109 protein-coding genes and 1 tRNA gene (1 of these 110 running past the window's edge) are annotated in these 111,950 nt (G+C 70.0%); 49 read left to right on the top strand and 61 right to left on the bottom strand.

Features of this window, described 5'->3' with window-relative positions; genetic code table 11:
• From JWR33_RS06105 to JWR33_RS06090, 4 genes are all read left to right on the top strand, one after another.
• Positions 1-431, top strand: partial view of a LamG-like jellyroll fold domain-containing protein gene (locus JWR33_RS06105; protein ID WP_297410274.1) — the 3' end only. 2,551 nt of this gene lie to the left of the window's left edge; the window shows 431 of its 2,982 coding nt (coding positions 2,552-2,982); its start codon lies beyond the left edge, outside the window; it ends in the stop codon at positions 429-431.
• Positions 428-1,321: a hypothetical protein gene (locus JWR33_RS06100; protein WP_297410272.1), complete on the top strand. Its 894-nt coding sequence runs from the start codon at positions 428-430 to the stop codon at positions 1,319-1,321. Before JWR33_RS06105 ends, JWR33_RS06100 begins: the two co-directional genes overlap by 4 nt.
• A gap of 10 nt (positions 1,322-1,331) precedes the next feature.
• Entirely contained in the window at positions 1,332-1,868 is a 537-nt protein-coding gene (locus tag JWR33_RS06095) for a signal peptidase I (RefSeq protein WP_297410270.1), read from the top strand.
• Positions 1,869-2,344: 476 nt separating this feature from the next.
• A complete protein-coding gene (locus tag JWR33_RS06090; RefSeq protein WP_297410268.1) occupies positions 2,345-2,581 on the top strand; it encodes a hypothetical protein in 237 nt (78 codons plus the stop codon).
• Positions 2,582-2,614: 33 nt separating this feature from the next.
• On the opposite strand, the gene JWR33_RS06085 is transcribed toward JWR33_RS06090, so the two are convergent.
• From JWR33_RS06085 to JWR33_RS06075, 3 genes are all read right to left on the bottom strand, one after another.
• Positions 2,615-3,391, bottom strand: a complete 777-nt coding sequence (locus JWR33_RS06085; protein WP_297410266.1) for a ThuA domain-containing protein — start codon at positions 3,389-3,391, stop codon at positions 2,615-2,617.
• The gene (locus tag JWR33_RS06080) at positions 3,388-3,540 is read right to left on the bottom strand and encodes a hypothetical protein (protein WP_297410265.1); all 153 of its coding nucleotides are present in this window, start codon (positions 3,538-3,540) and stop codon (positions 3,388-3,390) included. Before JWR33_RS06080 ends, JWR33_RS06085 begins: the two co-directional genes overlap by 4 nt.
• Positions 3,541-3,671: 131 nt before the next feature.
• Complete coding sequence (locus JWR33_RS06075; protein ID WP_297410264.1) at positions 3,672-4,349, bottom strand: transglycosylase family protein; 678 nt, start codon at positions 4,347-4,349, stop codon at positions 3,672-3,674.
• A 480-nt stretch (positions 4,350-4,829) separates the two neighbouring features.
• Here JWR33_RS06075 and JWR33_RS06070 point away from each other — a divergent pair, with 480 nt between their 5' ends.
• The 7 genes from JWR33_RS06070 to JWR33_RS06040 are packed head-to-tail and all read left to right on the top strand — an operon-like array spanning position 4,830 to position 10,381.
• A complete protein-coding gene (locus JWR33_RS06070; RefSeq protein ID WP_297410263.1) occupies positions 4,830-5,966 on the top strand; it encodes an NAD(P)/FAD-dependent oxidoreductase in 1,137 nt (378 codons plus the stop codon).
• Entirely contained in the window at positions 5,963-6,550 is a 588-nt protein-coding gene (locus tag JWR33_RS06065; RefSeq protein WP_297410262.1) for an amino acid synthesis family protein, read from the top strand. The genes JWR33_RS06070 and JWR33_RS06065 overlap by 4 nt, the downstream gene beginning before the upstream one ends.
• A gap of 22 nt (positions 6,551-6,572) precedes the next feature.
• Positions 6,573-7,352, top strand: coding sequence for a class II aldolase/adducin family protein (locus JWR33_RS06060; protein WP_297410261.1), 780 nt, complete (start codon positions 6,573-6,575; stop codon positions 7,350-7,352).
• A 46-nt stretch (positions 7,353-7,398) separates the two neighbouring features.
• Entirely contained in the window at positions 7,399-8,340 is a 942-nt protein-coding gene (locus JWR33_RS06055; RefSeq protein WP_297410260.1) for a 3-hydroxyacyl-CoA dehydrogenase NAD-binding domain-containing protein, read from the top strand.
• Positions 8,340-9,179 (top strand): alpha/beta hydrolase, encoded by an 840-nt coding sequence (locus tag JWR33_RS06050; RefSeq protein ID WP_297410259.1) that lies wholly within the window; start codon positions 8,340-8,342, stop codon positions 9,177-9,179. Before JWR33_RS06055 ends, JWR33_RS06050 begins: the two co-directional genes overlap by 1 nt.
• 33 nt (positions 9,180-9,212) lie before the next feature.
• Positions 9,213-9,668, top strand: a complete 456-nt coding sequence (locus JWR33_RS06045) for a YbhB/YbcL family Raf kinase inhibitor-like protein (protein ID WP_297410258.1) — start codon at positions 9,213-9,215, stop codon at positions 9,666-9,668.
• Complete coding sequence (locus JWR33_RS06040; RefSeq protein ID WP_297410257.1) at positions 9,668-10,381, top strand: amidohydrolase family protein; 714 nt, start codon at positions 9,668-9,670, stop codon at positions 10,379-10,381. The genes JWR33_RS06045 and JWR33_RS06040 overlap by 1 nt, the downstream gene beginning before the upstream one ends.
• A 41-nt stretch (positions 10,382-10,422) precedes the next feature.
• On the opposite strand, the gene JWR33_RS06035 is transcribed toward JWR33_RS06040, so the two are convergent.
• The 5 genes from JWR33_RS06035 to JWR33_RS06015 all read right to left on the bottom strand — a co-directional run bounded on the left by JWR33_RS06035 (position 10,423) and on the right by JWR33_RS06015 (position 15,203).
• Positions 10,423-11,547, bottom strand: coding sequence for a M20/M25/M40 family metallo-hydrolase (locus JWR33_RS06035; RefSeq protein WP_297410255.1), 1,125 nt, complete (start codon positions 11,545-11,547; stop codon positions 10,423-10,425).
• A 32-nt stretch (positions 11,548-11,579) separates the two neighbouring features.
• Positions 11,580-13,118, bottom strand: a complete 1,539-nt coding sequence (locus tag JWR33_RS06030; RefSeq protein WP_297410253.1) for a GMC family oxidoreductase N-terminal domain-containing protein — start codon at positions 13,116-13,118, stop codon at positions 11,580-11,582.
• 11 nt (positions 13,119-13,129) lie between these two features.
• The gene (locus tag JWR33_RS06025) at positions 13,130-13,855 is read right to left on the bottom strand and encodes an SDR family oxidoreductase (RefSeq protein ID WP_297410251.1); all 726 of its coding nucleotides are present in this window, start codon (positions 13,853-13,855) and stop codon (positions 13,130-13,132) included.
• A gap of 48 nt (positions 13,856-13,903) precedes the next feature.
• Positions 13,904-14,662 (bottom strand): N-acyl homoserine lactonase family protein, encoded by a 759-nt coding sequence (locus JWR33_RS06020; RefSeq protein ID WP_297410249.1) that lies wholly within the window; start codon positions 14,660-14,662, stop codon positions 13,904-13,906.
• Positions 14,663-14,747: 85 nt separating this feature from the next.
• A complete protein-coding gene (locus JWR33_RS06015) occupies positions 14,748-15,203 on the bottom strand; it encodes a hypothetical protein (RefSeq protein WP_297410246.1) in 456 nt (151 codons plus the stop codon).
• Positions 15,204-15,396: 193 nt separating this feature from the next.
• Here JWR33_RS06015 and JWR33_RS06010 point away from each other — a divergent pair, with 193 nt between their 5' ends.
• From JWR33_RS06010 to JWR33_RS05985, 6 genes are all read left to right on the top strand, one after another.
• Complete coding sequence (locus JWR33_RS06010; protein ID WP_297410245.1) at positions 15,397-16,524, top strand: BMP family ABC transporter substrate-binding protein; 1,128 nt, start codon at positions 15,397-15,399, stop codon at positions 16,522-16,524.
• Between the two features lie 114 nt (positions 16,525-16,638).
• Entirely contained in the window at positions 16,639-18,225 is a 1,587-nt protein-coding gene (locus JWR33_RS06005) for an ABC transporter ATP-binding protein (protein ID WP_297410288.1), read from the top strand.
• Positions 18,222-19,361, top strand: a complete 1,140-nt coding sequence (locus tag JWR33_RS06000) for an ABC transporter permease (RefSeq protein WP_297410243.1) — start codon at positions 18,222-18,224, stop codon at positions 19,359-19,361. Before JWR33_RS06005 ends, JWR33_RS06000 begins: the two co-directional genes overlap by 4 nt.
• Entirely contained in the window at positions 19,358-20,290 is a 933-nt protein-coding gene (locus JWR33_RS05995) for an ABC transporter permease (RefSeq protein WP_297410242.1), read from the top strand. The genes JWR33_RS06000 and JWR33_RS05995 overlap by 4 nt, the downstream gene beginning before the upstream one ends.
• Before the next feature lie 62 nt (positions 20,291-20,352).
• Entirely contained in the window at positions 20,353-21,477 is a 1,125-nt protein-coding gene (locus tag JWR33_RS05990) for an alanine--glyoxylate aminotransferase family protein (protein WP_297410240.1), read from the top strand.
• 45 nt (positions 21,478-21,522) lie between these two features.
• Positions 21,523-22,314, top strand: coding sequence for an IclR family transcriptional regulator (locus JWR33_RS05985; RefSeq protein WP_297410238.1), 792 nt, complete (start codon positions 21,523-21,525; stop codon positions 22,312-22,314).
• 210 nt (positions 22,315-22,524) lie between these two features.
• Here JWR33_RS05985 and JWR33_RS05980 read toward each other — a convergent pair whose 3' ends face one another.
• The 7 genes from JWR33_RS05980 to JWR33_RS05950 all read right to left on the bottom strand — a co-directional run bounded on the left by JWR33_RS05980 (position 22,525) and on the right by JWR33_RS05950 (position 32,227).
• A complete protein-coding gene (locus tag JWR33_RS05980) occupies positions 22,525-23,055 on the bottom strand; it encodes a HutD family protein (protein WP_297410237.1) in 531 nt (176 codons plus the stop codon).
• Between the two features lie 40 nt (positions 23,056-23,095).
• The gene (locus JWR33_RS05975; RefSeq protein WP_297410236.1) at positions 23,096-23,728 is read right to left on the bottom strand and encodes a hypothetical protein; all 633 of its coding nucleotides are present in this window, start codon (positions 23,726-23,728) and stop codon (positions 23,096-23,098) included.
• An 83-nt stretch (positions 23,729-23,811) separates the two neighbouring features.
• Positions 23,812-25,878, bottom strand: coding sequence for a hydantoinase B/oxoprolinase family protein (locus JWR33_RS05970; protein ID WP_297410235.1), 2,067 nt, complete (start codon positions 25,876-25,878; stop codon positions 23,812-23,814).
• Positions 25,868-28,030 carry a hydantoinase/oxoprolinase family protein gene (locus tag JWR33_RS05965; RefSeq protein WP_297410234.1) on the bottom strand — a complete coding sequence of 721 codons (2,163 nt, stop codon included), beginning with the start codon at positions 28,028-28,030 and terminating at the stop codon, positions 25,868-25,870. Before JWR33_RS05965 ends, JWR33_RS05970 begins: the two co-directional genes overlap by 11 nt.
• Positions 28,027-28,365, bottom strand: a complete 339-nt coding sequence (locus JWR33_RS05960) for an acetone carboxylase subunit gamma (protein WP_297410233.1) — start codon at positions 28,363-28,365, stop codon at positions 28,027-28,029. Before JWR33_RS05960 ends, JWR33_RS05965 begins: the two co-directional genes overlap by 4 nt.
• Positions 28,362-30,371: a hydantoinase/oxoprolinase family protein gene (locus JWR33_RS05955; RefSeq protein ID WP_297410232.1), complete on the bottom strand. Its 2,010-nt coding sequence runs from the start codon at positions 30,369-30,371 to the stop codon at positions 28,362-28,364. The genes JWR33_RS05960 and JWR33_RS05955 overlap by 4 nt, the downstream gene beginning before the upstream one ends.
• On the bottom strand, positions 30,368-32,227 hold the full coding sequence (locus JWR33_RS05950) for a urocanate hydratase (protein ID WP_297410231.1): 1,860 nt from the start codon (positions 32,225-32,227) through the stop codon (positions 30,368-30,370). Before JWR33_RS05950 ends, JWR33_RS05955 begins: the two co-directional genes overlap by 4 nt.
• On the opposite strand from JWR33_RS05950, the gene JWR33_RS05945 reads away from it, so the two are divergent.
• Complete coding sequence (locus JWR33_RS05945) at positions 32,118-33,101, top strand: 3-hydroxyacyl-CoA dehydrogenase family protein (RefSeq protein ID WP_366073797.1); 984 nt, start codon at positions 32,118-32,120, stop codon at positions 33,099-33,101. The genes JWR33_RS05950 and JWR33_RS05945 overlap by 110 nt on opposite strands.
• On the opposite strand, the gene JWR33_RS05940 is transcribed toward JWR33_RS05945, so the two are convergent.
• The 6 genes from JWR33_RS05940 to JWR33_RS05915 form a co-directional block, all read right to left on the bottom strand.
• Positions 33,094-33,873 (bottom strand): GntR family transcriptional regulator, encoded by a 780-nt coding sequence (locus JWR33_RS05940; RefSeq protein WP_297410230.1) that lies wholly within the window; start codon positions 33,871-33,873, stop codon positions 33,094-33,096. The two genes, JWR33_RS05945 and JWR33_RS05940, sit on opposite strands and share 8 nt — an antisense overlap.
• 18 nt (positions 33,874-33,891) lie before the next feature.
• Entirely contained in the window at positions 33,892-34,791 is a 900-nt protein-coding gene (locus JWR33_RS05935; protein ID WP_297410229.1) for an ABC transporter permease, read from the bottom strand.
• A complete protein-coding gene (locus tag JWR33_RS05930; RefSeq protein ID WP_297410227.1) occupies positions 34,791-35,780 on the bottom strand; it encodes an ABC transporter permease in 990 nt (329 codons plus the stop codon). Before JWR33_RS05930 ends, JWR33_RS05935 begins: the two co-directional genes overlap by 1 nt.
• A gap of 110 nt (positions 35,781-35,890) precedes the next feature.
• Positions 35,891-37,438, bottom strand: coding sequence for an ATP-binding cassette domain-containing protein (locus JWR33_RS05925; protein WP_297410225.1), 1,548 nt, complete (start codon positions 37,436-37,438; stop codon positions 35,891-35,893).
• Positions 37,439-37,462: 24 nt separating this feature from the next.
• Positions 37,463-38,353 (bottom strand): BMP family ABC transporter substrate-binding protein, encoded by an 891-nt coding sequence (locus JWR33_RS05920; RefSeq protein ID WP_297410224.1) that lies wholly within the window; start codon positions 38,351-38,353, stop codon positions 37,463-37,465.
• 292 nt (positions 38,354-38,645) lie between these two features.
• Positions 38,646-39,434: an IclR family transcriptional regulator gene (locus tag JWR33_RS05915; RefSeq protein ID WP_297410223.1), complete on the bottom strand. Its 789-nt coding sequence runs from the start codon at positions 39,432-39,434 to the stop codon at positions 38,646-38,648.
• A gap of 97 nt (positions 39,435-39,531) precedes the next feature.
• Here JWR33_RS05915 and hutU point away from each other — a divergent pair, with 97 nt between their 5' ends.
• From hutU to hutI, 4 genes are read left to right on the top strand one after another with little or no spacing between them, the layout of a single operon-like run.
• Positions 39,532-41,220 (top strand): urocanate hydratase, encoded by a 1,689-nt coding sequence (gene hutU, locus JWR33_RS05910; RefSeq protein WP_297410286.1) that lies wholly within the window; start codon positions 39,532-39,534, stop codon positions 41,218-41,220.
• Positions 41,220-42,434, top strand: coding sequence for an allantoate amidohydrolase (locus JWR33_RS05905; RefSeq protein ID WP_297410222.1), 1,215 nt, complete (start codon positions 41,220-41,222; stop codon positions 42,432-42,434). The genes hutU and JWR33_RS05905 overlap by 1 nt, the downstream gene beginning before the upstream one ends.
• On the top strand, positions 42,431-43,792 hold the full coding sequence (locus JWR33_RS05900) for a formimidoylglutamate deiminase (RefSeq protein WP_297410221.1): 1,362 nt from the start codon (positions 42,431-42,433) through the stop codon (positions 43,790-43,792). Before JWR33_RS05905 ends, JWR33_RS05900 begins: the two co-directional genes overlap by 4 nt.
• On the top strand, positions 43,789-44,988 hold the full coding sequence (gene hutI, locus JWR33_RS05895; protein ID WP_297410220.1) for an imidazolonepropionase: 1,200 nt from the start codon (positions 43,789-43,791) through the stop codon (positions 44,986-44,988). Before JWR33_RS05900 ends, hutI begins: the two co-directional genes overlap by 4 nt.
• A gap of 581 nt (positions 44,989-45,569) precedes the next feature.
• Here hutI and JWR33_RS05890 read toward each other — a convergent pair.
• Positions 45,570-45,827, bottom strand: a complete 258-nt coding sequence (locus JWR33_RS05890; protein WP_297410219.1) for a hypothetical protein — start codon at positions 45,825-45,827, stop codon at positions 45,570-45,572.
• Between the two features lie 309 nt (positions 45,828-46,136).
• Here JWR33_RS05890 and JWR33_RS05885 point away from each other — a divergent pair, with 309 nt between their 5' ends.
• On the top strand, positions 46,137-46,808 hold the full coding sequence (locus JWR33_RS05885) for a site-specific integrase (protein ID WP_297410218.1): 672 nt from the start codon (positions 46,137-46,139) through the stop codon (positions 46,806-46,808).
• 50 nt (positions 46,809-46,858) lie between these two features.
• Here JWR33_RS05885 and JWR33_RS05880 read toward each other — a convergent pair.
• A tRNA-Lys gene (locus JWR33_RS05880) sits at positions 46,859-46,931 on the bottom strand.
• Positions 46,932-47,130: 199 nt separating this feature from the next.
• Here JWR33_RS05880 and bcp point away from each other — a divergent pair.
• Positions 47,131-47,607: a thioredoxin-dependent thiol peroxidase gene (gene bcp / locus JWR33_RS05875; protein ID WP_297410217.1), complete on the top strand. Its 477-nt coding sequence runs from the start codon at positions 47,131-47,133 to the stop codon at positions 47,605-47,607.
• A 109-nt stretch (positions 47,608-47,716) separates the two neighbouring features.
• Here the strand turns inward: bcp and JWR33_RS05870 are convergent, their stop codons facing one another.
• Complete coding sequence (locus JWR33_RS05870; protein ID WP_297410216.1) at positions 47,717-48,127, bottom strand: hypothetical protein; 411 nt, start codon at positions 48,125-48,127, stop codon at positions 47,717-47,719.
• Positions 48,128-48,329: 202 nt separating this feature from the next.
• Here JWR33_RS05870 and JWR33_RS05865 point away from each other — a divergent pair, with 202 nt between their 5' ends.
• Positions 48,330-48,578, top strand: coding sequence for a WhiB family transcriptional regulator (locus JWR33_RS05865; RefSeq protein ID WP_286276131.1), 249 nt, complete (start codon positions 48,330-48,332; stop codon positions 48,576-48,578).
• 62 nt (positions 48,579-48,640) lie between these two features.
• On the opposite strand, the gene JWR33_RS05860 is transcribed toward JWR33_RS05865, so the two are convergent.
• The 4 genes from JWR33_RS05860 to JWR33_RS05845 form a co-directional block, all read right to left on the bottom strand.
• Positions 48,641-50,137: a PAS domain-containing sensor histidine kinase gene (locus JWR33_RS05860; RefSeq protein WP_297410215.1), complete on the bottom strand. Its 1,497-nt coding sequence runs from the start codon at positions 50,135-50,137 to the stop codon at positions 48,641-48,643.
• Between the two features lie 58 nt (positions 50,138-50,195).
• On the bottom strand, positions 50,196-51,086 hold the full coding sequence (locus JWR33_RS05855; RefSeq protein ID WP_297410214.1) for an aminotransferase class IV: 891 nt from the start codon (positions 51,084-51,086) through the stop codon (positions 50,196-50,198).
• A gap of 126 nt (positions 51,087-51,212) precedes the next feature.
• Positions 51,213-52,439, bottom strand: coding sequence for a regulator (locus JWR33_RS05850; protein ID WP_297410213.1), 1,227 nt, complete (start codon positions 52,437-52,439; stop codon positions 51,213-51,215).
• Positions 52,436-53,065 carry a hypothetical protein gene (locus JWR33_RS05845; protein WP_297410212.1) on the bottom strand — a complete coding sequence of 210 codons (630 nt, stop codon included), beginning with the start codon at positions 53,063-53,065 and terminating at the stop codon, positions 52,436-52,438. Before JWR33_RS05845 ends, JWR33_RS05850 begins: the two co-directional genes overlap by 4 nt.
• Positions 53,066-53,168: 103 nt before the next feature.
• On the opposite strand from JWR33_RS05845, the gene JWR33_RS05840 reads away from it, so the two are divergent.
• The 5 genes from JWR33_RS05840 (at position 53,169) to mtnB (ending at position 57,146) form a co-directional block, all read left to right on the top strand.
• Entirely contained in the window at positions 53,169-53,441 is a 273-nt protein-coding gene (locus JWR33_RS05840) for a helix-turn-helix domain-containing protein (RefSeq protein WP_297410211.1), read from the top strand.
• A gap of 120 nt (positions 53,442-53,561) precedes the next feature.
• Entirely contained in the window at positions 53,562-54,611 is a 1,050-nt protein-coding gene (locus JWR33_RS05835; RefSeq protein ID WP_297410210.1) for a hypothetical protein, read from the top strand.
• Complete coding sequence (locus tag JWR33_RS05830) at positions 54,608-55,795, top strand: phosphotransferase (RefSeq protein ID WP_297410209.1); 1,188 nt, start codon at positions 54,608-54,610, stop codon at positions 55,793-55,795. Before JWR33_RS05835 ends, JWR33_RS05830 begins: the two co-directional genes overlap by 4 nt.
• Entirely contained in the window at positions 55,792-56,517 is a 726-nt protein-coding gene (mtnC, locus tag JWR33_RS05825; RefSeq protein WP_297410208.1) for an acireductone synthase, read from the top strand. Before JWR33_RS05830 ends, mtnC begins: the two co-directional genes overlap by 4 nt.
• Entirely contained in the window at positions 56,514-57,146 is a 633-nt protein-coding gene (gene mtnB / locus JWR33_RS05820) for a methylthioribulose 1-phosphate dehydratase (protein ID WP_297410206.1), read from the top strand. The genes mtnC and mtnB overlap by 4 nt, the downstream gene beginning before the upstream one ends.
• 133 nt (positions 57,147-57,279) lie before the next feature.
• Here the strand turns inward: mtnB and mtnK are convergent, their stop codons facing one another.
• From mtnK to JWR33_RS05800, 4 genes are read right to left on the bottom strand one after another with little or no spacing between them, the layout of a single operon-like run.
• Complete coding sequence (gene mtnK, locus JWR33_RS05815) at positions 57,280-58,488, bottom strand: S-methyl-5-thioribose kinase (RefSeq protein ID WP_297410204.1); 1,209 nt, start codon at positions 58,486-58,488, stop codon at positions 57,280-57,282.
• Entirely contained in the window at positions 58,485-59,525 is a 1,041-nt protein-coding gene (locus JWR33_RS05810; RefSeq protein ID WP_297410203.1) for an ABC transporter permease, read from the bottom strand. Before JWR33_RS05810 ends, mtnK begins: the two co-directional genes overlap by 4 nt.
• The gene (locus JWR33_RS05805) at positions 59,522-61,084 is read right to left on the bottom strand and encodes a sugar ABC transporter ATP-binding protein (RefSeq protein ID WP_297410201.1); all 1,563 of its coding nucleotides are present in this window, start codon (positions 61,082-61,084) and stop codon (positions 59,522-59,524) included. Before JWR33_RS05805 ends, JWR33_RS05810 begins: the two co-directional genes overlap by 4 nt.
• Positions 61,081-62,172, bottom strand: a complete 1,092-nt coding sequence (locus tag JWR33_RS05800) for a substrate-binding domain-containing protein (protein WP_297410200.1) — start codon at positions 62,170-62,172, stop codon at positions 61,081-61,083. Before JWR33_RS05800 ends, JWR33_RS05805 begins: the two co-directional genes overlap by 4 nt.
• A 178-nt stretch (positions 62,173-62,350) precedes the next feature.
• On the opposite strand from JWR33_RS05800, the gene JWR33_RS05795 reads away from it, so the two are divergent.
• On the top strand, positions 62,351-62,941 hold the full coding sequence (locus JWR33_RS05795; protein WP_297410199.1) for a cupin: 591 nt from the start codon (positions 62,351-62,353) through the stop codon (positions 62,939-62,941).
• Between the two features lie 31 nt (positions 62,942-62,972).
• On the opposite strand, the gene JWR33_RS05790 is transcribed toward JWR33_RS05795, so the two are convergent.
• Complete coding sequence (locus tag JWR33_RS05790; RefSeq protein ID WP_297410198.1) at positions 62,973-64,154, bottom strand: acyl-CoA dehydrogenase family protein; 1,182 nt, start codon at positions 64,152-64,154, stop codon at positions 62,973-62,975.
• Between the two features lie 83 nt (positions 64,155-64,237).
• A complete protein-coding gene (locus JWR33_RS05785) occupies positions 64,238-64,813 on the bottom strand; it encodes a hypothetical protein (protein ID WP_297410197.1) in 576 nt (191 codons plus the stop codon).
• A 181-nt stretch (positions 64,814-64,994) separates the two neighbouring features.
• Here JWR33_RS05785 and JWR33_RS05780 point away from each other — a divergent pair, with 181 nt between their 5' ends.
• Positions 64,995-65,432: an Rv3235 family protein gene (locus tag JWR33_RS05780; RefSeq protein WP_297410196.1), complete on the top strand. Its 438-nt coding sequence runs from the start codon at positions 64,995-64,997 to the stop codon at positions 65,430-65,432.
• Here the strand turns inward: JWR33_RS05780 and JWR33_RS05775 are convergent.
• From JWR33_RS05775 to mtrA, 7 genes are all read right to left on the bottom strand, one after another.
• Positions 65,397-66,362, bottom strand: a complete 966-nt coding sequence (locus tag JWR33_RS05775) for a glycoside hydrolase family 43 protein (protein ID WP_297410195.1) — start codon at positions 66,360-66,362, stop codon at positions 65,397-65,399. The genes JWR33_RS05780 and JWR33_RS05775 overlap by 36 nt on opposite strands.
• Before the next feature lie 70 nt (positions 66,363-66,432).
• Entirely contained in the window at positions 66,433-69,339 is a 2,907-nt protein-coding gene (gene secA / locus JWR33_RS05770; protein WP_297410194.1) for a preprotein translocase subunit SecA, read from the bottom strand.
• Positions 69,340-69,622: 283 nt separating this feature from the next.
• Complete coding sequence (raiA, locus tag JWR33_RS05765) at positions 69,623-70,357, bottom strand: ribosome-associated translation inhibitor RaiA (RefSeq protein WP_297410193.1); 735 nt, start codon at positions 70,355-70,357, stop codon at positions 69,623-69,625.
• A gap of 148 nt (positions 70,358-70,505) precedes the next feature.
• Positions 70,506-71,228 carry a phosphoribosyltransferase family protein gene (locus tag JWR33_RS05760; RefSeq protein ID WP_297410192.1) on the bottom strand — a complete coding sequence of 241 codons (723 nt, stop codon included), beginning with the start codon at positions 71,226-71,228 and terminating at the stop codon, positions 70,506-70,508.
• Positions 71,229-71,317: 89 nt separating this feature from the next.
• On the bottom strand, positions 71,318-73,003 hold the full coding sequence (locus tag JWR33_RS05755) for an LpqB family beta-propeller domain-containing protein (RefSeq protein ID WP_297410191.1): 1,686 nt from the start codon (positions 73,001-73,003) through the stop codon (positions 71,318-71,320).
• Positions 73,000-74,637 (bottom strand): MtrAB system histidine kinase MtrB, encoded by a 1,638-nt coding sequence (mtrB, locus tag JWR33_RS05750; RefSeq protein WP_297410190.1) that lies wholly within the window; start codon positions 74,635-74,637, stop codon positions 73,000-73,002. The genes JWR33_RS05755 and mtrB overlap by 4 nt, the downstream gene beginning before the upstream one ends.
• Before the next feature lies 1 nt (position 74,638).
• On the bottom strand, positions 74,639-75,334 hold the full coding sequence (mtrA, locus tag JWR33_RS05745; RefSeq protein WP_297410189.1) for an MtrAB system response regulator MtrA: 696 nt from the start codon (positions 75,332-75,334) through the stop codon (positions 74,639-74,641).
• 127 nt (positions 75,335-75,461) lie between these two features.
• Here mtrA and JWR33_RS05740 point away from each other — a divergent pair, with 127 nt between their 5' ends.
• The 5 genes from JWR33_RS05740 (at position 75,462) to JWR33_RS05720 (ending at position 80,903) form a co-directional block, all read left to right on the top strand.
• Positions 75,462-76,613 carry a hypothetical protein gene (locus tag JWR33_RS05740; RefSeq protein WP_297410188.1) on the top strand — a complete coding sequence of 384 codons (1,152 nt, stop codon included), beginning with the start codon at positions 75,462-75,464 and terminating at the stop codon, positions 76,611-76,613.
• On the top strand, positions 76,610-77,260 hold the full coding sequence (locus JWR33_RS05735; RefSeq protein WP_297410187.1) for a DUF4129 domain-containing protein: 651 nt from the start codon (positions 76,610-76,612) through the stop codon (positions 77,258-77,260). Before JWR33_RS05740 ends, JWR33_RS05735 begins: the two co-directional genes overlap by 4 nt.
• A complete protein-coding gene (locus JWR33_RS05730) occupies positions 77,257-78,543 on the top strand; it encodes a DUF4350 domain-containing protein (protein WP_297410186.1) in 1,287 nt (428 codons plus the stop codon). The genes JWR33_RS05735 and JWR33_RS05730 overlap by 4 nt, the downstream gene beginning before the upstream one ends.
• Positions 78,540-79,487, top strand: a complete 948-nt coding sequence (locus JWR33_RS05725) for a MoxR family ATPase (protein WP_297410185.1) — start codon at positions 78,540-78,542, stop codon at positions 79,485-79,487. The genes JWR33_RS05730 and JWR33_RS05725 overlap by 4 nt, the downstream gene beginning before the upstream one ends.
• A gap of 90 nt (positions 79,488-79,577) precedes the next feature.
• Positions 79,578-80,903 (top strand): DUF58 domain-containing protein, encoded by a 1,326-nt coding sequence (locus JWR33_RS05720; RefSeq protein WP_297410183.1) that lies wholly within the window; start codon positions 79,578-79,580, stop codon positions 80,901-80,903.
• Between the two features lie 41 nt (positions 80,904-80,944).
• Here JWR33_RS05720 and JWR33_RS05715 read toward each other — a convergent pair whose 3' ends face one another.
• The 4 genes from JWR33_RS05715 to JWR33_RS05700 are packed head-to-tail and all read right to left on the bottom strand — an operon-like array spanning position 80,945 to position 84,099.
• Complete coding sequence (locus tag JWR33_RS05715) at positions 80,945-81,670, bottom strand: ABC transporter permease (protein ID WP_297410181.1); 726 nt, start codon at positions 81,668-81,670, stop codon at positions 80,945-80,947.
• Positions 81,667-82,407, bottom strand: coding sequence for an ABC transporter ATP-binding protein (locus JWR33_RS05710; RefSeq protein WP_297410179.1), 741 nt, complete (start codon positions 82,405-82,407; stop codon positions 81,667-81,669). Before JWR33_RS05710 ends, JWR33_RS05715 begins: the two co-directional genes overlap by 4 nt.
• An 8-nt stretch (positions 82,408-82,415) precedes the next feature.
• Complete coding sequence (locus JWR33_RS05705; RefSeq protein WP_297410177.1) at positions 82,416-83,060, bottom strand: TetR family transcriptional regulator; 645 nt, start codon at positions 83,058-83,060, stop codon at positions 82,416-82,418.
• Between the two features lie 43 nt (positions 83,061-83,103).
• Positions 83,104-84,099, bottom strand: coding sequence for a stage II sporulation protein M (locus JWR33_RS05700; protein WP_297410175.1), 996 nt, complete (start codon positions 84,097-84,099; stop codon positions 83,104-83,106).
• Positions 84,100-84,114: 15 nt separating this feature from the next.
• Between JWR33_RS05700 and JWR33_RS05695 the strand changes: the two genes are divergently transcribed.
• The 4 genes from JWR33_RS05695 to JWR33_RS05680 all read left to right on the top strand — a co-directional run bounded on the left by JWR33_RS05695 (position 84,115) and on the right by JWR33_RS05680 (position 87,964).
• Positions 84,115-84,960 (top strand): RDD family protein, encoded by an 846-nt coding sequence (locus JWR33_RS05695; protein ID WP_297410173.1) that lies wholly within the window; start codon positions 84,115-84,117, stop codon positions 84,958-84,960.
• 74 nt (positions 84,961-85,034) lie between these two features.
• Positions 85,035-85,460, top strand: a complete 426-nt coding sequence (locus JWR33_RS05690; RefSeq protein WP_297410171.1) for a MarR family transcriptional regulator — start codon at positions 85,035-85,037, stop codon at positions 85,458-85,460.
• Positions 85,457-86,803 carry an MFS transporter gene (locus JWR33_RS05685; protein WP_297410169.1) on the top strand — a complete coding sequence of 449 codons (1,347 nt, stop codon included), beginning with the start codon at positions 85,457-85,459 and terminating at the stop codon, positions 86,801-86,803. The genes JWR33_RS05690 and JWR33_RS05685 overlap by 4 nt, the downstream gene beginning before the upstream one ends.
• 162 nt (positions 86,804-86,965) lie before the next feature.
• Positions 86,966-87,964, top strand: a complete 999-nt coding sequence (locus JWR33_RS05680) for a glycosyltransferase (RefSeq protein WP_297410168.1) — start codon at positions 86,966-86,968, stop codon at positions 87,962-87,964.
• Positions 87,965-88,028: 64 nt separating this feature from the next.
• Here JWR33_RS05680 and ahcY read toward each other — a convergent pair whose 3' ends face one another.
• On the bottom strand, positions 88,029-89,528 hold the full coding sequence (gene ahcY / locus JWR33_RS05675; protein ID WP_297410166.1) for an adenosylhomocysteinase: 1,500 nt from the start codon (positions 89,526-89,528) through the stop codon (positions 88,029-88,031).
• A 104-nt stretch (positions 89,529-89,632) separates the two neighbouring features.
• Complete coding sequence (locus tag JWR33_RS05670) at positions 89,633-89,845, bottom strand: DUF3499 domain-containing protein (protein ID WP_297410164.1); 213 nt, start codon at positions 89,843-89,845, stop codon at positions 89,633-89,635.
• A 46-nt stretch (positions 89,846-89,891) separates the two neighbouring features.
• Here JWR33_RS05670 and JWR33_RS05665 point away from each other — a divergent pair, with 46 nt between their 5' ends.
• Positions 89,892-90,332 (top strand): metallopeptidase family protein, encoded by a 441-nt coding sequence (locus JWR33_RS05665; RefSeq protein ID WP_297410162.1) that lies wholly within the window; start codon positions 89,892-89,894, stop codon positions 90,330-90,332.
• A 176-nt stretch (positions 90,333-90,508) separates the two neighbouring features.
• Here JWR33_RS05665 and JWR33_RS05660 read toward each other — a convergent pair whose 3' ends face one another.
• The 5 genes from JWR33_RS05660 to JWR33_RS05640 all read right to left on the bottom strand — a co-directional run bounded on the left by JWR33_RS05660 (position 90,509) and on the right by JWR33_RS05640 (position 96,902).
• Positions 90,509-92,041 carry a DUF5719 family protein gene (locus JWR33_RS05660; RefSeq protein ID WP_297410161.1) on the bottom strand — a complete coding sequence of 511 codons (1,533 nt, stop codon included), beginning with the start codon at positions 92,039-92,041 and terminating at the stop codon, positions 90,509-90,511.
• The gene (locus tag JWR33_RS05655) at positions 92,031-95,027 is read right to left on the bottom strand and encodes a glycosyltransferase (RefSeq protein WP_297410160.1); all 2,997 of its coding nucleotides are present in this window, start codon (positions 95,025-95,027) and stop codon (positions 92,031-92,033) included. Before JWR33_RS05655 ends, JWR33_RS05660 begins: the two co-directional genes overlap by 11 nt.
• Before the next feature lie 140 nt (positions 95,028-95,167).
• Complete coding sequence (locus JWR33_RS05650) at positions 95,168-95,500, bottom strand: WhiB family transcriptional regulator (protein WP_297410159.1); 333 nt, start codon at positions 95,498-95,500, stop codon at positions 95,168-95,170.
• A gap of 260 nt (positions 95,501-95,760) precedes the next feature.
• Positions 95,761-96,726: a UDP-glucose 4-epimerase GalE gene (gene galE, locus JWR33_RS05645; RefSeq protein WP_297410157.1), complete on the bottom strand. Its 966-nt coding sequence runs from the start codon at positions 96,724-96,726 to the stop codon at positions 95,761-95,763.
• Between the two features lie 32 nt (positions 96,727-96,758).
• Complete coding sequence (locus JWR33_RS05640; protein ID WP_297410156.1) at positions 96,759-96,902, bottom strand: hypothetical protein; 144 nt, start codon at positions 96,900-96,902, stop codon at positions 96,759-96,761.
• Positions 96,903-96,993: 91 nt separating this feature from the next.
• On the opposite strand from JWR33_RS05640, the gene JWR33_RS05635 reads away from it, so the two are divergent.
• The gene (locus JWR33_RS05635; RefSeq protein ID WP_297410155.1) at positions 96,994-97,965 is read left to right on the top strand and encodes a helix-turn-helix domain-containing protein; all 972 of its coding nucleotides are present in this window, start codon (positions 96,994-96,996) and stop codon (positions 97,963-97,965) included.
• Between the two features lie 81 nt (positions 97,966-98,046).
• Here the strand turns inward: JWR33_RS05635 and manA are convergent, their stop codons facing one another.
• Positions 98,047-99,306, bottom strand: a complete 1,260-nt coding sequence (gene manA, locus JWR33_RS05630; RefSeq protein WP_297410154.1) for a mannose-6-phosphate isomerase, class I — start codon at positions 99,304-99,306, stop codon at positions 98,047-98,049.
• A 120-nt stretch (positions 99,307-99,426) separates the two neighbouring features.
• Between manA and JWR33_RS05625 the strand changes: the two genes are divergently transcribed.
• Complete coding sequence (locus JWR33_RS05625) at positions 99,427-100,632, top strand: acyl-CoA dehydrogenase family protein (RefSeq protein WP_297410153.1); 1,206 nt, start codon at positions 99,427-99,429, stop codon at positions 100,630-100,632.
• An 80-nt stretch (positions 100,633-100,712) separates the two neighbouring features.
• Here JWR33_RS05625 and JWR33_RS05620 read toward each other — a convergent pair whose 3' ends face one another.
• Positions 100,713-101,711, bottom strand: coding sequence for a hypothetical protein (locus JWR33_RS05620; RefSeq protein ID WP_297410152.1), 999 nt, complete (start codon positions 101,709-101,711; stop codon positions 100,713-100,715).
• Positions 101,712-101,841: 130 nt separating this feature from the next.
• Here JWR33_RS05620 and JWR33_RS05615 point away from each other — a divergent pair, with 130 nt between their 5' ends.
• From JWR33_RS05615 to JWR33_RS05605, 3 genes are all read left to right on the top strand, one after another.
• Positions 101,842-102,510 (top strand): SGNH/GDSL hydrolase family protein, encoded by a 669-nt coding sequence (locus JWR33_RS05615; RefSeq protein ID WP_297410151.1) that lies wholly within the window; start codon positions 101,842-101,844, stop codon positions 102,508-102,510.
• Positions 102,511-102,617: 107 nt separating this feature from the next.
• A complete protein-coding gene (locus tag JWR33_RS05610) occupies positions 102,618-103,013 on the top strand; it encodes a VOC family protein (protein WP_297410149.1) in 396 nt (131 codons plus the stop codon).
• A 142-nt stretch (positions 103,014-103,155) separates the two neighbouring features.
• Positions 103,156-103,416: a hypothetical protein gene (locus JWR33_RS05605; protein ID WP_297410147.1), complete on the top strand. Its 261-nt coding sequence runs from the start codon at positions 103,156-103,158 to the stop codon at positions 103,414-103,416.
• Between the two features lie 354 nt (positions 103,417-103,770).
• On the opposite strand, the gene JWR33_RS05600 is transcribed toward JWR33_RS05605, so the two are convergent.
• From JWR33_RS05600 to JWR33_RS05590, 3 genes are all read right to left on the bottom strand, one after another.
• A complete protein-coding gene (locus JWR33_RS05600; RefSeq protein WP_297410145.1) occupies positions 103,771-104,763 on the bottom strand; it encodes an LLM class F420-dependent oxidoreductase in 993 nt (330 codons plus the stop codon).
• Positions 104,764-105,036: 273 nt separating this feature from the next.
• On the bottom strand, positions 105,037-105,192 hold the full coding sequence (locus JWR33_RS05595) for a hypothetical protein (RefSeq protein WP_297410144.1): 156 nt from the start codon (positions 105,190-105,192) through the stop codon (positions 105,037-105,039).
• Positions 105,193-105,320: 128 nt separating this feature from the next.
• Entirely contained in the window at positions 105,321-105,827 is a 507-nt protein-coding gene (locus JWR33_RS05590) for a VanZ family protein (protein ID WP_297410142.1), read from the bottom strand.
• Positions 105,828-106,067: 240 nt separating this feature from the next.
• Here JWR33_RS05590 and JWR33_RS05585 point away from each other — a divergent pair, with 240 nt between their 5' ends.
• Together JWR33_RS05585 and JWR33_RS05580 are read left to right on the top strand one after the other, a co-directional pair.
• Positions 106,068-107,285, top strand: coding sequence for a Coenzyme F420 hydrogenase/dehydrogenase, beta subunit C-terminal domain (locus tag JWR33_RS05585; protein ID WP_297410140.1), 1,218 nt, complete (start codon positions 106,068-106,070; stop codon positions 107,283-107,285).
• A gap of 198 nt (positions 107,286-107,483) precedes the next feature.
• Complete coding sequence (locus tag JWR33_RS05580; protein ID WP_297410137.1) at positions 107,484-108,350, top strand: right-handed parallel beta-helix repeat-containing protein; 867 nt, start codon at positions 107,484-107,486, stop codon at positions 108,348-108,350.
• Between the two features lie 57 nt (positions 108,351-108,407).
• Here the strand turns inward: JWR33_RS05580 and JWR33_RS05575 are convergent, their stop codons facing one another.
• From JWR33_RS05575 to JWR33_RS05560, 4 genes are all read right to left on the bottom strand, one after another.
• Positions 108,408-109,220, bottom strand: a complete 813-nt coding sequence (locus tag JWR33_RS05575; RefSeq protein WP_297410135.1) for an HAD-IIB family hydrolase — start codon at positions 109,218-109,220, stop codon at positions 108,408-108,410.
• A gap of 71 nt (positions 109,221-109,291) precedes the next feature.
• Positions 109,292-110,125 carry an SGNH/GDSL hydrolase family protein gene (locus JWR33_RS05570; protein WP_297410133.1) on the bottom strand — a complete coding sequence of 278 codons (834 nt, stop codon included), beginning with the start codon at positions 110,123-110,125 and terminating at the stop codon, positions 109,292-109,294.
• A gap of 77 nt (positions 110,126-110,202) precedes the next feature.
• Positions 110,203-110,511: a hypothetical protein gene (locus JWR33_RS05565; protein ID WP_297410131.1), complete on the bottom strand. Its 309-nt coding sequence runs from the start codon at positions 110,509-110,511 to the stop codon at positions 110,203-110,205.
• A gap of 260 nt (positions 110,512-110,771) precedes the next feature.
• Positions 110,772-111,950 (bottom strand): UDP-glucose/GDP-mannose dehydrogenase family protein (locus JWR33_RS05560; RefSeq protein WP_297410129.1); only part of this gene is annotated, 1,179 nt, incomplete at its 5' end.

Below are 111,950 nucleotides of genomic sequence, written 5' to 3'. Positions count from 1 at the left end.
GCACGACCTCCTGGTACCAGGTTCAGGGCGTGGGAAGCGGCAAGTGCCTCACCGCGGCCGGGACGGCAAGCCCGTCCTCCCTGCAGATCTACCCCTGCGGGTCGCCGGCAGCGGCGAACCAGAAGTGGCAGTTCGTGGCGACGGGCACCGGCAGCTACCAGGTCGTGTCCGGTCTCGGCAACGTGGTCTGGGACGTGAGCGGCGCGAGCACCGGCGACGGCGCGGAGGTCTTCGTCTACGGCCCGCACGGCGGCACCAACCAGCAGTGGACGCCGGCCCCGGTGTCCGGAAGCACCTACACCTTCAGCGGGGTGGGCAGCGGCAAGTGCCTGGACGTGCTGAACAACTCGAACGTGGACGGAACCCTCATGGATCAGTACACCTGCAACGGCAGCACTGCCCAGCAGTTCAACCTGGTGCTGGCACCGTGATCCCGGCGAGCCGCCTGGCGGTCGGGGCAGGCGCCACCGCGCTCGCCGTCGCCCTCGCCCTCGGCGCCCAGTCCGCTCTCGCGAGCGCGGCGTCCGCGGAGGACTCCACCGGCATGCTGATCAGCCTCGACGGCTCCCGGTGGGCGCAGACCCCCGCGGGAAGCCTCTTCCCGGCGGGCTTCGCCCTCGTGCCCGGCGGCTCCATGGCCGCAGACGTGTGGGTCAAGAACGACTCCAGCGTGCCCGCGTACCTGCTCGTCTCGGTGGCCGATGCGAGCGGCACGACGCTGCAGTTCACCCGGGACCTCAGCCTGCAGGCCACGACCCAAGCCACCCCGACCACCGAGCCGGTGTCCCTCGACGCCGCCGGCGTCTGCAACCCGCTGCTCTCCGGCGAGGTCGTGCAGCCCGGCGCCATCGCCACCGTGCACCTCGCGATGGCCATGTCAGCCGAGGCCGACAACACGGCGATGGGCGGCATCGCCGACGCGCGCCTCCAGGTATCGCTGGTCGATGCCCGCGCAGGAAGCGACGGAACCGTCGACTGCGACGACCTCGGCGGATCCGATCCCGTCCCCGGCACCGACGCCGGCACGGACACTGACCCGGGCACGCACACCGACAACGGCACCGTGACCGACACCTCGGGCGCCCAGGACGACGCCGCATTCGCGCCCGCCACGCTCCCGCTCGCCGCCGACCCTTCTGACCCCGCTCCGGCGGCCGCATCCGGGGCCTCCCCGGCCGGCGACCTGCCGACACTCGCGATCCCGGGAGCGGGACAGGTGCACCCCGGCGTGGCCATCGCCTTCCTGCTCACCGCATCGGGCATCCTGATGCTCCTGTTCCTCTTCGTGGTGAGAAAGCGGCGTGCCGATGCGAGCGAGTAAGGATCCCGGCATGCTCTGGCGCTACCTCCGGACGAGTGTCGGGTGGGCGCTGCTGGCCCTCGTCGCCGGACTCGGCATCGTGGTGGTCGGCGTCCCCGCTCTCACCGGATCGACGCCGCTGACGGTGCTCACGAGCTCGATGGAGCCGACCCTTCCGCCTGGCACCCTCGTGGTGGTGCGACCCACCTCGGTGGGAGACATCCGCATCGGCGACGTCGTCACCTACCAGCTCACCCCGAACAAGCCGGCCGTCGTATCCCACCGCGTGATCGAGGTTCGCTCCATCTCGACGGGCGAGACCGAACTGATCACCAGGGGCGACAACAATGGCGCTGCGGACCCCAGCCCCGTCACCTCCGGTCAGGTGCGCGGCATCGTCTGGTACAGCGTCCCGCTCGTCGGGTGGCTGAGCCTCCTGATCGGCCAGCACGGCAGCTGGCTGGTGCCGGTCGTCGGCGCCGCCCTCCTCGCCTACGCCGCCTTCCTCGGGCTGTCATCGCTCGCCGTCCGGCGCCGCAAGTCGCGCAAGGCCGCAGCCGCATCCTGAGGCCCGCGGGCTGCTGACCATCGACGGTCGCGACCTCCCCCTCCTCGACTGCCTGGTCGGCGCCACCGACGGCGAGGCCCTCTTCTTCGGCGACGATGTCCCCGTGAAGAAGGGGACTCCGGGGTGGGCTTTCGTCGCCGGTCACGTTCTCGCCGGTGACGAGGAGATCCAGGAGGGCGCCGAGGTCCGCGTCTCCGTCGAGCGGGGCTACCGGCGCGCCCTCTCGGCAGGCCACACCGCCTGCCACGTCGCCTCGCTCGCCCTCAACGTCGCCCTCGCCCATGGCTGGCGCAAGACGGTCGAGGCGCACCTCCCTCGGCTCCCCGGACTTCGACGGCCTCACGATCGCGCGCCTGATCCGCGTCCCGCGATCGGGTGCCCCCCGGAGGTGGACTTATCGGCGGATCGCGCTTGGGCGAGAGTTGGCACGAACGAGGAAACCCGCTCGTCCTCCGTCCACTCTTGCAGAGGCTCCCGTGATCGACTCGCTGTCCTTGATCCAGGCCATCTTCACCCTTCTCGCGCTCGTCGCCGCCACGCTGGTCGTGTTCTACGTCACCGCGCTCCTCGTCGGCGCCCTTGCCCTGTCGGTCGTCGTGACGGTGACCCGGACCATCGCCGTTCGGATGATCGCGCGTCGCCGGCTCGTCCGCCTGCTCCAGGACCTCGCTCGCTTCGAAGCCGGCGGCGTTCGACGCAGGCGCGCCGCCTGAGGCACGACCCGGCTCCCGCTGCCCGCACACCTCTCACCCGGACTGCTCAGCGCCGAAGGGCCCGTGGCCGGCTTCCGGCAGCCGCATGCACCAGCGTGCCGCGTTCACCAGGAAGTCGTGCACGATCGACTGCCGCAGGTCGGACGGGTGGCCCATGTTCGTGTAGACGGTCCGCCGGCCCTCGCGCTCCCAGGTCCACGCCACGGCCGACGGCGTCGACTCGTTCTCCGGGTCGACCGGCTCCCCCCAGAGGATCGGAGTGCAGCCCTCGCTGAGGTCCGTCCGGTAGAGCCAGGAGCGCAGATGGAAGGACCTCGGCAGGCCCGACAGGATCGGGTGCCCCCCGTCGTCCGCCCAGCGGACATCGGTGCTCGAGGAATGCCCGTGATGGCTGATCCATGGCGAACCCAGGGTCTCGCGGCCGAACCGGTCGTTCCACTCCTCCCATCGGCTGCCCTCCGGGTAGTGGAAGGCGTGGTTCGAGGTGCGCAGGCCGAGGACACTGCCGCCCCGCTCGCAGAACTCCGCGATGTGCCGCATCTCCTCGTCCGGAAGCTGCCGCCAGCGGGTGTAGACGACGAGCAGGTCCGCGTCCGCCAGTGCTGAGAGGTCGCCGTAGCTCTGCTCGGGGAAGTCCGGCATGTCCTCGAGCACGTCCGGCGTCCTGTAGACGACTTCCGCGCCGAGCTCGGCCTGCATCCGATCCGCGACCGGGAGCATGGTGCGATCGGACTCGTACTCGCCTTCGCCGACGAGGAACACGATCCTGGGGCCTCCCGGGGCTGCCGCGGGGATCGACGCCGCCTTCACCAGGTCATCCGGGTGCCGAGCCGGCCGGTGTTCGCCGAGTCGCTGACGAAGGACTTGTCGTGGACGCGCCGGGGCACGAACCTGCGAGATCCCTCTCCGGGCTGGTGGGGAGGCGGCATGCTCCTGCCGCACGGCTCCTGGGTCGTCATGCTGACGATTCTCCCGGCAATGAGAAGGAGGACGAGACTGGCGCACGGTCGCCCAGCGGGCGAAGACCGGGACAGCGCTCCGGCGCCGCCCCGGTCTTCATTGCGGTCTTCCCGCTGGGGAGAAGGACCGATCAGGCCGGAAGCTGCAGCTTCTGCCCCGGGAAGATCAGGTCAGGATCGTCGATCGTGGCGACGTTCGCGTCGGCCAGCTGCTGCCAGCCACCGCTCACTCCGAGCTTCGTCGCGATCTTGTCCAGGGTGTCGCCGGAGACGACCGTGTAGGTCTCACCGGAGAGGGCAACCGATGCGACATGGCGGGGCGCCGGGGCGGGCTCCGCCGCGACATCCTCCGTCGAGGACGACTCGTCCGTGGAGTCACTCGTCGAGGCGTCCCCCGTCGACTCGTCCGCAGTCGACGAGGAGTCCGACTGCGGAGCGCTCGAGTCGCTCTCGAGAGAACCGCTCGTGCCGGAGAGACCGAGCTGGGCCGAGCAGGCCGGCCACGCTCCCCAGCCCTGGCTGGCGAGCACCCGCTCGGCGACAGCGATCTGCTGCTCCTTGCTGGCATCCGCAGCGCTGCCGGAACCGCCGTAGGCGGCCCAGGTGTCCGGACTGAACTGCAGGCCGCCGTAGTAGCCGTTGCCGGTGTCGATCTGCCAGTTGCCGCTGCTCTCGCACTGGGCGATGGCGTCCCAGGTGGACTGCGACGCGGCGCTGGCCGGTGCCGCCGTGAGAGCGACTCCCGCCGCCGTCAGGGCGACGAAGGCGAGGCCGCCAGCGGCGGCGCGAGTGTTGGTCAGGATCTTCATGTACGTGCTCCAGCGGGTTCGCCGACGCTCGTCCCGTCCCCGGGTCTCGCCGCGCCGCTGCCCACCCTGACGAATAGCGGTCGGATAAACGGTGCTGCATGTGGGCAGCGTGAGGCGTGGCAGCACCGGCGTACGTCCAGTCCGGGATTCGGTTCCGATTGCTCCTGCGCTTCGGATGCCGGCTGGCACAGGGAAGATTAGGTCGACCTCCGCGCCGTTGCAAATCCGTTACCCCGGCGCGGCGTGTCGACACCCGGACGCACCTGCCGCATCTGGTAGTGCGGCGCGACGAGAAATGCGAGCGAACAGCAGGACTCTCCGGCGCCGCGCCGGCCTCCCCGCCCAACCATGATGCCGGCCCGCTGGATCTCCGGCCTTTTCCCGGGGAGATCTTGCAGGTCGCGGCTCGCTCCGCGATACTCTCCGCATACGAGAAGAGCCGATTAGATTGTAAGAAAACGCCCTGAAAGTTGATGCTCTATGCCTTCACCTCGCCATGCAGAGATCGCCGGCGCCGGATTCGCCGGGCTGACGCTCGCCACCGCGCTCGCCCAGAAGGGGTGGACCGTCCGCGTGCACGAACGCACGCCGGAACTCCGCGCCGAAGGTGCGGGCATCGTCCTCTGGGGCAACAGCCTCCAGGTCCTCGACAGGCTGGGCGCGACCCCCGATCTCGAATCACGCGCCATGCACTCCCCCGCATACGAGACCCGCATGAACAACGTGATCCGCTCGCAGGAGAAGCTCGAGGGCGTGCGCTGGATCTCCGTCACACGGCCCCACCTCTACAGCACGCTGCTCACTGCTGCTCGGGAATCCGGGGTCGAGATTCTCCCGGGGTCGGAAGTGACCGGCGCCACCGCTGAGGGCCGCATCGACTTCGCGGACGGCAGTTCAGCGGACGCCGACCTCGTCGTCGGGGCGGACGGCGTCGGCTCCGCGGTCCGCGACTCGCTCGGCATCCCGCTCCGGAGGGAGCGGTCGCGCGATGGCATCACCCGCTTCCTCGTCCCCCGCCACAAGGCCGAGCTGCAGCGGCTCGAGCCGGACACCGAGTGGGACAACTACATCGACTTCTGGAACATCGAGCCCCGGGTCCTCCGCGTGCTCTACGTGCCCTGCAACGACGAGGACGTGTACATCGCCCTGATGGCCCCGGTCAGCGATCCGCAGGGCTCCAAGGTGCCGATCGACGTGAACCTCTGGACGGCGAACTTCCCGCACCTCGCACCGGTCCTGGAGGAGGCGGCCAAGCTGCCCGGCAGGTACTACGGCTACCAGACCACGCGAGTCGAGCGCTGGACCGAGGGCAGGGTCGCGATCATCGGCGATGCGGCGCATGCGATGTGCCCCGCGCTGGCTCAGGGCGCGGGATGCTCGATCCACAACGCCTGGACGCTCGCCACCCAGGCGACGAATGCCCCGGAGGACCGGATGGCCGAAGTCCTCCGTGAGTGGGAGCGCGTCGAGCGGCCGATCACCGACCGCGCCCAGGACCGCTCGCAGTACTACGCCGACACCCGCCAGATGGCGCAGGGCGACCAGTTCCAGGGAGACGTCATCGAGACCGCGCTGTACAACCCGACCGACCCCCACCGACACGAGGTGAACGCATGAGCATCGATCCCTACTACCGCGTCCGCGCCTTCCACTCCTTCGTCTCCGAGACGCTTCACGAGGTCGGCCCCGCGCCGGCTCAGCCGCTCGTCAAGGCAGCGGTCGCCGTCGTCCTGGAGAACCCCTTCGCCGCGCGCTGGGTCGAGGACCTCTCCCCGCTGACAGCGCCGAGCGCGAGCATCGGATCCGAGCTCGGACGTCGCGCCGTGGCGCTGCTCGGCGGTCGCCCCGTCGAGTCGTACGGCAAGGGCGGTCTCGCCGGGCTGAACGGGGAGCAGGAGCATGTCGTCGCCTGCATCACCACCGTCTTCGGCGACGCTCTCCGCGATGCGGTGGGCGGCGGAAAGGCCTGGATCTCCTCCGCCTCGAAGGTGACCGGCCCCGGAGCACAGATCGACATCCCTCTCGCCTACAAGGATGAGGTCTACGTTCGCTCGCACTACGACGCGATCACGATCACGCTGCCCGACGCCCCCCGGCCGGACGAACTCGTGATCATCGTGGCGGTCGCCAGCGGCGGCCGGCCGAACCCCCGCGTCGGCGGCATGACAGTCGCCGACGTCGCAGCGCAGAACTCGCACTAGTCCCTCGCAGAGCAGGAGTCTCATGACATATCAGCACAGTCAGTACTTCGAGGACGCGTCGATCGCAAGCGTGCTCGCGGACGTCGCTCGGGCCCACCGGATCCTCGAACTCGAGGGCCACGGAGACATGTCGATGGGACACGTCTCGTATCGGGACCCCTTCGGCCGCGGTCTCTGGCTCAAGCGCGGCAACCTCGCTCTCTCGGAGGTCGAGGACGACGACTTCATCCTTCTCGACTTCGACGGGAACGTGCTCGAAGGCACCGGCCTCCGCCACCTCGAGTGGCCGCTGCACGCCGAGATCCTGCGGGCCCGGCCGGACGTCAACTTCGTCGGCCACTCGCACGCGCACTTCTCGACCGTGCTGGGCGCGTCGACGGAGGAGCTCAAGCCCTACAACAACCACGGCGTCTGGTTCGCCTACGAGGGTGTGCCCCGCTTCGCGGAGACCAGCCACATCATCACCACGGTGCCTCTCGGCGTCGCCGCCGCGAAGGCGCTGGGCGGGGCTCAGGCGCTGCTGCTCGCGAATCACGGGGTCGCCTTCGTCGGCTCCACCGTCCCCGAGCTCGCGCTGACCGGGATCTTCCTCGAGAAGGCCGCGCGGTTCCAGGTGGACCTCAAATCCTCCGGGTTCCCCCCGATCGAGCCCGACCCGCAGGAGACGAGGGAGAAGTTCGACCGGATCTACCCGGCCAAGGCGCAGAACAACTTCTGGACCTACTTCAACCGGCGCCTCGACCGGGTCGAGGCGCTGCAGGGCATCGGCATCTCGCAGATCAGCCTCCCGCCCGGCATTTGATTCCGCATTCCCCGCAACGCCACCACAGTCGACTAGGAGCATTCGCATGAGCAGCCTTCCGAAGATCGCCACCGTCATCGGGTCGGGGACCATGGGCCCCGGCATCGCCGCGACCCTCGCCCGCGCCGGTGTCGTCGTCCGCCTCTACGACATCTCCGACCAGGCCATCGAGAACGCCCAGGCGTCCTACGCCATGGTCAACGGCGTCCTGGAGAACGTCGGCACCCCCAAGTCCGACGGCGGGTCCGTGTCGTTCGGCACCGACCTCGGCGACGCGGTGGCCGGCACCGAGCTCATCATCGAGGCCATCCCGGAGCGCCTCGAGCTCAAGCAGGCGCTGTTCGCGCAGCTCGAGGACGGCCTCATCGGCGAGAACGTCATCATCGCCTCGAACACCTCCGGCATCCCGATCAGCACCATGGCCCGGGGAATGAAGGCCCCGGGCCGACTCATCGGCATGCATTGGTCGAACCCGCCGCACCTCATCCCGATGATCGAGGTGATCCCCGGTGAGGAGACCGACCCGTCGCACGTCGATCGGCTCGTCGACATCGTGAAGGCCTTCGACTACGTCCCCGTCGTGGAGAAGGAGACCCCCGGCTTCGTCGAGAACCGCGTCCTCTACGCGATCCTCCGCGAGTGCCTCGACCTCCTCGAGAAGGGCATCGTCACCCCGGAGGGGCTCGACGCCTGCGTCAAGTGGGGCATCGGCTACAAGCTCTCGGTGATCGGCCCCACTCGCCTGCTCGACATGGCGGGCCTCGACATCTACAAGGCTGTCTCCAGCTACCTCAACGCCGACCTCGCAGACCGCAAGGACACCCCGGCGATGATCGAGGAGAAGATCGCCGCCGGCACGCTCGGCTTCAAGACCGGCAGCGGCATGTACGAGTACGACGGCCCCGAGGCCATCGCGGCCAAGCGCAAGGAGATCGTGACCGGTCTCGTCGCCGCCCGGAAGACGCTCTCCTCGATCCCGAACGTCTGATGGCCGCCCCGATCGGCGTCGAGCCGATCGCGGACGGCCTCTCCCGCACCCGGGGCGCCGAGGTCGACCTCGCGTTCCGGGTGCGGGGCTCCGGCCCGCCGATCGTGCTGCTGCACGGCACCTCGGCGAACCACGCCGTCTGGGAGCCGGTCGCGGAGGCGCTCGCCCCGCACGCCACGGTCATCGCGCTCGACCAGCGCGGGCACGGCCGAAGCGACAAGCCCGCGCGCGGGTACGGCGGCCGGGACTTCGCTGCAGACGTCATCACCGTGCTTGACGCGCTCGGCCTGGAGCGGGCAATCGTCGGCGGGCATTCGCTCGGCGGCCGGAACGCCTGGCTGGTCGGCGCACTGCACCCCGACCGCGTGCGCGCCGTCGTCTCCGTCGACTACACCCCCTACGTGGAGGCGACGGTCCTCGATGACCTGGCGGTGCGGGTCGCGGGGGGATACCGCGCCTTCCCCGACCTCCCGGCCGTCGAGGACTACCTCCGCAGCCGCTACCCGCGGATCCTGCCCGGTGCCGTTCGGCGCCGCGCACGGTGGGGCTATGCGCAGCGCGCCGACGGGCAGTGGTGGCCGCTGGCCGCCCCTGCGGCCATGCAGGAGCTCATCGAGGGCTTCCGGACACCGTGGGACGCGGAGTTCCGTGCGGTGACCGCGCCCATGACGAGTCTGCGGGGCGCCGACAGCCGCATCGTCAGCGCGGACGCCTGGGCGGCCGCGATCGCCGAGCGGCCGGGCGATCGCTGGGTGCTGGTCGAGGGCGCCGACCACTACATCCCCGAGGAGCGTCCCGAGCTCCTCACCGCCGAACTCGGGCGACTGCTCGCGGCCTGAACAGAAGATCCGAACCAACGAAAGGACGAGCCCATGGCGCTCTTCGTCGACAAGCTGACCATCGCAAGCCCCGACGTCCCGAACCTCGAGCGCTTCCCCGTCGAGTTCACCGCGGACGGCGGCAGCTCGGTGCCGCGACTCGAGTTCTCGGGACCGCCGGAGGGCACCGTCGAGTACGCCATCATCTGCCACGACCCGGACGCACCGCTGCCGCACGGCTTCACCCACTGGGTCGTCTACGGGATCCCGGCCGAGGCCACGTCGCTCGACCTCGACGCGCCCGGCGTCCGGCAGGCCCCGAACGGCGCGGGCGCCGACCAGTACTACGGCCCGCAGCCGCCGGTCGGCCACGGCATCCACCACTACTACTTCTGGATCTATGCGCTCGATCGCCCGGTCGAGGGCACGCCCAGCCGCGAGGAGTTCCTGACTCGGTACGCCGACAGCATTCTCGAACAGGCGCGGACCGTCGGGGTCTGGCAGCGCTGATGGCGATCACCGACGCGCACTTCCACGTCGGGGACTTCCCGATGTCGGGGGTGCGTCTCGACGAGGACGGACTCGCGCCCTACCTCGCTGCGAACGACATCGACACCGCGATGGTGTTCCACGAGGACAATGCGATGGTCCGCCGCGTGGTGGCCGACATCCCCGGCGCGTACCAGCTGTACTGGGCCGACCCGAAGCGCGAGGGCACCGTCGCCGAGCTCCGGGAGTACCTCCGGGACCCGAAGGTCCGCGGGGTGAAGCTGCACCCGCTGTTCGGCGGCTTCCTGCCCGATGACCCGCGGGTGCACCCGATCATCGAGGTGCTCCTCGAGCACGATCTGCCCGCGCTCATCCACTGCGGCCATCCGATCTTCTCGCTGCCGTGGAGCATCGAGGAGCTGATCGTCCGCTACCCGGAGGCGAAGATCATCCTCGGGCACATGGGCCACGGGAACATCGTCTACATCGACGCCTCGATCGCCATCGCGGGACGCCACCCCAATGTCTGGCTCGAGACGAGCGGCATGCCGATGAGCCTCAAGATCAGGGAGGCGGTCGACACGGTCGGCGCCGACCGTGTGATGTACGGCTCCGACGGTCCGTGGCACGAGCCGAAGGTCGAGCAGCTCAAGGTGCAGCTGGCCGGGCTCGCGCCCGATCAGCTCGAGGCGGTCATGAACGGCACCGCGCAGCGGCTCTTCCTCGGCGCCTGAGGAAGGAACCGGGCGGCCGCGACGTGGGCGCGGGTGGCTGCTCAGGCCGTGAGTCGGCGCCCGGCGAGGGCGAGCACCTCCGCGATGCCGCGTGCCATCGCCGCGCCCTCCGGGCCCGCGAACTGCGGCTCGCCGCCCTCCGTGTGGAAGGCCCACCCGTCGGGGCGGCCGACACCGATGAGCGCGGCGGGGACGACCCGGGTCACGTTGCCGAAGTCCGTCGCGAACGGAAGCGGCGGGACGCCGAGCCGCACAGGACGCCCGGCGGCGGCCAGCGCGTCCTGCACGACGGCGGTCACGCGGGCGTCCGGACGGATGGCCTCGATCGCGTTTCCCCGCTCCCAGACGGCGTCGGGAAGGGCCTGCCGGACCGGCTCGAGGAGGGTGTCGATCTCCTCCGCCGACGTGGCGAACACGAGGAACTGCGCGCGGAGTGAGAGACCGGACCCCTCCTCGACGTCGCCGTCGAGCACGACGGTCTCCACCATGACGCGGGAACGGTCCAGGGTCTGAAGCAGCGCCCCGAGCCGGCGGAACGCCGCGTACGGGACGGGCTCGAGATCGTTCCGCAGGGTGCGCCCTCCCGAGACGACCGCCGTCTCCCGCCGCATCTCGAGCGACTCGGACCACACCGCGTCGAGGAATTCCGGGTGCGCGTAGAGGGCGGCGTCGACGCCGCGCCACACCCCGCGGGCAGCGGTGAGCGCCTTGCCGCTGCCCAGGCGCTGCGTTCCGGGGGCGTGGATCTCGTCGGCCGGGCAGCCGACCACGACGACCGTGCCGGTGAGCGAGTCGCGCAGGTCGGCCAGGGCGAGGGCGGCGCCGAGAACGCCCGCGGACTGCGCGGAGTGGCCGCAGGAATGGGTCGGGACGGTCGCACCGTCGGAGGTTCGGTGGGCCGGCGCGGCGTCGTAGACGGCGAGCAGCCCGACGGTGCCGCCGGGTCGCCCGGTGGCGAGCTCGGCGCGGAAGGCGGTGGCGAGATCGCCCGCGCCGCGCTGCACCTGGTAGCCCGCGCGCTCCAGCCGGTCGGCGAGTTCCCGGGACGTCGCGTGCTCATCGTGCCCGAGCTCCGGATGCGCGAGCACGAAGGCCGAGACCGCCCGGATATCGGGCTCTCGGGCGGCGACCCTGTCGAGGACGTCCTGATCGGTGAGTGTGCTCATGGGTCTCCCTGGTCGAAGGTCGGATCGCGCGGTCAGTCGAATCCGGCGGCGAACTCCTCGGCGATCGCCAGGACGGGCGCATGCACCGGGCCTGCCGTGATCGAGGGGATGACGGAGGCGTCGACGATGGAGAGGCCGTCAAGGCCGCGGAAGCCGAGATCGGGGGTCACCGGCGCCCCGTCGTCCGCGCCCATCCGCAGGGTGCCGACCGGGTGGTGGTGGGTGACGGCGGCACGGGCGAGAAAGGCGTCCACGTCGTCCTCGCTGCTCACGCCGGGCCCCGGCAGCAGCTCCTCGGCACGCCAGCCCGCGAGGGCCTGGGTCGAGCCGATCTGGCGGGCGCGGTCCAGCGCGAGCCGGAACATCGCCCGGTCGTGCTCGGTGTCCAAGTAGTTGGGATCGATGGTCGGGGCGTCGTCGATGGAGGGGCCGCTGATGCACAGCTGCCCGCGGCTCGTCGGATTGGTGACCCCGAAGAGCAGGGTGAAGCCCTCCCCCGGCCCGACGTCCGGCGAGAAGGACTCGGAGACGCTGGGCGCGACCACGCAGCCCACCACGATGTCGACGGGTCCGGCGGTCTCGCCGAAGCCCTTCGCCGACTGGTACGACATCGATTCGGAGAGGTTGAGGCGACTCGGCGGCACGGGCTTCGCCGAGCGGTACAGGTTGCCCGCGCCGAGGAGGTGGTCGTGCAGGTTCTTGCCCACCCCGCGCGACTCCACGACCGTCGCCACGCCGGCCGCGCCGAGCACCTCAGGGTCGCCGACGCCGGAGCGCATGAGCAGCAGCGGATTCCCGATCGAACCGGCGGCGAGGATCACGGTCCCGGCGGCGATGTCCATCGGCTTGCCGTGCACGAGCACCTCGGCACCCGTGACGCGGCCTCGGGAGATGCGCAGTCGCTGCACGATCACCCCGGTGAGCACCGCGAGGTTCGGCCGGTCCATCACCGGGTCGAGGTAGGCGTCGGCGACGGTCATCCGCTCGCCGTCTCGGAGAGTGAGCGAGTTCGGGGTGGCGCCGAGCATCTCGCCGCCGTTGTGGTCGGCGATTCGGGGCACGCCGAGCGACGCGGCGCCGGCGAGGAAGTCCTGCACGAGGGGGCTCAGCAGGTCCGGACCGGGACTGAGCACCGAGAGCGGGCCGTCCGCCCCGTGCACCGCATCGGCCCCGCCGGAGAAGGACTCCATCGCGCGGAAACGCGGAAGCAGCCGGTCCCAGGACCAGCGATCGTCCCCGGTCGCGGCGACCCATCGGTCGTAGTCCGCACGGCAGCCGCGCATGTGGGCGGTCGCGTGGAGCAGACTCGAGCCGCCGATTCCCCGACCGCGCGCCCAGCTCAACCGCCTTCCGGCGAGGGCACGCTGCGGGACCGTGAGGTAGTCCCAGTCATAGTCCCGATGCTGGAGGAACGGCCAGAGCTCCGGCCGTCGCATGTCGGGGTCGGTGACCCGGCCTCCGGCCTCCAGCACGACGACCCGTCGTGCCGGATCGGCGCTGAGCCGGTTCGCGAGCACGCAGCCCGCGGAGCCGGCGCCGATGATCAGGACGTCGGCGCTCGCGGTGGTCATGCGCTCGGAGATCAGTTGCGGGTGTGGCCGCCGTCGACGACGAGCAGCTGACCGGTGATCCACTCGGCCTTCTCGGAGGCGAGGAACGCGACGGCCGGCGCGATGTCGGCCGGCATGCCGCGGCGGTTGACGGCCTGCATGGGAACGACGTAGTCGAAGCCGGCGCCGTGCCCGGTGCTGAACACGCCTTCGCTCGCGGTGATGCCGGGGGCGACCGCGTTGATGTTGATGCCGTACTTGCCGATCTCGCCCGCGACGGCCCGCGTGAAGCCGACGACGGCGCCCTTGGTGGCGACGTAGTCGGCGCAGTTGGGGGTTCCGGCGACGAAGGTGTTCGAGGCGATGTTGACGATGCGCCCGTAGTTGTTCGGCTTCATCGCCTCGACGGCGGCCTTCGTCATGTTGAAGAGGCCCTCGCCGTTGACCGCGAAGGTGCGGCGCCACTGCTCGATGGTGAGGTCGTCGAAGGGGGTGAACGGCACGAGCCCGGCGTTGTTCACGAGGATGTCGAGCCGTCCGAGCTCGGCGACCGTCTCGGCGACGACCGCGTTCGCCTGCTCCGGGTCGGAGATGTCGAGGCGCTTGGCGACCCCGCCGATCTCCGCGGCCACCTTCGTGGCGCCCTCGATGTTGATGTCGGTCACCACCACCTTGACGCCGTCGGCGGCGAGCTCCTTGGCGATGGCCGCGCCGATCCCCTGGGCGGCTCCGGTCACGATGGCGACGCGTTCAGTCATGCTGCTTCCTTCGGTTCGTGGCGGTTGCGGGACGGTCGGTGCCGGTGCTCAGTTGCCGCCGTAGTACTCGGGGGCGAGCCTCCAGCCCAGGAAGGGCTCGAGCTCGTGCGAGGGGTAGATGTCCGCGTCCTTGACCCGGCCGAGGTAGTTGAGCCGGCGGATCGCCTCGACCGACTTCGCGGGGTCGAGGTGGAATCCTGCGATCCACTCCTTCTCGAGCGTCGTGCGCGTGTAGGCGGCGTCACCGCAGAAGAGCATGTTCCGGTCGTGCTCGAGCTCGACGAGCATCGAGTAGTGGCCCACGGTGTGGCCGGGGGTCTCGAACAGTGTCACGCCGGGAGCGATCTCGTAGTCGCCGGAGATCGGCTTGTACGCGACGCCGGGGAAGTCGAAGGACATGTCGGAGTAACCGAGCCGCTCGAAGGGCTCCGGGTACCGCGCCTGGCGGAGCTCGGCCTTGTGGATGAGGTGCGTCGCCGCGGTGAGGTGCTTGTTCCCGCCGACATGGTCGAAGTGGAAGTGCGAGTTGACGACGATGTCGACGTCCTCGGGCTTGTAGCCGATCTTCGCGAGCTGGGCCGGGATGGTCTGCTCGGGCGTCTGCTCCGGAAGCTCGAAGGGCAGGACCTTCCGCACGTGCTCGAGGTCGTAGCCGGTGTCGTACAGGATCAGCCCGTCGGGGTGCTCGACGAGCACCGAGTACACCGGGAACCGCACCGGATTGCCGGTGTTGATGTGCCAGTGGACGTCGGACTCGTCGATGACGAGAGTGCCGCCGTCGAGCAGGTAGACCTTGGGATCCGCCATCGCGCGCTCCTCGATCTTTCTTACATGGGTGCGAGTGTCGCTCAGGATATGAGAATCAGGACACGGCGGTCAATGCCTGATCCCGTCACGCAGGGACGCCCGGGTGATCGTCGAACTCGGGCTCATAGTCGTAGTGGACCCATCGATAGCAGTGGTCGAGCATCGGCTCCTTGGCGAAGTCGCCGATGCAGGTCGTGTCCTGATACCGCGACGTGCTGTCCGCCTCGTGCCAGTGGATGCGGCAGATCACCTTCCAGGTCGTCGCGTTGCCCACCTCCTTCGCGGGAATCACGTGAGCGCTGGGAAGCCAGCACTCCGTCCAGTCGGCCAGGTCCGGGTCGATCGTCGAGGTCCGCGGGGCCACCTCGGCGAGCTGGGCGAGGGCATTGGCGTCATCCGGCGACAGCGGCGCCTTGGGCCCGGGATGCGTCGGCGCCGACGAGCTCTGCAGCGACGAACCGGCGGGCCCCGCGCAGCCGGACAGCGCCATCAGCGACAGCGCAAGCACCGCCGCCGCCATCCGCCGACGTCCACCGTTCATGCGCTCGCCTCCTCCGCTCGAACAACAGCCTTGCGGCTGGCCGGGCCACGTCGTGTTTCAGGTCGGTAAACGTATGGCAGGGATCGTTGACCTGCCGCCATTCTTCTCATACTGTCCGGGTACCGACGCACATTGTGAGAAATTCACCCGCACCGGCTGCGACGGTTCCCACTCTCGGAGAGGACTCCCTGCAATGTACAAAGCAATCACCAGCGGCATCTCCCGCCGCACGGTCACCGGCCTCGGCGCGCTCGTGGCCGTGACCGCACTCACCATCGGCCTGGGCGGCTGCGCCTCACAGGCGGGCGGCACCGGCACCGACACCGGCACCGACACCTCCGCATCCGCCGGCAGCAGTGCCGCTGCCCCCAAGATCACCAAGATCGCCTTCGTCGCCCCGGAGAACGAGACCGACCTCGGGTGGAACCAGGTCGGCATCGCCAACTCGAAGGCGGCGGCTGACAAGCTCGGGCTCGAGTACGTCTCCGTTCCCGACGCGGGCTGGGACAACACCGAGACCGTCCTCGGCCAGGTCATCAAGGACGACGGCGCACAGTTCGTGATCGCCCACGCCTCCGGCTACGGCGTCGCGGCGCAGACCGTGTCGGCGCAGATGCAGGTTCCGATCCTCGCGCAGGACTCGGGTCTCGAGCCGGTCCCCGGTCAGCTGGCCGAGGCGCTCGTGGAAGCGCAGCAGGGCGGCTACCTCGCCGGCATCGCCGCCGCGATGAGCACCGAGTCGAAGACGGTAGCCGTCGTGATCTCGGCGGATGACGTGAACTGGCTCAACATGGCCGCCGGCTTCGCCGAGGGCGTCTACTCGGTCGACTCCGGCATCACCGTGCTCTTCGGCCAGATCAGCGCGAGCGGCTACGCCGACTCGGCCGGCGGCAAGTCCGCGGTCGAGACCGTGATCGCCGGCGGCGCTGACGTCGTGTTCGGGATGGGCGACGGCGCGACGCTCGGCTACATCCAGGCGATCAACGCGCACCCCGGCGTCAAGTACATCGCCGACATCGGCGATGTCACCGCGGCACTGGACGACCCGGGCGTGCTGCTCACGTCCGTCATCTGGGACTACACGGCGACCTACGAGCAGGCGATCAAGGACGTGGAAGCGGGAACCTTCGGGTCCAAGAACTACGAGCTGACGGTCGGCAATGGCGGCCTGTACCTCCAGGACACCCCGAACCTGACCGCCGAGATCAAGGCCGCGGTGAAGACGGCGACCGACGCCATCGACGCCGGCACCATCGAGCCGAGCGGGGCGAAGGACTCCGCCGCAGTGAAGGACGTGATCGCCGCCAAGAAGGCCGCGTAGCGGCAGATCCGACTGCCGGACCGGCGCCCAGGGGATCCTGAGGCACCGGCCCGGCGTCGGGCCGCCGCAGGTGGCCATCCGGGGAAACGACCGAGGAGCAGACTGTTGAGCAGCATGGCGGCTGGGCCGGGAGTGATCTCTCTGCGCGAGATCACCAAGGCGTTTCCCGGAGTTGTGGCCAACGACCGCATCTCCCTCGACATCGTCAGCGGGCAGGTGCACTGCCTGCTCGGTGAGAACGGTGCCGGCAAGTCGACGCTGATCAGCATCCTGGCCGGGATGCAGCAGCCGGATTCCGGCACGATCCTGGTGGACGGAGCTCCGGCGCCGATCAACTCCCCCAAGGCGGCCGTCGATCTCGGCATCGGCGTCGTGCACCAGCACTCCACCCTCGTCCCCGCGTTCACCGTCCTCGAGAACCTGATGCTCGGCGAGACGGGGCTGGTGCGCAACGAGAAGCGGGCAGTGGCCCGCCTCGAAGAGCTCTCGGAGCTGCTCGGCGCCCGAATCGACCCGAAGGCCCTCGCCGGCGACCTCGGCCTCGGTCAGCAGCAGCAGGTGGAGATCGCGAAGGCGATGTGGAAGGGCAGCCGGCTGCTCATCCTCGACGAGCCCACCTCGATGCTCACCCCGCAGGCGATCGAGAAGCTCGCCGAGTCGATCGCCCAGATCAAGGCGCGGGGTCTCGCCGTGGTGTTCATCACCCACAAGCTCCGCGAGGCCTACCAGATCGGCGACTGTGTGACCATCCTCCGCGGCGGCAAGAACGTCGGCCACATCGGTGCGGAGCAGCTCGCCTCGCTCAGCGAGGCGCAGGCGCACAGCGCGATCCTCGCGGCGATGTTCGGCGAGGACATCACGACCCCCGATGCCGCCGATCTCGCCGGAGCGACCGAAGCGCGGCGCGAGGTCGACGACTGGGGAGGCGGCGCGAAGTCGGTCCGGCTCCAGCTCAGCGGGGTCGCGACCCACGGACACGGCCACGACACCGACATCCGCAACGTCTCGATCAGCGTCCATGAGGGCGAGATCCTCGGCATCGCGGGCATCGACGGCCACGGCCAGAGCGCGCTCGCCGAGGTCGTCGCCGGGCAGCGCTCCGCCTCTGCCGGCTCCATCCGCTTCGACGGCGAGGACATCGCCCGCCGCGGCGTGCGAGCACGCCAGAAGCTCGGCCTGCGCTACGTCACCGACGACCGGCTCTACGAGGGCACCGTCGCAGGCATGTCGGTCGCCATCAACCTGGTGCTGAAGCGGATCGGCCAGGCGCCGTTCTGGAAGCTCGGACAGATCAACCGCAAGGCGGTGGATGCCGAGGCGGACCGGCTCATCGGCGAGTACGCGATCAAGACGCCGTCGTCCGCGACCCGTGCCGGCACGCTGTCCGGCGGCAACATCCAGAAGGTCCTTCTCGCCCGTGAGCTCACGGACGGCGCCCGATTCGTCGTCGTCAACAAGCCCACCTACGGGCTGGACCTCAAGACGGTGAAGCTGGTCCGGCAGATCCTCACCGAGTTCGCGTCGTCGGGCGGCAGCGTGCTCCTGCTCTCGACCGACCTCGACGAGCTCGTCGAGCTCTCGCACCGCATCGCGGTGATCTCGGACGGTGAGATCGCCGGCATCGTGCAGAATGACGGCCGCGGCACGGCGGAGCGGGTCGGCCAGCTGATGACCGGCGCGATCGAGGGGACGCACGCATGATCGAGGAACTCCCGCGCTTCCGCCGGATCGCCGACGGGCTCGTGCGCTCCATCCTGCCGGTCGTCCTGGCGCTCGTCGTCGCGGGCCTGATCATCGTGGCGATGGGCAGCAACCCCCTCGATTTCTACGCCGGCGTCTGGAAGTACGGCCTCACCGGCAGCAACTGGCAGGACAGCCTCCGGCTCATGGCCCCGCTGATGATCATCGCGCTGGGCCTCATCGTCTCGTTCCGCGGGCAGCTCTGGAACCTCGGCTACAACGGCACCTATCTGCTCGGCTCGGTGGTCGCCTCCGGCTTCGGCCCGGTCCTCTACCCGGTGCTGCCGGGCTGGATCGTCACCGCCATCCTGATCGTCGGCTCTCTCCTCGTCGGCGCGATCTGGGCGATCGTGCCCGCGGTCCTGAAGGCCCGGTTCGGCACCAACGAGATCATCACCTCGCTCGTCATGTCGTTCATCGCCATCGGCGTCGTGAACCTGCTCATCAAGGGGCCGATGCACGACACCAACCCCAAGGTGACGGCGCCGCAGACCGCGACGATCCCCCGGGAGGACCTCCTCCCCTTTCTCGCCGGGACCCGGGTGCACGTCGGCATCGTGATCGCGATCGTGCTCGCCCTGGTGGCGCAGTTCGTGGTGAGCCGGACCTCGTTCGGCGTCCGACTCGACGTCTTCGGGGCGAGCCCGAAGGCCGCCCAGCACGTCGGCATCAGCCGAAGCTGGATGATCATCCTGCTGTTCTGCGTGTCCGGCGCCCTCATCGCCCTAGCGGGCTCGGTCGATGTGCTCGGCAACGTCACCTACCAGCGCGCGAACTGGAATCCCGCCTACGGCGACGCCGTGATGCCCTTCGTCTTCCTCGCACGGCTGAGTCCCCTGGCCGCGATCCCGCTCGTCGGGTTCTACTCGGTCTTCGCGAACGGCGGCATCAATGCGGCCCGGAGCGTCGGGCTGAACTCGGACTTCCTGCTCGTGGTCGTCGGACTCATCCTCGTGTTCATGACGATCACGGAGTACGTCGGGAACAAGCGCCGGCTCGGGCAGAGCTACCTGCCGGTCGGCATGAAGCAGTCCGTGATGGCGATCTTCGGACCGCGCTCCTCGGCACGTCCTGCATCGGGAAAGGTGACGACATGAGCGGCCTGCTGTCGGCGAGCGTCCTCGCCGCCTTTCTCACGGCGATTCTCGTCCAGACGATGCCCCTCATCCTCGCGGCGATCGGCGAGACCATCGGTGAGCAGTCCGGGGTGCTCAACCTCGGCATCGAGGGCGTCATGCTGGTGGGCGCGTACAGCGGATACGTGGCCGCGGTCTCCTCGGGGAGCCCGTGGATCGGCATGCTCGGCGGGATCGCCGGCGGGGTCGTGGCGAATCTTCTGCTGCTCGTGCTCAACACCTGGCTGGGGCTCAACCAGATCGTCATCGGGCTCGCCATCACGGTCATGGGCGAAGGCCTCACGAGCGTGCTCTATCTGCAGAACTACTCGAAGCACCCGCTGAGCGTGCCGGGCGACTCCTGGGCGATCGCGGGCCTGTCCGACCTGCCCGTCGTCGGACCGTCGATCTTCCGGCAGTCGGGGATCTTCTGGGTGCTCCTCCTCGTCATGGTCGCCGTCGCATTCCTGCTCGCCAGGACGAACTGGGGTCTCTCCATCCGGGCGGCCGGGCAGAAGCCCTCCTCGCTCGACACCGCCGGCGGCAGTGTGATCAAGACGCGCAGCTCTGCGGTGCTGCTCAACGGCGCCTTCGTCGGCTGCGGCGGGGCGTTCCTCTCCATTCTCACGACCGGCACCTTCACCGCGTTCATGACCGGCGGGCTCGGCTTCGTCGCCATCGTCATCACGATGCTCTCCCGCGGCAAGGTGAGCTGGATCGTGATCACCTCGCTGCTCTACGGCATCGCGGTCGCGATCAAGAACCCGCTCCAGCTGATCGGGGTCAGTGTCCCGGCCGACGTCTTCCAGATGCTGCCCTTCGTCGTCGTCATGCTGACGCTGATCCTCTTCGCGCGAAGTTCGATCGTCCCGCCGGCGCTCGGCAGCCCGTACACCCGCGGGGCGCGCTGACGCGCCCTGCACAGAGAGGACCGATCATCAACAAGCTCGAGTTCACGCTGTCCGCCGGCCCGGTGGCGGTCACCGCCGCGACCCTCGCCGGCCTGGCTCGGCCCATCCAGTACCACTACGACCCGGACTTCCTGGCGACGTTCCGGCGAGTGCAGGAGAAGACCGCGCAGATCCTCCAGACGGAGGGCGACGTGATCATCCTCCAGGGCGAGGCCATCCTCGGCCTGGAGGCGGCTCTGCGGTCCCTCGTGACCCCCGGCATGCGGGTCCTCAACCTCGTGCAGGGCATCTTCGGCAAAGGCACGGGCTACTGGCTCCGTGACTTCGGCGCCGACGTGCACGAGCTGGAGGTCGGCTACGACGACGCGGTCACGCCGGAGATGGTCGAGGACTACCTCGACGGCCACCCGGGGGTCGAGATGGTCTGCCTGGTCGCCTCCGAGACGCCGTCGGGAACGATCACCGATCTCGCGAAGATCGGGCCGATGTGCCGGGACCGCGGCATCCTCACCTACGTGGACACCGTGTCCGGGGTGCTCGGCATGGAGCATCGGACGGATGACTGGGGCCTCGACCTCTGCGTGACCGGCCCGCAGAAGTGCCTCGGCGGGGCTCCGGGACTCTCGCTCATCTCCGTCAGTCAGCGGGCCTGGGACAAGATCTATTCGAACCCGGCTGCACCCCGGGACTCGTACCTGTCGCTTCTCGACTTCAAGGAGAAGTGGCTCGGCGACGGCCGGTTCCCCTACACGCCTTCGGTCAGCGACATCAACGGTCTGGAGGCGGCCCTCGACCAGGCACTCGCCGAAGGCATCGACCAGGTCGTCCGGCGTCACGTCGATGCCCGGGAGCTCACCAAGGCGGGGGCTCGCGCGATGGGGCTCGAGTTCTGGGCGCGGCGCGAGGACAGCATGTCGGCGTGCGTCACCTCGATCCGGCTTCCCGATGACATCGACAACGTCACGGTCCGGGATCTGGCGCGGGCCAAGTACGGCGTCATGTTCTCCCACGGCCAGGGCGCCGGAAACCTCATCAGGCTGTCGCACATGGGACCGACGGCGGGTGGGCTCCACTCGGTGGTGGGGCTCACGGCGCTCGGCCGCACCCTCCTCGACCTGGGCATGAAGCTCGATGTCGGTGCCGGCCTTGAGGCGGCGCTCGAGGTGCTCAGCGTCCAGCGGGCGTGACCCATGCTCCGCCGAGATGCTGGTCTAGGCTTTGAATCGAACCTCATGAACGACAGAGATGCAGACGAGGCGCCCGATGCGGTGCCCGAACTCGTGCAGCGCACCAAGGGGGTCGACAGTGCCCGGCGAGCGCTGCAGATCCTGCTCCAGTTCACCGAGAGCCGTCCCGAGCTCACCATCGACAACGTCCTCGAGGCTCACGGCATCTCGGTGCCGAGCGCGTACCGCTACCTCTCCCTGCTGCGGGAGATGAATCTCATCGAGGAGCGGGGAAAAGGCACCTTCGTGCTCACCCCGCGGGTCCTCCGACTCGCACGCTCGGCCGAGGTCTCCCTCGACTACCGGACCACGGCACAGCCGATCCTCGACCGGATGCGCGAGGAGACCGGTGAGACAGCCCTGTACATCCGCCGGGTCAACGATGCCGCGGTCTGCCTCGCGATCGCCGAGAGCGATCATCAGATCTCCATCTCCTTCCAGCCGGGCCACCTCATGCCGCTTCATCTGGGTGCCGCACCGAAGGTGCTGCTCGCGGAGTACAGCGACGCGAAGCGCGAACAGTACTTCGATTGGCTCCGCCCGCCCATGTCGAAGGCGGACAGGTCCAAGTGGGACGCGGACCTCGACTCCATCCGCGCCACCGGCTATGCACAGTCCACCGCGGAGGTCGATGCGGGCGTATGGGCCGCGGCGGCCGGGGTCCGCTCCTACGGCGCGCTCGTCGGCGCGCTGACGGTCGTCGCACCGGCCTTCCGGCTGAGCGAGGCGGATCGTCAGAAGATCGGCGCTGTGGTCCGCGCGGGTGCCGCGGAGTTCGAGGCGGCGCTCGGTCAGTGAGCTCGGCGCCGCCGGCTGCAGCACACCTCGGGCCCCTTGAGCGGATCGTTGCCGCTCGAGCGGCCCGGCAACATCCCTGCCAGCGACAGGGTCTCGCCGGCTTCCCGTTTCAGGACATACCGGGCCGCTGTGCGGCCTTCCGCGCCGCCGCAACTCCTTCGCAGTCACCCGCAATACGGTGAACGCCTGAGGTGCCCGCAGCAGCATGCTTCACAGGACGCGTGCGAACGCGATCAGCCCCTCGCCGCGGATCGCGGTCGGGACGCCGGCGGTCAGCACCGCGTCACCGGCTGACAGTGGGCGGGCGAGACTCCTGAGCTCCCCCTCTAGAGCGACAGCCGCAAGGAGACCGGGCGGCGTGACGATCCTGCCGCTCACTGACACCGCCTCGAGTACCGGTGTCCCACCGCGCACCATCAGGTTCAGGTCCCGTTGCGCGGTGCCGGGATCGGAGGAGGCGACCTCCTGATCACCCGTGAACTGCACAGTGTCGTACTTGGCGAGCCGCACATGTGCGCCATCGACGATCAGGGTCAGCGGGCCGTCAGTGATCGCCATGAGGGCACGCGCGACGCCCGGGATGTGGGAGAAGGTCGCGGCTCCCGAAATTGTGGCTATCGACAGGCGCCACCGGAATGGTCCGGAGCGGGGCTCCCGGGCCAATTCGGCCGTAAATCCCCCACCGTTCACCCAACGGGACGCCGGAACCTCATCGAGGCTGATCGTTCGCGGAGTCGCCATCAGAGGCCCTTCGGTGGTTGATGCGCCCACCCGTCGAGTCTCAGGCTTGAATCGAGCCGAAAGCCGCGATCTCTGCGCGGCTCCACACCGCACTGACATCCCCGGGGGTCAGCACCACGCCGGCAACCGCAGCTCCGTCGACTGCGGCAACACCGTCGGCATCGGCCCGGGTCAACGCCCAGCTCGCGGCATTGCCCACCTCGTCGACCGCCCCGATCGCCGGCCCCAGGCTGAGCACCGGGCAGCCGAAGTTATCGGCGATGCGCACGACCCGCGCTACGACGGAACTGTCCGCCTGCTGCCCGAGGACGACGATCCCGGCGAGACCGGCTGCCATCGCTCCCCGGGAGAGGTCGCACAGCGCGTCGCTCAGCAGATCGGAGTCCATCGCCGTCTCGAGTGGGCGGATGTCGGGGAGGACTCCGAGCACCGGGCCCGGCATCGTGGGGACGAGCCTCTTCAGGGCATCGAGTGCCGCGGCGACCGAAGAGTCCTCCAGCACATCATCGGCGAACTGCTCGGTGTCACCGCCATCGGTCAGGGCGGCCCAGTCGGCGGGATGGACCACGTCTACGGCAACCCCTTGGGCGCCGGTCGAGCTGACGAGATCAAGCAGCAGGCGGCGGGAGGTGACGGTATTGAGCCACCACTTCTCGTCGGCGCGCAGATTCACTACAGAGGGGAGCGACTCCCAGACATACGGGACATACGCGCGACTTCCGCCCGCCAGAGCGCTACTGAGAACCCCCGGCATCGTCAGATCCGGATCACGTCGCGGTTCGGCTTACCCGACGGCCACTCGCCGAACCAGCCGAGTGCGCTCTCCGCAGGCCGCTGCAGAGACCACTCGGCGATCCACTCAGCGAAGGGCTTGCCGACGCTGAGTCTGCGTGCGCGAACATCTGCCCTCGCCCTCTCGGTCGCCTCCACGTCGACGATGTAGCGGTCGGGGTCGACGACCACGGCGTAGACGCTGAGCGCGACCTCCGCACTGATGACATCGTTTCGAAGATCCTCCGCGACCTTCGCGGGCTCGCGCTCCAAGACGTCGCCATACCCACCACTGCCCTGGGTGCTGGCTGCGAGGATCTCGCCCTCCTTCAGCAGTCGTACCCCTCGGGTCTGATGTTCGAGGATCACCTCTCCGCCGAGCGTGCCGTTCTTCTCCGCCACGGCGAGTTCGTAGTCGTCCGTGGGCAGGTCCGCCTGGCCGTTCGCCATCCGCTCCAGCACGTCGGTATTGCGCACCTGCAAGCCGGGGAGCGTAGTCATGGAATACCCACCGAAAAGCCCGTTATGAGCGGGGAACCGCGACTCCTTCTGACTGGAGGTGAAGGCCGCGTACTTGGTGCCTCTCACGATGTAGGCGATTGTCGCTCCACCGCCGCCGCGGAACTTGCCGTATCCGCAGCTGTTCCGCATCTGGTGCTGGTAGAGGTGCAGCAACGGGAACTCCGACTCGATGTCCTCGACGTCGGGCGCCTTCCCCCATGGGCCGTGTGGGAAGCCGAATACATCCACGCCGTCCATGTCGTGGCGGGCACCCAGGCCGTACGCGTTGAGTGGATAGCCCATGAAGTCCGTCACCCTGACCCCGTGCTGGTTGGTCGCGGATACCATGACCGCCGAAGCGCTCGAGGACGTGTAGCCGCAGACCTGGTCGCGCTGGTCCGACGAGTACATCACCTTGGAAAGCACCGATCCGAGCAGTGGGAAAACAAGTCCGCCGACGAGTGGAGAGCAGGAGATGGCCGCCTCGGGCGACGCGTCGAGGAAAGATCCCTTCGGAACCGTGATGTCGATGTGCTCCATCATCCCAGACGAGAGGGGGAAGTCGTGGAACGGGAACTCGAACAGGTTGACGGCGCAGTGCGCACGGATGACCGAAGTGAACGCGTTGTAACTTCCCTCGTGCTCCGGGGAGCTGCCGTCGAAGCTGATCGTGACCTTGTCGCCCTTCACCGTGAGGGCGATGTTGGCCCGCAGGAGCGAGTCCTCGTGGCCCGTGGTGTCCATGAAGACAGTGTGACGATAGGTTCCGTCGTTCCAGCTGGAGATGCGGTTGCGCACTCCGGCAGAGGTCTCCTGGATCATCCGTCGGAAGAGTCCCTGGACTGTCGGGACACCGCGACGACGCACCATCTCCTGGATCCGGATCCGCACCCTGTCGCAGGCCGCGACGCGCGCCTTGACGTCCGTGACCTGCATGCGCGGAGCGCGAGAGATGAAGTTCTCCATCATCTTCAGAAGGTCGGTGCGCAGCCGGTAGTTGTCGCCGATCTTGATAGGGGTCAGCTTCATGCCCTCGTCGTGCCGGGTCTTCGCGGCAGGGATCTCGCCACCCGGCTCTGACCCCCCGGTCTCCGACTGGTGCGCGCCGCTCACCACCCAGCAGATCAGCTTCTCGCCCGCGAAGACCGGCATCAGAGCGAACTGGTCAGGGTTGTGGATCCCGCCGTAGAGGGCCTCGTTGGTGTAGAAGACGTCGCCCTCTGCGACCCCGACGCTCGGATCATCGGCGAAGTGCTTAAGGATGAACTTGATCGGGATCTGCCCTGTGACGCTGTGCAGCAGGGTTCCGCACACGGCGGTCACGAGGTCGCCGGCCGCAGTGTAGATGGCTACCAGGGTGTCGCCTGAATGGAGCATCGACGAGATGCCCATCTTGGTCATCACCTCTTTGCCCTCCTGCGCCATGAGCATGAGGTTCTCCGAGAAGATCTCGTAGTCGCCCACCTTGAGGGTCGTCGCTGCCGCGAGTTCCTCTTCGCTCGGCACCTCCGGCTTGAGACCGGTCTCGATCAGGACACTGTCAACGGACATCGGAATCCTCCTTGGTCAGGACTAGTGCGTGGTGCCGGTCGACCTCAAGGGTCCACCCCGGCTCGAGTACCAGCGTCGTGCTCTCATCCTCGACGAGGGCGGGGCCCTCGATCCGGTCGCCGTTGCGGAGCAGGTTCATCTGGAAGACCGGCGTCGGCTCGAAGCCCTTCTCAGGGGCCCAGTAGGCGTCCCTCGTCCCTGTCCGGGCGTGCTTCGATCCTTCCCGGTCGCCGCCCACCGGATAGACGGGCAGCTCCGGATTGGCCTGCGGGAGTCGTGCCTTGAGGATGAAGCCCTCGACCTCGATGCCCGCTTCGGGGTTGAGTCCGAGAGCACTGTATGCCTCGCTGAACTCCTTCTCGAATGCGGCGCCGATCGAGCGGGCATCGTCCTCGCCACCGAACTCGAGGACGGGCGATGCCACCCGCTTCACGTTCAGCTGACCGCCGAACCGGATCTCCAGCTCGAGCTCGAAGACGAGTCCGTCCGTCTGGAAGCCCTCCCCGGCGAAGTCGCGCTTCGCCTGCTCGATCAGCTCCGCCACGACGGCGTTGAAGATGGTCCCATCCTGCTGCCATTCATCCGTCTCGCCCGGCTTCAACAGGGTGATCCTCTGCGATCGCTCGTAGACGTGCAGCACGTCCATCGCCGAGGACCCGAACGCACAGAAGGTCGCAGAGAAGGGGAAGACGACCGCCTCGGTCATGTTGGCCGCGGCGGTATAGCCGCAACAGTGCATGGGACCGGCGCCGCCCATCGCGAAGACGGTGAAGTCCCGGGGGTCGTATCCCTTGAGCACCGTCTCCTTGTGGATCTCGGCACCCATCTTCGAATCGATGATCCGTTTGATGAGCAGCGCCGCGTGCGGCACGCTCAACCCGAGTGGCTTCGCGATCTTCTGTTCGATCGCGCGTTCTGCACGTCTCTTGTTCAGGGTGAGGCGACCGCCGTGGAAGTTCTCCCCGTCGAGATAGCCGAGCACCAGGTTGGCGTCGGTCACCGTGGGTTCCTTGCCGCCCTGGTCGTATGAGACAGGCCCGGGGACCGCACCCGCGCTCTCCGGCCCGACATCGAGCCGATTGCCCAGCTCTTCCGAGACCTTCGCGATCGAGCCGCCGCCCGCACCGATGGACTTCGTGTCGAGGATGGTCGCGTCGACGACCCATCGGTCGATGGTCGGGGCGAACTGATAGAAGCGGGTGCTGCCCTGGACGACCATCCCGATATCGAAGGAAGTGCCTCCCATGTCGGTGGTCACCACGTTCGTGCGACCGTACGCCTCGCCGATCGCGGCCGCGCCCATCAGGCCTGCGACGGGCCCGCCGCTGAACGTCTGGACGGCGGACGAGCGGAACACGCTGGCCATACCGCCGGTGTTGTGGACCATCATGAGTGGCGCCCGGTATCCCCGGCTACGCAGCTGCTGCCCGATCCCCACCAGCTCCTCGTACATGGACTGGTGCAGATAGGCGTTGAGCAGGGTCATCGTCGAGCGGGTGTACTCGAGCTTCCGGGGGGACACCTCGTGAGAGAGGAAGACCGGCATCCTGCCGAGGTACGACTCGTCGTACTCCCTCTCGATGAGCTCCCGGATCCGCAGCTCGTGGGACGGGTTGAGGTAGGAGAAGAGGAGGGTGACTACGAACCCGCGCACTCCCTGGTCCACGAGGTAGTCCAGCTGCTTGAGGAACGCCTCCTCGTCGAGCGGCCGGAGCACCTCGCCGGTGGAGCTGATGCGCTCCTTGACTCCCACCGAAAGCGTCTTCGGGATCAGCGGCTCCGGCTTCTGGACGCGGGCGATCTCGCGCTGCTCACTGAACGGAAGTCCGTCCGACCACTGGCTGGCCCGACCGATGATGAGCGTGTCCTCGAAGCCCGAGGTGGTGATGTACGCCAGTTTGGGTCCGCTGCGCTGGATGAGCTTGTTCAGGGCGACTGTCGTCGAGTATCGGACGATTCCGGTGTCGCCCAGCAGTTCATCGCCGGTCATCCCGAGCCGCTCAGCCGCGTCGTCGATCGCCCGGGACATACCGAGGCCGAGATCATGGGCGGTCGTCCGGACCTTGCACCAGGTCGTCTTTCCGGTGCCCGAGTTGACGTAGCAGTCGGTGAAGGTTCCGCCGATGTCGATTTCGATCGATGCGCGACTCATTGGATGCTCAGACCTCGCTGCTTCTTCAGTTCGGGGATGTCGATTTCGATGTCGTGCGTGATCGGGTGCCCGGGTGGGAGGTACTCCACCTCGAGCAGAACCGCGCAGCCAGGGCAGTAGAACTCCACGATGCGACACCAGGTCGGATCCGGTGCGAAGGTGTAATCGCCCTCGACCACGGGCGGGTGCACGTCACGCGGGTCCCGATCGGCCACGAGGCACCCGAACTTGTAGTTCGAGTCCGCCGCGCCGAGGTTCTGGCCGCAGCGCCGACACAGCCAGACGGTGTCGGTCAGATCGATGGCGAGATACTCCGTGATCTCCACGACGCTCATGCCGCTTCCTCCTTCTGGATGATGCCGTACCCCAGTTCGGTGAAGCTGCAGCTCCAGCCCGCGGGGACGATGATGGTGGTGTCCCTCGCGCTGAGGAACACGGGCCCCTGCACCGAGGGTGCGTCAGGCTCGCCGAGTCCGGAGACGATGGGGTACGCGGCAAGGCCGCCCCTCGTCGAGACGGTCCGCGAGTCGCGGTTATCGGCCTCGGGTCCCATCCGAACGGCGAGTTCGCGAGGGCGCTCGACCTCTACTCGCAGCTCGACTCGTGTCGCGTCGGCCGGCAGCTCCAACGACGAGGTGCCCTCGAGCAGGTCGGCGAGGGTGGCGGCGGCCGTCTGGCCGAAGTCCCCCTCCTGGCTCGCGGTTCGCAGGAGGGCGGCCACCGCGGCGAGCTCCGTCACGCCCTCCGCGCGGAGGTCCCGTACGGCGCTCGCTGCGAGCTTCGCCACGACGTCGTCCATGCGGGAGCCGACCAGCGCAGCGCGATAGTTGTGAGCGATGGGGAGCAGTCCTCCGCCGAACGCGGAGAACACGGAGGATTGCGGGAAGACGACGACGCGTTGGATCCCCAGGGATTCGGCCGCTGCGACGGCCAGCAGACCTCCGCCTCCTCCATAGGAGAAGAGCCACCGATCAGGGCCGTTCCGAATGCCGGGATGGCGGTCCGCCCAGTCACGCATTCCTTCCCCGAGCGCCTGATGCACGGCATCCAGCGCGTCGAGCGCCTTCTCCTCGAGGTCGCGCTCGTCGTCGGGGCCGAAGAGGCGCTCGATCGCGGCGATCGACTCGTCCTTCAGCAGCACCCGACGGCCGCCGAGGAACCGGTCGGCATCGATGTAGCCGAGCGTGAGCCACACGTCGGTCGGGGTGGCATTCGTGCCGCCCAGACCGAAACACGCGGGGCCGGGTGACGATCCCGCGCTGCCGGGGCCGACCGTGAGACCCGACTCCGTCCGCGCGATGATGGAGCCGCCACCGAGGCCGAATGACCAGAGATCGACAGCAGGGTGCGGAACGGAAAGGTCCGCGGCTAGTGTTTCGGGCGTCAGCGGCGCCACCGCGCCGGCGATGAACGCGACGTCCGTCGTAGTGCCTCCCACATCGAACGTGCAGACGTTGTCGGCGGCCAGAGCGGACGCCACGTGCACAGCGCCCAGGACTCCGGCCGATGGGCCCGAGTTGAAGGTGTCCAGCGCCCTGGTCTTGGCGACCCTCGTGCTGGAGCCGTCGGTGTTGACGATGAGCAGAGGTCGTTGGTAGCCGCCCCGGCGGAGGCCGTCCTCCGCCTTGTAGAGGCTCCGGACGAGGGCGGGGTGCAGGTAGGCGTTCAGGACCGCGGTTGCAGTCCTGCCGAAGTCGTCTGGCGCGATGGAGATCCTCGAGGCTTGGAGGACCGGGATTGCCCCGAGGTAGTGGCGTGGGTAAGAGGCGGTGATCAGGTCCCTGGCACGCTGCTCATTCGACGGGTTCAGATGGGCGTTCCCGAAGCTCACGACGATCATCGCCGTTCCCTGCTCGAGAAGGAACCGCACCGCATCGTCGACCGAGCGCGCATCCGGCTCCGTGATCACTTGGCCCGTATCGTCGACGGCTTCCGGTACGGACACGATCATGTCGGCCGAGATGAAGGCGCCGAGAGCGCTGAACTGCTCCGAGGTGCCGTATGCGCGGTCTGCGCCTCCACTAACGATCAGCCCCACCTGGGGGCCCGATCGCTGCACCGCCGTATTGGTCGCGATGGTGGAACTGAAGTGGACCACGCCGAGCTTGCCCAGAAAGCCCTCCAGGTCCTCACCCATGGCGGCGGCGGCGGCTTGCACGCACGCCATGAATCCCTCGGTCAGATCATGCGGGGTGGTGTCCACCTTCACCTGGGCGTGCCGCCCCGCGCCGGACACGAAGCCGTCCGTGAATGTTCCGCCCGTGTCGATGCTGAGCGTGAACTCCTTGACCGGCACCGGTTCCGCGCTCGTAACCGCGTGCTCTGCACTCACAGTCGTCATCGGGTCTCCTCCATTTGCAACTGCTTCAGCTCGTTCGTCCGCCGCGGAAGGTCCAGGCCCGACTCGGCGGCCTTGGCCAGAGCCTGCGGGTACCCGGCGTCGGCGTAGCGCGCAACTCCGAGAGCCGGATCTGTCCAGAACACGCGCTTGATCTTCCGGGCGGCTCGTTCTGTGCCGTCCGCGATGACGACCATTCCCGTGTGGATGCTATTGCCCACGCCGACGCCCCCGCCGTTGCCGACGGAGACCCAGGTGGCTCCCTGCGCGGCGTTCAGCATGGCGGAAAGGATCGGCCAGTCCGCGATGGCGTCCGACCCGTCGAGCATCCCCTCGGTCTCGCGAAGCGGCGAAGCGACGGAGGCGGGATCCATATGGTCACGGCCCAGTGCGAGTGGACCTATCTCTCCGGAGGCGACGAGTTCATTGAGGCGAGCGCAGACGGCGTCCCGCTGACCGAGCCCGAGCCAGCAGATCCGTGCGGGGAGTCCCTGTTGCGGGATGTGTTCCCGTGCAAGGGCGAACCATCTGCCGAGGGACTCGCTGCCGACGACCTCGAGCACTGCTTCTTCGCTCTTGCGCAGGTCCTCGTCGGAACCGCTCAAGGCGATCCATCGGAACGGTCCGACGCCCGAGGCGAAGATGGGGCGCACGTATTCGTTGACGAAACCCGGAATCACCATGATCTCTGGCAGTCCGGCCTTCCTGACCTGTCCGCGCAGGTTGTTGCCGTACTCGAAGACGACAGCTCCCTGCTCCCGGAATCCCAGGAGAGCCCTCGCGTGCTGGAGCAGCGATCGGCTTGCCGCCGCTAGGTACTCGGAGTCGGCGGCTCGAGCGTTCGCGGTCTGCTCCGGCGTGTAGCCGATCGGGATGTAGCCGTTGAGGATGTCGTGTGCTGAGGTCTGGTCCGTGACGATGTCGACATGCACGCCGTCACGGAGCAGGCGGGGGGCCACCTCCGCGATGTTCGCGATCAAGCCGATCGAGCCGGGCTCGTCAGAGGACGTGAGTAGTCTGACGGCTTCGTCGTAGTCCCCGGTGAGATGGTCGACCCAGCCACCCTGAGCGCGGCGACGTGCGCGTCGCTCGTCGGCTTCCACGATGAGCGCGCGCCCGCCATTGTGAGCAATAGCCCATCCCTGCGCTCCCCCCATGCCTCCGAGCCCCGCCGTGAGGATCTTCCGCCCCTTCAACGTCCCGCCGAAGTGTTGCTTGGCGACCGAGGAGAAGGTCTCGTAAGTGAAGCCCAGGATTCCCTGCGTCCCGATGTAGAACCAGCCGGCCGCTGTCATCTGGCCGTACATTGTGAGCCCCTTGGACTCGAGGTCCCAGAACGTCTCCTGATCGGACCAAGCCGGGACCACCATCGCAGTTGAGATGAGCACGCGCGGGGCGTCCGGGTGAGTGGGGAGCACCGCCACCGGCGCTCCGGACTGGACCAGCAGGGTCTCGTCGTCCCGAAGCGTCTTCAAGGAAGCGATGATCCGGTCGAGATCCTCATGGCTGCGCGCCGCGCGCCCCTTGCCCCCGTAGACGACGAGGTTGGCAGCGTCTTCCGCGACCGCCGGGTCGAGGTTGTTGCGCAGGCATCGGAGGATGCCTTCCTGTTCCCAACCCAGGCATTCGAGGGTCTGATCGAGCTGCGTTCTATCCGGCATAGGGCCATATTGTATCCATGGATGCATGTTGTCAAACGATCGCACGGGCCGTCCTGATTCGGGCTCGGATACATGTATCCTCGCGTCTATGCTGGCGCGAAGTGAGACCGCCCCCGAATCATCCCTGCCGTCACTAGAGCTCGTGGGGGTGGTGGGCGCGGGAGCTATGGGCGTCGGAATCGCCGCCGCCGTCGCCATGTCGGGAACCCCGGTCCGCTGCCTGACGCGCAGCCGGCGTTCGCTCGACCAAACCCGCTCCCGCCTCGCAGCCTCCTTCGGCGTACTGGTCAACGCTGGCCTCCTCGATGAGGACGCCAGCAGGCGGGCAGTGGCACTTGTCAGCTTCGCCGACGACATCCCCTCTACCGTCGCGGGGTGCTCCCTGGTCGTCGAATCGGTGAAGGAAGAGCTCGAACTGAAGCAGGCCGTGCTCGCCGAGATCGCCGCCGCCGCGCCGCCCAGCGCGATCATCACCACGAACACCAGTTCGCTCTCGCTTCCCGACCTCGAGCGTGCCGTGACGCCCCCCGAGAGGTTCGCCGGCTTGCACTGGTTTCTCCCTGCTGAGCTCGTGCAGGTCGTGGAGATCGTCCGCGGACCCTCCACCTCCGCAGCCACCGCTCAGGCGCTCACGACCTTCGTGCAACGGCTGCGCAAGCACGCCCTGCACGTCCGGAAGCCCGTCCCGGGATTCGTCGTCAATCGTCTGCAGTACGCCCTGCTCAGGGAGGCCCACGCGCTGCTGCGGGACGGGGTCTGCACTCCCGAGGACCTGGATGCCGCACTCGTCCATGCGTTGGGGCCGCGATGGGCAGCGGTGGGGCCGCTCGAGAGCATGGATTTGGCCGGCCTGGATGTCCACCTGGCTGTCGCCGAACAGCTCTTCCCGTCCCTCTCTGACTCCAATGAGCCTCCTCAGCACCTGAGGGCGATGGTTGAGGGCGGCGACCTCGGTGCGAAGTCCGGCACCGGGCTGCGCGGAAGCTATGACGCGCAGCGGCTGGTGAGCATAGCCCGCCGCCGAGCCGAGACGGTTCGAGCTCTTCGCGACCGAACGGGCTCCTCTACCTGAGCGCCTTTCCCTTCCAGAAGCCCACCTCACGCAGGTGCTCCACCAGCAGCTCGCCGGCCCTCGTGATGTGTCGGGACATCGCCTCGCGAGCCGCCGGGCCGTCCCCGTCCCGCAGCGCGACAGCGATGTCCTCGTGATCGCGCACGTTCAGCTCCTCGGTCTCGTTCGCGTCCCGCAGCGCCCGCCAGATCTGACTCACCGGAAGGGAGTTCTCAAGGTCGAGGATCAGGTTGCGGAGGCGGGTGTTTCCGGAAGCCTGGTGGATGATCGAGTGGAACTCCTCGTTCGCCCTGGCGATCCTGGCTCCCATCGAGGCTTCCTCCTCGGGGGACGGCTCCCGCATCGCCAAACCTCGGGCGACGAAGGCCGTCAGCTTCGCCTGCGCAGCCAGCAGGTCCATATCATCGGCATCCGACCAGTTGCCGGCAGCGAGCTCGGCGGAGAAGCCCTCGAGCTCGCCCCGCATGGCATAGACCTCCCGCAGGTCGCGTTCGGTCGGGATGCGCACCGTCGCGCCCTTGTTGGGGACGATCGTCACGAGATTCTGAGCATGCAGCTTGTGCAGCGCTTCCCGGACGGGAGTTCTGCTGACTCCGTACTTCTGGCAGAGCTCGTCCTGCTGGAGGTGCGCGCCGGGCGGGAAGACCCCTGCCATGATGTCGGACTGGAGGCGGAAGGCGATGTCGTCCACGAGGCTCGGCGAGTGCACTTGCAGCTCGTCGCGCCGTCCTGATCCCTGGTCGCTGCGGGCAGTATTACGCGACTTAGTCATGGCCAACCTCCGTTTTCGTCAGCCGGCCAGCATGAGGGGCCGGCCCTCCTCAGCGGGGGGCCTCGCCTTCTTACCCAGTATGGCCGCTGTCGCCAGAGCGATGACATAGGGCACGGCCTGCACAGCTTCGAGGGGAAGAGGAAAGGAACGCGTCTGAGCGAACAGGTCGAGCCCTTGGGCGAATCCGAACAGGGCCGCCCCCGCCGCGACGCCGAGCGGGCGCCAGCGGCCGAGGATGATGATCGCGAACGCGATGTAGCCCCGACCGTCGACCATATTCTCGCCGAATCCGTGGACATCCGCCAAACTCATGAAGGCCCCGCCGAGCGCGGCGATGCCGCCGCTCAGCACTACCGCCGCGAACCTGGTGCGGAGAACGTTCACCCCGCTGGCCCGTGCTGCTTCCGCATTCTCGCCCGACGCTCTGATCCGGACGCCGAGGCCGGTTCGGAAGAGTACTACCGTGAGCGCGACCACCAGCGCGTATCCGACGTAGGCGATCCAGTGCGTGCTGAAGAGTGCGCCGAGGGCCGGGATATCGGCGAGGAAGGGAATGCGGGTGTCCGCATCCGAAGGAGTCGCGAACGCCCCCGCCCCGAGGACGCCGAACAACAGACCCGTCAACCCGAGCATGGCGATGTTGAACGCGATTCCCGTGACGATCTGGTCGGCGCGCAGGACGACCGTGAGCAAGGCCAGCACCGCTCCTCCGAGCAGTCCGGCCGCCAGGGCCGCGGCCACACCCGTGAGGACCGAGCCGGTCGAAGATCCCACCAGCGCGCCACAGAAGGCCCCGATCAGGAGCAGCCCCTCGAGCCCGAGGTTCAGGACTCCCGAGCGCTCGGCGAGGATCCCGCCGAGGGCGGCGAACAGCAATGGGACGCCCAACACGACCATTGCGCCGAAGAGGAACTCCATCAGCCTCCCTCCCCCCGGAACTTGCGGTAGGTCCGCCAGCCCGTCACCGCCGCCACGATGAGCACCGGCACCGCGGCCAGCAGCGTCACGACCGTTCCCGGGATCCCGACCGCTGACTGAAGGGCCCCTCCTCCGTTCCTCAGGAATGCGAAGAAGACCGCGATCGGAACAACCGCGAGAGGGTTCCCGCGTGCGAGGAGGGCGATCGCCACAGCATCGATACCCCATCCGGGCGAGAAGCCGAACCCGATGCGGTACTGGTTGCCCACCAGCTCAGTCGCGCCCGCGAGACCGCCGAGCGCGCCGCCCGCGACGAGGGCCAGGAAGTAGCCGACCTCGACTCGCACACCCTTCGCCCGAGCGAAGGACGGTGCGGTTCCCAGCATCCGGTGCGCCCACCCGCTCCGAGTGCGGTACGCCCACCACGCGACGACTGCAGCGGCGAGGATCGCGACGAGCGCGGACATGGGGATTCCTGCGTTGCCCGCGAGTTTGGCGATTCGCAGTCCGGGGTCTACGGCGGGGCTGGCGTTGAACGTCAAGCCGGGGTCACGAAGGGGTCCCGCCACGAAGTAGCGCACCAGGAACAGTGCAACGAAGTTGAGCATGATCGTCGTGACGATCTCGCTGACGCCCCGCCACGCGCGAAGGGCGCCCGCGATCGCACCGAAGAAGGCACCCGCTGCTGCTCCGGCCAGGAGCAGGATCAGGACCCCGCCGGGGATCGCCCCCAGACCCGGCAGACTCACGCCGACCACCATGGCGGTGAAGGCCCCCATCAGGAGCTGACCGTCCCCGCCGATATTGAACAGGCCGGCCCGATACGGCACCGCCACTGCTAGACCGACCAGCACGAGGGGGATCGAGTAGATGAGGAGCACGCCGATGCCGAAGGGCGACCCGAAGGACGTGAGGAAGAGCGTCGAGTAGGTGTGCCCGACGTCGGCCCCGACGACAGCGGCAATGGGTCCGAGTAACGCAACGGACATCAGCATCGCACCGGCCGTCCAGAGCCACCCGCTTGATGCCCGCCCACGTGCACGGGCTGACGTCTGCGTCCGGGAGCCGTCTGCCTGACGGCGGTCCTCTCCAGTTCCGGTCATGCCGTCTGCTCGCTCGGTGTCTCCGTGCTCAGCATCGCGTGGCCGATCCATTCCGTAGTCGCCTCGACTGCGGGTCGCGAGGCCGTGAGCCGGCCCCGCGCGAGCACGGCGACGCTGTCGGACAGATCGAGGATCTCCTCGAGGTCGGATGCGATGTAGACGACTGCCGCTCCCCCGTTGGCGAGTTCCCGGCACCAGTTCTTGACCTGCTGGATGGACTGTACGTCCAGGCCCCTCGTCGCATAGCCACACACCACGAGACTCGGTGTCTTGCTGAATTCCCGGGCGATCTGCACTCTTCGCCTGTTTCCCCCGGAAAGCTGCCCGCCGACCGCATCGATCGAGGGGGGACGGATGTTGAACCTCTCCACGAGCTCCGCGGAGCGCGCCCGCATGGCCTTCTTGTTGCCAGCAGTAGGGGGGCGCCGGTACAGCATCTCCTCAGCGGAGAGGTTCTCCCACACCCGCAGATTGACCGAGAATCCGAGGCTCTCGTCGTCCGGAACGTACGCGATGAGCGAGGTGCGCTCGTGCCCCGGAAGTGCTCCGATCTCGCGCTCGTGCAGCAGCAGCGAACCGTGGTCGGGTTTCACCGCTCCGCTCAGCATCTCCGCCAGATCGCTCTGTCCGTTGCCCTCGACCCCGGCGATGCCGAGAATCTCTCCCGAGCGCACTGTCAGCTGAGCGACCTCGATGGCCATTCCGGACACCGGTCCCCGGCTTCTCACGCCTGCTGCCGAGAGCGCGATCTCCCCCCGGGGGCTCGTGTGCCGCTCGGCCACGAGGCGGACATCTCCGACCATGGCCCGAACGAGGTCCGCCTGCGAAAGTCGAGACGGCTCCTCGTGCTCGAACACGGTGCGACCCGCGCGCAGCACGGTGACGGCGTCGCAATAGAGGGCCGCCTCTTCGAGGCGGTGGGTCACAAGGATCACGGCCGAGCCGAGGTCCGCAAGCCTCCGCAGGGTCGCGAAGAGTACGTCCCGTTCGCTAGGAGCAAGGGTCGCGGTCGGCTCGTCGAGGATGAGCACCTTGGCTGCGGTCATCATCTCCCGGACGATCTCCACACGCTGACGGTCGCCGACGGAGAGAGATTCCACCGTTCGCCTCGGATCGATGGTGAACCCGAGATCAGCCGCAGCCTGCGTGAAGCGCGAGACCACCGCCTTTCGGGGAAACCCCAGCCCGTCGTGGGCGAGAGCGATGTTCTCGGCGACGGTCAGCCGGCCGATGAGCGCGGAATGCTGGTGAACCACCGCGATGCCGGACGCCCGCGCATCGGCCGTCGACCGGATCTGCACCGGGCGTCCGTCGAGGAGGATCTCTCCCCCATCGGCTTCGTAGATTCCGGAGAGGATCTTGATCAGCGTGGACTTGCCGGCGCCATTCTCACCCAGCAGCGCATGCACCTGTCCGAGGCGGAACTCCGCGTTGACGCCGTCGTTCGCGAGGATGGGCCCGAAGTGCTTGCGGACGTCCCTCACCTGGAGAGAGCTGCGCAATTCGGGCCCGCCCTGGTCGGACGGAGCAGGAGCCGTGGTCATGGTCGCTTCGTCCCCGGCGCGCTGCTACGGCGTCACTACGCGGTCATCGACCTGGATCGAGCCGTCCTTGAGACCGGCGACGATCTCCTCGACCTGGGCATTGACCTCATCGGAGACGTTCGCCAGCGGGAGAACCAGATCGATCCCGCCGTTCTCGAAGGTCTCCGGGTAGATCTCCCCCTTCAGCTCACCTTCGGTGAACAGTCGGCCGATCTCGTCATACTGGGGGTCGAAGCCGAGCAGCCAGCTCGTGACGACGAGGTCGGGAGCCAGGGCGAGCTGGTCGACGTACGGCATGATCAGCTTGGCACCGCTCGCCTCGGCCGCCTCCAGAACTCCGGTGGCCGCCGCATCGATAGTGGGGATGAGGACGGTCGCGCCATTTCCGATGAGGTCCTCGGCGGCGAGCTTCGCCTTGGAGACGTCGGTGAAGCTGTTGATGTACGTCTCCAGGGAGTCGCTCTTGCCGTTCGGGCAGTACTCCTCGGCGGCCTGCTCGATTCCTCCGGAGAAGTGGGTGAACGCCGGGATCGGCTCGCTGTTCACATGACCGATCTTGCCGCCCTCGGCGGCAAGGCACGCGGCGGCGCCTGCCACGTAGCCGAGCTCGTTGAAGTCACTGGAGAAGCCCGCGACGTTCTCGAGCCCGCCGTTGTCCTCCAGCAGCGCCCACACCACGAACATCGTGTCCGGGTACTGCGGGGCAACCGACATGACCGCGGCCCCGTAGCCTGCGCTCGTGGCGATGACCAGGTCGTTCGACTGGGCGAGACGGGCGAGAATCGACTCGGCTTCGTCGTACCCGACGCTGTCCTCGTTGCTCGCCTGGAAGCCGTACTTCTCGGCCATCGCGGTGAATGCCTTGTAGCTCGCCGGGTCCCAGTCACCGGTCGTGACCGCCCCTGTCGTGATCATCGCCGCTCGGGGCGCCTCGTCCGCGGAATCCGTAGAACCGGAACCGGAACCGGAACCTGGACCGGCGGCGCATCCGGCGAGCAGAACCGCGGTGGCGGCAGTCGCCACGACCTGCGCAGTGCGAGCGGACTTGCCTTTTCTACTTGCGGTGCATGCCATGCGGCGAATCCTCTTGTAGGGAGCGGTGGGCTCAGTCGAACCCTCGAACAGGGCGGAACACAGCCGTGAAAACGGCCTCAAGCGGAATTGTATCCATGGATTCATTTCCTGCAGGTTAACTTCCTCGCGCTCGTCAGGGTCCCTTTCCCGAGTCGACGCCCCTGATGCGTCGGGAGAGCTCGGCGGCGTAGACCCGAAGCGTCTCCGCGACAGAGGGCCACTCATCAAGAGGGATGTTCTCCCTTGGAAAGGTCAGGGTGATTCCTGCGGCCGGCCAACCGGCGTGGTCACGCACAGCGACAGCGACCGAGGCCAGTCCGGCCGTGACGTCCCCGTCCTCGGCGGCGTAGCCGGCACGTTTCACTTCCTCGAGCAGCCGTAGCAGGTCGGCTAGCCGCAGCTCGGGCGAGCCCTGACGCTGAGCGAGGGCAGCGGTCGCAGGAAAGAGTGCCCGCAACTGGGCGCGCGGAAGCGTCGCCAGGAGTGCTCGCCCGCTCGCAGTCAGGTGACTGGGCAGCCGGACGCCGACATCCGTCACCAAGGCAGGGCGACGAGGGGCACGCTCCTCGACCAGATAGATGACGTCTTGTCCATGCAGCGCGGCGAGGTGAGCGCTCTCCCCCAGGCGATCGACCAGGGTCGCCAAGATGGGGCGCGCGAGGCGCGACAGCGGCTCCTGCCGGGTGAAGCCGGAACTCAGCTCGAACGCTCCGATGCCGATGCCGTAGCGGCGCTCCTCCGGGAAGTGCAGCACGAAGCCGAACTCGCGAAGCGTGTTCAGGAGCCGATACACGGTGGAGCGGGGAAGGCCCAACGCTCCCGCAATCGTCGCGGCGCCGACGGGTCCCCGCTGGTTGCCCAGGAACTGAAGGATGAGGAGCGTGTGCCTTGCCGCAGGCGCGCCGGGCTGTGATGGGCTCATCCGTCCCCGATCCTCGCTCTGTGCCGCGTTTCCGTCATGTGACATGTCTCACAGATGAGACAGGTGTTGGGAGTCTAGGGTGCGGGCCGACGGCCCGATGCCCTCTCATGGAGGAGTGCATTCCAGCGACAATCCCCGCCTCCCCATCCGCGCTGCCCGCGGCGCCGCCCTCACCGCGAAGGGCTGGCAAACCGAAGCGCCCCTGCGGATGCTGATGAACAATCTCGACGCGGAAGTGGCCGAACGGCCGGCCGATCTCGTCGTCTACGGCGGGACGGGCCGCGCTGCGCGCAGCTGGGAGGCGTACGACGCCATGGTCCGGACGCTCGAGACGCTCGAGCTCGACGAGACCCTGCTCGTGCAGTCAGGCAAGCCCGTTGGAGTTTTCCGGACTCACGAATGGGCACCGCGGGTCCTGATCGCCAACTCGAACCTGGTGGGCGACTGGGCGACCTGGCCCGAGTTCCGCAGGCTCGAGTCCCTGGGGCTGACGATGTACGGGCAGATGACGGCCGGCTCCTGGATCTACATCGGTACACAGGGAATACTCCAGGGAACCTACGAGACCTTCGCCGCTATCGCCGACAAGAGGTTCGGCGGCACCCTCGCGGGCACGCTCACCCTCACCGGGGGTGCCGGAGGCATGGGCGGCGCCCAGCCGCTCGCCGTGACCATGAACGACGGCGTCGTCCTCATCGTCGATGTGGACGAGGCGCGGCTGCGTCGTCGCGTGGAGCACGGTTACCTCGACGAGATGACCGCCGATCTCGACGCCGCTGTCGAGCGGGTGCTCGCCGCCAAAGCCGAGCGGAAGCCCCTGTCGGTCGGACTGATCGGCAACGCCGCGACCATCTTCCCGGAGCTCCTCGCCCGCCGCGTTCCGATCGAGATCGTCACGGACCAGACCAGCGCCCACGACCCGCTCAGCTATCTGCCCGAAGGCATCACTGTGGCTGAATGGAGTGCTGCGGCAGCGGCCGACCCCGAGGAGTTCACCGTCAAGGCCCGCGCGTCGATGGCCGATCAGGTCCGGGCAATGGTCGGGTTTCAGGACGCGGGCGCGGAGGTGTTCGACTACGGCAACTCGATCCGCACAGAGGCGAAGCTGGGCGGGTTCGACCGGGCGTTCGACTTCCCCGGCTTCGTCCCCGCTTACATTCGGCCACTGTTCGCCGAAGGCAAGGGACCCTTCCGCTGGGTCGCGCTCTCGGGGGATCCAGCCGACATCGCGGCGACCGACCGTGCCATCCTCGACCTCTTTCCTGACGACGAGAAGCTGAAGCGATGGATCACGAAAGCCAGCGAGAAGGTGCATTTCGAGGGCCTGCCTGCCCGGATCTGCTGGCTGGGCTACAAGGAACGCCACCTCGCTGGACTTCGATTCAACGAGATGGTGGCCTCGGGCGAGCTGACTGCGCCCATCGTGATAGGGAGGGACCACCTCGACTCCGGCTCGGTCGCCTCGCCCTACCGCGAGACTGAGGGCATGGCGGACGGATCCGACGCGATTGCCGACTGGCCGCTCCTGAATGCCCTGCTGAACACAGCCTCGGGCGCCACCTGGGTCTCCATCCATCACGGCGGAGGCGTCGGGATAGGCCGCTCCATCCACGCCGGGCAGGTGGTCGTGGCCGACGGCACCGCCCTCGCAGCCGAGAAGATCGAGCGTGTGCTTGTCAATGACCCGGGGACCGGAGTCATGCGACACGTGGACGCGGGCTACTCCCGCGCCCGTGATGTAGCCCGGGAGCGTGGCCTCCGCGTTCCCATGCTGGAGGGCGATTGATGCGGCCGATCACCGCGCACGGCATGCTTGCGGGACTCGACGAGATCGCGGACGTCGGGCGGGATCGCCTGCGCGGGGGGTTCTCCCGGTCGATCTGGTCCACCTCGGAACTGCAATTGCGCATCTGGTTCGTTGAGCGTGCCGAACGGCTCGGTCTTGACGTCGAAGCCGACCGGAACGGCAATCTCTGGGCGTGGTGGGGACCTCCGGGTGATGGCGCCGTGGTGACAGGGAGTCACCTCGACTCGGTACCAGGCGGTGGCCCATTCGACGGCCCGCTCGGTGTCGTCAGCGCTCTGGAGGCCGTTGCCCGGCTGCAGCGGTCCGGCTTCATCCCGGGCCGACCGTTCGCCGTCGCCGTGTTCGCGGAGGAGGAGGGCTCACGCTTCGGGGTGGCCTGCCTCGGCTCGCGAATGATGAGCGGCACTATCGACCCGGACCGCGTCCGCGCTCTGACGGACGCGGCCGGCGTCACCTTCGCCGATGCTGCGCGCGATGCCGGCCTGAATCCTGCACACCTCGGTGCTGACCCCGAGACCGCCGCTCGGATCGGTCTCTTTCTCGAGCTCCACATCGAGCAGGGCCGCGGACTGATCGACCTGGACTCGCCTGTCGCCGTTGCGTCCTCGATCCTGGCTCACGGCCGATGGCGCCTCGCCTTCCGGGGCCAGGGCAATCACGCCGGCGCGACCGCCATGCAGGGACGTCAGGACCCCTTGGTCGCGGCCGCACGAGCCGTGACGGCCATCCGGGATACGGCGCTATCCATCGCCGGGTCACGGGCGACCGTCGGGCGCATCGAAGTGACCCCGGGAGGGACGAACGTGATCCCTTCGTCGGTCACGTCCTGGCTGGACGCCCGTGGGGAGACCGCGAAGGACACTCGCCTCCTGGTCGCAGAGATCGCCCGCCTCTCCGACGGCCTAGCCGCAGAGGAGGGCTGCTCCGTCGTCGTCACCGAGGAGTCGTGGAGCGACGCCGTGAGTTTCGATGCCCGGCTGCTCGAGCGGCTATCGAGCGCGCTGGGCGGCGTCCCCGCCCTGGCATCGGGCGCCGGGCACGACGCTGGAGTCCTGTCGAGCGTCGCCCCTACCGCCATGCTCTTCGTCCGCAACCCGACCGGGATCTCCCACGCACCGGAGGAGTGGGCGGAGTTGGAGGACACCCTGGCTGGGATCGACGCTCTCGAGACCGTATTGCGGAGTCTGTTGTGAACTACTGGTCAGCGGTCGCGCTCATCGACGGTGTCCCGAACGCTTCCACCCGGATCACCACCGGCGGGAACGGCCGGATCGCGACCGTCGAAGTCGGGACGCCTCCGGCGCCCGGTGACATCCGGATGGGAGTGGTGCTTCCCGGGATGGGCAACGCCCACTCGCACTCCTTCCACCGTGCGCTCCGGGGCCGTACCCATTCCGATGGCGGCGACTTCTGGGCCTGGCGGACCTCCATGTACGAAGTCGCCGGGCGTCTCGACCCTGATCGGTACTACGACCTCGCATTGTCGGTCTTTCACGAGATGCTGCTGAGCGGCTGGACGGCCGTCGGGGAATTCCATTACGTGCACCACCGGCCCGATGGGAAGCCGTATGACCGCCGGCACGCCATGGAGCTGGCGCTCGCTCACGCAGCACAGGAGGCCGGGATCCGGCTTACACTGCTCGATGCGCTCTACCTCACCGGAGGAATCAACCGGCCCCTGAGCACGGAGCAGCTCCGTTTCAGCGACGGGTCGGTGCACCGGTGGCTCGAGCGCTGGTATGACCTGCGGGATGCGCTGGGCGGGCTTTCCGCCGTCACGCTCGGCGCGGCGGTGCATTCGGTGCGAGCGGTCCCGCCCCCCGATATCGCCGTGGCCGCGTCCAGCGTCCCGCCCGACGTGCCTCTGCACATCCACCTCTCGGAACAGGTTCAGGAGAACCAGGAGTGCGAGGCCACATTCGGAACGACACCGACCCAGTTGCTCGCAGACCTCGGAGTGCTCGCTCCCCGGCTCAGCCTGGTGCACGCGACCCATCTCACGGAGCGGGATATCGGGCTCATCGGAGATTCGGGTGCGGTGGTTGTCCTCTGCCCCACCACTGAGGCCGACCTGGGCGACGGGATCGGGCCAGCGCGCGCGTTGGCGGACGCGGGAGCACGGCTGGCTCTCGGCTCGGACCAGAACGCGGTGATCGACCCGTTCCTCGAAGCGCGCGGGCTGGAGGCCGGGGAGCGGTTGGCATCGCGCCGCCGGGGACGATTCAGCCCGGCCGAGCTGACGGGTGCACTCACTGTGGGCGGATACTCATCGCTCGGGCACGCACCGCCGGCAGGGCTCGCCCCTGGCGGCTTCTGCGACCTGGTCGAGATCGACGCGCAGTCCATCCGGACGGTCGGCGCGCTCCACGACCAACTCCCCCTCGTCGCGACGGCGGCCGACGTACTGCGGGTGATCGTGGGCGGCCGAATAGTCGCCGACGGCGGCGCAACGCCCGAGCGGGATGATCCGATTTCACCCGCAGCGCGGATGGCTCGCGCCATAGACGCCGTCGTGACAGGCTCCTCCTCCGAGCGGGGAGGTCGAGAATGACGTCCGAACTGATCACCGACATCGCCGAGTTGACCACGAATGACGACGAGCACCGCCGCCTGAGGGACGCGGCGATGGTCATCGACGAAGGCCGCATCGCCTGGATCGGACCGTCGCGTTCCGCCCCGGATGCGGACATCTCCACCAGCGTGCACCAGTCGGCCGTCCTACCGGGCTGGGTGGACTCCCACACGCACCTGGTGTTCGCCGGAGACCGCTCGGACGAGTTCGAGGCGCGGATGGCGGGTCTGCCGTACACCGCGGGGGGCATTCGAACGACCGTGCAGGCCACTCGTGCGGCGAGTGACTCTGCGCTCCTGGCGAACCTGGCCCGTCTCCGGGGTGAGGCAGAGGCGGGGGGCACCACCTTCCTCGAGACGAAGACCGGCTATGGCCTCGACGTCGAGACGGAGCGCCGTTCGGCCGAACTGGCGGCGCAGGTTGCCGACGTCGTCACCTTCCTCGGCGCTCACGTCGTCCCCGATGCGATGGCCGCGCGGGACTACCTCGACCTCGTGACCGGGCCGATGCTGGCAGCGGTGCGGCCGTGGGTGTCCTTCATCGACGTCTTCTGTGAGCGAGGGGCTTTCGACGGGGACCAGTCCCGAGAGGTTCTCGAAGCCGGCATCGCTGCCGGTCTCGGCGTGCGGGTGCACGGCAACCAGCTGGGCGAGAGCGGCGGCGTCGCTCTCGCAGTCGAGGTGGGGGCGATGAGCGTGGACCACTGCAACCATCTGAGCGACTCCGATGTGGCTGCCCTCGCCGACTCGACGACGGTGGCGACAGTCCTGCCGGCGTGCGACCTCTCGACGCGACAGCCGCTCGCGCCCGCGCGGCGCCTCCTGGATGCGGGAGCCACCATAGCGATCGCGACCAATTGCAACCCAGGAAGCTCCTTCACCACCTCCATGCAGTACTGCGTCGCAACCGCCGTGCTGCAGATGAATCTCACCGTTGAGGAAGCGGTTTTCGCGGCAACGCGGGGTGCCGCCCGATCCCTCGGTCGCGATACCGGGCCGGAGGCGGTGGGGGGCCTTCGGGTCGGGGGGCGTGCGGATTTCCAGGTCCTCGCCGCCCCGTCGGCGGCGCACATCGCCTACCGCCCCGGAGTTCCTCTCACTCGAGCGGTTTGGCGACAGGGAGAGCGAGTAGTTGCGCGGCATGCCACTCCGGTGCAAGAGCAGGACAGCCTTTGATTTAGACGCATCCGGGCGAGTACTCACGCGGCGCGAGGCGCTGGTGGCAGAGCCTTTTGTTGCAAGGGAGTTGGCGGTGCTGGGGCCTGTGAGTGCGGCGATGCGCCGCCGCTGCAATTGACCCTGACGGAATCCTGACTCGTCGCGCTGTTAACGGAACCGCGGAGCCGACTGCGGGACTCGAACCCGCAACCGCCCGATCAGTCCGGAACTACGCCGCGCATTGACGCCGAGTGACACTCGTTGGTCGGATCGGCGTCGTTCCGAGGCCTAGTAGCAGTCAGAACATCCGGGCGATTACGGCGACCGACGCCCGGAGCCGCGGGCATCCTGACTCAGTCCTGACTGGGCTCAGTCGTCGACGCGGAGACCTCAGCACTCGTTCCGGCCCGAGTCCTCCTCGCCGAGGCTTCATCAACTGGGCCCGCGAGTTCACCCCTTCGGAGCTGGACTCACTCGCGGTACCGCACACGGAGGATGTGCACCGACTCGGAATGAGAGTTGCTAGAGACTCCGGACGGGACGTCACTGAGTCCCTCCGAGGTGCCTATCGACAGCTCACCTGAGCGGACGGACGGCGGTCATTCCGGCTTGCTCGCCGCCTTGTGCCGCAACCAGATCTCATCCGGGCCAATGTCCTCGACCAGCGCGCGTATCCGCTCCACAGCCTTCCGCGAATATCTTTGGAACTGGCTCTTCCCCAGCCGAACCGACTTCGAGCAGTCCGGATCGTTCTTGATTCCGAGCAGATTGATCGCTGCGGTCGTCTTGTTCGGCGTCAAGCCGACCTTCGACACGACGTGCCCGTGACCCGGGTTGCAGAAGTCGAGCTCGTTCACCTTTTTCACTGCGACGACTGCGGCCGGTCTACCGTGATCCCGCACACTCGAACATCAGCTTCAGCGAGGTCGCTGGGGAGTTCCTCGCGACGAAGCACGGCCTGAAGGCGTCATCTCGGGGCAAGTACGAGCGGGCGCTGTTCGCCTGGGTCCTACCTAGGTGGGGGGCGACGCCCAGCGGTCGCATCCGGCGGGCAGACGTTGAGACCTCGGACGGTTCTCCAGCGCGATGGAGTTCGCGGTGCGGCACGAGTATGTGGCCAGCAACCGAGCGAAGGGATTGAGCTGCCTTTCAACAGGAGCGGGCGCATGGTGTTTCTCGCCCACGCCGATGTGGAGCACCTCGCGGAGTCGGCGGAAGCGTACGGGAGCCGAACCGACGGCACATTGGTCCGCTGGATGAGCTATACCGGGGCCCGAATCGGAGAGGCGCTGGCCCTTACAGTGGGCGACCTTGATCTCGCGCGACGGCGTGCGGTGATCCGCCAGACGTGGACCGAAGATGGTGGCCGGATGGTGTTGGGGGCACCGAAGACGGGCAAGAGCCGGACCGTGCCGGTACACGGCTTCCTCATTTCGGATCTCGCGTCATTGGTGTACGGGCAGCCGGACAACGCCTACGTTTTTAGGGCCGCGCGAGGAGGCCCGATTTCAGCGCACAACTGGCGTTCGCGCGTGTGGCCGAAGGCGCTCATGTCGGCGGGCCTTACCGAGGGCGACCTGGCCCCACAGGCTCTGCGGCACACCGCGGCCTCCATGGCGAACGCCGCGGGTGCAGACGTGCTCGTAGTGCAGAACATGCTGGGCCACGCGACCGCCACGGAGACTCTGAACCGGTACGGACACCTGTGGCCCGACCGCCTAGACGAGGTGACGAATGCAATGGGACGGGCGCGAGACCCAGCACTGAGCCGAGGCCAATCAAGCCTGATCCCCGGCCATCCTGACTCGTGCCCGACTGAACCACGCGAAGCCGCCTAGCCGAGACACGAAAAAGCCCCGCAGACTGGCGAGAGTCTGCGGGGCTTCCGTACACCCCCCGGGACTTGAACCCGGAACCCACTGATTAAGAGTCAGTTGCTCTGCCAATTGAGCTAGAGGTGCGCGCGATCCGAACTTCCGGACCGATCGTCAAGATTAGCACGAGCCGACCGCCGTCGTGCGCGGCGGGGAGCCGAGCGGGACCGACCGAGACCCGGCGGGCACCGGGCGCTCGCTCCGCAACGGGTGCCCGCGTGGAGGACGGCGACCTAGCATGAGAGGCGCCCCGCGTCCCGTGCGGGGCCGACGAGAGGACGGCTTCGTGAGCGACGCAGAGCGCCTGGAGAAGGGCGACCGGGCACCATCCTTCCGACTGGACGACGAGACCGGATCGCCGGTGTCCCTCACCGACTTCCCGGGGCGGAAGGTGGTGCTCTACTTCTACCCCGCCGCGATGACTCCGGGTTGCACCACCGAGGCGTGCGACTTCCGCGACAACCTCAACTCGCTGGCCTCCGCCGGCTACCAGGTGATCGGCATCTCCAAGGACGAGCCGGCGAAGAACGCCGAGTTCAAGGAGCAGGAGAGTCTCAACTTCCCGCTGCTGAGCGACCCGGACCTCACGGTGCACAAGGCCTACTCGGCCTACGGCGAGAAGTCGCTCTACGGCAAGACGGTGCAGGGCGTGATCCGCTCGACGTTCGTGCTCGACGAGAGCGGCCTCGTCACGCTGCCCCTCTACAGCGTGAAGGCGACCGGGCACGTCGCCTCGCTCCGCAAGAAGCTCGGCGTCGACTGACGCCCCGCCAGGGGCGCACGAACGCAACCGTCCGGCCAAGGGGCAACGGCACGCCGTTGCGGTGTGGCCGGACGGTTGCGTTCATCGGGGCGCGGGGATGGACGCCGCGTCAGGTGCGGCGGGTCGCGTTCATCACCGACGGCGTGAACAGCAGCGCGATCGCGACGAGTGCGGGCAGCAGCAGGATCCAGCCGATGTCGGGCCGGGCGAAGGCGCCCTGGAACGAGCCGATGGCGATCGCGAGCTGGACGAGCTGCCAGGTGAAGACCGCACCGCGGACCCAGGCCCGCCCGCGGATCGTGCCGTGGAACATCGCCAGCAGCCAGCCGGCGGCGAGCACCGCGATGACGACGATCGCCACTCCTCCGCCGATCGACGACGCCGGCTGGGTCAGCAGCTCGAGCAGGAGCAGGACGGCGACGACCATCATGGCGACCGCCTCGAGCAGCACGACGCCGGCGAGCACCTGCAGCAGGACGGGTCGCGCGCGCTCGGGGCGGCCCGGGGCGGGTTCTCTCACAGCGACATCCCATACAAAGCTATTGATCAGGTGTTATCGGTATGCGACCATAGCTGAGGTCGTTTTCAAGACCCACAGCGGAGTGGGCGAGCCCGGTTCAGACGGATTGAAGAGCACCGTCACCGAGAGCATCAACGACACGTCACCCGACTCACGGTCGTCTCGACCGCTTGCACCACAGTAATTCAAAGGAGCACCACGCATGGATTGGCGTGACAAAGCCGCCTGCCTGACCGCGGACCCCGAGTTGTTCTTCCCCGTGGGGAACACCGGCCCCGCCGTCGATCAGATCGACAAGGCCAAGGCGGTATGTGCTCGCTGCACCGTCACCGAGACGTGCCTGCAGTACGCACTGGAGACCGGCCAGGACTACGGAGTGTGGGGCGGCCTCAGCGAGGACGAGCGTCGCGCACTCAAGCGCCGCGCTGCTCGCGCCCGTCGCGCTTCCTAGCGGCGCTCGCCAGCGGGCTTCCATCGAGGAGCCGCCTCCGGGCGGCATCCTTCGATCGGCTCTCAGCCGGTCGGCTGCATCCATCGCAGCGGGATCTCGATCGTGACCTCGGTTCCGCTGCCCACCATGGTGTGCCAGTCGATCACGCCGCCGAGCTCGCCCTGGATGAGGGTGCGCACGATCTGAGTGCCGAGGCCGGAGCCGACCTTGCCCTCGGGCAGTCCGCCGCCGTCGTCCCGCACGGTGATGGTGAGCTTGCTCTTCTTGCGCGCCGCGAGGATCTCGACGGTCCCCTCCCGCCCCGCGAGCCCGTGCTCGACCGCGTTGGTGACCAGCTCGGTCAGCGCCAGGGCGAGCGGAGTGGCGAATGCGCTCGGCAGCACGCCGAACGTGCCCGTCTTCTGCGGGTGCACCCGGGTGTTGTGACTGGACGCCACCTCCGCGACGAGCAGCAGGACGCGTTCGAACACCTCGTCGAAGTCGACGTTCTGGTTGAGTCCCTCGGAGAGGGTGTCGTGCACGACGGCGATCGCGGACACCCGCCGCATGGCCTGGATCAGCGCGTCCCGGGCCTCGTCCGTGCGGGATCGGCGCGCCTGGATGCGCAGCAGCGAGGCGACCGTCTGCAGGTTGTTCTTGACGCGGTGGTGGATCTCGCGGATCGTCGCGTCCTTGGTGATGAGCTCCTGCTCCTGGTGGCGGAGCTCGGTGACATCGCGGCACAGCACGATCGCGCCGGTCCGCTCGCCCCTGTCCCGGATCGGGATCGCGCGGAGCGACACGGTGACCCCGCGCGACTCGATCTCGGTGCGCCAGGGAGCCCGTCCCGTGACCACGAGAGGAAGGCTCTCATCGACGACGTGCTGGGCCTTGACGAGATTCACCGTCACCTCGGCGAGGGACTCCCCCTCGAGCTCGCCGGTGAATCCCATCCGGTTGAAGGCGGAGAGCGCGTTGGGGCTGGCGAAGTTCGTGGTGCCGTCGACGTCGAGCCGGATCAGGCCGTCGGAGGCGCGGGGCGCCCCGCGGCGAGGACCGGTCGGCGCGCCCAGATCGGGGAAGTCGCCGGCGGCGATCATCCGGAACAGGTCGTCGGCACAGGAGTTGAACGTGACCTCCTGGCGGCTCGGGGTGCGCGTCTCGCTGAGGTTGGTGTGCCGGGTGAGCACAGCGGTCGGCACGTTGCTGACCTCCAGCCCGCTCGGCGAGCTCCGCCGCTGCACGGGCACCGCCCGCACGCGTGTCGGGGTCTCCTCGAACCAGTCGGGAGCCGACGAGTCCACAATCCTGGCGCCCTCGAAAGCCTCCGTGACGAGGGTGCGCCACTCCGACTTGATCCGCTGCCCGACGAAGTCCCGATAGAACAGCGTGGCCGAGCTGGAGGGGCGAGCGTGGGCGACGGCGACGAACGAGTTGTCGTCGGTGGGCACCCAGAGCACGATGTCCGCGAAGGCCAGGTCGGCGAGCAGCTGCCAGTCGCCGACCAGCAGGTGCAGCCATTCGACATCGGCCGCGGTCGACCGTCCGGATGCGACGACGAGCTCGCTGAGCGTGGGCACGGCACCAGCTTAGGCGCGGGATGCCGAGCGCTCCGGTCGCCGGGGGCCTCCCCCCGGGTCAGCGCGTACGGCCCAGCAGCCACGCGTTGACGGAAGCGGTGAAGTCGGAGTCGACCGCCCGGTCGACTCCGTCGACCTGACGGATCGGTGCCGCGTGCCGCACGCTGGAGACGAGCCACGCGGCGTCGGCGGAGGCGAGATCCTCTTCACGCAGGAGGGCGTACTCGGTGCCGAGCCCCTGGCCGCGGGCGAACTCGAACAGGTCCCCCTGGGTCGTGCCGGCCAGGATGCCGAGATCGGTGCCGGGCGTGACGAGGGTGTCGCCGACGCGCAGCAGCAGGTTGGACGTCGAGCCCTCCAGCAGGTAGCCGTCCGAGCTCACGAACACCACGTCGTCGGCGCCCCGCCGGGCGGCCTCCCGCAGCACTGCCTTGTTCACGGCGTAGGAGAGCGTCTTGGACCCCTGCAGCAGCCACGGTGAGGTCTGGGCGACGTCCCGCCGGTAGCCCCGGTCGAGCAGGACCACCCGGATCCCCTCGGTCCTCGCGCGGGAGAAGTCGGCCGCCGGGGCGGCGTACGCCCAGCCGGTGGGCCGCCCGTCGCCTTCGACCCCGCGGGTCAGCACCGTCTTGACGAAGGCCTCCCCCACCGGGTCGATGGCCGCCGCGGCCGCTCGCACCGCCGCGGCCCAGGCCTCGGGATCGGGAGCGGGCAGCTCCAGCGCCGCGGCCGAGCCGGCGAATCGGCGCAGGTGCGCCTCCAGTGCCTGCGGATGCCCGCCGCCCACGCTGATCGTCTCGAACACCCCGTCTCCTCGGGTCACGCCGAGGTCCAGCACGCCGATGTGGGGGGCGTCCGGGTCGACGAGGTCGAAGGCAGCGGCCCCCTCCCGATGCGGCGCGGCGTCGCGCGAGGGCTGGTTGAGCAGGGCGAGAGCAGTGGTGGGCACCCCGCCATTCTTCCCGGTGCGGCCCAATCCGCCGAGTGCGCCTCGAGACGCCGAGGGCGCCCCGTATACGACTCGCGCTCGGTGTCTCGAGGCGCGCTCGGCGCTGCCGCGAGCTCGGGGAGGCGCTCAGGAGAGCGGCACCGGGAGCCAGCGGCGCCGGCGCACGGGCCGCTCCGGCACAGCGGCCGCGGGAAGCAGCTGCTCCCGGGCGAACCCGCGCAGAGCCGCGAGGGCACGGGAGCCGGGAGCCGCTTCCTGCAGGGTGCGCCCGGTGAGCAGGGCCGCGTCGTAGGCGGCCGGGTCGCTCGGCACGAGCGTCGCATCGGCGATGCCGCCGAAGCGCAGCAGGGTCGAGGCGATCTGCGATCCCGGCGTCATCCCCACCGCGCTCCCGCGGACCTTGGTGATGAGTACCCGCGTCGACTCCGGATCGACCAGTTCGAGCAGGTCGACGTGGCCTCGCAGGAAGCGCGAGAGGCCGAGCGGGTCCGCCGCTCCGACTGCGACCACCAGGTCCGCCTCCTGCAGTGCGGTGAGGGTGGCCGCGTTCCGTCTCGGCGCGAACAGGTCGCTGACGATCTCCTCGTCGCTCTCCAGGTTGAAGCCGGCGTCGACGACCACGACGTCCGCCTCCTCGCGGCACAGCTGCAGGGTCGCCTTCACCCGGGCGGAGGAGAGCTCAGGCCACCGGCTGGGGCGGGCGATGCCGGTGAGGACTCGGAAGGCCGTCCGATCCCACTGATAGGTGGCCGCGACCCGGTCCAGCTGGCGGACGTCGAGGCTCTCTGCGCCCGCGAGCCGGCACGCGGCGGCGAAACCAGGAGCCTCGTCGAGCAGGCCGAGACTCGGCGCGATGGCGGCCCCGTGCGTGTCCCCGTCCACCAGGATCACCCGCTGGCCGGCCAGGGCGAGCTCGGCGGCGAGCGCGATGGCGGTGGTCGTGCGGCCCGGTGCGCCGACCGGTCCCCACACCGCGACGACGCGGCCTCGGGCACGGGGGCGAGGCGCCTCGGACAGGGGCGCCCTCCCGGTGAGCGCAGCCTCGACCATCGGCCACGCGCTGCCCGCGTCGAGCACCTCGTGCAGGCCGAGCGCGGCGGCATAGGAGTGCTGATCGCGGCCCCCCGCGAGGCACACCAGCCGGACCCCGCCGTCGTCGGCCGCGGCGAGCGCGGCCGGCCGGAGCATCCGCGGCGACGCGGTGACCAGGGCGACGTCCGGTCTGAGCCCCGGCAGCACGGCTGCGAGCTCGCCGGCGTCGGCGGCGCGGGCGACCACCTCGTGACCCGCCCGGAGCGCCTGCTCGAGCATCGCGTCCTCGACCGCCGGCTCGAGAGCGAGCACGAGTCTCATCGCGGCAGCACCGGCTGCGCGACGGGCACGAGGGACACGGCGTCGGCATTGGCGAGGGCCTGCAGCACGCGCGCCACGCGATCCTTGGGAACGAGGACTTCGACGGCCCGCTCCTGCGGCGAGGAGAGCAGGCTGTCGTTCTCGAGGACTCGCACCACCTCGGCGTCGGGCACGAGCACTGCGGGCGGACCATACCCGCCGGCCTTCAGCTCGGTCGCCGCCCAGATGTCCACCAGCGCGCCCGACTCCACGCCGCTCGCGAGCTCCGCGCCGGTGGTCACCACCACGCTCGACACCGTGATGCTTGCGGCGGTGCCGACCGCGGAGGCGGGCACCAGCTCGCCCTCGGCGACGGCCCGGGTGATCAGCAGGCCGGCCTCCGGCACCTGGCCTGGCGCGAGATAGCGGTCCGCGGCGACCGACCGGACGGCCGTGGCGACGAGGTCGGTCGAGGCGACGCGCTGCCCGACCGCGAGCGGGCGCTCCGCCGCGTACACCTGCACGGTTCGCTCGGCCGCCGACACGATCGCTGTGACGCCGAGCACCGAGGCCAGGACGAGGCCCACTCCGAGGACGAAGCGCACGTCGAGGAACCGATGCCGCCGCCCTGCACCCGCGACTGCCATGGCGTCTCCTTCCCACGCACCATGCTGTCGCCCGCCACGACGGGCCGCGGGAGTTATCCACACGCCTGGCGCGGAGGGTGCGGGAACGGCCGATAATCGGGACATGACCACGGCGTCGCCCTACTCGATCGGGCGCTTCCTCACGCTCGCCGAGACGGCCGACCTGCTCAACGTCTCGCTCAGCCAGGCCTATGCCCTCGTCCGCACCGGCGAGCTTCCGGCCATCAAGGTGGGCGGCAGCGGACGCTGGCGGGTGGAGCGGGACCGGCTCGAGGACTACATCGAGGGCAAGTACGAGGAGTCCCGGCGGCAGGCGCTCTGGAACCAGAGCGACTACGCGAACATCCCGGAGCTCACGGGCGACCGCTTCCTCTGACGGCCGCCGGTGCAGCGGCGGGAGCACAAACCGGGTTCCCGCCCTCGCGCCGACGGCGCCGCGTTACGCCTCGATGTGCGTCAGGCGCGCGGCGCTGTCAGGATTGCCGGGGAGGGCTTCGTGGCAGACGACGATCGCAGGACGGTACCGACGCTCGACGACTCGGTGCGGGTGGTCGACGGCGCCGTGCTGATCCTGGACCGCCGGGTGTTCCCCGAGAAGCTCGTCTGGTTCCGGGCGGAGTCGGCGGCCGCGGTCGCCGGGGCCATCCGCAGCATGGTCACGCAGAGCTCGGGGCCCCTCTACGCCACCTTCGCCGCGCTGGAACTCACGGCTCGGCAATCGGCCGCGCTGCCCCTCGACGAAGCCCGTGCCGCTCTGGACCGGGCCGGTTCGCTGCTCGCTGCCGCGCGGCCGACGAATGCGCACCCCCGATCCGCCGTCGCGGCGGTCGCCACCGCGGTCGCGGGCGCGAGTTCGACCGGGGAGCTCGTGGAGCGGGCGATCGACGCGGCCCGCACCGGCGCCGAGCACTACCGGAGCCTCAGCAGGTCGCTGGGGCGGGCGGCGGTCGAGCTGCTGCCGGACGGCTCGCGGCTGCTCACCCACTGCTGGATGGACTCCTACCTGGTGGAGCTCGTCCGTGCCGCGCACGAGGCCGGCCGGTCCTACGAGTGGGTTGCCACCGAGACCCGCCCCTACCTGCAGGGGGCCCGGCTCACCGCGCACACCCTGCGCGAGCTCGGCGAGCCGGTCACCCTCATCTCCGACAGCATGGGCGCGGCCGCCCTCTCCCCCGGTGCCAGCATCGGCCCCATCGACGCGCTGGTGACGGCGGCGGATCGGGTCAGCCTCGACGGCTCCGTGGTGAACAAGGTGGGCACGCTCGGGCTCGCGATCGCGGCCCATGCCTTCGATGTTCCGTTCTATGCGCTCGTGCAGGAGCCGGACCGCACGGCCGCGACCGGCGCGGACATCGAGATCGAGATGCGTGACCCCACCGAGGTGCTCTCGACCCTCGGTCGCCGCACCGCGAGCGCGCTCGTGACGCAGGCCTGGTATCCGGCGTTCGACCTCACCCCGCCCCGCTTCGTGACCCGGGTCGTCACCAGCCTCGGCGCGTTCCCGCCGCACGAGATCGCCGCCCGGTTCGGGGCGCCGGCCGCATGACCTACCCGCTGCTCACCGGAGCCGACGACGTCCGGGCCTACCTCCACCGCCATGGCCTCCTCGCGCCGCTCGGCGCCGGCGTCGAGGTGCACGAGGTGACCGCGGGGAACATGAACCGGGTGTTCCTGGCCCAGGGAGCGGACGGCGGCGTCGCCGTCAAGCAGGCCCCGCCCTGGGTGCAGGTCGCCGGACCGGACTGGCCCATCGATCCTCGGCGGATCGCAGCGGAGGCCCGCGCCTACGCGCGGCTGGCCGACGTGGCGCCGGACACCGTTCCGCGCATCCTGGCCACCGATCTCGACGACTACGTGCTCGTGATGGAGGATCTGTCGGACCTGCACGTGCTGCGGGACGCCCTCGTAAGCCAGGTGCTCGAGGTCGCTGCCGGCCGCCCTCCCGCCGACCTGCCCCTCGCCTCGGTCGCCGGGGCGGTGGGACGCTTCGTCGCCGCGCTCACCGGCGCAACGGGTGAGGACGCCCTCGGTCCCGATGAGCGCCGCATCCTGATCGAGGAGTCCGCCAACCCGGACCTCTGCGCCCTCACGGTCGATGTGGTGCTCACCGAGCCGTACGCGCCGCATCCTCACAACTCCTGGCATCCCGCGCTCGACGGACGCGTCGCAGCGCTCTACCGAGACGCAGAGGTGCGGGATGCCGTGGCGTCCGTCCGCACGGTGTTCGACAGCGCAGAAGAGGCCCTCCTGCACGGCGACCTGCACACAGGATCGGTCATGGTCGGGTTCCGCGACGGCGCTCCGGTGACCAAGGTGTTCGACCCCGAGTTCTCCTTCGTCGGACCGATCGGGATGGACCTCGGACTGTTCTGGGCGAACCTCGCGATCGCCGGGGTGGCGGCACGCGCCGTCGGCGCCGCCCAGCTGGCGGAGCAGCGGGATGCGGCGATCGGCGCGAGCTGGGCGAGCTTCGTGGACGGCTGGTCGAGCGCCTGGACCGGAACCGACGCGGCACTGCGCGCCCGCCTCAACCGGATCGAGGGCGATGCGTGGCGTTTCGCCGGAGTCGAGGCGATGCGGCGGGTTGCCGGCTACTCGCACGCCGCGGATCTCGAGACGCTGCCGGCCGAAGCGATCGGGACGGCGTCTGCCGAGGTCTTCGATCGCGCCCGTACCTGGCTCGTCTCCGGCCGCGACGGAGGCCCTCCGCTCCCTAGGCTGGAGGCATGACCGACTCGCCCCTCGTCGTCCGTGCGCGGACGCTCGTCGTCGACCTGGAGGGCACGACGAGTGCCGCAGGCTTCATCCTCGGCGACCTCTACGACTACGCCCGCCCCCGCCTGCTCCCCTGGCTCCGGGAGCACCCCGACGACTCCGACGTGCGCGTGGCACGCGCCCAGGCCATCCAGGAGGCCGGCCTGCCCTCGGACGCGGGCGACGAGGAGATCGTGGCCGCCCTGCACGAACTCATGGCCACCGACGTGAAGTCGACCCCGCTCAAGACCCTGCAGGGCCAGATCTGGGCCGAGGGCTTCCGGCGGGACGAGATCTCCTCGCACTTCTTCGACGATGTCGTGCCCCAGCTGCGCGCCTGGCACGCGGAAGGAGTCAAGATCGCCGTCTTCTCCTCCGGGTCGGTCACCTCGCAGCGCCCCTGGTTCGAGCACTCCCCCAGCGGCGACCTGACCGCGCTCGTCATGGCGTACTTCGACACGGTGAACGCCGGCCCCAAGAAGGAGGTCGCGTCCTACGAGCGCATCGCGGCCGAGCTCGGCCGCAACCCCGCCGACCTGGTGTTCTTCACCGACCACCCCGATGAGATCGCGGCCGCGACCGCGGTCGGCTGGCAGGTCGTCGCCTTCTCCCGCCCCGGAGAGCCGTGGTTCGGCGCGGACTTCGGCGACGCGCCGGTCGTGTCGTCCTTCGCCGAGGTCGAGGTGCAGCTGCCGTGAGCGGGTCGGAGCTCCAGGAGGCGGGCGCCCTCCTCGCCGCCGAGGCGGCCAGGTTCGCCGCGATGGGCTGGATGCGCGGCACGTCGGGCAACCTCTCGGTCACCCTCGACCGCGATCCCCTGCGACTCGCGGTCACCGCATCGGGGCTCGACAAGGGCGAGCTGACCGCGGACGACGTGGTGCTGGTCGACGGCGACGGCGCGCTGCTGCCCGGCGACGACCGCGGCCTCGAGCCTTCGGCGGAGGCGGGCCTGCACGCGCGCATCGCCGAGGTGACCGGGGCGGGCGCGGTCGTGCACCTGCACGCCATGGCGGCGGTCGAGGCCGGCTTCCACTGGCCGGGGGGAGTGGTCCTGCAGGACCTGGAGATGCTGAAGGGGATCGGGCACGAGGCGCACGGGGAGCGGGTCGTGATCCCGGTCGTGCAGAACAGCCAGGACATGCGGGCGCTGGGCGACGACTTCGAGCGCGTCTACGAGCATCCCCCGCTCTATCGGGCGGATGTGCCCGCGGTGATCGTCGCCTCCCACGGCCTGTACGCGTGGGGCGCGGACCTGAGGCAGGCGCGGTGGCACGCGGAGATCGTCGAGTGGCTCCTCCGCTTCACCGTCCGCACCTCGGCGCGCTGACGCCTCGAGAGGCCGGGTAGGTCGCCGACCTGCCCAGTTCTGTCGTCATTGACCGCCCAGTTGCGACAGAAGTGGGCAGTTCGGCGCAGGGGGCGGGAGGCCGAGCCCCGAGCGGAGCAGGGCAGGCTCAGGCTCAGCGGCGTGCGGTCTCCGCGAGCACGTCGGCGATCCGGGCGGACAGCGCGGCGGGCGACGGCTCATCGAGTCGCTCGACGGCCAGGAGCCGCCCGGCGCGCAGGACCCCGCGCGCCGCACCGACCCGCGCATCCTCGTCGAGGGTCTCGATGTCGGCGACCTTGGCGAAGCCGACGATGCGTCGGATCGCCTTGGCGCCCGCGAACACCGCGGCATCGGATCTGACCCCGGCGAGGAAGTCCTCGAGCACGTCCTCCCCGAACACCCGTGGGTCGACGCGGGAGGGCCAGAGGCGACGGAACTCGGCGTCGAACGCCTGCCACAGCTCGCCCGGCAGCGCGAGCAGCCGGCTCGCCCGATCCCGGTCGCCCTCCGCCTCGGCGCGGGCGGCCGCGATCACCAGGTTCGCCCACAGCGCGCCCAGGTCGAACCCGATCGGCCCGTAGACGCCGAACTCGGAGTCGAACACGCGAACCGACTCCGCTTCGGCCCGAACCAGCACGGAACCGGTGTGCAGGTCGCCGTGCAGCAGCGCCTGCGCGTTGTTCTGGAACGAGACGCGCGCATTGCCGATCTGCCGAAGCAGCGCGCGATCCGTCCGGAGGGCCGCGACGTCCGGCTCGTTGCCGGCGAGCACACGGTTGTGCTCGTGCTCCACATACGGCTCGGTGAAGACCAGGTCCTCGGTGATCTCGCTCAGCTCGGGGTTCGCCGTCGCGGCCACCAGGATCCGCTTCCGCGGGCCGGAGAGCCCGAAGATGCTCGTGGCGAAGCTCACCCGCGCCACATAGCGGCCGATCTCGGCGGCGGCGTAGTCGTGCACGCGCCCGGCGATCAGCTCGCGCCGCCACACCTCGTGATCGCTGAGGTCCTCGATGGCGAGCACATAGTTGATCGGATCGAAGGCGAAGAGGGCGGGCACGTGCTGGGGGTCCACCCTATGGTGCTCCGCCAGCACCGTCGCCTCGCGCAGGGTGCGCTCCCGGGTCATGGGCCAGCTCGGGTCCGTGCGCACGTGCGGCAGGGACTGCTTGAGCACCATGCCGCGACCCTGGCCGTCTCGAACGAGAAATACGAGGTTGAGGTTGCCGTCGCCGATCTCCGTCACCGACTCCACCGCATTGGTGTTGAGGACGGTCGAGAGGTCGGGTCGGCTCGCGAGGTAGGCGGGGACGCTGTCGGCGCTGAGCTGGGAGAAGTCGGTCATCGGGAGGTCGTGCTTCCTGCCGTCACGGCGACCCTGCGCCTGGCGAAGGTGAAGCTGAAGAGCAGCGCCACGAGCAGCACGATGCCCTTGCCGAAGTCCTGCGCGTAATACGGCAGCCCGAGCATCGTGAAGCCGGTCACCATGACCGCGATCAGGACGGCGCCGAGCGCGGTGCCCCACGCGTTCGGCTTGCCGGCACCCAGCACGGACACGCCGACCAGGGCCACGGCGACGGCGTCGAGGAGCAGCGAGTTGCCTGCGCTCACGTCGCCTTGGCCGATCCTGGCGGAGAGCAGCAGCCCGGCGATCGAGGCGAGCAGCCCGCAGCCGATGTAGGCGGCCGCGCGGTAGGCGGAGACCCGGATCCCGGCCAGGCGCGCGGCCTCGGGATTGGCGCCGACCGCGTAGAGCGCCCGTCCCCAGCGCGTGTGCTCGAGCACGAACCAGAGCAGCGCGGTGAGCACGAGGAAGAGCAGCACCGGCACCGGGATGGGCCCGATCTTGCCCCGATCGAGCCAGAGGAAGTCGGCGGTGAAGACGCCGGCCGCGGTGCCGCCGTCGGGCAGCGTCATCCGGCTCGAGATGGACTGCCCGTCGACGATGATCAGCTTCAGCCCCACGACGACGAACATCGTGGTCAGCGTGGCCAGCAGGTCGGGGATCCGCGCCACGACGACGAGCAGCGCGTTGAGCGCGCCGATGATCGCGCCGCAGGCGAGGACGGTCGCGACCGCGACGCCGCCCACCTGGTTGGCGATCACCATCGTCCACGCGGAGATCGAGACCGCGAATCCGGCGCTGGCCCCGACGGAGAGGTCGATGCCGCCCACGGTCATGGCCAGCGCGACGCCGAGTCCGGCGATGGCGGTGGGCGCGATGAACTTGAGCATCCCGAGGAGGTTGTCGACGGTGCGGAAGTTGGGCTCTGTGGCGGCGAAGAAGCCGATCAGCAGCACGGTCACCGCGATGAAGCCCCAGCGGGCCACCCCGGCGGAGATCGCTCCTCCGAGCCGGGCGGACAGGGCGGCAGTGGTCACAAGCTTTCCTCGTTTCGGGCCGTCGCTCCGAGGAGCGACGCGATGACGGTATCGCGGTCGACGGCGTCGGCGTACGCGTCGAGCACCACACGTCCCTCGACGAGCACGACGATGCGGTCCGCCAGTTCGACCACCTCGTCGACGTCGGAGGAGAGCAGCACGCCGGCCTTGCCCGCTCCGGCGAGGCGGCGCAGGGTCGCGCCGATCTCGCGTCGGGCGCCGATGTCGACGCCGCGGAACGGCTCGTCGAGCAGGGCCACGCGCGGATCGGCGCTGAGCCAGCGGCCGACCACGAGCTTCTGCTGGTTGCCCCCGGAGAGGTCGTCGATGGGGGTGTCGAGTCCGCGGGTCACCACGGACAGATCGCGGACGACGCTCTCGCCCCGCTCGGTCTCCCGCCCGCCGAGGAGCACGCCCAGCCGGCTGGAGGCGGCACGCAGGAAGGGCAGGGACACATTGTGCAGGACGCTCCAGCCGGGCACGATGCCCTGCGCCTGCCGGTCCTCGGGCACGAGCACGATGCCGGAGCGGATCGCGACGTCGGGGTGCGAGGGCCGGTACGGCGCCCCATCGAGGGTGAGCCGGCCGTCGCCCGCCGGACGGGCGCCCGCGAGCGTTTCGGCGAGCTCGGTCTTGCCTGCGCCGATGAGCCCGAGGATGCCGAGCACCTCGCCGGCGCGGATGTCGAGGTCCACCGGCTGCGCGTTCGGCAGCAGGCGGAGTCCTCGCACGGTCATCACCGTCTCGGTGCCGCGCCGCACATCGGAGACGCCGACGGCGAGGTCGGTGCGGCGGCCGAGCATCTGTTCGAGGATGACGTGCCAGTCGAACGGGCGCGGCACGTCGAGGGCCAGCACGCCGTCGCGCAGCACGAGCACCCGGTCGGCGAGCGTCTCGATCTCACCGAAGCGGTGCGAGACGTAGAGGATCGCCAGGCCGCTGTCCCGGAGCCGGCGGAGCACGACGAACAGCCGCTCCACCTCCGGGGCGGTCAGCGCCGAGGTCGGCTCGTCGAGGATGAGGAGCCGCGGCCGGGTGCGCAGCGCGCGGGCGAGCACGAGCAGCTGGGCGTCCGAGATGCCGAGCCTGCCCGCATCCTCCCGCAGCAGCGAGTCCGACCACGGCAGGTCGAGGACCTCCAGCACCTTCCGCGCGCTGCGGAGGGTCTGCCGGCGGCTGACGAAGCGGCCGCCGCCGGAGGAGTAGTCGGTGAGCACGAGGTTCTCGGCCACCGACAGCCCTGGCACGATGCCGTCGGCCACCTTCTGGTGCACCGCCGCGACGCCGTGGCGCATCGCCGCCTGCGGCGAGGAGAGGCGCACCTCCTCGCCCTCGATGGACACGGTGCCCGAGTAGTGCGGGTTGGCACCGCTCAGGGCCTTGATGAGGGTGGACTTGCCTGCCCCGTTGGTGCCGAGGAGCGCGGTGATGCGCCCCTCGGCGATGTCGACGTCGATGCCCGAGAGCACCTGGTTGGGGCCGTAGCTCACGGACAGACCGGCGAGGGAGACGACTGTCCGGTCGCCTCCCTCGCGGGTCGGGGCAGTGACGGTGCTCACGAGACGGCGGGCAGCCAATCCGCGGTCACGACGTCGCTGAGCAGCAGGCTGGGCTCGTTGTCGCGGAGGTCCGCCACGTTGGCGATGCCCTTCTCGGCCAGGAAGTCCTGCGTGATGGTCACGGCCGGGAACTCTACGCTCGCCTCTTTCAGCTCTCCTGCGAGCGAGAGCGCCAGGGTCCGGACCACTGCGGCGCCGACGGCGGACGGGTCGGTGGCCGAGGTGGCCACCCAGGGGCTGCCGTCGCCGGTGATCACCTCGATGTCGGCGTTCGAGATGTCGATGCCGTACACCTTCACCTTGTCCTGCAGGTTGTTCTGCTGCACTGCCTGCACGACGCCCTTGGTGATCTCGTCGTACGGGGCGAAGATCGCCTGCACGTCCGGGTTCTGCTTGAGGGCTGCGTCCACGAGCGGGATGTTGTCGGTCGCGGTCGACTCGGTGACCTTGCCCGTGGAGAAGACCTGGTCGAGCTTGTGGTCGGCCACGACCTTCTTCCACACCTCGGCCCGGCGGTCGAGGGGGGCGAAGCCGGTGGCGCTCACGTAGCCGACCTTGGCGCCGTCGCCGACGTCCGCGATCAGCTGGTCGAGCACGCCCTGCGCCATCGAGGCGTCGGACTGGGAGGTGGTGATGACGCCCGTCGGGTCGTTCAGCGCGAGGTCGTACACGACCACGGGGATGCCGGCGTCGATCGCCTGATGGATGAGCGGCTCGATGGTGTCGGTCTGGCCGTGGTCCACGATGATCGCGTCCGGCTTGCTCGCGATGGCCTGCTCCAGGTCGGAGGCCTGCTTGGCGTTGTCGTTGCGGGCGTCGGTGACGGTCAGCTCGATGTTGGCCGCCGCGGCCTGTGCTGTGGCGCCGGCGCCCCACGCGGTGAAGTAGTCCCCGGCGCCGCTCTGCCGGACCAGGGTCACCTGGACCGGGTCGCCGTCGAAGGGCGCGGGTGCCGCAGCCGCTGCGGGTGCGGAGGAGGTGGGAGCTGCGGTGGCGCCGGTTCCGCCGGAGGAGGACTGCGCGCAGCCGGCCAGCGCGAGCAGCCCGGCGGATGCGGCGGCGATCAGGATCAGTTGTCGTCGTGCCATGTTCGTGCCTCGTCCTTCGATGGGGGGACCGCGGGCTGTGATCCGCGGGCGACAGTCCGCAGTCAAGCAGGGGCTGCGGAGCCGCGCCCCGAAGTGACGCAGTGTTACAGACCCCGGGAACCGGCGCCCCCGCGACCGCGACAGGCGGCAGAATGGGGACAAAGAGATCGGAGCGACCATGACCCTCCTCACCGTGTGGGATGAGACCGAGCCGGCGACGCCGGTGCTCGAGACGACCGACGCCGACCGCATCCGCGAGACGCTCGCCGAGCTCGGCGCGCGCTTCTCCCGCTGGGAGCTCAAGCCCCTGCCCGAGAACGCGAGCCAGGACGAGGTGCTGGAGGTGTACCGCGCCGAGATCGACGAGGTGCTTGCGGCCGAGGGCTACACCCTCGTCGACGTCGTGCAGCTCACCCGCGGCGAGGGCGAGGAGTGGGAGCGCACGAAGAGCGCGGCCCGCCAGAAGTTCCTCAGCGAGCACCAGCACGACGACGACGAGGACCGCTTCTTCGCCAGCGGCAGCGGCGTCTTCTACCTCCGGGGGCTCGGCAAGGTGCACGCGGTGTTCTGTGAGGCGGGCGACCTCATCTCGGTGCCGGCCAACACGACCCACTGGTTCGACATGGGCACCGATCCCGCCTACGTCTCGGTGCGCTTCTTCCACGATGACGAGGGCTGGGTGGGCCACTTCACGGGCAGCACCATCGCGGAGGGCTTCGCCACCTACGACCAGCTGGCCGAGCGCCGCCGCGCCATGATCGACGCCTGACCGCTTCCGCGCCGTCGGCGCCGCTGGTGGGTCAGCTGTACTTGCTGGGGGTCGGGTGCGCGCCGGTGAGCGCGTACTCCCCCAGCTCCCTCGACTTGTAGGCCACCGGGTCGTGCAGGGTGATCGTGCGGGCGTTGCGCCAGAACCGATCGAATCCGTGCGAGCTGCTCGTCGCCCGCGCGCCCGTCAGCTCGAAGGCGCGCGAGGTCACGTCGAGCACCGTCCGGGTGGAGTCGACCTTCGCCGCGACGATCTCGATCGCGAGCTCGCCCCGCTCCGCGTCGGTGAGGTCCGTGCCGCGCTCGAGGGCGGCCGCGGCGAGGCCGCTGGCACGCCAGACGAGCGCGTCCGAGGCCCGCGTGGCCGCGACCAGCTCACCCAGGGTGCCGAGGATGTACGGGTCCTTGAGCGCGGAGTCGACGCCCGAGGTCGGCCACGGCCGGGTGGCGGTGCGGGCGTACTCGCTCGCCGTCTCCAGCGCGCCTTCCGCGATGCCCACGTGCAGGTGGGACAGCAGCAGCTGGAAGAAGAGGATCGAGAGCGACCCGGATGGCCGATAGTCGGCGCCCTCCTGCTCCGACCTGCCGAGCACGGAGGCCGCCGGGATGTGCACGTCGTCGAAGCCGACGGATCCGCTGGCGGAGAGCCGCTGTCCCATGTTCTGCCAGTCGAGCGGATGCCTGACCCCCTCGGCCGAGCCGTCGATCACGATCGCAATCCGCTCACCGGTGCCCTCGACGGTTCCCGTCGCGGTGATCCTGTCCGCCACCGAGGCGCCGGTCGCGAAGAACTTGCGTCCCGTGACCCGGTAGCCGTCGCCGTCGGGTCGCAGCACCAGGCCCTCGTCGCGCGGGTTCCCGGCGCCGCCCCAGAACCACCGGTGGTGGACGGTGTCGGCCCAGAGCTGCCGTGCGGCGTCGTGGTCGTCGTTCAGCACGATCCGCCACGAGTTGACGTAGTGATACGCGAGCAGGTGACCGATGGAGGCGTCGGCCCGCAGGATCGGGCGCAGCACCCGCAGCACCGCCGGCCAGTCGAGGCCGCCGCCGCCGAGCTCCGCGGGGATCAGGAGGGGCAGCAGACCCGCCTCGCGGATCATCTGGACCTCGGCGGTAGGGTTCTCGTTCGCGGCATCGCGGCTTACGATGTCCTCGCGCAGCTTCGCGGCGACGGCCCGAGCGGCGGCCAGCGCCTCTGCCTCTGAAGTGATCACGGTACGGAAGACTAGCGGCGGCCCGGGCCGCCTTCCGCTTCGCTACGTCACGAGACAGCCGGCACGCGGTTGCGCGGGGTGCGTCACGGGATCCGCACCACGAGCACAGTCGACAGCACCACGAGCTCCACCGCCGACACTGCTCCGCGCCGCCGCGGAACCGCCAGATCGTGGAGCGCGAGATCGAGATGATCGCGGCCTACCCGGTCGATGGTGCCGGTGAGGATGCCGGTGCGGGTCCGGAGCTCCACTCCCACCCGCCGGCGCGCGAGGTCACGCAGCACGAAGGCGAATCCGAGCCGGGCGGTGAGGCCGCGCTCCTCCCCCGGCGGGTCCCGCTCTGCTGCCGCCGGACCGAGCACGACGCCGGCGATCGCATCGAGGGGGATGAGCAGGGACGCCCGCGGGCCGGGCCCGCTCGGCTCCCCGCTCAGCCAGTCGCGGCCGAGCATCGCCACGGTCATCGTCAGCTGATCGCCGGAGGAGAGCCGGACCCTGATCGGCGCACCCTCCGGACAGCTGACGCCGGCGAGCCGGTCCCGAAGGGTGAGCCGGGACAGCCGGAGGCGCTCCTCCTCCGTGCGCAGGTCCTCGTCCTCGGCGGACAGCTCCTGCTCGAGCTGCCCCTCGAGGTCGTCGAACAGGCTGTCCCAGCGCACGGCGGAACGCTATGTCGCCCTGGCCATCGGAGCGCGACTTATCCACAGAAGTGCGGAAGCCGTGGATTCAGAGCCTTCCTCGCTGGTTGAGTGATCGCACGCCGTGACCCCCGTTCGGGGGACGTCTCGCCCGAGGGTCCCGGCGGTCCGGCAACCCGATCCGTCCCCTGATGGAGTCGCGATGAGCAGTCCAGCCCCGGCCGCCCGACCGTCCCGCACCGTGCCGCGCACGATGCCGACAGACGAGTACTTCGGCCCACAGCCGACGTCGGCCGCGGCGCTGCCGGATCCGGTGCCCCTGCTCGAGAACCTCACGCGCTGCGTCATCGAGATCCTCGCGGGCGCCCGGGAGCTCGACCAGATCGCCCGCTGGGTGGACGAGGACGTCTATCGGCATCTGCTCAAGCGGGTGGTCCTCGCCTCGCGAGCGCGCACCGCGAAGGGAGTCGCGGCGACCCGCCCTGCCTTCACGATCGGCAGCACGCACACCTGCTCGCCGCGGGACGGCGTGATCGAGGCGACCGTCACCATCCGCGGGCGCTCGCGCTGCCGGGCCGTGGCCCTGCGGCTCGAGGGACTCGACTCACGCTGGCGGGCGACCGCCATCCACGTGCTCTGACCGGTCGGGCAGGTCGATGCTCAGCCTGCTGAGCGCCGCGATCAGGGGCGCGTCGTCGGGGGTGAGCACGGAGACCGAGCCGTGCCGGGCCCCGTCCGGGAAGTCCCCCTCGAGGGGCGCCCAGGCGCGCAGGTCCTCCGAGTGCGCGAGCCCGTAGCCGTCCGCCATGCAGAAGTCGTAGGAGAGCAGCCAGCCGGAGCCCAGCGGATCGGCGGTGACCGCGGGGCCCTCCGTGATCGTCGGCGCGATGGGGTCGCCGACGAGGTCGTAGGGGCCGTCGAGGGCATCGGCCACGGCGAGCCGGATCGCGCGCCGCTCCCCCGTGGAGCGCCCGAACTCCTCCTCCTTGTGGAACAGCCACCAGCGACCGCCCGAGTGCAGGAGCGACCCGTCGATCACCGAGTACGGCGGCGCGAAGAGCAGCTGCGGCGCCGTGAAGGTGCGCCAGTCCCGGGTGCGGCAGGAGTAGAGCCTGCTGCGGTGCCAGCCGTCCCGCTCGAACGAGCTGGACCAGAACACGAAGAACTGCTCGCCGTCCCACACCCACTCGGGCGCCCACGCGTTGTTGAGGGTGCGGCCGTCCTCGCTCACCAGCCCCTCGGCGACCGGCACATCGTCTCCGTTCCAGTGCAGAAGGTCGATGCTCGACGCGTGCAGGATGCTCCTCCGTCCGTGCGTGGTGGCGACGAGGTGCCACACGCCGTCGGGCGCTCGGGCCAGGAACGGGTCCCTCAGCCAGCGGTCCCAGACCGGCCGGCCCTGATTGACGGCCGTGTAGTGGCGGCCGTCGGCGGACAGCGCGAGGTGCAGACGCTCGTCCTGGTAGCCGCCGCGCGGGTCCTGCACCGAATAGAACTCGCCGCGCTCGTCGACCTCCACCCGGCCCTCATAGCGCTGGCGGAAGTAGGCGAAGAGCCGAGTCGGATCCACGATGCAGTTCCCCTGAACGAGATCGTCCCCGGACGCGCGAGGCTCCCGGGGACGATCGACGGCGGTGGCGTCAGCCCTTGTTCTTCTCCGCTGCACGGCGCTGCGCCCGGTTGACCGGGGCGGGGGCCGCGGGCTGCGATCCGGATTGGCCGAACGCGCCGCGTGCCGCGGCCGGCCGCTGCTGCGGGGCGGGCCGAGCGGCGCCACCCCCGGCGGGCCGTGGCGCGGACGTCGGTCCATCGGCCTGGCCGAAGCGGGCCGCGGTCGGGGCGAGGCTCTGCTCCTGCTCCGCGGCCTTCTGCTGGGCCTTCGCGGTGGCCGCACGCTCCAGCTGTCCCCGCTGGTTGCGCACCTCCACGCCGCCCGCATCGCTCGGCGCCGAGTAGCTGAGGTTCTGCACGGGTGCCGCGGCCGCGCCGAGCCCCTTGGCCGCCACCGTGGGAGCCGGGATCGCGCCGGTGGGCGCCGACGTGCTCGAGGTCACCTCGACCTCGAGGTTGAACAGGTAGCCGACGGTCTCCTCGCGGATCTGCCCCATCATCGTCTGGAACAGCGCGAAGCCTTCACGCTGGTACTCGACGAGCGGATCGCGCTGCGCCATGGCGCGCAGGCCGATGCCGTCCTTCAGATAGTCCATCTCGTAGAGGTGGTCGCGCCAGCGGCGGTCGATCACCGAGAGGACCACGCGGCGCTCGAGCTCCCGCATGGCGGGCGAACCGAGCTGGCTCTCCCGCTTCGAGTAGGCGAGCCGGGCGTCGGAGAGGATCTCGCGCTGGATGAAGTCCCGGTTGATCCGGCCCTTCGAGCCGGCCTCGGCGAGCACCTCCTCGATGGTGATGCCGATCGGGTAGAGCGTCTTGAGCTCCGCCCACAGGGCGTCGAAGTCCCAGTCCTCGCTGGTGCCGTCGCTGGTGTGCGAGTCGAGGACCTCCTCGATCACGGTCTCCAGGAAGGCCTGGGTGCGCTCGTGCAGGTCGTCGCCCTCGAGGATGTGACGGCGGTCGGCGTAGATCGCCTCGCGCTGGCGGTTGAGGACGTCGTCGTACTTCAGCACGTTCTTGCGGATCTCCGCGTTGCGCGCCTCCACCTGCGACTGTGCGGACCGGATCGCGCGGCTGACCACCTTCGACTCGATGGCGAGGTCGTCGGGCACGCCGTTGCGGCCCATCAGGGCCTCCGCGGCGCCCGAATTGAACAGGCGCATCAGGTCGTCGGTGAGGGACAGGTAGAACCGGCTCTCCCCCGGGTCGCCCTGGCGTCCGGAGCGGCCGCGCAGCTGGTTGTCGATGCGGCGGGACTCGTGGCGCTCGGTGCCGAGCACATAGAGCCCCCCGGCGGCGACGACCTTCTCGGCTTCGACGGCGACCTCGGCCTTGACCCGGCTGAACACGCCGTCCCAGGCCGCCTCGTACTCGTCGGGAGTGTCGACGGGCGAGAGGCCCTGCGCGTGCATCTCCGCGACGGCGAGGAACTCCGCGTTGCCGCCGAGCATCACGTCCGTACCGCGTCCAGCCATGTTGGTGGCGACGGTGACCGAACCGAGCCGCCCGGCCTGGGCGACGATCGCCGCCTCCCGCGCGTGGTTCTTCGCGTTGAGGACCTCGTGCCGGATGCCCTTCTTGGCCAGTAGCCGGGACAGGTACTCGCTCTTCTCCACGCTCGTGGTGCCGACGAGGACGGGCTGGCCGGTCTCGTGCCGGCGGGCGATGTCCTCGACCACCTGGTCGAACTTGGCCTGCTCGTTCTTGTAGACGAGGTCGGACTGGTCGGTGCGCTGCATCGGCCGGTTGGTGGGGATCGCCACGACGCCGAGCTTGTAGGTGGACATGAACTCCGCCGCCTCGGTCTCGGCCGTCCCGGTCATGCCGGACAGCTTCGTGTAGAGGCGGAAGTAGTTCTGCAGGGTGATCGTGGCGAAGGTCTGGTTCTCGGCCTTGACCTCGACGCCCTCCTTGGCCTCGATTGCCTGGTGGATGCCCTCGTTGTAGCGGCGGCCCATCAGGATGCGTCCGGTGTGCTCGTCGACGATGAGCACCTCGCCGTTCATGACGACGTAGTCCTTGTCCTTCTTGAACAGCGCGCGGGCCTTGATCGAGTTGTTGAGGAACGAGATCAGCGGGGTGTTCGCCGACTCGTAGAGGTTGTCGATGCCGAGGTGGTCCTCGACCTTCTCGATGCCGGGCTCCAGCACGCCCACGGTGCGCTTCTTCTCGTCGACCTCGTAGTCCTCGCCGGGCACGAGCCGCTTGGCGATGTTCGCGAACTCGGTGAACCAGCGGTTCGCCTCGCCGGAGGCCTGGCCGGAGATGATCAGCGGCGTGCGGGCCTCGTCGATGAGGATCGAGTCCACCTCGTCGACGATCGCGAAGTAGTGGCCGCGCTGCACCAGGTCCTGGGGCTGCCAGGCCATGTTGTCGCGGAGGTAGTCGAAGCCGAACTCGTTGTTCGTGCCGTAGGTGATGTCCGCGGAGTACTGCTCGCGGCGCTCGGCGGGAGTCTGGCCGGCGAGGATGACGCCCGTGGTCATGCCGAGAGCGCGGTAGACGCGGCCCATCAGCTCGGACTGGTAGCTCGCCAGGTAGTCGTTGACCGTGATGACGTGAACGCCGCGGGACGTGATGGCGTTGAGGTATGCGGGCAGGGTGGCCACGAGCGTCTTGCCCTCACCGGTCTTCATCTCGGCGATGTTGCCGAGGTGCAGGGCGGCGCCGCCCATCACCTGCACGTCGAAGTGCCGCAGGCCGAGCGTGCGCTTGGATGCCTCACGGACTGCGGCGAAGGCCTCCGGCAGGAGGTCGTCCAGCGACTCGCCGTTGGAGTAGCGCTCGCGCAGCACACCCGTCTCCGCCTTCAGCTCCTCGTCACTGAGGTGGGTGAAGTCGTCCTCGAGGTGATTGACCTGCTTCGCGTAGTTCTCCAGCCGACGGAGGACGCGACCCTCGCCGACCCGAAGGACCTTTTCCAGTACCGATGCCACCGACTTGTCTCCCTGCTTACGGATGACGGTTTGCACAGCGGTCCCGCAGCGCAGCCGCTCATGTTACCAGCGTTACCGGCCCGTGACCTGGAGGTCCCTACCGGAGATCGGGGTCGCCCTCCAGCCGTTGACATCGGCGGCGTCGACCGCCGGCGCCTGCCCGAGGCGGTCCAGGAGCGCCGCTGGCGGCGCCTCGAACCCGTTCCCCGCTCTCCGGGTGCGGTTCCGAGACGCCGCCGGGCGGCTCATCGACCGGCGCGGCCGCGGCCGGCCGTCGAGGCGGTCAGCGGAGGAAGGCCCGTGCGGCCGTCGCCACTTCCTGCACCTCGTCGGCGTGCTCGTCGATGCCGATCACTCCGTAGTCCCAGCCCTTGCGCCGATAGACGACGCTCGGCCGGCTGGTCTCCGAGTCGATGAAGAGGTAGAAGTCGTGCCCCACGAGCTCCATGTAGTAGAGGGCGTCGTCCACCGTCATCGGCGAGGACGAGAACACCTTGCGCCGGATGACGACCGGCGAGTAGCCCTCGTAGCCGGTCGGCTCATCCGCGGAGGCCTCCTCGGTGAGGCTCGCCGCGGTGTCCGGCACGATGCCGATCGTGCCGGTCTCGGGATCGATCCGCCGCAGCGTCTCCGCGTCGGCGGGGACCACATCGGCGAGCCGGAAGTCTCCGTGGTCGACCGAGCGCACCGTCGACGGGCGATGCAGTCCGCGATGCACCTTGCGTCGATCGCGGGCTCTGCGGAGCCGTTCCATGAGCTTGTCGAAGGCCATGTCGAATGCGACGTATTTGTCGGACGCGCCCGCCTCGGCACGGATCAGGGGGCCGGGGCCCAGCAGCGTGAGCTCCACCCGGTCGTCACCCGATGACGACCCGCTCGTCTGGTGGTGGCGGCACAGACGGACCTCGAGGATGGCCGCGGCATCGGCGAACGAATCGATCTTCTGGGACTTCTCCTCGACGTGAGCCCGGAAGCGATCGGTGATGTTGCAGTTTCTTCCGATGAGGGTGATGTCCATGTTGACCTCCCGTGATTCAGGCGCGTCGCCCTCACGGAGTGTCTCGATCGGAAGGATCCCTGTCTCGGGAGTCACTTCCTGGTCGAGGGACGGGCGATCTGGAACGCCTTTACCCGACCCTAATCCCGGCACCCCGAGGTGTCACCGGTTAAGTTTCCGGGGACTGCGGCTCGCCCCCTACTGGGGCGTCGGGTGGGGGCGTCGACGCGACGGTCGCCGCGAAGAGCACCAGTCCGCCCCGCTCCTCGATGGCTCGCGCCGCCTCCAGCAGGGAGGCGCCCGTCGTCACGACGTCGTCCACGAGGATCACACGGCGGCCCGCCACCGAACCGGCGGCAGTCATGCTGCCCGCGATGTTTCGCGCGCGCTCCCCCGCTGACAGACCGGACTGGTCCCGCACGCGCCGGCAGAACCGGAGCGCGGGGTGCGCGGCAACGCCGGCCCTTCGCAGGAGGAGCAGCACGGGCAGGTAGCCCCGCCGGCGGGTCGCCGTTCGGGCGCTCGGCACGGGGACCACGAGTGCCGGCGCTCGAGCTTCGGGCGGCCCGAGCGCGCGCTCCTCGTGCGTGCGGGCGCCCGCTTCGAGCGCCCGCCTCAGGGCGGCACCGAGGCAGCCCGCCGCCTCGGTGCGTCCGCCGTCCTTGACGGCGGGCAGGAGGTGCTGCACGGGTCCCGCGTAGGCAGTGGCGCTGAAGACCTCGAGCGCGGATCGCGCCAGCCGCCGGGTCCGCACCGGAGTCTGCAGGGATTGCTCGCATGCCGGGCAGACGGCGCGGTCGGGGGCGCCGCAGCCCGCGCACTCGACGGGCAGCACCAGCGCGAGCGCGTCGGCGAGGGCCGACCGCACCGGGGACGGAAGCGGGGGCGACATCCCTGCATCGTGCTCCTGCCCGCACCGCCGCCGGTCCCTCCTCCCCCCATCCGTGCACCCCGGCGTCCGGCGCCCTTCTGGGGAGGAGCTCAGCGCTGGGCGGCGAGGAAGGCGACGTCGGTGGCGACCGTCTGCCAGCCGGAGCCGCGGAGCACCTGCACGCTGCCGTCGGAGCGGAGTGCACGGAGCCCGCTGAGGCCGTTGCCGCCCACGAGTGCCACGGCATCCGCCAGCTCGCCGAGGGTGTCGGAGACCCGCCCGCCCACCTCCTGGGTGGTGACCGAGGAGCCGCCGTCCTCGTCCCGGCCGAGGCTGGCCACCGTGGTGTCGGCCGCCCAGGTCGCGGTCACCGGGTCCCCAGCCGGCGGCACGAGGTCGAACCAGTCGTCCGAGAGCGCGAGGGGCCGCCCGGTGCCGTCCCGCCCGATGCCGAACACCCGCAGGCTGACCCCGTCGACCGTGCGGAGGAGGGTGAGAAGCCGCGCGGAGTCGCGGGACACCGCGAGGGAGAGGATCTCGGTCGCGTCGGTGAGGCCCTTCGCGGCGACGGGCGCCGGATCGCGGCCCGGCGCGGTGGCCCGGATGGCGGAGGGATCACCGCCGGGGACGGTCCACACGAAGCCCTGGGAGTCGAGGCTGGGGGCGACCAGTCCGCCACGGTCGTCGATGGGCACGGCAGGACTCCCTGGCCGCACGGCGAGGACGCCCCCGTCGGTGAGGACCGCGGTGAGCTGGTCGGCATCGGAGTACACGGCGGCCGTGGGCTTCAGCGCGACGATGGTGTCGGAGAGCCCCTGGATGGGCGCGATCTCGTCCGCGGTGAGGAAGCCGAACTGGTCGGCACGCCCGGCCAGCGCCCGCGGGTTGACGAGCGGCTGCACGATGGGAGCGGCCGAGCCGAACGGGTCCACCTCCACCTCGCTCCCGTCGACGCTCATCCGCACGGAGATGATGGAGCCGCCCACGAGGCTGCGCTCCAGCTGGTACTGCATGCGCTGCTGAGTGATGGGGTCGGCCCGGACGACCTCGTTGTTGAGCTCGACCACCGCCTCGCCGCCCAGGGAGGTCACCGACTGCCGCTCGAGGTTCGTGCCCTCAGGGAAAGCGGAGACGAGCACGGGCGAGGCGAGCGGGGCGGACGGACCGTCGAGGAGCGCCTCCACCACCCGGGTGGGCGCCTCGGCGGTCGAGGGGAACCACCGGAGGTCGGGGACGAGGTAGTCGAAGCCGGCGTCATAGAAGTAGAGGGCGCGCTCGGCGAAGAGCCGGTCGAAGAAGCCGGTGGACAGCACGATGCCGTTCGGCGCCTGGGTGATGCGCCACTCGCCGTCCTCCTTGGCCATCCGGAAGGGCAGTTCCACCAGGAGCGGCTTGCCGTACTCCTCGTAGCGGCCTCGGCCGTCGACCCGGCCGACGGCGGGGACCATCAGCCGCATCCCGCCCTGTCCGTCGGACAGGGCGGTGGTCGCGGGTCCGTGCACGGTGACGCTGGCGCCCGGGTCCCACTCCTTCGCGAAGGTGCTGGTGAGGAATTGCCGCGCCACCTGGTAGTTGTCCTGCGGGCCTGCGCCCGCGGCCAGGAAGCCGGCGAGGATCTCGGACTGCGAGGCGCCAACATCGGGGCCCTGCGGACGGAAGTCGAAGCCGAGCGCCTCGCCCGGGGTGAGCGGGTCCCCCTCGTTGACCGGGCCCGACATGGGGATGGACGCGCAGCCGGCGAGCGCGACGACGACCGCGGCCGCCAGGGCCGCACGGGTCATCCTCAGCCTGCTCATTCGGTCTCCTCGGGGGGAAGCCCCAGGGGCGACGCGGCGATCGGGACGCCGACCGTCCGCGGCAGCGTCAGCCGGAAGCACGATCCCCCGCCCGGCACCGACCACACGTCGAGCGTTCCGTCGTGCAGGGTCGCGTCCTCGAGCGAGATCGCGAGGCCGAGCCCCGTCCCGCCGGTGGTGCGCTTGCGGGAGGGGTCGGCGCGCCAGAACCGGTCGAACACGCGATCGGCGTCCGGCTTGGTCATGCCCACGCCGTGGTCGCGCACCGCGATCGCCACGGCCGTCTCGTTGCTGTCGACCGTGACCACCACGGGCCTGCTCTCCCCGTGCTCGATCGCGTTGGCGAGGAGGTTGCGCACGATGCGGCGGATGCGCCGCGCGTCGAGCTCGGCGGTGAAGTGCCCGCCCGGGGCGACCAGCTCCAGCTCGGAGCCCTTCCGCTCGGCCAGGGTCTCCATGCCGCTCATCGCGTCCTGGACGAGCTGCACCAGGTTCACCGGCTCGCGCTCGATCTCCACCGCGTGGGCGTCGTAGCGGCTGATCTCGAGGAGGTCGGTGAGCAGCAGCTCGAACCGGTCCACCTGGGTGTGCAGCAGCTCGGCGGTGCGCGCCGTGGTCGGGTCGAACTTGTCCCGCTGGTCGTAGAGCACATCCCCCGCGAGCCGGATGGTCGTGAGGGGCGTGCGCAACTCGTGCGACACGTCGGAGACGAACCGCTGCTGCACCCGGGACAGGTTGCCGAGCTGCAGGATCTGCCGCTGCAGGCTGTCCGCCATGCCGTTGAACGAGTGCGCGAGGGTGGCGATGACGTCCTCGCCGTGCTCGGGGATGCGCTCCTCCAGCTGCCCCGCGGCGAGCTTGCGGCTCGTCTCGGCCGCGATCCGGATGGGGGCGATGACCAGCTGCACCACGACCCAGGTGACGGCTCCGATGAGCAGGATGAGGGCGAGGCCGCCCACACCGATCGTGCCCTGCACGAAGGTGAGGGTCTGCTGCACGTCATCGAAGTCGAACAGCAGGTACAGCTCGTACACCCCGGCGCCCGGCACGGTCACGGCGGAGCCGACGATCAGCCCCGGATGCGGCACGCCGCCCGGCGCGGGGATGCTCACCGACTGCCAGTACTGGTCCGCCTGCCCCGTGGTCACCTTGTCCCTCAGCTGCGTGCTGACGAACTGGTCGGCCTCGCCGCGCACCACGTCGGGCAGGCCGATGGTGGCCTCCGTCCCCTCGGCACGGAGGAACGCGATGCCGGAGTACGAGGTAGCGATCGAGGAGACCGACTCGATCACCGACAGCTCCAGGGCGCTGAGGTCGGCGTCGGTCGATGCCGTCGTGGTGTCGAACGACGACTGCGCCGCGTCGGTGGCCCGGGTCGCCTCCTCGCGCACCTGCAGCACCCGGGCGTCGAAGAGGCCGTTGCCGATCGTGTACGTCATGTACGTCGCTGTGCCGATCAGGGCGATCGTGGAGAGCAGCACGGTGATCGCGACGATCCGCACCTCGAGCGAGCGCCGGAACGCCCGCACCACGGCCTCGTAGGCGGTGCGCGGCGAACGGGTGATGCTCGCCAGCCGGATCCCGAGAGGGAGACGGCGGACACCGTCCGCGCGGGGGTCCGCCACGGTGGTCACGTCAGGTGGAGGCGCCGGCGCGGTAGCCGACCCCGCGCACGGTCATGACGATCCGCGGGTTCTCGGGGTCCTCCTCGACCTTGGCGCGGAGTCGCTGCACGTGCACGTTCACGAGCCGGGTGTCCGCCTTGTAGTGGTAGCCCCACACCTGCTCGAGGAGCATCTCGCGGGTGAACACCTGCTGCGGCTTGCTGGCGAGGGTGAGCAGGAGGTCGAACTCGAGAGGAGTGAGGTTGATCCGCTGCCCGCCGCGGCGCACCTCGTGCCCGGCCGCATCGACCAGGAGGTCGCCCACCTGCAGCAGGCCGTTCGCGGACGCGCTGGGGCGGAGCCGGGCGCGGATCCGCGCGACGAGCTCCTTGGGGTTGAACGGCTTCACCACATAGTCGTCAGCGCCCGACTCGAGTCCCTTGACCACGTCGGAGGTGTCCGACTTCGCGGTGAGCATGATGATCGGGGTTCCGGACTCCGCCCGGATCTGGGCGCACACCTGGATGCCATCGAGCGTGGGCAGCATCAGGTCGAGCAGCACGAGGTCGGGACGGTGCTCCCGGAAGGCCGCGAGCGCCTCTCCCCCGTCGGCGCAGAAGCTCGGCGAGAGGCCTTCCGAGCGCAGCACGATGCCGATCATCTCGGCCAGCGCCGCATCGTCGTCGACGACGAGGATGCGCGGGCTGCCGGTGCCGTGGTCGCTCATGGTGCCCACAGTGTACGTCCGGCGGTAGAACGGCCGACATGAGGGCACGCGCACCTCGAAATCGGGCGTCGACGGCGTGCACGGGCGCCTGCGGTCGCGGCGAGGCGGCCTGTGCCACGATGGACGCGTGACCGATCCGGGCAGCTCCGACTGGCAGTCCCCCGGCGGTCCAGCAGGCCGGCCCCGCTACGGCGAGTTCGCCGCCCCGCGCGCCGCGCCGGGCGCTGTGCCGCCCGTGGTGCCGCCGCCTTCGCCGTACGACGCGGTTCCCCCTCCTCCCGGCTGGACCCCTCCGCCGAAGCCGGGCATCGTGCCTCTGCGACCGATCGCCTTCGGCACCCTGCTCTCGGCGCCGTTCGCCATGCTCCGCCGCAGTCCGGGCATCGTCGGCCTCTCCTTCCTGATCCAGCTCGGCGTGCTCCTGCTGAGCGGCGGCGTGCTGGCCGGCATCTTCTTCGCGGGCTTCGCCCGCATCACCGACTGGAGCGACCCGGAGCAGGCTCCGCTCATCGCCGGCTCGATCGCCGGCAGCGTGATCGGCGGCATCGTGCTCCTCGCACTCAACTACGTGACGGCCGCGCTGCTCCAGGGCATCGTCGTGGCGGCGGTCGCGCGAGCCACGCTCGGCGAGCGGCCGACAGTGCGCGACGTGTGGCCGCAGGTCAAGGGCCGGATGCGGCCGCTCATCGCCTGGACGCTTCTGGCCGCGGCCGCCATCCTGGTCGCGCTCCTCGTCATCGCCGGCATCATCCTGCTCGGCGTCTCGCTCGGCCCCGTGGGCATCGCGATCGGAATCAGCGTGGGAGTGATCCTCGGGCTCGGCGCGATCGTGGCCGGCTTCTGGGTCTTCACCAAGCTCTGTGTCGTGCCGAGCGTGATCGTGCTGGAGCGGGCGGGCATCCGGAGTGCCGTGGTCCGCTCGTGGAGCCTCACCACCGGCTTCTTCTGGCGCACGCTCGGGGTGCAGCTGCTCGTGACGGTCATCCTGTCGATCGCGGCGCAGATCATCACGGCGCCGCTCTCGCTGCTCCAGGTCGTCGCCGTGCTCATCGACCCCAACGGCACCGGATCCGCGATCGTCGTCACGGTCGCCGTGCAGATCCTCACCGTGGTCCTCTCGATCTTCATCGGCGCGATCACCACCTTCCTGATGTCGACGCTCGTCGCCCTCATCTACCTCGACCTGCGGATGCGCAAGGAGGGCCTCGATCTGGTCCTGCAGCGGCACGTCGAGGGCGGGAACCCCTCCGCCGATCCGTTCGCTCCCGGGGCGGCGTGACGCCGCTGCTCGCGCTGGCACGGTCGGTGCCGGTCGAGCCGGACGGCCAGCAGGGCCGCGGCTGGCTGCTCGACGAGCTCGGCAAGAGCAGCTACCAGGCGGCGCGGCCGACCTGGTTCGACCTCGCCTCGCAGGCGTTCTTCGACTGGCTCGACACCCTCCTCGGCGACGCGAACGACGGGCAGGGCGCCGCGGCACTCGTCGTCGTGGTGCTGCTCCTCACCGCACTCCTCGTGGCGGCCTTCCTCGTGTTCGGCCGGCCTCGGCTCAATCGGCGCAGCAGGCTGACCAGCGCGGTGTTCGGTGAGGACGACGCCAGGACCGCCGACGAGATGCGTGCGGCGGCCGAGCGCGCCGCGACCGCTGGGGACTTCACCGCCGCCATCGCGGAGCTGTTCCGCGCGGTGGCGCGCGGACTCGCCGAGCGGACCCTCGTCGACGCCTATCCCGGCATGACGGCCCGCGGCTTCGCGCGCGCCGCGTCCGCGCCGTTCCCCGATTCCGCCGGGGCCCTCTCCGCTGCGGCGATCGACTTCGAGGACGTGCGCTACCTGGGCAGGGCGGGCACCGAGGAGCAGTACCGGCGGATGGCCGATCTGGACCGCACTCTGCGCGCCCGTCGGCCCGCACCGGTCGGCGCGCGATGAGCACCGCACCGTCGCCCGCACCGCCTGGGGGACCGGCACCCGCGGATCCGCGCTCGGGCGACGCTCCCGCCGTCACGCCGACCGTGCGCCGGCTCCTGCGCCGCACCCGGCTCTGGATCGCCGTTGTGGCGGCCGTCCTCGTCGTCGCGACCGTCTGGGCGCTGACCGTGAACGGCTCGCGGGGAACCGACGCCCTCGGTGCGGACAACCCGGGCCCGAGCGGCGGGATGGCCCTCGCCCAGGTGCTCAGCGGCCAGGGAGTCGACGTGATCACGGCGGCGTCCCTCGACGAGGTGCGCCAGGCTGCGACTGCGCCCGAGCAGACGACGATCCTGCTCTTCGACAGCGGCAGCCTGCTCAGTGCCGACCGGCTCGGCCGGCTCGGCGAACTCGCCGACCGCCTGGTGGTGATCGCGCCGAACATCGACGTGCTCGACGCCTACGCCCCCTCGGTGACCTTCTCGGGAGCGACCGACGCGGGCGCCCCCCTCTCCCCCGAGTGCTCCCTTCCCGCCGCCACCAGGGCGGGCGCGGTCACCCCGGGACGCAGCACCTTCCGGCCGGCGGAAGGCGGCGCGGCCGGCGCCCTCTTCTGCTACCCCGACGACTCGGGCTCGTTCCAGCTCGCCCGGACCGACAGCGGACGAACCGCGGTCACGCTGCTCGCCGATTCGGAGCCGTTCGACAACGAGCACATCGCGAGCGACGGCAACGCCGCCCTCGCGCTCAACCTCCTCGGCGAGCGCGAGCATCTCATCTGGTACCTGCCCACGTTCCTCGACCTCGCCGATGCGGGCGCCGGCGGGCAGCCGAGTCTCGCTCAGCTCACGCCCGAGTGGGTCACCCCCGTCCTCGTGCTGTTCCTCGCGGTCTTCCTCGCCGCAGCGCTGTGGCGTGGCCGCCGCCTCGGCCCCCTCGTCGTCGAGGACCTGCCCGTGATCGTGCGCTCCCGGGAGACGATGGAGGGCCGCGCCCGGCTGTACCAGCGCTCCTCGGCACGCCGGCGCGCCCTCGACGCCCTGCGCATCGGCTCGATCGGGCGGCTGGCCAGCACCCTCGGTCTCGCACGCACCGCGTCCGTGGAGGACGTGGTCCGCGCCTCGGCGGCGGCGACGGGCCGCCCCGCCGACGAGGTGCGCGAACTGCTCCTCGACGCGGACCCCGGCTCGGACGCCGCGCTCGTCGACCTCAGCGACCGCCTCCTCACGCTCGAAGCCGACGTGCGCACCGCCGTCGACCCCCGCAGCACCCATCCCCGCAGGCCCGAGAGAATGGACTCATGACCGACGAACTCCGCCAGAGAATGGCCGCCGTCCGCGCCGAGGTGGGCAAGGCCGTCGTCGGGCAGGACGGCGCGGTGACGGGACTGATCATCGCGCTGCTCGCCCGCGGCCACGTGCTGCTCGAGGGGGTCCCCGGCGTCGCCAAGACCCTGCTGGTGCGCACTCTCAGCCACACGCTGCAGCTCGACACGAAGCGGGTGCAGTTCACTCCGGACCTCATGCCGGGTGACGTGACCGGCTCGATGATCTACGAGGCCGGCGCGCTGACGTTCCGGGAGGGCCCGGTCTTCACCAACATCCTCCTCGCCGACGAGATCAACCGGACCCCGCCGAAGACCCAGTCCGCGCTGCTCGAGGCGATGGAGGAGCGTCAGGTGTCCGTCGACGGGCAGACCCGCCTGCTGCCCTCGCCCTTCCTCGTGGCCGCGACCCAGAACCCGATCGAGTACGAGGGCACCTACACGCTCCCCGAGGCCCAGCTCGACCGGTTCCTGCTCAAGCTCGTCCTCGACGTGCCGCCACGGGACATCGAGTTCGAGGTGCTCCGCCGGCACTCCGCCGGCTTCAACCCGCGCGACCTCGCCGGGGCGGGAGTGCGGGCCGTGCTCGGCCCCCAGGAGCTCGCGCTGGCGCAGGAGGAGGTGCGCCGGGTGGGCGCGTCCGAGGATGTGCTCGGCTACACGGTGGACATCGCGCGGGCCACCCGCAGCTCCCCCTCGGTCGCGCTCGGCGTGTCGCCCCGCGGGTCGACCGCCCTGCTGGCCGCCTCCAAGGCGTGGGCCTGGCTGCAGGGGTTCGACAGTGTCACGCCCGACCACGTGCAGGAGATGGTGCTCCCCGTGCTGCGGCACCGCATCAAGCTGCGCCCGGAGGCCGAGCTCGAGGGCGTCTCGGGCGACTCGATCCTGCGATCGATCCTCGCGCAGGTCCAGGTCCCCATCTGATGCACCCCGCGCGGACGCCGCGAGCCGGGACGCTCTGATGGCGGTCCTGCCTCTCTGCCGCGCCCGTGTGCCGCGCCCCGGGACGCTCTGATGGCGGTCACCGGGCGCTTCGTCCTGCTCGTGCTCCTCGGCATCGTTCCGGTGCTCGGGTTCAGCATCGCCTCCGACGCCGGGGGCTGGGCGCTGCTCGGCTGGCTGCTGCTCGTGTGCGGCATCGGGCTGCTGGACCTCGCCGCGGCCGCCTCCCCCCGGCACGTCGCCCTCGAGCGCGACCTGCCGGGCCGGGTGCGGCTCGGCGAGACCACGGCGGCCCGGCTCCTCGTCACCAACACGGGTCGGCGTCTGCTTCACGGTCTGGTCCGCGATGCGTGGCAGCCCTCGGCAGGCTCGGCGCGCAGCCGCGTGCCGATGACGATCCCGCCGGGCGAGCGCAGGGCCGCGGACTTCTCGCTCACCCCGCTGCGCCGCGGCGAGCGCCGCACCGAGCAGGTGACCATCCGCTCGCTCGGCCCGCTCGGGCTCTGGGCACGCCAGGCGACCCTCAGCTCCCCCGCCGCGATCCGCGTGCTTCCCCCCTTCACCTCGCGCCGGCACCTGCCCTCGCGCCTCGCTCGACTGCGGGAGCTCGACGGCCGCACCAGCGTGATGATCCGGGGTCAGGGCACCGAGTTCGACTCGCTGCGCGAGTACGTCCGGGGCGACGACGTGCGCTCCATCGACTGGCGCGCCACCGCGCGGCACGGCGGCGCCCGGGCCGGCCAGGAGGTGATGGTGCGCACCTGGCGTCCCGAACGGGACCGAAGGGTCGTTCTCGTCCTCGACTCCGGCCGCACCTCGGCGGCCCGCGTGGCCGACGAGCCCCGGCTCGACACGGCCTTCGAGGCCACCCTGCTGCTCGCGGCCCTCGCGACTCGGGCGGGCGACCGCGTCGACATGATCGCCTTCGACCGTCGCGTGCGTGCCCGGGTGCAGGGTGCGACCGGTGCCGACCTGCTCTCCCGCATGGTGGATGCCATGGCCCCGCTCGAGCCCGACCTGATCGAGACCGACTGGGCCGCGGTTCCGGCTCAGGTGCGCGGGATCACGTCGCAGCGCTCGCTCGTGGTGCTGCTCACCTCGATCGATGCGAGCGGGATGTCTCGGGGACTGCTGTCGGTGCTTCCGCAGCTCACCCGCTCGCACGTCGTCGTGGTCGCGTCCGTCACCGACCCCGAGGTGCTGGCCACCACGCGCGAGCGCGGCGATCGCGAGAGCGTCTACCGCGCCGCCGCCGCGGAGCGCGCCCTGCTCGACACCGGGCGGGTCGCCGCAGCGGTCCGGCGCCTCGGCGGCGACGTGGTCACGGGCGCGCCGGCCGACCTCCCGCCGGCCCTCGCCGACCGGTACCTCGCCCTCAAGGCGGCAGGCCGCCTCTGACCGCTCGCGTCCCGCTGCTGCTCGGATAGCCGAGGGGCGGGCTACGGCGTCCTGCGGCGGAGGGTCAGCGCGCCGAGGAGCACGGCGCCGAGCGCGAACGCCGCGACGATCAGGAGGTCGCCGCCGATGTCCTCGGTCCCGCGGGCGATCGCGTTGAGCGCGTCGATGGCGTGGGACAGGGGAAGCCAGTCCGAGATCGATCGGAGGACGTCGGGCAGCTGATCCCGGGGAAGGAACACTCCGCCGAGGAGCACCTGCGGGAACACGAGCGCCGGCATGAACTGCACGACCTGGAACTCGGTGCGGGCGAACGCGCTCGCCAGCAGCCCCAGCGTGGTCCCGAGGATGGCGTCGAGCACGGCCACGCCGAGGAGGAGCCAGAGGGAGCCCTCGACGTCGAGGCCGCAGACGTAGATCGCGAACCCCACGGCGACGCCGGCCTGCACGATGGCGGCCACGCCGAAGGCGAGCGCGTAGCCGAGGATGATGTCGAGTCGCCGGAGCGGCAGGGTCAGCAGCCGCTCGAGCGTTCCCGACCGCCGCTCACGCAGCGTCGAGATGCTCGTCACCAGGAACATCACGATGAACGGGAACAGGGCGAGCATCGCGGGCCCCACCTGGGCGAACACGGGCGTCGTGTCGAACAGCCAGGCCATCAGGCCGATGAGCAGGCTCGGCACCACGACGAGGAGGGCGATGGTGCGCGGATCGTGCAGGATCTGGCGCAGCACCCGGGCGGCGGTCGCCAGGGTGGCGGTGGGCTTCATGAGACCCCCCGGACATCGGTCGTCGCGCGCTCGATCAGGCGGAGGAAGGCATCCTCGGTGTCGACCCCGCCGGTGGACTCCAGGAGTCCGGCAGGGGTGTCGTCCGCGAGGATCTCGCCCTCACGCAGGAGCAGCAGCCGGTCGCATCGGGCCGCCTCGTCCATCACGTGGCTGGACACGAGCAGGGTGACTCCCCCGGCGGCGAGCGTGCGGAACAGCCGCCAGAGCTCGCCGCGCAGCACGGGGTCCAGCCCCACCGTGGGCTCGTCGAGCACGAGCAGCTCGGGGGAGCCGAGCAGGGCGCCGGCCAGCGAGACGCGGCTGCGCTGCCCGCCGGAGAGGGTCTCGACGAGGCTGTCGGCGACATCGCCGAGATCGGTGGCCTCGATCACCCGGTCCACCTCCGACCGGGCGACGCCGAGGATCGCCCGGAAGTAGGCGAGGTTCTGCCGGACCGTGAGGTCGTCGTAGACGCTGGTCCCCTGGGTCATGTAGGCGACGCGCGAGCGGAGGGCGGCCGAGCCGGCGGGCAGGCCGAGCACGTCCACGCGCCCGCTCTGGACGATCTGCACGCCGACGATCGCCCGCAGCAGCGTGCTCTTGCCCCCTCCGCTCGGGCCGAGCACCCCGACCACGGCACCGGGCGGCACGCGCAGGTCGATGCCATGCAGCACTTCGTGCTTGTCGCGGCGGACCCGGAGGTCCTCGATGAGGACCGCCGCCTGACTATTCACCATGCGATGAATTATTCGCGCGGTCGCTCTCCCGGGTCAAGAGGGTCGGGGAAGCCCAGCAGGTGCCACTGCAGCACGGGCCCCACCCGGGCGACCAGCTCCTCGACGGAGGCCTGGGCGAGTGGCTCCGCACGGATCCCGTAGCGCAGCACGACGAGGCCGACGAGCTGGGACGCGGTGAGCGTGGCCCGCAGCTCCCCGTCGGGCAGGTCGAGCTCCTCGGCCACCCGGTGGAGCACCTCGCGCACGAGGAACTGGCGCAGGAGCTCGGCGGCGAACTCGTGCCCGAGCGCGGTCCGCAGCAGCCCCAGCACGCCGGTCCGCGCGGCCGGGCGGTCGAGGCTGGCGAGCGCGGCCCGGAGGAGGTTCGCTCCGACATCCTCGCGGGGGCCGGCGAGTGCGGCGTGCACGAGTCGGTCCGGGCGGAAGGGCAGCCCCATGGACTGGGTGAACAGCTCCGCCTTGTCCTCGAAGTAGTGATGGACGAGCGCCGCGTCCACCCCGGCCGCGCGAGCGACGGACCGAAGACTGACCGCTTCGTAGCCGTGCCGCGAGAACTCCTGCGCTGCCGCGGTGAGGATGCGCCCACGGGTGTCGCCCGCCTCGGCGGCCTTGGGGCGCCCGCGCCGTCGGCGCGGCGCTTCGTCGGCGGACATAGCGGCGAGCCTAGCGACGGAGGATGCTGCGGCGCGTGCGGGGTCAGCCCGCGACGATGCGGCGAGCGCCGGCCTCGAACTCGCCGAGGTCGCCCGTCTCGCCCGCCCGTACCGCGCGGCCGCCGACGACGATCAGGTAGGCCAGGAACGCCGCGAGCGCGAGCGCGCCGATGCCGATCTTGACCGGCCACGGCCAGGGCTGCGGGGTGACGAAGCCCTCGAGGATGCCGGAGACGAGGAGCACGAAGACAAGCCCGATCGCCACCGTGAAGAGCGCCCGCCCATCCTCCGCCAGCGCCTGCCCTCGAGTGCGAGGGCCGGGGGCGATCCAGGACCAGAAGATCCGCAGCCCCGCCGCCGCGGCGACGAACACGGCGGTCAGCTCGAGCATGCCGTGCGGAAGGATGTACTGGAAGAACACGTCGCCCTTGTCGTAGGCGAACATGATCCCGCCCGTCACTCCCACGTTCTGAGCGTTGGACAGCACGATGTAGGGCACGAACACCCCGGCGATCCCGAACGCCACGCACTGGGCGGCGATCCAGGCGTTGTTGGTCCACACCTGGCCGGTGAACGACGCGGCCGGGTTGTCGCTGTAGTAGTTGACGAAGTCCTCGTTGACCAGCTGCTTCAGGTCGTCGTCGCTGCCGAAGCTGGCGAGCACCTGCGGATCGTTCACGACCCAGGTGCCGTAGAGCAGCGCGATGATCGCCGTGACGACCGCGACCGCGAGGGTGAGCCACCGGATGCGGTAGAGCGCCGCGGGCAGCTGCGCCGCGAAGAACAGGGGCACCTGGCGCAGCACGTTGGCGCCGGCGCCGGTGAAGCGCAGCCGCGCCCGGGAGAGGCCGACCGAGAGCCGGTCCCCCACCACGGTCGAGCCGGCGGTCGTCTTGATCGCCGACAGGTGGCTGGCGCCGGTCTGGTAGCGCTCGATCAGCTCGTCGGCCTCGGCGCCGGAGAGCCTCCCCTTGCGGGCGAGCTCGTCGAGGCGGTCCCACTCGTCGCGATGCGCTGCCGCGTACGCGTCGAGGTCCACGCCTACGATGATGGCATGGCCGATCCTGGAGCCGTCGCCGCATCGCGCGACGACGAGCTGGTCGTCGGCGAGGCCGTCGCGCTCGACGTCCGGCCGGCGAGCATGATCCTCCGGGCCGCCGGCGCCGCCATCGACATCGTCGCCGCGCTCGCGGTGATTCTCGGCGCCCTGCTCGCCCTCGGCTTCTTCTCGTCCGTCGTGCCGATCGATGACGCACTGGGCGCCGCGATCATCATCGCCATGCTGGTGCTCGTGCTCGTCGTGGTGCCGACCGCCGTGGAGACGGTCACGCACGGACGCTCGCTGGGCAAGCTCGCGATCGGCGCCCGCATCGTGCGGGACGACGGCGGCGCGATCGGATTCCGGCACGCCCTCATCCGCGCGCTCACGGGCGTGCTCGAGGTCTACTTCACCTTCGGCGGCCTCGCCGCCATCGTGTCGCTCGTCAACCCGCGAGCGAAGCGGCTCGGCGATCTGGTCGCCGGCACCTATTCGCAGCACGAGCGGGTCCCGATGATCGTCGAGCCGGTCTACGGGGTGCCCGAAGTGCTGGAACCCTGGTCCCGCACCGCGGACGTGGCACGCATGCCGGACCGGCTCGCGCGCCGCATCGCCGCCTTCCTCTCGCAGGCGACCCGGATGGCGCCCGCCGCCCGGCAGCGGCTCGCGGCGGGGCTCGCGGCGGAGGCGGCCGCATTCGTGTCTCCCCTGCCCGACGGCGCCGATCCGGAGTTCTTCCTCGCCGCGATCGCCGCGATCCGGCGCGACCGCGAACTGCGCGCCCACCGGCTGGAGCGCGAGCGGCTCGACTCCCTCGGCCCGGTGCTCTCGGGCCTCCCGCACGGGTTCCCGGACCGCTGACCGCGGGGTCCGCCGAACCCTGCCGAGTGCGGACCGAATCCTTAGCCGCGCTAATGAGCTAGACTAACGACGACATGGCGGACCCGCAGGACACCCCCGAGAACGAGCTCCGCCTGCTGCTCCAGAAGGTCGCCCGCCGCATCCGCTCGGAGCGCGGCGACGAGCACGTGACGGACAGCCAGATGGGCGTGCTCTGGCGCCTCGACCTGCTCGGCAGCTGCACTCCCGGCGAGCTCGCCACTTCCGAACGAGTGACCCCTCCCTCGATGAACCGCACCGTCAACGCTCTCGAGGAGGCCGGCTACGTCGCCCGCACCCCGTCGCCGGACGACGCGCGCAAGGTCCTCATCGCCCTCACCGACCGGGGGCGTGCCGTCACCGCGGAGACCCGGCGCCTCCGGGCCCGCTGGTTCAGCGCCGAGTTCGGCCGGCTCAGCTCGGAGGAGAGGGAGCGGCTCCTGTCGGTCACGGACATCCTCCGCAAGCTGGCCGAGTCGTGAGGGCCACCTTCCGCTCGCTCGGCCGGCGCAACTACCGGCTCTGGTTCTTCGGCGGGCTCATCTCCAACATCGGCGCCTGGATGCAGCGCACCGCGCAGGACTGGATCGTCCTCACCGAGCTCACCCATCAGGACGCCTTCGCGGTGGGGGTGACCATGGCCCTTCAGTTCGGTCCCCTGCTGGTGCTCGGGCCGTTCGCCGGGGTGCTCGTCGACCGCTTCGACGGTCGGCGGCTGATGGCGATCACGCAGGGCGCGCAGGCGCTGCTCGCCCTCGGCCTGGGCGTGCTCACGCTGTCCGGCTCGGCCCAGCTGTGGATGGTCTACGCCTTCGCGCTCGCACTCGGCGTCGTCACCGCGGTGGACAACCCGGTTCGCCAGACGTTCGTGGCGGAGCTGGTGCCTGCCAAGGATCTGCCCAACGCGGTGGCCCTCAACGCCGCGTCGTTCAACGGCGCCCGGCTGATCGGTCCCGCAGCGGCCGGGATCGCGGTCGCGGCCTTCGGGCCCGGCTGGGTGTTCCTCCTCAACGCCGCGACGTTCGCCGCCGTGCTTGTGGCGCTCGCCCTGCTCCGGACCGGCGAGCTGCGGCCCCTCGAGCGGCCGGCGCGCGGCCGCGGCGGGATGCTCGAAGGCCTGCGATACGTGCGCGGCCGCCCCGACGTGCTCGTGCTGCTCACCATGGTCTTCCTCGTCGGCACCTTCGGGCTCAACTTCCCGATCTTCACGAGCACCATGGCGCGCATCGAGTTCCATCAGGGCGCCGGCGAGTTCGGCCTGCTCTCCTCGATCCTCGCGATCGGCTCACTGACCGGCGCACTCGGCGCCGCCAACCGCAACCGGCCTCGGCTGCGCGTCATCGTGGTCGCCGCCGGCGGCTTCGGGCTGGCCTGCACCGCCGCCGCCCTGATGCCCTCGTACTGGACGTTCGCGGGGACCCTCGTGGTCGTGGGCGCCTGTTCGATGGTGATGACGACGAGCGCGAACGCGTACGTGCAGACCACCACCCCCGCCCCGCTGCGCGGCCGCGTGATGTCCCTCTACATGGCGATCTTCGCCGGGACCACGCTGATCGGCGCGCCGATCGTCGGCTGGGTGGCGAGTGCCTTCGGGCCCCGCTGGAGCCTCGGCGTCGCCGCGGCGTCAGGCATCCTGGCGATGCTCGTCGGCGCGACCTGGTTCGCGGTCCGCCACAGCGTCCGGATGAGCTGGCACCCGCGGTCCCGCTGGCCGCTCGGCCTCACGATGGCCGACGCGGACGGCATTCCGGGCGCTCCCGCTGCCCGGTCGCGCGCGGAGCTGCAGACCACGCTGGCGAGCGCGGAGTCGGTCGGCCCGCGCTGAGCGCCGCTTGCGTGCTGCTTCATCTCCACAGGATCGGGAAGAGGACGGCCCACCGCCATCGCAACGCGGCGAGGGCTGGCCACTGCCTGGCCCGCTGCACCCCATCGCTAGACTGGCGCCCCAGCCGCACACCCTGCGTGAACGCGACCCCGAGGACCCGCCATGGACGACCCTGAAGTGACGATCTCCGTCGCGCTCGCCTTCTACAACTCGCGTCCGTACCTGAGGGAGCAACTCGACTCGATCCTCGCGCAGACCCGGCCACCGGATCAGATCGTCGTGGGGGATGACGGGTCGAGCGACGGTGGCATGGATGACGTGCTCGCCGCAAAGCTCCGGGCGGAAGAGCTGGGGCTGGCGATCGAGTGGACGATCCTCGAGCCCACCCGGGTCGGGCTTCAGCCGAACAAGGTGCGCATCTGCGACGCGGCGACAGGAGATGTCATCGTCTTCTGTGACAGCGACGACGTGTGCCTGCCCGACCGCTTCGAGCGCGTCGCCGAACTTTTCGCTTCCGACCCTCAGCTGCTGTTCCTGCACACGGACGCGGAGATCATCGGGGCAGAAGGAGAGCTGCGCTCACGGTCCATGATGACGACGCAGTCGTTCACCCCGCAGGAGCGAGCACACTACGCTGCGGGCGAGTCCTTCCGGGTGCTCATCCGCCGGTTCGTTGCCCATGGGGCGATGACATCCATGCGGCGATCGCTGTTCGAATCCGCGCCCCCTCTGCCGCCCACTTGGCATCTCGACGCCTGGTATGCGTTGCTCGCAGCGGCGACCGGTCACCTCGCCTTCGACGACAGACCCTCCATCAAGTACCGGATGCACGGTTCCAACAGCTCGGGCGGTGTGCGCCGACGCGGTCGCGGCGAGAAGCTGACGATGCTGATGCGACCGGGCGGCGCGCGGAACGAGAAGCTGCTCGTTCAGGCCCGGTCGCTGATGGCGGGAATCGACGCGATGGGAGACCGCGTCATCCCATGGGCCAGAGACCTGGCAGCGGCGAACCTCAAGCACGAAGAGGCGCGATCGCGCTTCCCGAAGAATCGGGTGCTGCGTGCACCTTTCGTGCTCCGGGAAGCAACGACTGGTGCCTATGCGCGCCTCGCTCGTGGTCGCAAGGACGTGCTTCTCGACCTGCTCCAGCCGACGGACTGACGCTCGCAACACCGGTGGTCGAGGTGCAGCCGACCCCGACACGAAAACCGCACTCCGGAGGACCTCAGTACCGGTAGTGGTCCACCTTGTAGGGACCCTCGACCGGGACGCCGAGGTAGGCGGCCTGCTCCGGCTTCAGCTCGGTGAGCTCAACACCGAGGGCGTCGAGGTGCAGCCGGGCCACCTTCTCGTCGAGCCGCTTCGGCAGCACATAGACGCCGATCGGATAGTTCTCCGGCGAGCCGAACAGCTCCAGCTGGGCCAGCACCTGGTTGCTGAACGAGTTGCTCATCACGAACGACGGGTGTCCGGTGGCGTTGCCGAGGTTCATCAGCCGCCCCTCCGACAGCACGAGCACGCTCCGGCCGGTGGGCAGGCGCCACTCGTGCACCTGCGGCTTGATGTCGATGCGCTCCGCCTGGCCGGAGGCTGCGAGGCTTTCGAGGCCGGCCATGTCGATCTCGTTGTCGAAGTGGCCGACGTTCGCGATCACGGCGAGGTGCTTGAGCCCGAGGATGTGGTCGAGGGTCACGACCCCCGTGTTGCCGGTCGCGGTGATGAGGATGTCCACCTGGTCGATCACGCTCTCCAGCCGAGCGACCTGGTAGCCGTCCATCGCCGCCTGCAGGGCGTTGATCGGGTCGACCTCACTGACGATGACGCGAGCGCCCTGGCCACGGAGGGCCTCGGCCGCCCCCTTGCCCACGTCGCCGTAGCCGGCGACGAACACGACCTTGCCGCCGACGAGCACGTCGGTTGCCCGATTCAGCCCATCCGGAAGCGAGTGCCGGATGCCGTACTTGTTGTCGAACTTGCTCTTGGTGACCGAGTCGTTCACGTTGATCGCAGGGAAGAGCAGCAGGCCGTCGCGCGCGAGCTCGTAGAGGCGGTGCACGCCCGTGGTGGTCTCCTCGGTGACGCCACGGAGATCGGCGGCGACCCGGGTCCAGCGCTGCGGGTCCTTCTCCAGGGAGCGGCGGAGCAGGTCGAGGATCACGTGGTACTCGGCACTGTCGCCCTCCGCGGCGTCGGGGACGCGGCCCTCGTGCTCGAACTGCGCGCCGCGGTGCACCAGCAGGGTGGCGTCCCCGCCGTCGTCCAGGATCATGTTCGGGCCGGTCCAGGACTCCCCGGCCGCTGCCGCTTCCGACGTCCAGTCGAAGATCAGGTCGGCGCACTCCCAGTACTCGGAAAGGCTCTCGCCCTTCCACGCGAACACGGGCACCCCTGCCGGCTCACGGACGGTTCCGTTGGCCCCGACCACGATGGCGGCGGCCGCCTCGTCCTGGGTGGAGAAGATGTTGCAGCTCGCCCAGCGCACCTGGGCGCCGAGCGCGACGAGGGTCTCGATGAGCACCGCGGTCTGCACCGTCATGTGCAGCGATCCGGCGATGCGGGCGCCGGCGAGCGGCTGCGACTCGGCGAACTCCGCACGAAGCGACATGAGCCCCGGCATCTCGTTCTCGGCGAGGCGGATCTGATGCCGTCCCGCTTCGGCGAGGCCGATGTCGGCGACCCGATACTGCAGTCCGGGCGCGGTGGTCTCCGCGGGCGCGATACTCATCCGCCCATTCTCCCACCTCCCAGGTGCCCGTTGCGGCGGGAAGTGACCGCTATAGGGGTCACTTCCCGCCGCAACGGGCACCTGGCGGCGCGGATAGCGCAGTCTCAGAGGTCGTGCTCGAGGGAGACGTGGCGCAGGATCTGCCAGCCCTGCGGCGCCGAGAGGCGCTCCGCGTGCCGCTCGCACAGGTCGTAGCTGTGCGGCTCCGCCTTCTGGCTGAGCGGGCCGAGCACGGCCATCGAGTCCGCATAGACATACGTCAGCGTCGCCACCGCCTCGTCCTGGCAGCCCGTTCGCGAACACGGCCTCTTGCTCATCCCGGTTCAGGATAGTCCGGCGCCCGAGCGCGAGTACCATGACGACATGCCTCGCTCACGTCCGGGGGCGAGTCGCGCACGCGCCCCCCGAGCCCGTGGACGCGACCGCCACGGCCGCGGTCTGCGCTCGTCCGTGACGGGTCCGCACCTGCCCATCCTCCGCGGCCGCATCGACGTCTTCGAGACGACGGTGGCGGACACCGCCGAGTATCTGCGCGGCCTGTGGCCGGAGCTGGAGATGGTCAGCTTCGAGGTCGCCGGGCTCCCCCGGGCGATCACCGGGCCGGCGGTCGACCGCTGGAACGTGATGCATCGCGAGAACCGCATCATCCTCTACCGGCTGCCGATCGAGCGGATGTCCAAGCTGCACGTCAACGACGAGGCGCACCTGCGGATGGTCATCGAGGGCTGCGTGCTCCGCGCCGTCGGCGAGCTCCTCGGCAAGGACCCCTGGGACCTGGCGCCCGACCGCTTTCGGCATCACTGAGCCACCGGTTCGAACCGGGCGGTCCCTCACCTCCGGACTGTCCCTCAGCAGGCAGAAGCGTCTTCGGCAGGCGAAATCAGGCCCGCAGGCGGCGCGTCGGTGAATTCTGCCTGCCGAGGGAGAGGGCGGCTGGAGAGGGCGGCGGGAGAGACGGCGCTCAGCACGCCACTCGAGCGTCAGCGGTAGACGGTGATGGGCGCGGCGAGCGGGCTCGCCGCCCGAACCGGGTGCGACGCCAGCGCTCCGGCGCCCGCATAGGACACCGACGCCTCGACCGGCGCGGACGGCTCGAGCAGGTAGACCTTCTCCTTGCCGAGCTTCACCTGAACGCTCTCCCCGGCGGCGAGCTCCAGGGTCTGCTCGTCCCCATTGCCGGTGAGCTTCACGGCCGCGGGGCTGTCACCGGAGTTGGTGAGAGAGAGGCGCGGGGAGGCAGCCCTCGCGGTCACGAAGACCGCCGGATCGGCCAGGGGGCCGGCGGCCGCGAACCAGGCGAGGTCGATGCGCTCCCCGGTCTGTGCGCTGGAGTCGGTCGTCGAGGGGCCGACGACGTCGAAGCCGATGCCGTCGCTGGTCGCCGCGGGGGTCTCCCCGAACACGACGTCCGCCGTGGTGTCCGCGGCGGGTGGCGCCACGGTGGAGGCTCGCGCCGAGGCGACCACCGGTGCGGTCGACGAGAGGGAGATGGAGTAGTAGCCGTCGGCGAGCGGTCCGAGCGGCACGTCGAGGACCTGCCCGGCATGCGCGTCGACCTTGAGCGAGGTGCCCTCGGCACCATCCGCGCCGGTCACGCCGATGGTCACGCTGGCGTTCGCGTCGGGCGCGAGGAGACGCAGGACCGTCTCGACGTCCTGGGACCCGCCGACCTGCGCGCGCGCCTCGGCTGCGTCGGACGTGGTGATCCGCACTCCCGGGATGATCTGCTCGAGCGCGGGTTCGGTGGTGCGACCGACGAGGTCGATGCCGCCCGGCTCGAGGCCGCGCACGATGCTCTGCTGCAGCGATGCCGAGATGATGCCGCCACGGCTCGTCACCGACACCGCGAGCTGCGCCTGACCCGGCGCGAAGCCGGCGACGGACAGGATCCGCTGCGCACGGGCGGGCACGACGATGTCGCTGAGTCCCGGCGCCAGGACGGGTCCATCCGCCGTGTACAGACGGAGGTCGACCACGGCGGGGACCCGCGTCGGGTTGGCCAGCAGCAGCATGGTGGAGCGGCCTGTGTCGGTCGCCCCCGCGACCAGCCAGCTGAGCGCCGCCCCCTCGGTGCATTCCGCGGCCGCGAGTCCCGCGGCGTCCGATGTGGCCGCCACCTGAGCCTGACTGACGCCGAGCAGCGTCGACGGGGACTCCGCGGCGGGCGCCGTGACCACCGAGGACGTGCCGCCGTCGTCCGAGGTCACGTCGGTGTCCTTCAGCCCGGTGACCTTCGCGCCCTTCTTCTCGATCGTTCCGCCGGACAGCCGCGGCTTGCCGAAGGAGCCGACCTCGGTCGCCTGCTGCCCCAGCTCGTCGCCGAGGCGCACCAGGGGGCCGGCGCACACCCGCTCCTGCTGTGCCGCGGTCGGAGACACCGGGACCCCGGACGCGCCGTTGGCCGAATCGGGCGGAGGCAGAAGGGCGGCTCCGAGCACGAGGACGGTGGCGGTGCCGGCGGTGAGGAGCCCCGTGGCGATCCGACCGGTGATGCGGAGCAGATCACTCGCCATGTCGTGCACCTCCTGGGGTCGCGACGGCGGCATGGGCGCCCGTGGATGGACGGGATGATGCGGCGAGGCTGCCGGCCGGCGCCACGGCGCGGGTGCCGCGCACGCCGGAGCCGCGGCGGGCCTCGCGCTCCGGCCGGACGCTCTCGGCGAGCCCGGCGGTGGGCAGCGCGAGCAGGAGCGTGAGGATGAGGACGAGCAGCTGAACGCCGAGGACGCCGAGGCCGAACGGGGTCCCCAGGTTGTCGGGGCCGGCAGGCGCGGCCGTCGGCAGACCGGCGTCGAGGCCGGTGTACCGCCACAGGGTCCCGTGCGCCGTGCGCGTGACGGGGGCGAACAGCGGGTTGCCGTCGAGCGCGGCGGTGACCCGGTCGTGAACCGCCCGACTCTCACGTGTCGCGGGCGTGAGCAGCACGAAGCCGATGCGCTGCGCCTCGAGGGCGGGCACCGGGTTGTAGCCGCCTCGCGAGGCGAGGTTGCCGGCGAGCACCGCGAGCGAGTCGCCGAGGGCGACGTCGGCGGGCGCAGCGTTGAAGAGGGTGCTCTGATCGTCGAGCTTGGCGCCCGTTCCGCGCTCGATTCCCGCCGTGAGGCCGTTCCCGTGCTCGCCGGACAGCACCAGCGTTCCGAGAGTCGGATCGGAGGCGGCCTGGGCCGCGACAAGGGCGGGAACGGTCCGCTCCGCGCCGGGAACCGCGTGCGATCCGCCGAGCGCCGCGCTCACCAGCAGGGGCGCGGCGGCGGCGACCACCCCGACGGCCACGACTGCTCCGAGAGCGCCGCGGAGGACCCGGGCGAGCGCGAGCTCCCCGGCCGAGAGACCGAACACGACAGCGGCGAGCAGTCCGAGCCAGAGCAGGCTGAGCCCGGGACCCGGCCAGGGCCCGACGGCATCCGCGCCGACGCTGGCCACCGGCAGCCGAGCGGCGAGGACCGCGGTCGCGAACCCGAGGGCTGCGACGACCAGCGCGGCCACCGCCTTGGGCGCTCCGCGCAGGAAGGGCGCAGCCAGTGCGAGAACGAGCAGCGGGGCGGCGAGCACGATCGCGAGGGCCAGACCCGCGGCCGGGGAGAGTCCGGAGCCCACTGCCGACGCGGACCAGGCGGCCGCCGTGGCCTCGGGCAGGCCGGCGAGGAAGGCGAGAGTCTGCCCGAGCGGCGGCGCGGCCAGGCCCTCACCGGCTGTGCCGGCCTGTGAGAGCAGGATCCCGGGGTCCGCCAGCACGCCCAGCGGGGTGCCCTGCACGAGATGCTGCAGGGCGAGGGGAAGGAAGAGCACCGCCGCGGGCAGCGGCAGCGGCACGAGCCGGTGCCAGCCGCGTCCCCTCCGGCCGGCCGCGGCGAGCGAGATGGTGACGATCAGCCAGAGCGCGAGCAGGGCGGGCCAGAGCGACGGTGCCGACGCGAGGACCGCCGCGCCGAGGAGGCCGGCCGCGGCGGAGGCCTCCCACGATCGGCGTGCGGTCGTGAGGGCGAAGAACAGCCACGGCAGCAGCAGGTGCGCGACGATCGCCCCCAGCCGGCCCTGGTCGAGCGCGAACAGGAAGGACGGGGCGAGCGTCCAGCCGACGGCGGCGACCACCCGGAGCCACGGGCTGGCGGTGAGCCGGGCCGCGGCGAACCAGCCGGCCAGGGCGGCGAGCGGCAGCGCGAGCAGGTAGAGGACGACGATGCTCGCCGACGGGGACCAGAAGGTCAGCGAGCCGAGCAGCGCGAGCACCCAGACGAACGGATCCGCCGCCCCGGCGAAGCCGGCACCGAGCGCGCGCCAGCCGAAGCCCACCTGGCTCCACAGCGTGCCGATGTCGTTGAGGGGAAGGAGCGCGGGTGCGGCGACGGCGGGAGCGCCGAAGAGGGGAAGGTGAACGAGGAGGCCGACCACGCCGGCCACGAGCACGACTGCTGCGCCACCGGAGGCCACGAAGCGGATCTCGTGCCGCCCCGCCCGCCGCGCCGAGGATGTCTCCTCCCGGGCGAGGCTCCGTCGACGCCGGATCTCCGCCCAGGGCAGTCGCAGCTGGGCGAGCGCGGACCAGCTCAGCTTGCGGGTCTGGGCGAGGCGACGACGTGACGCGACGACGCGGCCGGGGTGGCCGAAGGCGACCGCGAAGGCGGCGGCGAACTCCCCCACGACGCTGCCCGGCTGCTTCCGCAGCAGCTGACCCAGGGCGCGGAGCACGGCGAGCGGCAGCAGCGAGAGCCAGTGCAGCGGCAGGGCGAGGGCGGGCGCATAGACGAGACGGCGATGCAGCTGGGCGGTCCGCGTCAGGCGCTCCCGCTTGGCACGCGAGGTCCGCGGGCCGATCACCGCGGTGCCGGGAGCCCGCCTGCCCGCGGAGAGCACCCGAGCGTCGGGCACGAGGCTCACCCGATGCCCGGCGAGGCGCGCCCGGATGCAGAAGTCGAGGGCGTCGTCCATGGCCGGCAGTCCCCGGTCGAATCCGCCGAGCTGCTCCCACAGCCGGTGACGCACCAGCATCCCGGCCGAGGAGACCGCGGTCACGTCGCTCTCGCGGTCGTACTGGGCCTGATCGAGGAGCGGCTCGGCCAACTCCACCGAGGTGCCGAGCGGCGTCAGCGTCTCGCCGTAGGAATAGAGGTACTGCGGGTCCGCCCACTGCATGAGCTTCGGCCCGGCGACCGCCACGGAGGGCGAGATCTCCACGGCAGCGAGCATCGCGGCCAGGGCGCCGGCCTCGGGAGCGTTGTCCGCCGAGAGGAGCCACAGCCACTGGTCGTCGGAGCTGGCGGGGGCGAGGGAGCGCACGGCCAGCGTGATCGCCTCCCCGAAGGTGGAGGACGGCGGGCCGGCCAGGTGCTGCACCGGGAAGCCGACGGCGGGAAGCTCGGTCACGCGCTGCCGGGAGCCGATGTCCACGACGACGAGCCGGTCGGGCGTCCTGGTCTGTGCCGCCAGAGCCTCGAGGGTGCGGTCCAGATAGACGCCCCCGTCATGCGTGACGAGGAGAACTGTCACTGTGGGCCGCACGCCTCCACGGTATTCGGCCTTGCCCGTCCGGGCGCCTCGACACCCCGGGGAGCTCACCCTGCACAGACGACTGGGGCGCCCCGAAGGACGCCCCAGTGAGCCGAGCTGCCGTTCCTACCCGAACGGCGGTCGGCGAGTGCTCAGACCGCTTCCTTGCGGAGCTTGCGGCGCTCGCGCTCACTGAGGCCGCCCCAGATGCCGAAGCGCTCGTCGTTCTGGAGCGCGTACTCGAGGCACTGGTTCTTGACCTCGCACGTGGTGCAGATCTTCTTGGCCTCGCGGGTCGAGCCGCCCTTCTCGGGGAAGAAGGCCTCAGGGTCGGTCTGGCCGCAGAGCGCGTCACCCTGCCAGGCGAGCGCCTCATCCGGGATGGGGGCGGTGTCGATGTTCCTGCGAACACCGGGAACGCCGAGGCGTACCGGATCGACGAACCAGTCCTCCGGAACACCCGGCCTGATCTGCGTGATGGCCATGTCAAGTCTCCCCATGTGCACCGTTGAGCTGGGTTGCTCGGTGTGTGCGTCTGGAGTAATTACAGCGGTGTCATTACCCGTTCGTCAAGCGGCAAACCATAGGCCTTCAACCAGCGCTGGAGACTTGCGACGCGCCGGTAACAGCTCCGAAACACAGGTGCAAATCGACTGGTTGCCAGGCGTGTCACAGCGGCAAGTCAGGCCAGCCTCAGCCGGGCCCCAGAAAGTGCGCAATGCGAAAGTGAATCGGCGGTTTCGTGTCAACTCGCCGCGCCGCGGCGGGCGATCCAGGCGCTCGAGACCATGTCGCGCAGGGAGTGGCGCATCCGCCATTCGAGGTCGCGACTCGCTGTTTTTCCTGACGCGACGATGCGGGCGGGATCACCCGGTCGGCGTGTCGCGATCTCCGGCCGGAAGTCGATGCCGGTGGCCGCGGCAACCGCATCCATGATCTGACGCACCGAGACGCCCTCGCCGCTGCCGAGGTTGTAGACGCGCTCCAGCGGGTCGCCCGCCTCGAGCCGGCGGGCGGCGGCAACGTGGGCGGCAGCGAGGTCGCTCACATGGATGTAGTCGCGAACGCAGGTGCCGTCGGGAGTGGCGTAGTCGTCCCCGTAGATCCGCGGCGTGTGGCCCGCGAGCAGCGCCTCGAAGACGAGGGGGAAGAGATTGTGCGGACTCGCGTCGTAGAGGTCCGGATAGCCGGAGCCGACCACGTTGAAGTAGCGCAGCGAGGTGTGGTGCAGCTCGGTGGCGCGCGCCTGATCCCGCAGCAGCCACTCCCCGATCAGCTTGGACTCGCCGTAGGGCGACTCGGGCAGCGTGGGGGTCTCCTCGGTGACGAGGTCGGTGTCCGGGGTGCCGAACACCGCCGCGCTGGAGGAGAACACGATGTTGCGCACGCCCGCGTCCTGCATCGCGCGCAGGAGAGTGGCCGTTCCCGTCACGTTCTGCTCGTAGGTGTGCAGCGGCTTCTGCACGGAGACACCCGCGTACTTGAAGCCCGCGAGGTGCACGACTCCGGTGACGCCGTGCTCCGGCAGGACCGAGCTGAGGAGGGCCTCGTCGAGGATCGACCCCTCGACGAACGGCACGTCGGGCCCCACGAAGGCACGGATGCCGCTCGAGAGGTCGTCGAGGACGACGGAGGCGATCCCCGCCTCGGAGAATGCCCGCACCACGTGCGAGCCGATGTAGCCGGCGCCGCCGGTGACCAGCCATGCCATGCGGTCAGCCTATCGACGCTCCCGGCTGGGGGTCAGAGCGCCCCCCGACGGTCGAAGCTCAGCGGATGGCTGCTGGGCGGGTCGCAGCAGCGTCGGTAGCCGTCGCCGGAAAGAGCGGCGAGGGTGGCCGCCGCGGCCGCGATCGCGAGGGCGAGGAGGAAGAGGAGAAGGAGCATGGCAGAAACGCTACGGATTGCCTATTACGGCCACGAGTGGCAGGATCGCCAATGCTCACCCAATTACTGCCAGTCGCGAGAAGAGAAGCCGATGCTCAAGAAGGTCGTGGTGATCGCGCTGCCCGGGATGGCGCATTTCGAGTTCGGCACGCTCTGCGAGGTGTTCGGCATCGATCGCAGCGACATGGGCGGTCCCGCTTTCGACTTCCACGTCGTCGCGGCCGATCCCGGTCCCATCCCGATGAAGCACGGCCTCAGCCTCAGCGTGAACGAGGACCTGTCCCCCGCCGCCGACGCCGACCTGATCGCGATCCCGGCCTACCTCTGGAACGGGTTCGACGAGCGCGTTCTGCAGGTGGTGCGCGACGCCGCGGCCCGGGGCGCGTGGGTGCTCAGTGTCTGCAGCGGCGCATTCGTGCTCGCCGAGGCCGGAATCCTCGACGGCAGGAGGGCCACCACGCACTGGATGTACACGGACCAGCTCGCGAGCCGGTATCCGCTGATCGACGTGGATCCCGACGTGCTCTTCGTGGAGTCCGGCAACATCGTGACCGGGGCCGGCACCGCAGCGGGCATCGACGCCGCGCTGCACATCGTGCGCAAGGAGCTGGGGGCCGCTGCCACGAACGTGATCGCGCGGCGCATGGTCGTCCCGCCTCAGCGTGACGGCGGGCAGGCTCAGTACATCGACTCCCCGGTGCCGGAGTGCCGGTCCGACTCGTTCGCCGAAGTCATCGACTGGATGCTGGGGCACCTGCAGGAGGACCTCACCATCGAGCAGCTGTCCCGCAAGGCGCTGATGTCCACGCGCACGTTCGCGCGCCGCTTCCGGGCGGAGACAGGCACGACGCCCGCCGCCTGGCTCAACCGGCAGCGGATCATCCGGGCGCAGCAGCAGCTCGAGGAGAGCGACCTGGGGCTCGAGCAGATCGCGCAGCAGACCGGATTCGGCTCCGCCGCGGTGATGCGGCACCACTTCGTGAAGGTGCTGCAGACCAGCCCCCTCGCCTACCGCCGCACCTTCGGCGCCCAGGAGCGCTCCGCCGAGCGTCAGTCCGCCTAGCCCCACGCTCGCCCAACTGCCCAGTTCTGTCGCAATTCGAGGCCATTTCGCGACAGAACTGGGCAGGTCGGCGGACCGTTCCTAGGCGTTCGGGCCCGCGACGAACAGCACTGCGGATCCGGTGAACGTGAGCTCCTCCTCATCGGGGGTGACGTACACCGACTCGCCCCGGCCGAGCGACGTCGCGGAGGTCCGTCCCACGATCTCCGCCGCCCCCTCCAGACAGATCGCGATCGACGGACCGGACAGCGGCAGGATCGCCGACTCCTCCCCCGTCAGCCGATAGCCGTGCCGCGCACCGGAGGCGCCGACCGTCACGCGGGCGAGCTGAAAGTCGGGCACGTCCGGCCGGAACACCTCGACGCCGGGACCGAACTCCTCCGCACGCAGCAGCGGGGCCGGCACCGGCTCGAAGAGCACGACCCGCTGCAGCTCCTCCCTGTCCACGTGCTTGGATGTGATGCCGCCGCGGAGCACGTTGTCGGAGGCCGCCATGATCTCGACGGCAAGCCCCCGCAGGTACGCGTGGATGTTGCCTGAAGGCAGATAGAGCGCCTGCCCCTGCGCGAGGCTGACCCGGTTGAGCAGCAGCGCGACGAGGATGCCAGGGTCACCGGGATGTCGCCTGCCCAGCTCCGCGATCGTCTCGAGCTCGCGGCCGTAGCTCGTCGCATTCAGGCCCCGCTCGGCGAGCCGGCAGACCACCTCGATGAGCGCCGCCGCCGCAGCAGAGCCGCCGAGCGCGAAGTCCACCGCCCGGCGAAGCGCCGCGTCGCCCGGACCGGTCAGCAGCTCGTCGAACCCCTGAAGGGCCGCCACGTCGCCGTCCTCGCCGCTCCCCCGGGCCAGGGCGACCAGCTCCGCGATCAGCAGCCGGGTGAAGGACACATCGCGGAAACCGGCGAGCGCCTCGAAGGTCGCACTCAAGGCCAGCGCCAGCTCCGGCTTGTGCCGGTCGTCCTTGTAGAGGCGGGAGTCGGCGTGGACCGGGACACCCGCGTCGTTCTCGCGCGCGAAGCCCTCCCTCGCCTGCTCGGGCGACGGATGCGCCTGGATCGACAGCGGCTGATCGGCCGCGAGGATCTTGAGCAGGAAAGGCAGGGTGTCGGAGGTGCGCCGCTCCCCCAGAGTGCGGCTCGGATCGGCGGCGATCCACGCGGCGAGGTCGGCGTGCCCACCGACGAGTTCCGGCTGCACGATCCGGCTCGGGGCGAGGGGGTGAGCACCCAGCCACAGCTCGGCCTCCGGCTTCCCCGACGGCGCCCGTCCGAGCAGCTCGGCGATGGCGCTCGGAGATCCCCACGCGTAGTCCCGGGGCGTGTTGGTGATGCCCACAAACATGGTTCGCTCCTCGCTGACCGGCTTGGACCAAACTACCAACGGCTTTGGCGGCCTCTTCCGCCGCAACTAGCCTCAGTCCGGCTTTCACCGCGCCCGCCTCTCGACTGCAACGGAGCACCGATGACTCTCGACACCGACCTCACCCCTGCCACCTTCACCTCGCTCGCGAGCGACTTCTACGGCTACGAGGACCTGCTCGCCGACAAGGAGAAGCAGGTGCTCGCCGACCTGCGCGCCTACCTGGAGCGCGAGGTGCGCCCGATCGTCGACGACTACTGGGCCCGCGCGGAGTTCCCCATGCAGGTCATGAAGCCGCTCGCCGACCTCCGCCTGTTCGCGATGCCGTGGGCGGAGACGCGGCCGTTCGAGAACTCCGCGGTCTTCCGCGGCTTCGTCGCCCTGGAGCTTGCGCGCATCGACGCCTCCATCGCCACGTTCGTCGGCGTGCAGAACGGACTCGCGATGGGCGCCATCAGCGTGGGCGGCGACGAGACGCAGCGCAAGGAGTGGCTGCCCAAGCTGGCGTCCGCCGAGGTGATCGGCGCGTTCGGCCTCACCGAGCCACTGTCCGGCTCCGACTCCGCTCAGGGCCTCCGCACGGTCGCCACCCGCGACGGGAACGACTGGGTGCTCAACGGCGCCAAGCGCTGGATCGGCAACGCCACGTACAGCGACATCACCGTCATCTGGGCCAAGAGCGCCGAGGACGGGCAGGTGAAGGGCTTCATCGTTCCGACCTCCACCCCCGGCTACACCGCCACCAAGATCGAGAACAAGCAGAGCCTGCGCATCGTGCAGAACGCCGACATCGTCCTCGACAACGTGCGCGTCCCCGAGAGCCACCGCCTGCAGAACGCGAACAGCTTCCGCGACACCGCGACCGTGCTGCGCCTCACCCGCGCCGAGGTCGCCTGGGCCGCCGTCGGCAATGCGATCGGCGCGTACGAAGCGGCGCTCAAGTACACCGGCGAGCGCGTGCAGTTCGGCAAGCCGATCGCGTCGCACCAGCTGGTGCAGAACCTCCTCGTCCGCAGCCTCGGCAACATCACCGCGTCGATGGGCATGGTGGTCCGCGTCTCCCAGCTGCTCGACGCGGGCAAGCAGAAGGACGAGCACGCGGCCCTCGCCAAGCTGTTCGCCACCGAGCGGATGAGGGAGACGGTCGGCTGGTGCCGAGAGGCGCTCGGCGGCAACGGCATCCTCCTCGACTACGGCGTCGCCCGACACATGGCGGACGCCGAGGCGATCTACTCCTACGAGGGCACCCGCGAGATGAACACCCTCATCGTGGGCCGCGCGATCACGGGCAAGGCCGCCTTCGTCTGACCCGCGCGCCCGAATCTCCCGTCGAACTGCACGTCTCGGCCCGGAACGTCCAGGCCAGCAGGGGAAGTCGGCCCGGCGGGTCAGCGCCGGGAGCGCGCGCGCTCGCGGACGTCTCGGAAGATGAGGTAGGAGCCGCCCAGCAGGCAGGCCACGAAGAGCGCGCCCGCCTCACCCCGGCCGTCGCGCGCCTCGGCAGCAGCGGCCGTCGACGCGACAGCGACCGGCGCCGCGTCAGCCGTCCGGGGCTTGGGGACCGGGATCAGAACGGACGCGGCTGGCGCCCTGTCCTGCGTCGACCGCACCTCCGCCACCAGGTGCGTTGGGCCCTCCTCGAGAGGGGGCAACGTCGGCGTGCCGAAGGCGGAGAGCTGCGCCAGTTCCGATGTGCTCACGACGCGTATCGGCGAGAGCGCCGGCGTCGCTTCCCTGCCCGGTGCGCTCGCCGTCGGCCCTGGGGGCGCCTGCTGGACGGGCGGCACAGGAGCCGGCCGTGCCGGCACCGGCCGGCCGGCCGGCGACACGGGCACAGCAGGCCCGGGCAGCGGAACGTGCACCGGCACCGGCACCGGCACGGGATTGGCGACCGGGTCCGGATCCACCGGTCCTGGCCCGGTCACCGGGTCGACAGGCACCGGCGCGGGGTCGACAGGCACAGGGGCGGGGTCGACAGGCACCGGCACCGGGTCGACAGGCACCGGCGCGGGGTCCAGAGGCACCGGATCCACCGGCGTCGGGTCGACAGGGGCGGGATCGACCGGCACCGGCGCCGGGTCGACAGGCAGCGGCGTGGAGTCGACGGGGGCCGGATCCACGGGCGCCGGATCGACAGGAACGGGGGGCTCAGGAAGCGGCTCCGCCATTGGAGCCGGGTCGGCCCACCGGGGCCGACCGCCTACCGGATCGGGCACCGGCAGCGCGGTGACGAGCGGATCGGTGGCCGTGCATGCGGAGCCGCCCAGCAGCACGCCGATGACCGTCCCGTCAGTGACGCAGGTCTCGGCGTGAGCAGGGGCAGCGGTCAGCAGCGGCAGGAACAGCGCGGCGCCGAGGGTGGCGACAACGAAGGGCTTGGTGGCCATGGGTACGGCTCCAAAATCGACGGATCGGGTTCCGCCACGGGGATGCTACGCCTCCCGCCTCCTCTCCGGGGCGGCTTCAGGCAATTCCCGGCTCGGCCCTCCTTCCGTCCCCCTGCTCCGAACTCCTCTTGTGCCCCGCCTCCCCCTGCTCGCCGTCGCCTCGGTCACCACGATGATCCTCACCGGTTGCGCCGGTCCCGCAGCTGCTCCGACCGGGGCGCAGGCGGGCGACGGGGCCCTCGTCGCGTTCTATGGCGACTCCTACACTCTCGGCACCGGCGCGACCGCCCCTGGCCGGCGCTGGTCCACGATCGTCTGCGCGGAACGGGGGTGGCGGGAGTTCAACCCGAGCGTCAACGGCCTCGGTTTCATCAATCACCGGACTCAGTTCGGCGACGGGAGCGGAGACCTTCCCTCTCTCGTCCTCGCTCAGCGGCCGGACATCGTCTTCGTCACCATGGGCCTCAACGACAACTTCAGCTACGACTTCGCCGCCGGCCGGATCCACGATCAGATCGACGCCGACCTCGCTCGCCTCGCTCAGGGCCTCCCGCACGCGCGCTTCCTCGTCGTCGAGCCGTTCTGGTACACCGACACCCGCCCCGAGTCGCTGGAAAACATCTCCGGCTGGGTCGAGCAAGCCGCTCGCTCGATCCACGCGGACTACATCTCGGGCGCATCGCACTGGATGGAGGGGCACCCCGAGTGGATGGCGGCGGACGGCCTGCACCCGAACGACGACGGCTACGCGGAGATGGCCCGGCGGATGGACGCGGAGCTCGCCAAGCTCGAGCTCTGATCGTTTCGAACTGCACGAGCACCGCAACCGCCGGACGGGTCCCCGGCCGCGGACCAGGCGGCGTGCTGCGGGTACCGAGGGTCGGCACCGGCCGCTCGCCTGCCACAATGAGCGGCATGCGGATCAACGGAGTGCACCACATCGCCGTCATCGCCACCGACTACGACCGCAGCAAGGCCTTCTACATGGATGCGCTCGGGTTCACCCTGCGCGGCGAGGTGTACCGCGGCGACCGCGACTCATGGATGGGCGACTTGGAGCTCAACGGCAGCTACGTGCTCGAGCTCTTCTCGTTCCCCTCGCCCCCGACCCGGAGATCTGGACCCGAGCAGGTGGGACTGCGCCACCTCGCCTTCGAGGTCGACGACGTGGACGCCGCCGTGGCGGAGCTGCTCGCGAAGGACGTGGTCACCGAGCACGTGCGCATCGATCCACACACCGGCAAGCGGTTCGCATTCTTCTTCGACCCCGACGGGCAGCCCCTCGAGCTCTACGAGGCCTAGCACCGGGGCCCTGGCGGAGCGCGGCGACCAGCTCCTGACCGTTTCGGAGGGATCGCTCCTCCCCCACCGGGCGTCGAGCATCCGACTCCACCGCCCCGCGCGTCGCCGCAAGGAGAACGAGCGATCGTCTTACTCTTCCCGCATGGTGCACCTGCGGACCGTGACGCTGTGGTTGGGTCTCATCGCCTGCGGCGAGGGCCTGTTCTCGTTGATGCTCGGTGCAGTGTTCCGGGGCGACCCGCTGATGGACTCGATGGCCTCGGATGCTCTCAGCCTGAGCGCCGCCCTCATCCCGGCCGGACTCCTCGGAGTCGGGCTCTGGGTCGCGTTCTCCCTGGCGACGGCTCACCGTCGTGCCGCCGCGGAAGCCGCCTTGCAACCTGCTGGCAACACCGTCGCCTGAGTCGGCCGGTCTCGGGCCAGAAAAGCGGATGATCCGAACAGGCGCCTGCGGGAACTACGCCCCCGCGGCCGCCGGAACATCCGCAGTCTCCGGGACCCCCTCGGGGGCTTCCCCTGCACAGGACCGCGGCCGGTCACGCTGATCGGCATTCTTCATCGCCCGTCCCAGGACGACACCGACGAGGGCCGCAGCGCCGACCCAAACGACGGCCGCAACGAGCACTACTTCCATCGACATCGCTGTCCTCTTTCGGTGGGCGTCCCTCGACCGTAACGGGCCACCGGAAAGTGAGGAGGGGTTGCACTGGGTTGAAGCGGATTATAGCGCAGTTCCCGCTCGGCCGCCTCCCCCCGTCTACTGGAGGGCGGGAACGACCTCGCGCTCGAACAGCTCGATGCCGGATCGGTCATATGCGGCCTCCGGGAAGTACGTGATCGCGTAGGCCATCCCGAGATCCCGCATGCCGGCCAGCCGCTCGGCGATCTGCTCGGGCGTGCCCACTCCCAGCGCCTTCCCGGAGCGGTATTCGGCCAGGAACTTCGTGGCGCCTTCCTCGCCCAGGTACGGCGTCACCCGGGCCTCGATTGCGTCGAGCCGCTCCGAGACCTCCTTCTCGGTGTCCGCGATCACCACGTTGTAGTTGGCGCTGCGCACGATGTGCTCGAAGTCGGTGCCCACCTCACGGGTGTGCTGCCGGAGAAGCTCACTCTTCCGGGTGAACTCATCGGGGCTGCCCCCGTAGTTGGTGTAGTCGGCGTACTTGGCGGCGATCCGCAGAGTGACCTTCTCCCCGCCGCCGGCGACCCAGATGGGGATGCCGCCCTTCTGGAGTGGGAGCGGGGAGAACCGGGCGTTGTCCACCTGGTAGTGCTCGCCCTGCAGAGTGGCGGTGCCGGTGGTCCAGGCCTGCTTCATGATCTGCACCCCCTCGTCCAGGCGCGCGAGCCGCTCCCCGATCCCGGGAAAGCCGTAGCCGTACGCGCGCCACTCATGCTCGTACCAGCCGCCGCCGATGCCCATCTCCGCTCGCCCGCCGGAGACGATGTCCACCGTCGTCGCCACCTTGGCCAGGTACGCGGGGTTGCGATAGCTCATGCACGTGCACATCTGGCCGAGGCGGACGCGGGTGGTGGTGGCGGCGAAGGCGGCCATCAAAGTCCACGCCTCGTGGGTCGCCTGCTCGCTCGGGACCGGCACCGTGTGGAAGTGGTCATAGACCCAGATCGACTCCCAAGGCCCGGCGTCTGCCGCCTGGGCGAGGGAGCGCATCGTCTCCCAGTGCTGGGCGGGCTCGATGCCGACCAGGTCGTGACGCCAGCCTTGAGGGACGAAGATTCCGAAGCGCATGCCTCGAGCCTAAATCCGACGATCTCCGCGGCTCAGGGGTTGCGTCGAACTCGCGCCCGTCGCGAGGTGGAGCGCTAGCGGGTGCCTGCACCCCTGCGCGGGCGGGCGGCCTGCCCCACCACGGACATGCCGGCGAACAGGATGGCGACAGAAGCGAGTACTCCGAAGACCATGATTCCCCAATCAGACCGTTGCTTCGCGTGTGGGGCGAGCCTAGGGAGCGCCGGCGAGTGTCCCTGCGAGGCCCCGCGGCGAGTCACTCGACCGGTTCGGTCAGGCGGCGCGGGTGAACTCGCGCCGGCTCGGACGGGGGCGCCGAGGATTGCGGTGCGAGAACGCGCGGCCGACGAGCACCGCGATCACGGTGGCGACCCCCAGCCAGATGATGAGGATCGCGGCGATGAGGGCCAGCACGTTGAGAAGGGGCACGGCTCTTGTCTAGTGCCGCTGCGGAACCGCGGGCCGGCGACACTCCGCCTGCGACGGGACTGCGGCGACCGGCGCGGGGAGCGCGGCGCCTTTGAGCACCCCTGTGACGCTCCTCCAGAGCGACGCTGCTATAGAGAGGTGCGCGATCGGGGCGGGGCGGGAGGAGTCTGCGCGTTGCTCCTCTGCGCCGGGCGTGCTCCGCTGTTCACGTCCGCGAGGAGCAGCGCGTCGCGCTCCCGGACGAGCAGGCGGACGAGCATCGACAAGATCGCGCCGAGAATGCCGCCGAAGCCGTTCGCCAGCACGTCGAGGAGGCTCGGGAATCGCTCCGTCAGGAAGAGGGCCTGCGCGCTCTCGATCAGCGCCGAGAAGATCGGGGCCAGCAGCACGACAGCCCCCCAGGCCCGCCGGGGCAGCAGCAGGGCCAGAAGGAAGCCGACCGGGAGGAAGAGCAGCACGTTGGCGCCGAACTCGATTTCGCCGTAGCCGATCCAGGCGGGGAGGCCCCGCTCGTGCAGCTCCTGGATGAGGCGAAGGAGGGCAGCCGAGTAGGGGCGGTCCACGGGGATGGGGCTCAGCGTGATGAGCAGGACGACCCCGGCGTAGGCGGCCAGCAGGAGGGCCGCGACGGACACGCGGAAACGTCCGGCCAGAGAGACCCCTCGAGAACTCCGCTGCCGACCGCTCACCGCCCCATGCTCCCAGATCCGGTGTTTCGTCCGCGTTCCGTGCCGAGACCGGCCCTCCTTCACCTGTCGCCCTAACGGGGACGCGTGGAGTCGCCGTTCGCCCGCTAGCGTGATCGAGAAGGTGGCGCGGCGTCCCAGGGCACGGCACGCGCGGAACCCGTCGCCTGCCGGAGGAGTGGATCCGCCATGACCAGCCGCCTCGAGCGCGCCGTCGGCACCGTTGTCCGCAACGACAACTGCTCCGGCTGTGGCGGCTGCGCCCTGCTCTCCGATCGCATCTCGGTCTCGCTGAGCGGCGAGGGCTTCCTCCGTCCTACCGTCGCCGCCACTCCCACCCCCCCGCAGGAGGATCGGGCAGAGGCACGCCTCTTCAATCGAGTCTGCCCAGGTAGCCGCCTGGTGGCACCGGCTGACCCTCGGCCCCGCGACTCCCGCACCTTCGGCCCCTACGTCGAAGCCTGGGAGGCCTGGGCCACCGACCCCCAGGTGCGGAATGCGGGCAGCAGCGCCGGGGTCCTCACCGCACTCACCACCTGGCTCGTCGAAAGCGGGCGCGCTCCGGGGGTGACCGGCGCCGCATCGGACGACACGCACCCCTCCCGCACCGTGCCGGTGCGCATCACCACCCGTGCGGAAGCGCTCGCCTCGTCCGGTTCCCGGTACGCGCCGGTGGGCACCGTCAGCCGCTACTCGGCCCAGGCCCGCGGCGACGCACTGGTCGGCAAGCCGTGCGAGGTGTCGGCGGCGCGCCAGCTCAACGAGGCGCTCGGCATCCCCGCGGAACTGGCCCCGATCCGACTGACCTTCTTCTGCGCGGGCACTCCGAGCCAGCGCGCAACCGACAAGCTTTCCGCCTCGCTCGGCGTCGAGGCGGACGACGCGATCAGCCTGCGCTACCGCGGCAACGGCTGGCCCGGGGAATTCACCGTGGTCGGATCCGACGGCACCGTGGGGCGCACCAGCTATGACGACTCCTGGGGCAAGCACCTCGGCCGCGACCTCCAGTGGCGCTGCAAGATCTGCCCGGACGGCACGGGCGCCGATGGCGACGTGAGCGTGGGCGACTACTGGCGCGCCGACGAAGCGGGATACCCGATCTTCGAGGACGCGGAAGGATCCTCCGTTGTCATCGCGCGCACCCGACGGGGGCTCGCGCTCGTCGAGGCGGCCATCGCGGAGGGCGTGATCACGGCGTCCCCCATCGCCCTCGAGGGGGTCGCCGCCATCCAGCCCCTGCAGCGTGAGCGGCGCCGCACCCTCCTCGGTCGCCTTTTGGGGCGCGTGTCGGCAGGAAAAAAAATTCCTCACTTCCGCGGTTATGGACTCGTCACTTTGGCGAGAAGTGATACCACAGGAAACATTCGCGCAGCCAGGGGAACCTTCCGCAGGTCGCGCAGAGCGTGAACCGCGCCTCCTGAGTCGACGCCCCCGCCCGGGCGCCCCCGTCGAGGTTTCACCCATACCTAGAAGGTGACCCGAATCGGTGGTGGTCGTTACCAAAACGTCACGTAAGGTGACTCCTCGTCGTCCCCCGACCAGCGACAACAGACACCTATGAGACACAACTCACCCGCCTCTGTCCGCCCCCGCCGCTCACTTGCTGTGGCCCTATCCGCGGTTCTCGGAGCCGCCGCCCTCATCGCCGCCCCGGCGACCGCCGCCTCTGCGGCCCCCATCTCCTCCGCCACCATCACCGCCTCTACCGCGGGCGTCGCCCCCCAAGCCGCGAAGGTCCACCACAGGGTGGTTCACGGCGACATCGTTGTGAGGAAGGCGGGCACCGTCATCAGCGGGCTCGACCTCCACGGCCGGATCCTCGTCCGCGCCGCGAACGTGACCATCAAGAACACGATCATCCGCGGTGCCGACAGCGGCAGCAGCAACGGCCTCATCATGGCCGTGTGGGGCTACCCGGGCCTCCGCGTCATTGACACCGAGATCGTCGCGTCCAAGTCCAACTTCTCCGTCAACGGTGTGATGGGCTACAACTTCGAGCTGCTTCGCGTCTCCATCCACCGGGTGATCGACCAGGTGCGCATCACCGGCAGCAACGTGAAGGTGACGAACTCCCACCTGTACGGCAACCTGCACTTCGCCCGTGACCCGGGGCAGCACGGCGGCGCCACTCACGATGACAACGTGCAGATCCAGGGCGGCAGCAACATCACGCTCAGCGGCAACAAGATGAGCGGCTCACACAACGCTGCTATTCAGATCACCCAGGGCATCAGCAAGGTGAGCAAGCTGACCATCTCGAACAATCGGTTCGACAACGGCGGCTGCACCATCAACGTGGCTCAGAAGCCGCGCGGGCCGATCTCCGGCCTGGTGATCAAGCACAACGTGTTCGGCAACACCATGCAGTTCAAGAACTGTGCGGTCATCTCGCCGACGACGACCAAGCTCGCCCTGACCGGCAACGCCTTCACCTCCGGCGCGGGCATCAAGGTCATCGCCCGCCAGCAGTAGCACCAGCGAGACGCACGGCGAACGGGCTGGCAGCTGCTGCCGGCCCGTTCGCCTGCGCTACCGGCCCGAGGAGCCGGCAGCGGCCACGATCCGCTCGATGAGTCCCGCGGTGTCCTGCCATCCCTCCACGGCGTGGGTGCGCACCCCGGTGGCCTTGACCGGGAAGTCGTTGCCGTCGGGGTCGAGCCGGTCGCCGACGAAGAGCATGTCCGCGATGGCGATGCCGGTCACCTCCCGCAGCTGACGCATTCCGTACGCCTTGTCGATCCCCCGGCGGGTGATGTCGATCGAGGTGGAGCCGCCACCCCGCACCTCCAGCTCCGGCAAGTCCTGCGCAACGGCAGCGCGCAGAGCGTTCTTCTTCTCCCCTGAGGGGTCCCAGGCACGCTTCTCATCGAGCGGCGCCTCCTGCCCCAGGGCGGAGAAGGTGACCTGCGAGCCGCGATCCTCCAGGATCGGGCCCCACGTCCGCTCCTCCCACAGGCCGAGCTCCTTGGCCCGGCGCTCGAGCGACGCGAACGCCGCCGCGATCTGCTCGGGCTCGAGGTTCTCGGCGTAGACCTGCTGCCAGCCGCCGTGTGCGTACCGGTAGTACTGGGTGCCGCAGGTGGGCATCAGGTGCAGCCGGCCGAGCAGTTCCGGGCTCCCCTGCGGCAGCCGTTCGAGGACCTGCGCGCGGAACTGCCCGATCTGCCCCCCCGAGATGATGCACACCGGCGCCACGGCGAGAAGTTGCAGCAGCAGCTGCCCCATCCGCGGATCGAGGGGCGCCTTCGAAGCGGCGAGGGTCTCGTCCAGGTCGAACGCGACGAGGCTCGGCACCCAGTCGCCGGACCACTCGTCCGTTCCGGCTGCGCTCTGCTCGCTCATCTGATCCTTTCGTCGTGGGCGGCTCCCCTCGATTCTGGCCGATGGGCCCTCTCAGCGACGATTCGCGCGGCTCAATAGCGGGCGGTGGCCACCTCGGGGATGGACGCAGCGGCGGCGCGATCGAGCGCATCCTGGATGACTGGAGTGAGCTTCGCGGCAAGATAGGCGTGGCCCGCATCGTTGGGGTGGATGCTGCCCTCGCCGATCAGTCCGTCACTGTCGCGGATCCACTCGTCGGCAAGGGCGTCGACGAAGGTGACGCCCCCCTCCTCGGCCGCGTCCTTCAGCGCGTCGCGGTCATCCCACAGGTAGTCGGGCACGTCGTCGTCGACCCAGGGGGGCGCGACCGCCACGAGCTGCGCCTGCGGGGCACGAGCATGCAGCTCCGCGTAGAACGCGAGGGCGGCGTCGCGGACATCTTCGGCGTCCTCCACATCGTTCCGACTGCCGAACACGAGCACCACGGCCGCGTCTCTCGGCACCCGGCTCGCGTCGGCCGAGAAGGGCTTGCCGGTCGGCCCCGCGTGCACGTAGCCCGAGCCGTAGCGGGCGAGAACCACCTCGTGGATCGGCTCGGCGAGATCGAGCAGCTGCGGCCATCGGTGCCCGTTGCCGGAATCCACGCGCGTGCCCGTCGTGTACGAGTCCCCGATGAGCACCACCGTCGGTCCGGTCGAACCCGCAGACGACACCGCGGTCCGCGGAGCAGCGGCGGCCGACTGGACCGAGTTCCAGCGGAAACCCACGAGGGCGAGAACTGCGACGATGAACACCACCACGGCACCGAGGAACCAGCGGGGCGCACCCGAATGCTCGACCGCCCACCAGCCGCGGCTGCCCCAGGACTTCTCGGGCAACGCAGCCCACCGGGATCGTGCGTTCAGCCAGAGTTCGCGGGGTGGCACGGCGCCACCCTAGGGCTCACGCGCGGCCACAGTGGGGAGCGAACCGCAGGACGCCAGCGAAGGGCGCCTCCGTCCCGTCAGGCGTAGCGCGGGGTGGCGACCTCACGTGCCGTCTCGGCGACAACGGGCGTGCCTGCGTCAGGAGCACGGTTGCCGCGCCGGGTGACGGTGGCCCCGAAGGCGACCATGGCCCCGAGGCCCATCAGTCCGGTCGCTCCCCACACCGACACCGCCGGTGACATCGCGTCGGCGGGAGTCGACGCTGCCGCAGAGGCGGTGACCGGAGCCCCGGCATGCACGGCCGACAGAGTCACGACCGTGGCGATGGCAGGGGAGCCGATGAGCACGAAGACAGCGAGGCAGACAGCAGTGAGCGATCGGGGCATGGCAAAGGTCCTTGTCCGGACTGCGTGGAACTGGATGGGGGACCCAAACGCCGTCGGTCGAGTGCAGGGGGGGTGTCCATCACTGTAGCCAGACCTGGCCCCCCTTAGGGGGGCGCGGATGTTTCCAGCGCGTTAACCGCCGCGTGTCACGCGCGAAAGCGAACATCGGGCGCAATCAAGCCGTGTATCGAGGAGCAAATCGACGAATCTCCGCCCGCCGAGCAACTTTCGTGAGCGGCGCCCGGCCAGTGCAGGGCCCCCTACGGTCGGCCCATGCCCCGGTAGGTCCAGCCGGCCTCGCGCCACTTGACCGGGTCGAGCACGTTCCGGCCGTCGATGATCACCTTGTCCCGCACGAGCTTGCCGACCTCCACGGGGTCCAGGTCCCGGTACTCCTTCCATTCGGTCACCAGCACAACGACGTCGGCGCCGTGCAGGGCGTCGAGGGTGTCGGTGGCGAAGCCGAGCTGCGGGTGCAGGCGGATGGAGTTGGGGATGGCCTGCGGGTCGGTGGCGATGACGTGAGCGCCGAGACCGTTCAGTCGCACGGCGACATCGAGAGCAGGAGAGTCACGCACGTCGTCCGAGTCCGGCTTGAAGGCGAGCCCGAGGACTGCCACCTTCTTCTTGTAGACCTGGCCGCCGAGCGACTCGATGACCATGTCGATGGCGCGCTCGCGTCGTCGCATGTTGATCGCGTCGATCTCGAGCAGGAATCGGACCGATTCACCACGGCCGAGCTCCTCGGCGCGGGCGCTGAAGGCGCGGATGTCCTTCGGCAGGCAGCCGCCGCCGAAGCCGATGCCGGCGTTGAGGAAACGGCGGCCGATGCGGGCGTCGTAGCCGATGGCGTCCGCGAGGGCCGTGACGTCTCCCCCGGCGACTTCGGCGATCTCCGCCATCGCGTTGATGAAGGAGATCTTGGTGGCCAGGAAGGCGTTGGCCGCGACCTTGACGAGTTCTGCAGTCGCATAGTCGGTGACGACGAGCGGGGTGTCCTTCGACAGCGCGGTGGCGTACACCTCGTCGAGGAGCTGCTTCGCCTTTTCGCCATCCGCGCCGGCGGGAACGCCGTAGACGAGGCGGTCGGGGCTGATGGTGTCCTTCACTGCGAACCCCTCACGCAGGAACTCGGGGTTCCAGGCGAGCAGTGCGGCACTACCGGATTCGGTGACGCGCTCGGCGAGACGGGCGGCGGTGCCGACGGGTACCGTCGACTTGCCCACGACGAGGTTCCCCTCGCCGAGGTGCGGTAGGAGCGCCTCAATAGCCGCGTTGACGTAGGTGAGATCAGCCGCACCTTCGCCGCGCTTCTGTGGCGTGCCGACGGCGACGAAGTGCACCTGCGCGCCCTTGGCGTCGCTGATGTCTGTCGAGAAGGAGAGCCGGCCGGACGCCATTGCGGACGCGAGGATGTCGGAGAGCCCCGGCTCGAAAAA

Source organism: Naasia sp. (assembly GCF_025465545.1).
Lineage (GTDB): Bacteria > Actinomycetota > Actinomycetes > Actinomycetales > Microbacteriaceae > Naasia.
The sequence above is the reverse complement of the archived record's forward strand: the minus strand, read 5'-3'. Positions and strand labels throughout refer to the sequence as shown.

What these genes read in the sequence shown, in the direction of transcription:
- JWR33_RS05945 (WP_366073797.1), top strand. Translation starts at nt 32,118, where the DNA reads ATGCTGGCGCGAAGTGAGACCGCCCCCGAATCATCCCTGCCGTCACTA.
- JWR33_RS05635 (WP_297410155.1), top strand. Translation starts at nt 96,994, where the DNA reads ATGCTCAAGAAGGTCGTGGTGATCGCGCTGCCCGGGATGGCGCATTTC.
- JWR33_RS06080 (WP_297410265.1), bottom strand. Translation starts at nt 3,540, where the DNA reads ATGACGACCCAGGAGCCGTGCGGCAGGAGCATGCCGCCTCCCCACCAG.
- JWR33_RS05715 (WP_297410181.1), bottom strand. Translation starts at nt 81,670, where the DNA reads ATGAAGCCCACCGCCACCCTGGCGACCGCCGCCCGGGTGCTGCGCCAG.
- JWR33_RS05705 (WP_297410177.1), bottom strand. Translation starts at nt 83,060, where the DNA reads ATGTCCGCCGACGAAGCGCCGCGCCGACGGCGCGGGCGCCCCAAGGCC.
- JWR33_RS05795 (WP_297410199.1), top strand. Translation starts at nt 62,351, where the DNA reads ATGACCCTCCTCACCGTGTGGGATGAGACCGAGCCGGCGACGCCGGTG.
- JWR33_RS05915 (WP_297410223.1), bottom strand. Translation starts at nt 39,434, where the DNA reads ATGAGCCCATCACAGCCCGGCGCGCCTGCGGCAAGGCACACGCTCCTC.
- JWR33_RS05610 (WP_297410149.1), top strand. Translation starts at nt 102,618, where the DNA reads ATGAGCGGCATGCGGATCAACGGAGTGCACCACATCGCCGTCATCGCC.
- JWR33_RS06040 (WP_297410257.1), top strand. Translation starts at nt 9,668, where the DNA reads ATGGCGATCACCGACGCGCACTTCCACGTCGGGGACTTCCCGATGTCG.
- JWR33_RS05995 (WP_297410242.1), top strand. Translation starts at nt 19,358, where the DNA reads ATGAGCGGCCTGCTGTCGGCGAGCGTCCTCGCCGCCTTTCTCACGGCG.
- JWR33_RS05625 (WP_297410153.1), top strand. Translation starts at nt 99,427, where the DNA reads ATGACTCTCGACACCGACCTCACCCCTGCCACCTTCACCTCGCTCGCG.
- JWR33_RS06055 (WP_297410260.1), top strand. Translation starts at nt 7,399, where the DNA reads ATGAGCAGCCTTCCGAAGATCGCCACCGTCATCGGGTCGGGGACCATG.
- JWR33_RS05640 (WP_297410156.1), bottom strand. Translation starts at nt 96,902, where the DNA reads ATGCTCCTTCTCCTCTTCCTCCTCGCCCTCGCGATCGCGGCCGCGGCG.
- JWR33_RS06005 (WP_297410288.1), top strand. Translation starts at nt 16,639, where the DNA reads ATGGCGGCTGGGCCGGGAGTGATCTCTCTGCGCGAGATCACCAAGGCG.
- JWR33_RS06000 (WP_297410243.1), top strand. Translation starts at nt 18,222, where the DNA reads ATGATCGAGGAACTCCCGCGCTTCCGCCGGATCGCCGACGGGCTCGTG.
- JWR33_RS05905 (WP_297410222.1), top strand. Translation starts at nt 41,220, where the DNA reads ATGCGGCCGATCACCGCGCACGGCATGCTTGCGGGACTCGACGAGATC.
- JWR33_RS05950 (WP_297410231.1), bottom strand. Translation starts at nt 32,227, where the DNA reads ATGGCGACGGCGGCGGCGATTCCGACGCCCATAGCTCCCGCGCCCACC.
- mtrA (WP_297410189.1), bottom strand. Translation starts at nt 75,334, where the DNA reads ATGAGCGACCACGGCACCGGCAGCCCGCGCATCCTCGTCGTCGACGAC.
- JWR33_RS05830 (WP_297410209.1), top strand. Translation starts at nt 54,608, where the DNA reads ATGACCTACCCGCTGCTCACCGGAGCCGACGACGTCCGGGCCTACCTC.
- JWR33_RS05565 (WP_297410131.1), bottom strand. Translation starts at nt 110,511, where the DNA reads ATGCCCCGATCGCTCACTGCTGTCTGCCTCGCTGTCTTCGTGCTCATC.
- JWR33_RS05780 (WP_297410196.1), top strand. Translation starts at nt 64,995, where the DNA reads ATGAGCAGTCCAGCCCCGGCCGCCCGACCGTCCCGCACCGTGCCGCGC.
- mtnC (WP_297410208.1), top strand. Translation starts at nt 55,792, where the DNA reads ATGACCGACTCGCCCCTCGTCGTCCGTGCGCGGACGCTCGTCGTCGAC.
- JWR33_RS05605 (WP_297410147.1), top strand. Translation starts at nt 103,156, where the DNA reads ATGGTGCACCTGCGGACCGTGACGCTGTGGTTGGGTCTCATCGCCTGC.
- JWR33_RS06065 (WP_297410262.1), top strand. Translation starts at nt 5,963, where the DNA reads ATGAGCATCGATCCCTACTACCGCGTCCGCGCCTTCCACTCCTTCGTC.
- JWR33_RS05970 (WP_297410235.1), bottom strand. Translation starts at nt 25,878, where the DNA reads ATGTCCGTTGACAGTGTCCTGATCGAGACCGGTCTCAAGCCGGAGGTG.
- JWR33_RS05985 (WP_297410238.1), top strand. Translation starts at nt 21,523, where the DNA reads ATGAACGACAGAGATGCAGACGAGGCGCCCGATGCGGTGCCCGAACTC.
- JWR33_RS06035 (WP_297410255.1), bottom strand. Translation starts at nt 11,547, where the DNA reads ATGAGCACACTCACCGATCAGGACGTCCTCGACAGGGTCGCCGCCCGA.
- JWR33_RS05840 (WP_297410211.1), top strand. Translation starts at nt 53,169, where the DNA reads ATGACCACGGCGTCGCCCTACTCGATCGGGCGCTTCCTCACGCTCGCC.
- JWR33_RS06030 (WP_297410253.1), bottom strand. Translation starts at nt 13,118, where the DNA reads ATGACCACCGCGAGCGCCGACGTCCTGATCATCGGCGCCGGCTCCGCG.
- JWR33_RS05925 (WP_297410225.1), bottom strand. Translation starts at nt 37,438, where the DNA reads ATGACCACGGCTCCTGCTCCGTCCGACCAGGGCGGGCCCGAATTGCGC.
- JWR33_RS05710 (WP_297410179.1), bottom strand. Translation starts at nt 82,407, where the DNA reads ATGGTGAATAGTCAGGCGGCGGTCCTCATCGAGGACCTCCGGGTCCGC.
- hutI (WP_297410220.1), top strand. Translation starts at nt 43,789, where the DNA reads ATGACGTCCGAACTGATCACCGACATCGCCGAGTTGACCACGAATGAC.
- hutU (WP_297410286.1), top strand. Translation starts at nt 39,532, where the DNA reads ATGCCCTCTCATGGAGGAGTGCATTCCAGCGACAATCCCCGCCTCCCC.
- JWR33_RS05690 (WP_297410171.1), top strand. Translation starts at nt 85,035, where the DNA reads ATGGCGGACCCGCAGGACACCCCCGAGAACGAGCTCCGCCTGCTGCTC.
- JWR33_RS06060 (WP_297410261.1), top strand. Translation starts at nt 6,573, where the DNA reads ATGACATATCAGCACAGTCAGTACTTCGAGGACGCGTCGATCGCAAGC.
- JWR33_RS05940 (WP_297410230.1), bottom strand. Translation starts at nt 33,873, where the DNA reads ATGACTAAGTCGCGTAATACTGCCCGCAGCGACCAGGGATCAGGACGG.
- JWR33_RS05930 (WP_297410227.1), bottom strand. Translation starts at nt 35,780, where the DNA reads ATGTCCGTTGCGTTACTCGGACCCATTGCCGCTGTCGTCGGGGCCGAC.
- JWR33_RS05955 (WP_297410232.1), bottom strand. Translation starts at nt 30,371, where the DNA reads ATGACGACTGTGAGTGCAGAGCACGCGGTTACGAGCGCGGAACCGGTG.
- manA (WP_297410154.1), bottom strand. Translation starts at nt 99,306, where the DNA reads ATGTTTGTGGGCATCACCAACACGCCCCGGGACTACGCGTGGGGATCT.
- JWR33_RS05730 (WP_297410186.1), top strand. Translation starts at nt 77,257, where the DNA reads ATGAGCACCGCACCGTCGCCCGCACCGCCTGGGGGACCGGCACCCGCG.
- JWR33_RS06045 (WP_297410258.1), top strand. Translation starts at nt 9,213, where the DNA reads ATGGCGCTCTTCGTCGACAAGCTGACCATCGCAAGCCCCGACGTCCCG.
- JWR33_RS05935 (WP_297410229.1), bottom strand. Translation starts at nt 34,791, where the DNA reads ATGGAGTTCCTCTTCGGCGCAATGGTCGTGTTGGGCGTCCCATTGCTG.
- ahcY (WP_297410166.1), bottom strand. Translation starts at nt 89,528, where the DNA reads ATGAGTATCGCGCCCGCGGAGACCACCGCGCCCGGACTGCAGTATCGG.
- galE (WP_297410157.1), bottom strand. Translation starts at nt 96,726, where the DNA reads ATGGCATGGCTGGTCACCGGCGGCGCCGGCTACATCGGCTCGCACGTG.
- JWR33_RS06070 (WP_297410263.1), top strand. Translation starts at nt 4,830, where the DNA reads ATGCCTTCACCTCGCCATGCAGAGATCGCCGGCGCCGGATTCGCCGGG.
- JWR33_RS05600 (WP_297410145.1), bottom strand. Translation starts at nt 104,763, where the DNA reads ATGCGCTTCGGAATCTTCGTCCCTCAAGGCTGGCGTCACGACCTGGTC.
- JWR33_RS05965 (WP_297410234.1), bottom strand. Translation starts at nt 28,030, where the DNA reads ATGAGTCGCGCATCGATCGAAATCGACATCGGCGGAACCTTCACCGAC.
- JWR33_RS05865 (WP_286276131.1), top strand. Translation starts at nt 48,330, where the DNA reads ATGGATTGGCGTGACAAAGCCGCCTGCCTGACCGCGGACCCCGAGTTG.
- JWR33_RS06010 (WP_297410245.1), top strand. Translation starts at nt 15,397, where the DNA reads ATGTACAAAGCAATCACCAGCGGCATCTCCCGCCGCACGGTCACCGGC.
- JWR33_RS06050 (WP_297410259.1), top strand. Translation starts at nt 8,340, where the DNA reads ATGGCCGCCCCGATCGGCGTCGAGCCGATCGCGGACGGCCTCTCCCGC.
- JWR33_RS05885 (WP_297410218.1), top strand. Translation starts at nt 46,137, where the DNA reads ATGGTGTTTCTCGCCCACGCCGATGTGGAGCACCTCGCGGAGTCGGCG.
- JWR33_RS05650 (WP_297410159.1), bottom strand. Translation starts at nt 95,500, where the DNA reads ATGGCCATCACGCAGATCAGGCCGGGTGTTCCGGAGGACTGGTTCGTC.
- JWR33_RS05800 (WP_297410200.1), bottom strand. Translation starts at nt 62,172, where the DNA reads ATGGCACGACGACAACTGATCCTGATCGCCGCCGCATCCGCCGGGCTG.
- raiA (WP_297410193.1), bottom strand. Translation starts at nt 70,357, where the DNA reads ATGGACATCACCCTCATCGGAAGAAACTGCAACATCACCGATCGCTTC.
- JWR33_RS05755 (WP_297410191.1), bottom strand. Translation starts at nt 73,003, where the DNA reads ATGAGCAGGCTGAGGATGACCCGTGCGGCCCTGGCGGCCGCGGTCGTC.
- JWR33_RS06095 (WP_297410270.1), top strand. Translation starts at nt 1,332, where the DNA reads ATGCTCTGGCGCTACCTCCGGACGAGTGTCGGGTGGGCGCTGCTGGCC.
- JWR33_RS06015 (WP_297410246.1), bottom strand. Translation starts at nt 15,203, where the DNA reads ATGAACGGTGGACGTCGGCGGATGGCGGCGGCGGTGCTTGCGCTGTCG.
- JWR33_RS05680 (WP_297410168.1), top strand. Translation starts at nt 86,966, where the DNA reads ATGGACGACCCTGAAGTGACGATCTCCGTCGCGCTCGCCTTCTACAAC.
- JWR33_RS05725 (WP_297410185.1), top strand. Translation starts at nt 78,540, where the DNA reads ATGACCGACGAACTCCGCCAGAGAATGGCCGCCGTCCGCGCCGAGGTG.
- JWR33_RS05665 (WP_297410162.1), top strand. Translation starts at nt 89,892, where the DNA reads ATGCCTCGCTCACGTCCGGGGGCGAGTCGCGCACGCGCCCCCCGAGCC.
- JWR33_RS05695 (WP_297410173.1), top strand. Translation starts at nt 84,115, where the DNA reads ATGGCCGATCCTGGAGCCGTCGCCGCATCGCGCGACGACGAGCTGGTC.
- JWR33_RS05920 (WP_297410224.1), bottom strand. Translation starts at nt 38,353, where the DNA reads ATGATCACGACAGGGGCGGTCACGACCGGTGACTGGGACCCGGCGAGC.
- JWR33_RS05670 (WP_297410164.1), bottom strand. Translation starts at nt 89,845, where the DNA reads ATGAGCAAGAGGCCGTGTTCGCGAACGGGCTGCCAGGACGAGGCGGTG.
- JWR33_RS05850 (WP_297410213.1), bottom strand. Translation starts at nt 52,439, where the DNA reads ATGAGACTCGTGCTCGCTCTCGAGCCGGCGGTCGAGGACGCGATGCTC.
- JWR33_RS06025 (WP_297410251.1), bottom strand. Translation starts at nt 13,855, where the DNA reads ATGACTGAACGCGTCGCCATCGTGACCGGAGCCGCCCAGGGGATCGGC.
- JWR33_RS06075 (WP_297410264.1), bottom strand. Translation starts at nt 4,349, where the DNA reads ATGAAGATCCTGACCAACACTCGCGCCGCCGCTGGCGGCCTCGCCTTC.
- mtnK (WP_297410204.1), bottom strand. Translation starts at nt 58,488, where the DNA reads ATGACCGACTTCTCCCAGCTCAGCGCCGACAGCGTCCCCGCCTACCTC.
- JWR33_RS05760 (WP_297410192.1), bottom strand. Translation starts at nt 71,228, where the DNA reads ATGTCGCCCCCGCTTCCGTCCCCGGTGCGGTCGGCCCTCGCCGACGCG.
- JWR33_RS06020 (WP_297410249.1), bottom strand. Translation starts at nt 14,662, where the DNA reads ATGGCGGATCCCAAGGTCTACCTGCTCGACGGCGGCACTCTCGTCATC.
- JWR33_RS05575 (WP_297410135.1), bottom strand. Translation starts at nt 109,220, where the DNA reads ATGAGCGAGCAGAGCGCAGCCGGAACGGACGAGTGGTCCGGCGACTGG.
- JWR33_RS05980 (WP_297410237.1), bottom strand. Translation starts at nt 23,055, where the DNA reads ATGGCGACTCCGCGAACGATCAGCCTCGATGAGGTTCCGGCGTCCCGT.
- JWR33_RS05720 (WP_297410183.1), top strand. Translation starts at nt 79,578, where the DNA reads ATGGCGGTCACCGGGCGCTTCGTCCTGCTCGTGCTCCTCGGCATCGTT.
- JWR33_RS05585 (WP_297410140.1), top strand. Translation starts at nt 106,068, where the DNA reads ATGACCAGCCGCCTCGAGCGCGCCGTCGGCACCGTTGTCCGCAACGAC.
- JWR33_RS05960 (WP_297410233.1), bottom strand. Translation starts at nt 28,365, where the DNA reads ATGAGCGTCGTGGAGATCACGGAGTATCTCGCCATCGATCTGACCGAC.
- JWR33_RS05620 (WP_297410152.1), bottom strand. Translation starts at nt 101,711, where the DNA reads ATGGCCACCAAGCCCTTCGTTGTCGCCACCCTCGGCGCCGCGCTGTTC.
- JWR33_RS05845 (WP_297410212.1), bottom strand. Translation starts at nt 53,065, where the DNA reads ATGGCAGTCGCGGGTGCAGGGCGGCGGCATCGGTTCCTCGACGTGCGC.
- JWR33_RS05660 (WP_297410161.1), bottom strand. Translation starts at nt 92,041, where the DNA reads ATGGCGAGTGATCTGCTCCGCATCACCGGTCGGATCGCCACGGGGCTC.